Genomic DNA, 115,343 nt, shown 5'->3' on the forward strand with positions numbered 1-115,343 from the left:
AGCAACTTCAAGTGGCGACGCACTTGAACTGATCTTCAACCAGGTGTATTACGATAACAATGCTGCCATATTACTGGGCCGCGACAGTTTGCCGGGATCACCAGCTGATGACGGTGAATTAAGCTGCTCAAATGTTCGTACTCATATACGCAAGCATCCGCTGCTTACCTATTGTGTACCTTCAGGTATCAACGGCTCATTGACTTGCAAAACAAGATATCAGATGCCTGTAGTGACGGACGGCGATCATCTTTCCCTTCCTGTTATCAGCTATCATTTCAAGACCAAGACATCAATTTCAGAATGTTATTTGGCTGAAAAGTATGCGTATGGCTATTTGAATGCAGATGCGTTAAAAACGATACATACACAGGATACGCTGGTGGTGCAGACAAGAATGTTGACACTGGAAAGAAAATAATCCGGTACTACCGGCAATTATTGATTTCCCATTTTTCCCACTGATTCTGATATTTCATACAGATGCCTGTCCTCCGTTTCAGAAAGGTTCTCAAATCCCTTCTGCAGATAGGGTTCTATTACGATCATTGCGATAAGGTACTGGTAGTTTGTTTCAATTTTCATACAGGAATTTAAGGCGAGGCAAATGTATGTTGCCGGACATTGACATGTCTTTGTTTTTCCCTAATTTCATCACCAATGAAAAACAAAGCGCGCGGATGGCAAGTGATAACAGAATGGCTCGCTGCAAACGACAGAAAGCCTTTTGCTTTCCAGGAAGAAGCCTGGAAGCATTACCTGCAAGGCAGATCAGGCCTTGTAAACGCCCCTACCGGTTACGGTAAAACCTTCTCTCTCTTCCTTGCCGTGGTGATCGACTGGATCAATAAACACCCGAAGGATTATCAGCAGAAAACGAAGAATGGCCTGCAAATGATGTGGATCACTCCGCTACGCGCATTGGCAAAAGATATTGCACGTGCGATGGAGGAAGTGCTGCAGGAACTCAATATGTCCTGGCAGGTAGGTATACGCAGTGGCGACACCCCTATTTCCACCCGCCAGCAGCAAAAGAAGCAGATGCCGGAGATATTGATCATCACACCGGAAAGCCTGCATCTGCTGATGGGGCAGAAAGAATATGCGAAAGTCTTTACACACCTGACAACAGTGGTAGCGGATGAATGGCATGAACTGCTGGGTAGCAAACGCGGTGTGATGGTGGAATTGGGTCTCAGCAGGCTCCGCGGACTGGCAAAGAAAGCAGGACGCCCTCCATTAAAAGTATGGGGCATCTCAGCTACGATTGGCAACCTGGAAGAAGCGCTGGATGTATTACTGGGCCAGCCAGACCCCGAAGCGGTGATTGTACGCGCCAAACTGGGTAAGAAGATAGAACTGCAAAGCATCCTGCCGGATGAGATCGAAAAATATCCCTGGGCGGGGCACTTAGGTACACGACTGCTGTACAAAGCCTTGCCGGTGATCCTGAACAGCCAGACTACCCTCATATTTACGAACGTCCGTTCCCAGACTGAGATCTGGTACCAGGAAATATTACGCCAATGTCCTGAACTGGCGGGCGCTATTGCCATTCACCATGGTTCTATCGATGCGGAGCTCCGCGTATGGGTAGAAGAAGCGCTACACACCGGCGTGCTGAAGGCGGTTGTCTGTACATCCAGTCTTGACCTGGGTGTGGATTTCAGGCCCGTGGACACGGTGATCCAGGTGGGCAGTCCTAAGGGAGTAGCCCGCTTCCTGCAGAGAGCCGGCAGAAGTGGTCATCAGCCCGGCGCCACCAGTAAGATCTGGTTCCTGCCTACGCACAGCCTGGAACTGGTGGAGGCAGCAGCTTTGAAGGCGGCTATGGAAGAGCAGCTGGTGGAAAGCCGTATGCCTGTTATACTGGCCTTTGACGTACTCCTGCAATACCTGATGACACTCGGCATTTCAGATGGTTTTCATGCCCCTGAAATATGGGAGGAAGTGACCAATACTTTTTGCTTCCGCGATATGACGGAAGATGAGTGGGGCTGGATATTATCTTTCCTGTCTACCGGCGGAGAAGCGCTCTACAGCTACGATGAGTTTAAAAAACTGGAAAGGGAAGGCGACTTCTTCATCTGTCGCAGTCGTATGCTGGCCATGCGGCACCGCCTGCACATCGGCACCATCGTCAGTGATGCTATGCTAAAGGTGAAATTCATGAGCGGAGGATTTATCGGTATGATCGAAGAATGGTTCGTTGCACGCCTGCAACCAGGCGATGCTTTCAGCCTGGGAGGCCGTACCCTGGAATTTGTGATGATCAAGGACATGACAGTGCTCGTACGCAAGTCAAACGCCAAACGGGCCATTGTACCCAGCTGGATGGGAGGACGACTTCCGCTCTCCGCCAATCTCGGGAAGATATTACGTCGCACATATAACGAGGCATTGTCCGGCAAATCGGACATGCCTGAGATCAGGATATTGCAACCGCTGTTCGACCTGCAGGAACAATTGTCGCACATACCGAAAGACAATGAACTGCTGATAGAAATGATCCATACCCGCGATGGTTATCACATGTTCGTCTATCCTTTTGAAGGACGGCTGGTACATGAAGTGATGGCTGCATTGCTTGCCTATCGTATCAGTAAGCGACAGCCTATTACCTTTTCCATGGCAATGAACGATTATGGTTTCGAGCTGCTCTCTGATCAGCCAATCCCGGTCAGCGATGGGGATGTACATGACCTGTTTTCTCTTGAGAACCTGAGTAATGATCTGCAGGCCAGTGTGAACTCGACAGAAATGGCCCGTCGTAAGTTCAGGGATATTGCAGTCATTGCCGGTCTTATTTTCCAGGGCTATCCCGGCAAGCATAAAGCCAGCCGTCACCTGCAATCGTCTGCTTCCCTGCTGTTCAATGTGTTCAGGGATTACGATCCACAGAACCTATTGTTAAGGCAGGCGTTCAATGAGGCATTCTTCTACCAGATGGAAGAAGCACGTCTGCGGGAAAGCCTGGAGCGTATTTATAACAGCGATATTGTCATTACAGCACCGGAAGCATTGACGCCTTTCTGTTTTCCGATCAAAGTAGACAGTCTCCGGGAGGAGCTCACCAGTGAAAAACTGGAAGACAGGATCAAAAAAATGCGTCCGCAGATATAGTTTGGGAGAGATACAGTAGTTTTACCGGAGATTATGGAGGAAGTGATTTACAGACACCAGGACCAGACCTGGCATTTATCGGCCCAGAGGGCCATTTTCTGGCAAGAAGAACAGGCGCTGATCGTGTCTGACCTGCACCTGGGTAAATCCGCCCATTTCAGGAAAGCAGGAATAGCCGTTCCTGCCAACATCGGGCAGGACGACCTGTATCGCCTGCAGTTACTTATTACAGCCTACAATCCTTCCCAGATCATCATTGTAGGAGATATGTTCCATAGCCGTGAGAACAATGATGTGCCTTATTTTAAACTCTGGCGTCAGCAATTTGCACATATCCGTTTTAAACTGGTAAAAGGCAATCACGATATATTGCCTGCGGCTACTTATCAGGCACTGAACGTCGAAGTATCTGATACACTTGTCATCCGCGATATTCATTTCATACATGAGCCCTGCTCAGAAGAAGATGCGGCAGGTTATACTTTCTCCGGGCATTTACATCCCGGGATCGTTGTTGCCGGCGCCGGAAGGCAGCGCTTACGCCTGCCCTGTTTCTACTTCGGAAAACATTGCAGCATATTGCCCGCTTTCGGGCGTTTTACGGGCCTCGCTATGCTGGAGCCAGCACCAGATGAGGCAGTATTCGTTATCGCTGAAAACAGCATTCTAAAAGTCAATTAATGCTGGTTGCCTACGATCCTATATATGCACACCCGCTACCGGAAGGCCACCGGTTCCCAATGGTGAAATATGAGCTTATTCCGGCGCAGTTATTACGGGAAGGCGTGATCACCGATAAACAGGTGCATACACCAGCGCCACTGGATGAAGCAACCACCCTGCTCACTCATACTCCCGGATACTGGCACAAACTACAGCACCAGACATTATCAGAGAAAGAACAACGCCGTATCGGCCTGCCGCAATCGCCCGCATTGACACTACGTGAGATCGTGATCTGCCAGGGGACGATAGATTGTGCGTTGCATGCGCTGGATCATGGCGTAGGACTGAATGTAGCGGGAGGCACACATCATGCCTTCGCTGATCATGGGGAAGGTTTCTGTCTGCTGAATGATTTTGCTGTTGCTTCGAATTATCTGCTGCAGCAAAAGCTGGTGAAACAGGTGCTGATCATCGATCTGGATGTACATCAGGGGAATGGTACTGCTGCATTATTTGCCGGCAGGCCAGATGTGTATACATTCAGCATGCACGGCGCGCATAATTATCCTTTTCACAAGGAAATCTCAGACTGGGATGTGCCCTTGCCCGACGGCATGCATGACAGCGACTATCTTCGTACACTAAGGGACTGCCTGCCGGTACTAATCAATAAAGTAAAACCTGATTTTGTGTTCTATCTCTCAGGAGTGGATATTCTGCAAACTGACCGTTATGGTAAATTGAAGGTAACTCTGCATGGTTGCAGAGAACGGGATGAGCTGGTATTCCAAACGATGAAGCAACATGGTATTCCATGCGCGGCAGCAATGGGCGGAGGGTATTCGACACATATCAGGGATATTGTGAATGCACATTGTAATACGTTCAGGGCAGCGGCGGAGATATTTGGGTAGATCAATAGTTTTAATCAATCGCCCTGGCCAATCGCTTCGATGAGCTCCGGGAGGAGTTATGTGTTTGTAGCCCGGGTGGTAACCCGGACAATTCAACAAAACAATTTACAAGACGTAACAATGCAACAATACTATCCCTTCCGGGATATACCGCACTCTCTACATCGCAACAATATCTGTATACTTATTCTTAATCCTTGATCCTCTTCTTCAGCATGCTCACCTGATCCTGCAGATGACTCACCATATCCGCCAGGTGATTTACGCTCAGACGGCTTTGCTGACCTGTCTTACTAATAACCGCATCTGACTGCCAGAGCTCCAGTATTTCCTCCATGCCAACAGCATAAGGTTCATATTGCGGATTATCTGACACGAGTGTGATCTTTCCTTTAGTGCGGTTGCTTTTAAGCACACGTTTATAAACAATGCCTTCGCGACTGGTCACTACCACATAGGCTTCATTGTTACGGATCTCTTCCCAGCCATCTACTTTATGACAAACGATCACTGATCCGGAAGGAGTGGGTAACATAGAATCTCCTGCGATCTCGAATGCCCTGTAGCTGCCTGCACCCATCATGGGGAGTGTGAAAGTGTTCAGTTCTTCAATAAATTCATCATCATTATAGCCTGCCAGGTATCCCGCCGCAGCTTTTACAGGCACGAACTCTATCTGTTGACGGTCACCCGCCATCTTCTGCTGTCTGCGTTTTTCCAGGAAACTTTCTTTCTGGGAACCTACATCGCGGCGTAATAGGTCGTCAATGGATATACGGAACATATCACTGACCAGTTCGAGCACTTCTGTGCGGGGTTCTGCACGTTCTTCTTCGTAAGCGCCCAACAGGGAACGTTTGATCCCTAATTTATCAGCAAACTCCTGCTGCGTCCAGCCTTTCTGCTTGCGCAGGAATTTTAAATTGCGGCATACTACTGACATAATCTAAATAATTTAGTACGTTACTAACAAAATTAGCATATAATTTTTATAATTACCAAATATATTCCGGTCAGCTTAACTTATTTTTGCCCGTAAAATCCAACTCAATATTATGTTGTTAATAATTCACTCGCTATTAAGGTGGGCAATCGTACTGACAGGATTATGGGCCATAATCCGTGCATTGAAGGGCGTTAGCGGTAAGACACCTTACACCGCAACAGATAAAAAAGCAGGTCTTTTCTTTATGATCAGCCTTGATATACAGTTACTGGTAGGTTTACTGCTTTACTTCGTCAGCTCATTGGGGCTTAAAGCATTTCAGGAGAACGGAGTTAAAGCAGTAATACACAACGATGGGATTCGTTATTTCGCAGTTGAACACATATTTGTTGCCATCGTAGCTATTGCACTTGTACACATCGGACGTGCGAAAGTGAAGAAAGCAACACTGGATGCACAGAAACATAAAACATCACTGATCTTCTTCGCTATTGCACTGATTTTGCTGGCATCGCGTATTCCATGGCCGGGTACAGCTGCTGGTGCGGGAAGAGGCTGGTTTTGATGTCATAACATCACACACTATATAAAAGTGAAGGCTGTCCACTTAAAGTGAACAGCCTTTATTTTTATATATTGACCACTAATAGAACCTTATCCCTTATCAGTATTGAATAACCGGTAAGAATAAATATATGGCAGCGCTGCCAGGATACCTCCTACAAAGATCAGCAGGAATACCCCCGTCACTACCGGCAGGAAGAATCCTGCAACGATCATAACAATACCTGTACACAACCAGAGATTACCGGCAAAAGCATGCGTCTCCCGCCAGATGTCGTCACTCTTCAGCGTCCAGGGCGTTCGTACTCCAATAAAATAGTTAGGCTCAAGCCGCCTCAGGTAAAGACCTATCACCCCGATCAGTAATCCCACTCCTGTAAACACCCAGCGCTCTATCACAAACGGATGGTGCTGACTGGCCATAAAAATGATAGCCGCTGTGAAAATAGCCAGGTAGATATGGATCATGAAACGTATCTGATAATATCTCCGGTGAAATACCGTCATGTCCTTGTGCTGAATATCCGGCTCATCCACATGTGGAATATACCGGAACAAAAAATATAACAGGAGGTTGGTAAAGAACAGGAATGTCATTAACAGCAAAAAGTCACTTTTGGCCCCCACCCGCTCGGGAACACCTTTTACATTGAAATTAGTCGGCATAACGTCTGGCAGGGAGGGCCAGATAATTCCCAGGTAGACCATGGGTACTAACAATAACAACAATAACAACAGCTCCTGGCCAATATCAGGCTTTTTCATGAGAAAGTGTTTTGTTTGAATGTAAGTTGACAAATACTGTACCCGCTTACGGCACTCCTATAATTAACCATTATCTCCGGTAATTTGTTATTGCCTGGTTATTTATACTAACATTATTAGTATTGACTAAAAATATTAGTAAATTTGTTTCAGATCTATAGTACGCGGGCGATAGTCTGTGGACAGGCCATGCCATCATAGCCTATGTCACATATATACCGCCCATCCATAGACTATTTCCTGTGTACTATTCATCATCCATGAACCATTACCGTAACTTATGATTTCTTTGCAGCACAGGTCCATTGCTCATTTTGACATGGACAGCTTCTTCGTATCAGTAGAATGCAGGGATGATAACAGCCTGAAGGGGAAACCGCTGCTGATAGGAGGCGTGAGCGATCGTGGCGTAGTAGCCTCCTGTAGCTACGAGGCCCGCCGCTATGGCATCCACTCCGCCATGCCCATGAAAATGGCCCTGAAACTGTGCCCTCATGCTATTGTCAGAAGAGGGGATATGGAGAAATACAGCCAGCTTTCCCACGAAGTCACCGAACTCATAGCCGAAAAGGCGCCACTCTACGAGAAAGCCTCCATAGATGAATTTTATCTGGACCTGACCGGCATGGACAAGTTCTTCGGTTCCATGAAATGGACAGCGGAACTACGCCAGTACATCATGCGGGAAACACAGCTGCCCGTCTCCTTCGGATTAGCCTCCAACAAAATGATCTCGAAAGTAGCTACCAACGAGGCCAAGCCCAACGGACAAATGGAGATCCTTTTTGGAGATGAAAAAGCCTTCCTCGCCCCTATGCCGGTGGAAAAACTACCCATGGTGGGTAAAGAAACAGCCGGTCAGTTAAGACGCCGTGGAGTAGAAACGGTGAAAACACTGAGCGAAATACCCCTAACCCTACTCGAAGCATGGTTGGGGAAGAATGGCATCTCCCTGTGGAATAAAGCCAATGGTATTGACGAATCGCCCGTTGTACCCTATCATGAACAGAAATCCATCTCTACAGAAAATACTTTCTCTTCCGATACGATAGACATGCAATTCATCCATGCGGAATTGGTACGCATGACAGAGAAAATCGCATTCGAACTGCGTCAGCAAGACAAACTCACCGGTTGTGTCACCGTGAAGATCCGCTATTCTGACTTTGAAACCGTTACCAAACAAATGACCATCCCCTATTCAGGCAGCGATCATATACTACTTGAAAAAGTAAAAGAACTCTTTCATAAACTCTACGACCGGAGACTGCTTATCCGGTTGATAGGCGTGCGTTTCAGTCACCTGGTACAGGGCAATTACCAGATCAGCCTGTTTGATGATACACAGGAAATGATCGCGCTCTACCAGGCTATAGACAATATCAAAAACCGTTTTGGATGGCAGTACCTGATGAAAGGAACCAATGCAGTACCTCCGGCAAAAAGAGGAACTGTGAGAAAACCGAACGTCATGCCTTATCCTAAAGTGAGATAAAACGCCTGCTGATATGTACCTCAACTGCAAATCTTTCTTCAGCCTGCGCTATGGCACCATCGATACGAAAGACCTGGTCAGGATAGCCCGTGAAACAGGCGTTACATCACTGGCACTGACCAATATCAACATCACTTCAGATACCTGGAACTTCGTAAGAGAATGCCAGGAACAAGGCATTAAACCTATCATAGGACTGGAATGCAGGAACGGGCATGAACTGAAATACATTCTCCTGGCACGTAACATGGAGGGATGGTTTTATATCAACCGCTTCCTCTCCGACCATCTGCATAAAGAAATACCTTTCCCTGACCGTGCACCTGCCTTTCCCGGCATATTTGCTATCTATGCCTGGGGTAAGCTGCCACTGCAGGAGCTGTATGCACATGAACTGGTAGGCATCCGCCGCCGTGAGATCAATAAACTGTTCCGTGTAGATACAATGCCCTACAAAGATAAACTCGTCATGCTGCAGCCTGTTACCTTCCAGGACGCCGATCATTACGAGCTGCATCGCATATTGCGCGCTATTGATCAGAACATCCTCATCAGTCAGCTGCAGGCATATACCACGGCCCAACCGGATGAACAGTTCCTGCCACCTGCTGTATTGTTCGAGAGCTTTGAACAATACCCTCATATCATCAGCAATACCGTGCGGGTCATGAATGCCTGCCAGATCAACGTTAACGTTAAAACACCCCGTAACAAAAAACATTTTACGAACAGTGAAGCAGAAGACCATGCCCTGCTACGGCAATTAGCATATGAAGGCATGCTCAGACGTTATGGTCCCGACAATACAGAAGCAAAAGCACGCATTGAAAAGGAACTGAGCGTTGTACGGGAGCAGCATTTCGATTGTTATTTTCTCATCACCTGGGACATCATCCGCTATGCGCAGGAACGGGGCTTCTTCTATGTAGGACGGGGCAGTGGCGCTAACTCTATTATCGCGTACTGCCTGAAGATCACAGACGTTGATCCTATAGAACTGAATCTTTATTTCGAAAGATTTCTCAATCCTTACCGCAGCTCTCCTCCCGACTTTGATATCGACTTTTCATGGAGAGACAGAGATGAGATCATTGACTATGTTTTCAAAAAATATGGCAACGCACATACGGCCTTATTAGGCACGGTTACTACATTTCAGCAGAATGCAACCATACGTGAATTAGGTAAGGTATATGGCCTTCCCAAACATGAAATAGATAAAATACTGGATACTCCTTTCAGCCCTGATCTCACCGGAGACAGTGTGCAGCGGAACATACTCCGCTACAGTCAGCTAATGTCCGGAGCAAAGGCATTTCCCAATCACCTTAGTATACATGCAGGTGGTATCCTCATCAGTGAGGCGCCCATTCATCAGCACTGTGCTACATATATGCCGCCTAAAGGCTTCAGCACCGCACAACTGGACATGCACCAGGCGGAAGCTATCGGGTTGTTTAAATTCGACATACTTAGTCAGCGCGGTCTTGGACATATCAGGGATTCGCTGGCTATTATCAAAGAAAACAGAGGCGTCGATATCGACATCCATGATGTAAAAACGTTCATGCAGGATCCACGTGTACAACATGAACTGAAAACAGTGAACACCATTGGCTGCTTCTATATTGAATCGCCCGCTATGCGACAGCTGCTGCAGAAACTGCAATGTGAAGATTATCTCACGCTGGTAGCTGCCAGCTCTGTAATACGGCCCGGCGTAGCGCAATCCGGTATGATGCGGCAATATGTGCACAACTACCGTAATCAGGATAAAGTGGTATACCTGCATGAGATTGTGAAGCAGGTATTAAGTGAAACATTCGGCATCATGGTATACCAGGAAGATGTGATCAGGATGGTGCATGAATATGCAGATATGGACCTCGCTGATGCAGACATCCTGCGCAGGGCCATGGCTGGTAAATACCGCGGACAGGGAGATTTTCAGAAGATAGAACAACAGTTCTTCACGAACTGTAAACGGTTGGGAAGACCTGATGATGTAACGCAGGAACTCTGGCGGCAGATAGCCAGTTTCTCCGGCTTCTCTTTTTCAAAGGCACACTCAGCAAGTTTTGCGGTGGAGAGTTACCAGAGTCTTTTCCTGAAGACTTATTTCCCTGCAGAGTTTATGGTAGCAGTTATCAACAACTTCGGCGGTTTCTATAACAGGGAACTCTATTTCCGTGAACTATATAAAACCGGCGCTACTATTAAAGCACCCTGTATTAATAACAGTGACTACTATACGAGAATAACAGGAAACACTGTATATACCGGCTTTATTCACATCGAAGGACTGGAAGAAAAATGGATGCAGGATGTATTGGAAGAACGTACACTGTACGGACCTTTCGAGCATCTGGAAGATTTCGTTGCACGTATTGCGCCTCCGCCGGAACAACTGGATATACTGATAAGAATAGGCGCGTTTAACTTTGATGTGCACACGAAAAAAGAATTGTTATGGAAGAGCAGCCTGCTGCTGAAAAACAAAGCGCCACATGCAGAACATATACAACCCTTATTCCGGGAGCAGGTACCTGAATGCCAGTTGCCGATGTTGTCGTATCATGAGCATGAACATGCATTCGAAGAAATTGCATTGCTGGGTTTTCCATTGTGTTCCCCGTTCGACATTCTGCAACATGACCAACGCGGATATATCCCTGCCGCCAATTTTAAGGAGCATAAAGACAAGGTTATCTCCACGCTGGGATATCTTGTGTGTACGAAGGGAATTTATACCAGCAAAGGCATTCCTATGAGCTTCGGCACCTTCATGGATGTGAACGGCGACTTTATTGACACCGTGCATTTTCCTGATATTCTCAAGCAATATCCTTTCCAGAAAGGAGGATTTTATATACTACAGGGAAAGGTGACAGAGGAGTATGACGTATATTCAATAGAGGTGAACTACATGCGAAAAATCGGCTACTTTGAGGATAAATAACAGCCTTTAATAAACGGCAACGGGGTACATCAGAAGATGTACCCCGTTGCCGTTTATTATATACTTTCCAGCGCCTATTCCAGGTTGAACAACCCTTTGTTCAGCAGCTGTAATGTTTTCTCTTTGTGCTGACCGCCTATCAGGATAGAAATGTTGTGACGGCTGCCTCCGTAGGAGATCATACGTAATGGTACTTCATTCAGCGCATCAAACAGTTTCTTCAGGATAGAAGGTGTAGCAGCTACTTCATTACCTACAATAGAAACGATGGTCTGGTGATGATCCAGTTCCACAGAACCGAAGGGCTGTAATTCTTTCAGCAGCTGGTCCAGGTAAGGAGTGTTCTCTATTGTCAGAGATACGGCCACTTCAGAAGTGGTGATCATATCAATTGGCGTGCGGTATTTCTCGAATACTTCGAAGATCTTACGGAGGAAACCGTAAGCCAGCAGCATACGGCTGGATTTGATCTTGATAGCGATGATACCGTCTTTGGCAGCAATAGCTTTTACACCGTCTCCGCTGGGCAGTTCAGTAATGATAGTACCTTTTGCTTCCGGCTGCATGGTGTTCAGCAATTTCACCGGGATGTTGAAGTGCTGTGCAGGCCAGATGGAAGCAGGATGCAGGATCTTGGCGCCGAAGTACGCCAGTTCCGCTGCTTCATCGAAAGACAGCTGCTCGATCGGGAAGGTTTTCTTTACTACCCTTGGATCGTTATTGTGCATACCGTCAATGTCTGTCCAGATCTGTACTTCGCTGGCCTGGATGGCAGCACCGATCAGGGAAGCAGAATAGTCGCTGCCGCCACGTTTCAGGTTGTCTACTTCACCTCTTGCGTTACGGCAGATGTAACCCTGGGTCACGAAGATGGTTTTACCCTTGTTCTTTTCCAGCAGGTTACCCAGCTTGATCTTGATCTTCGGAATCTCAGGCTCTTCGTATTCATCGATGCTCATGAAGTCCAGGGCAGGTAGCAGCATGGCCTCTACGCCGGCTTCTTCCAGGTATACGCTGAACAGGCGGGTGGACAGCAGTTCACCTTGTGCCAGTATATCCTTGTTCAGTGCCTCGTTAAAAGATATCTTAAGAATGATGTTCAGGAACTCGAAATGTTCGTCAACAACAGCAGTAGCCTTGGCGCGTGAAGCGTCCTGCTTGACCAGGGCCTCGCAAAAAGTTCTGTAATGTGCTTCCAGCTTGTCTATCTGGCCTTTTGCCTGTTCTTTTTTACCCTCGGAAAGGGATTGCCCGATTTCTACCAAAGCATTGGTAGTACCGGATAATGCGGACAACACTACTATTTTAGGAGCATTATCAGCAGTCACCAGACTGGCTACGGCATGCATACGTTCCGGTTTACCTACAGACGTACCACCAAATTTTAAGATCTTCATTACTGTTGAATTGTTATATGTTTGACGCTACAAGATATTGAGCTTAAAAAGCCGCAAGTTCGTGTGTTTATGGCGACTTTAAAAATTCAATTTAAATTTCCCTGCTACTTCCTGCAGATCTTTCACTACGGGGTCCAGTAAGGGGATGCCCACAGTTCTTCTCTCCTTCTCCATTTCCCGTTCGGGATCGCCTGGTATCAGCACCTGTTCTCCCTCCACAGGCTTAGCCTGACGGAAACGGGTGATCCATTTGTCCATATGCTCTTTAAACTCATCTGCCGGACGGAATGCATCTACTCTCATAGCTCCCAGGAAATGTCCCAGGCCCTCTCCTACCGGATCGGGGGCCAGTGGCAGGAAGCTCACGAAAGGAGGCGCCCAGGGGCCGTAATTGGCGCCGGAAAGCACTGCGGAGAAGATATCCACGATAGCTCCCAGGCAATATCCCTTATGACTGCCATGGTCCCGGTCGCCACCCAGAGGCAGGAGTGCCCCTCCTGACTTCAGTTCATGCGGATTGGTACTGGAATGACCATCCTTGTCCTGGATCCAGCCGGTAGGCGCTTCCTGGCTTTTCCGCTGCAGGATCTCCAGTTTACCATTAGCAGCCGTAGTGGTGGCAAAGTCGGCCACGAAAGGCGGCTGTTCTTTGGCAGGTATGGCTACTGCAATGGGGTTGGTGCCCAGCATTCGCTCGGTAGCGAAAGTGGGGGCCACCAGGGGGCTGGCATTTGTCATAGCCATCCCGATCATATCTTTTTCCAGGGCCATCATAGCATGCTGACCCGCTATACCAAAGTGATTGGAATTTTTAACGCTCACCCAGCCGCTGCCTACTGCCGCTGCTTTCTCAATAGCCACTTTCATAGCAAAAGGCGCTACTACCAGTCCCAGCCCGGCATCGCCATCTACAACGGCTGTACTGGGTGTTTCATGCACTACACGTACGTTAGGTGTGGCGTTAATCCTCCCGGCTTCCCACAACCGTACATAACCGGTCAGGCGGGCTACGCCATGGGAGTCTATCCCGCGCAGATCCGCAGATAACAATACTTCGCTGGCAGTGTCGGCATCCTGGGGAGGGCACCCCATTTTTATAAATACTTCCCTGGTAAATTCCCGCAGATGGGGATAGGAGAATGTTTGACTCATTATTGCTTAAATCCTGTTTCCTGTATGGTTTCCGTTCAGCGTTTCAGAGAGAGCGATTATGCCTGTGCAGTAGGCCCGCCAAAATTCATGGGCAGGGAAACAGGGTCCTGGTCCTGAATGGCTCCATGCACAGATTCATATTTCTTGATATTGTCCACCAGGGCTCTCATGAAGCGCTTGGCATGCTGAGGAGTCAGTATGATACGGGATTTTACCTTAGCCTTTGGCAATCCGGGCATCACATTTACAAAATCCACTACAAATTCTGCGTTAGAATGCGTGATAATCGCCAGGTTGGCGTATATCCCTTCCGCTATTTCCTCGCTCAATTCAATATTAAGCTGATTCTGTTCTTCCTGCTGATTTTCCATATTATTTTGCTTTTGCGGTACAAATGTAAAAAAGAGACCTTAAAATGAAAGGTCTCTTTTTCAAACGTCGGTACAAGGAAGTAATACGGTCTATTGTGCATCCCACCAGACGCGGCGTGTAAGCCTGGTATTGGCGGGTGTATTGGTATTATAGCGTATTTCACTGCTGGGGTAGAACAGAGACCTCGGCAACTGGCCTCCCAGTACATTGCCCGGAGTAGCTGTCAATGCCGGTAAACCCGTTCTGCGCCAGTCTGTCCATACTTCAGGACTCAGGAACAGGCCAATGTATTTCTGGGTCATAATGTCATTGAGCGTAATATTAGCAGCTGTCCTGTCTACTTCAGACAGATAAGTGGCGTCATTGATGGTCCTGATCAGGTTGGCCCTTACCGCTTCATTATAAGCTGCGGCTGCAGCCCCGGCATTACCATTCCGGAGTTCCAGCTCTGCTTCTATGAACTTCAGTTCGTCATAAGATATAAAGTAAACCGGAGAGTTGGAAGAGCCGTACAACGGACCCAGGGAACTGGGATCTGCCGGGTCAAAATACACATCATACCGGGGATCGCCGGCAGCGTCCATGATGTCATTCAGGTGACCGGTGAATATGATATCGGCACGCTGGGTATTGAACTGGTACCAGGGCGCCTGGGTAGTGGTGGCGCTGCTACCTACAAATTTGATAAAAGCAGCTTCACCATCTGTGAAACCCTTGTCAATTTCCGCCAGTGCTTTGGCCAGCGCAGTATTATCCACCTTAACAGTGTGCAGGTAGAACTTCGCCTTCAGCGAATGAGCAAACCTGACCCATTTTTCCAGATCGCCGTCAAACAAAAGGTCATCATTGCTACCTGGCTGGAAAGGGGAGCCATCATCCGCTTCAAGGGAAGCAATGGCCTCGTCGAGCAGCCGGTGCAACTCCGCATAAATGGACTGCTGACTGTCGTATTTGGGCTGCGTATTGCCCAATCCACTGAAAGCTTCTGTATAAGGCACATCACCCCAGAAATCAGTTACCTGTCCAAGGTCATTCGCCATCAGGATCTTGCCCAACGCGGCATAGTGCAGTTGCCCTGCTGCAGTAGCAACCGTTATCAGCGTATCAATATTTGTCATGATAGCACCGTAAAAGCCGGCGTACCACATGTTGTCTACATCGTCCGGCGTGATATTATACAAATCAGCGCTGGCTGACTGATTGGCGGCTCCTGTCACCTGCTGCATAAAGATAGACGGGAAACGGGAAGCATCCCCACCCCAGATGTAAGCGCTCTGCAGGATCGTTCCCGGCAGCAGCGCAGTAGCTGTTGGGTTCTTCAGCTGAGAGGGGTCATCGTTGATGCCATTGTAGAACCAGTCTTTTCTGCATCCCTGCGAGATGGCCAGCAGGAATAATATTGATAATATATATTTAGTATTCCGTAACATGATCATTCGTTTTAAAAGGGTTAGAATTTAAATCTAAAGTTCAGACCATAGCTGGAGGTGCCAGGTATATTGAAGTAATCAATACCCTGTGCGTTGGTAGCCCCAGTCAGGCTGGTTTCCGGATCTATGCCCTTATACGGTGTCCATATGATAATGTTACGGGCAAATCCACTAACTGTGATGCCTTTGACGAACCTGGAGTTCTTAAATGTTCCTGATGGAAAATCATAGGATAAAGTCACTTCACGCAATTTCACATAAGAGGCATCCTCTATAAATGTCTCTGTCTGTGCACCGAAACCACCACCATTTCCAAGGTACCAGGCTTCATCCAGCGGCACTGCAGTAGTATTTACTGCACCTCCACCGGGCTTCTCGGCGCCGCCTTCATTGTGCACGATCTCACCTGCATCGTTCAGATGTCCAAGTACACCTTCAAACACCTGTTCTTTTCCCCTGTCTAATGTATAATAAGAAGTACCGATCGCCTGCAGAGATCCACGTGTACCGTTCCACAGGTCGCCTTTATGTTTCCAGTCTACCAGGGTATACAATGAGAATCCTTTGTAGCTGAAAGTATTGCCGATACCCATCAGGAATACCGGGTTAGGATTACCTACTCTTTTCTGTATGTTAGATACTACGGGATAGCCGAAATCGTCAGTATTGTCGCTGATAATAACACGGCCCTGCGAGTCTCTTTCCCAACCGTAAGCGTAGATAATACCTGCGGGTTCATTCGGCAGGTGTGCTATCAGTGTACCGGTAAACCCGTTGACAGTTACCTGGTTAATGCCAGGGGCGAGTGCCAGCACCTTACTGCGGTTCATGCTGTAGTTCACAAACATGTCCCAGGTAAAGGCTTTGTTAACGATCGGTTTGGCACTGAGCGTGATTTCCAGACCATTGTTCCTGATAGAGGCTGCATTCAGGTTCACATACTGGAATCCGGCAGACCCTGCTATCGGCGCTGTTACTAACAGATCAGTACCCTTTGTATGATAAGCGGTCGCATCAATCCCGAACCGGTTATTGAGGAATTGTAACTGTAAGCCCGCCTCGTAAGAGAGGGTCTTTTCCGGTTTCAGGTTCGGGTTACCTAAGGTGTTGGACAGTGAGAAACTACCTTTTCCGTCATACGGGAAGGAAACACCGGTGGTATAACCATCCGGGAAAGTGGTAGGCACTGAGAAAGATTTGGTCCCAAAGGCGCCTGGATCTTTACCCACTTGTGCAACTGACAATCTGACCTTACCGAAGCTAAGTACCTCTCCCCCTTTCAGGCTCCCAAGTTCCGTAAATACAAAACCTAAACTGGCTGAGGGGTAGAAGAAGCTGTTACTGCCCGGCGGCAGGGTGGATGACCAGTCATTACGCCCTGTCAGTTCCAGGAACAACATTGATCGGTAATCGAAGTTCGCATCAAAATAAAGCGATATCCTCCTGTACGGAGTAACATAGTTGTAAGATTTCTGTACGGTAGCGTTACTAATGTTATCGTATCCGGGAGAGGTCAGACCATCACCCTGTACATACAGCTCATCTATTCTGCGGGAGTGTAAGTTGTTACCTACTCTAAGGTTTACCCTGAAATCTTTGGAGACCTGCTTATTATAGGTCACGATCGCATCTGAGTTTACACTTTTATAGGTGTACCTGTCGTCGAACAGGCGGCCCCCGTTGTAGGCGCCGGATTGAATTTCATAATACTGGTGACGGTTATCGCTATATACGTCTGTACCTATACGATAGGTCAGTGTGAAGTCTTTAATGAAATCCCAGTCCACCTGCAGGCTTCCAATGAGACGTTGCACTGCAGTGGTGTAGGGTGTTTTATTGATAGTCCAGTAAGGGTTGTCATATATACCATTCCGGTAAGAACGTTGCAACCCATTGGAAAACAAATAAGTGCGGGGATCGTCAGCCGCCAGTCCACCGTTCGAGTTATCAAAATTTACGGGCGTTCTGGTCAAGCCAAGCATAATACCAGACAGGTTACTACCAGTCTGCGGCATGCTACCGTTGGTGATATTGAAATTGAGGTTCCCTGACGTCCTGATCTTTTCAGAAATTTTCAACTGTCCGGCCAGTGCTACAGCAGTACGTTGCTGGTACTGTAGTGGTACAATGGAATTCTGGTAGTTGTGGGAGACAGACATGCGGTAAGTGGCCGCTTCTGTTCCACCTGTAAAAGACAAGCTATTATTATAGGTAACAGCGGTTTGCCAGAAATCGTTGGTATTATCGTAAGGCACGAATTTAATATTGGCGTTGGGGTTGGAAGCGCCTACCACATCGCCGTGGAAGTCGTACTCATTGGGAATACCTGTCCAGAACAGGGTGTCTATATTAGCTCCCCAGGAATAACGGGTAGTGGAAGTAAATGGCGCCAGGTTGCCGCCTGTTCCCCTCGCAAATTGTTTCTGGATCTTTGGAAGCCTGTTCACCACATCAAAGGAAATACCGGAACTGAAGTCTACACTTACCTTACCAGCTTTACCCTTCTTGGTAGTGATGATAATAGCGCCATTGGCAGCGTCGATTCCATATAGCGCGGCGGCGGCAGGCCCCTTCAGGACGGAAATACTTTCAATGTCGTCCGGATTGATGTCCGCACCACGGTTGGTATTAGTGGCGCCGAACAGCACGTTGTTGTCGCCATCAGAAGGATCACCGGAATAGTTCTGTGAGTTATCCACAGGAACACCATCAATTACAAAAAGGGGCTGGTTGTTACCGGTCAGGGAGTTTGTACCTCTGAGTTTTATAAAGGTCGCAGCTCCTGGGGTACCTGCTGAACCAACCACCTGCATACCGGCCACTTTTCCGGACAGAGCTCTCAGCGCATCACCCTGGTTAGCCCTAATCAGGTCGTCGCCCTTTACGTCCTGTACGGCATATCCCAACGCTTTTTTCTCACGTTTGATACCTATACCCGTAACGACTACTTCCTGTAGGTTTTTGTCTTCCTGCGCCAGCGTAACGTCGTAAGTTGTAGCTGCCCCCACAGGAACTTCTTTAAGCGTAAAACCAACGCTTCTGATCTGAAGGATGTTATTATTGCCGTCCACGATTAAACGGAAATTACCGTTCTGGTCGGCAGTGGTACCCTTGTTGGTACCTTTGAGCTGGACAGTGGCATAAGGTATGGGAACCCCATCGGTTCCGGTCACCTTACCTGTCACTTCACGCTGTTGCGCGTAAAGTCCTGTCATTAAACAACTAAGAATTAACAAGCACAGTAAATGTTTTAGCATAACGGTTCGGATTTATTTTATACACCGGAGAGGTGCGTGAATAAAACAATTTCCTGAGGAGTATACCCGGTATGTCGTTTTACGAATCTGGCGTTTAATTAAAATCCAATCTAGGTTTTCTGTTGATTGATTGATTTACAATGGGTTTGGGTTCTCCTGTATAACAAATTTCCTGAGGAGTATACCCGGTATGTCGTTTTACGAATCTGACGTTTAATTAAAATCCAATCTGCGTTTTTCTGTTGATTGATTTACAATGGGTTCTCCTGTATAACAAAAATGTAGGGGTAGGGTTCAGTGGATTAACAAAAAAGGCCCTCCTCAAAGCTATTGAGGAGGGCCTTGTTATCAATTCTAAATCTTTGTGCAGTTACTATTCTTAGTATATCCCGGAATAAATTACTTATCCCAGAATATTTTTGTTGTCACTTTATCACCATCGCCACCCAGATCTTTAGCTGCCTTATCATAGTTAGCTTTGTTCAGATTCTGTTCGGAAACTGGATAAGTGAATCGTACAGGCCATGCACTTCTGGCAGTAGGACCAGGTGTGAATACAGGGTAATCAAGTCTTCTTGCTTCTACCCATGCATCAAAACCACGATTGTAAAGCGCGATCCATTTCTGCAGACCGATTTTCTGTTTGTAAGTACCGGTAGCTGTTGCATAGGCTACAGAAGGCTGAGCCAGGTAAGTTGTTGCTTCAGTTGCAGTACCACCCCATGAAACGATAGAGTTGGTGATAGCGTTGTTGTAGTGCAGCGCGGCTACACCTGTCAGCAGGCCTCTTTCGATAGCTTCGGCACGCAGGAACTCTATTTCTGAATAATCAATAAATACGCCTGGGAGATCTTTTCTTTCCAGCTTATCGCCCGGGTGAGAGTAAGCAACATAAGAACCTTTGGTACCATATTTCAATCCTACAAACTGACCGTTAATGGTAGTGAAGAACTGGCCAATTCTTGGATCGTTCAGTGTTTTCAGCTGATCGATCATTAAAGTGGTAGCATTAAAGTCATGACGACCGCTCTGTACCAGATCTTCCCACAGCGGGTTGGTGTTTGGCGGAACTGTTGAATAAGGGAACTTTGCATATTCACCCATGGTGTTGAATGCCTTAGGCTCTGCTGCGGCAACAGCAACTGCTGCCTTGTCGGGCGCTGCGTCAACCAGGGTCATACCTAATCTGAACTTCAGGGAGTTGCCAAATTTGATCCAGCTATTGATCTCATCGCCAGCGAACAGCATATTAGCTGCACCAAAACCGTCAGCACTTGCATCAAAAGACGTCAGGGCTGCATCCAGGCGGGTAAGCAGGTCGTTGTAAATAGTCAGACCATCGTCATACACCGGGAACAGGTTTTCATCATCCAGCGCTTTGCTGTAAGGTATGTTACCAAAAGTGTTTACAGCAACTGAGGTAGCGAACACTGACATGATCTCGATCTGCGCCAGCTGGTTCTTTTTAGTAGCGGCACTGATGGATGCATCGGCTGTTACCACTTTCTTTGCTTCATTCAGGTCTTTTAATACATCTCTGTAAAGCGCGCTCCACACCCTATCAGGAATACTCCTTTTGATCAGGTTATAGTTAGACTCATCCAGGTAAGTATTTTCTGTCCACTGTTGTACGATCAGTCTATAAACGTTCAGATTCACACTTGTACTTGTCAACAGATCAGCCAGTTCTTTGGTTGCACTCGCATATAGTGCAGAACCAGCTACTGTCTCTGGTTTTTTCACATCATTGTTAAGTGAAGTGAGGTCTTTGGTGCAGGATACTGTCGAAACCATACCTGCTATTGAGAGTGATGCGTATAAGAATATCTTTTTCATTTTACTTTTTTTGAGTTTAATTCACCTACTAGAACCTGAATCTTACGTTAGCACCAAAAGTTCTTGTAGCAGGATAGCTACCACCGATATAACCCTGATAGTTACCGGAGCTGATAGCATCATCAGGATCTGCATAAGGCAGGTTCTTGTGGATGATCCAGAGGTTTCTACCGATCAGGGAGAAGTCTATGCCTTTGAAAGGCGCCATACGTTTGGTCAGAGAAGCAGGCAGTGAATAGGTCAGTGATACCTCACGCAGTTTCACATAACTTGCATCGTATACGAATGCTTTATCAGGATTAGATACGTAACCGTATGTTCCGTATTCGTTTGCGATCCTTGTAGTGTTAGGTTTACCGTCAGCAGTTACACCAGGTACAATGATACCACCGGAAGTGTTATCGTTGGTCAGAGGTGCTCTTGACTCGTTACCCAGGTCGTTTTTACCAACTGTTTCAGGCAGCACACCTGTTGCCAGGCCATAGTACATATCCAGGGAGAAGAGATCGCCGCCTTTACGTACGTCAACCAGGAAACTCAGGGATACATTTTTATATTTCAGTGTGTTGGTGATACCACCGATCCAATCAGGATTTGCGTTACCGATGATGTTGTTGGAAGTATTAGAGATCTGATAGTATCCATCCTCAACCAGCTTCTGGCCTTTTTCATTGTATACATAGTCAGTACCAATGATAGTACCATAAGGCTGACCCACAGAAGCGTTGATGGTAATGTTACCAGGGAAGCTCGCAAGCTGCAGGGTGCTGATGCCAGGTAAGGATTTCACCTTGTTACGGTTGCGGGACCAGTTCAGATTAACGTTCCAGGAGAAGTCTTTCGTTTTTACCGGAGTACCGAAAACTGACAACTCAATACCCTGGTTCTGGATATCACCAGCGTTGATCACTTTGTAGTCGAAACCAGTACCTGTAGATACCGGCAGCGGAACGATCTGGTCTACAGTGTTCAGTCTGTAGTAGGTCGCGTCAAAACCGAGGCGGTTCTGCAGGAAGGCCATTTCCAGACCTGCTTCAAAACTCTTTGTACGTTCTGATTTCAGGTTAGGATTGTATTTGGTTCCATCAACAGATGCTAAAGGAATACCGTCGATACCGGTGAGCACCTGAGAGTAGTTCTTGGTGTAATATGCGGGAGCAGAGTTACCTACCTGAGCGTAGTTCACCCTTACTTTACCATTTGACAGCCATGTAGCCTGTGGCAGCAGTTTGGAGAATACGAAACCTAAGGAAGCTGCTGGATAGTAGTAGCTGTTATTGCCCTTAGGTAAAGTAGAAGACTGATCTCTTCTCATAGAGAGATCAAGGAATAACATTTCTTTGTAACCCAGGTTAGCTGAAGCGAATATACCGTCTACTTCTTCAGTGCTGGCGATCTCGGTCGGCGCTTCCATTGGGTTTGCAGTGTTCAGCAGTGCATACAGACGAGGGATCAGCAAACCACCATTTGTTTTGGAAAGGATGGAACTGTTCTTTGTTCTTCTTACGTTACCACCGAGAATACCTTTGAAAGTCAGGTTTTCAGAGATGTTCTTATTGAAGTTCAGCATCAGGTCGTAGTTATACTCACTGAAAGTATGCTCATAACGCTGGTACTGAGACACATCGATTGAACCGACAGCGATCCTTTCTTCCTGCATTTCATTGTAAGTATCCAGAGACACACGGCCCAGTACGTTTAACCAGTCGGTCACATTGTAGTTCAGCGCGATGTTACCGAAGTTACGTGTACGATGATCGTTCTCATAGTTCTCATATCTTGTCCAGTATGGGTTATCCCAATATGCCGGAGCAAGGCTGCCAGGATACTGCTGGTTCCAGGTGATGTTCCTCATCTCCTTTTTGTAGGCAGCTTCCTGTGCTTTCACGTCAGTGTTGGTTTCCCACCACTGCCTGAAGTTAGTCATCAGGTTTTTAGAATCGTAACCAGTACCATAACGACCCTGTCCTTTGATCAGGGAAGTATTTACGGATGCACTGGCAGTCAGTTTGGAAGTCAGGTTGTAAGCAGAGCTGAAGTTGATCAGGTCTTTACCGATGCGGCTGTTAGGCATGATACCCTGGTCAACGCTCTTGGTGTATCCCAGTTTGAAGTTACCTTTGTCGCTGCTACCGTCGATCACAGCACTGTTGCTGGTACCAACCGCAGTTTTGAAGAATTTGCTAGCATCATTTGCAGCTGCCACGTAAGGCGCTTTTTTACCAAAGTTTGGAGAACCTTCATAGAAGGAATCCCAATGATACACCATCAGGTTTGGATCGAATTTAGGACCGTAAGACGCATCATCTACGGTATTCACGATCTTGTCAATAGTGCCATCGCCGTCGATATCTTCTTCAGACCAGTAGTCGCCGTAACCAGCACCATAGTCTCTCTGGTATTTCACGAAAGTGCTTTTATCTACTTTACCGATGTTAACGCCGCTGTTCACAGTAACGTTCAGACCACGGTTACCTTTTTTGGTAGTGATCATCACAACACCGTTGGCAGCACGTGAACCGTACAGCGCAGTAGCAGCCGCACCTTTCAGTACGCTCACAGAAGCGATATCATCAGGGTTGATATCCGCAGCAGCGTTACCATAGTCGTAACCGACACGGCCGGTACGCTGGTCTTTACTGTTTGTGTTTGAGTTATCCACGGGCACACCATCCACAACGAATAATGCCTGGTTGTTACCAGTCAGTGATTTGGCGCCACGCAGTACGATATTGGTAGAACCACCCAGTGTATTGTTTTTGCGGATTTCCAGACCGGATACTTTACCGGACAGGGAAGTTACCACGTTCGCATCTCTGGTCCTGTTCAGCTCTTCAGCATTTACGATCTGAGCTGAGTAAGGAAGTTCATTTTTATTTCTTTTTACGTTCAGAGCCGTTACAACAACCTCCTGGAGGTTCTGATCGTCATTCTTTAGTGATATAGTCAGGCTACCATTTCCACCCACAGCAATATCCTGAGCTACATAGCCCACACTTCTAACAATCAACACTGCATTGCTGCCATTTACACTCAGTTTGAAATTTCCATCCTGGTCAGAAGTAGTTCCCGTATTTGTCCCTTTGACTTGAATTGTAGCGAATGGTATAGGTAACCCATCTGCCCCGGTGACCTTTCCCGTAACCTGACGTTGTTGAGCATACGTCAGAGTAGCGCTCACCATAAGCACGTTGAAAAAGAGTAAGGCTCTTTTCTTCATAAACGATTTAGATTTAATTGACAATAAAAAAATAATCAGTCCCGAGGCTTGTAATAATTGGCATAGCTCAGACTATACAAAGCCCCTAACTTGCAAAAACCACTTTATATTTACTAAAAATTTTGTTGTTTAAATAACCATCCGGGGAGAAGGCGGCAAGAACCTGGATGGTTGTTTGCGGCACGGAAAAAAACTTATCCATCTTACCAACGGAAATGGAATACCGTCGAGCACAGGTTGACATTGTTGTATCTCTAGCAGTAAGACAGGAAAAAGAGATTCCGACCTCTTTCATATTACGATTTAGATTTTGGTTGAGGAGCACAATTTAGAGTTTTTTTTTCCTCCGTTCCAAGAAAAATTTAACCTTTTTTTAAGAGAGAAAAAAAATAATATATGTACACCGATATTTTACAGTCATATATCGAATAAAATTTAACATTGATTTCCTCTCTCCTAGAATGAGTATTGCAATTGGCAATTTAAATAGCCTACACTGTTACCATCTATTTCATCCCAACCATTTCCGATGCTGGTCACCCGCTCATATACCGTTTGCTGATAGCGGAGCCAGCATGTCAGGCCCTTCTTCATTTTCCAACGTATGCGGCACTGATACTGACGCCCCTCTCCCGATAATCGGGATACGGCATACTCATATAACATCCCTGACGTGATGGCATACATACTCTCTGCCTCCCCCGCTGCGAATATGGTATAACGTACATATAATTGCAGTGGCCAGCGGGTACACTGGTAAAGTAGCTCCTGGAATAAAAGGAAACCCCGCTGTTCCTGACCATTCTCCCCGCGCCGGCTCAACTCCACCCGGTTCTTTATACCAATGCCCCCTTTCGCTTCCAGTTTTACCTGCAGGCGCCAGCTTTGATGTTCAACCTGCACAGGCGGCGAAAGAAAAGATGTGTCGTTCTTTCCATCCTGCTGTTTGACAGTATAATTGTACCTCAGAAAGATCTCTGTCTGTTTGTCCGGTGTATAGGTCAGCGCTGCCAGCAGGTCCCTTCCGCCACCCGGCGCCGAGGACCGGTATTGCAGCCAGGGAAAACGGAATTGATCTGCGTAAGCGTCTATTCTCAGATGAGTGTTCACTTTGAGGCTGATGCCTGTATAAAAGCCGTTTTCATTGACAGGTTTGTAAAACTCTCCCCAGGCATCCGCATAAAGGGACTGGTAAGCCCTGTTATAATTGCGGTAAAGCAGTACCATATCTACATTAGCGGTCAGGCTGGCCAGCAGTCCACTGATCCAGGCTGTTTTACCATTACCGCTCATGGCTCCTTCACCAAAGACATGCAGGCCTTTCCAGCTGGCTTCATAGTCTACACTCCCCCCTGTCAGTGCTTTACCTTCAAACGCAAAAAGCTGATATGGAGCCGTCCCTTTCTCCACCGGCCCGGAGAACTGATGTTGTATCATATTAAGTCCGAGCTTCCAGTCCCTGCCTGTTACCGTCAGATTGCCGCCGAGCGTAAATTGTTCCAGTGTGTGGCGTTTAACCAGTTCTGTCGGGGTACGGTGATAGCCACTGTTCTCCGTGATACTGCCATCCAGCATCCTGGAGGATATGAAAGCAGTCCCCTCCCATTTTCCCTGTGCCAGGGTGAGACCTGCGCCACGGTAAAAATTGTATTCTCCCGCTGATGCATATGGTTTAAGCAGTTCTCCCTCCCGCTTCACCTGCATGACGGCTGCGCCTTTTCCGAATGCCAGGGATTGCCAGTTCAGGAGCCCTTGTCCTATATTCACTGTAAAGTCGCCCAGGGCCAGTGCCCTGATCCATTTGTATTGCTTCACAAACAAGTGTACGCTGTAGAAGTCAAAGCCCCGGCCCCGGGCTCCCCGGAAAAAAGCTTCTCCTGCGTCTTTCTCCATAACGACTCCCCAGCTTATGTACCGCGGGAAATTATACCGGTAACGCAGCAGCAATCTGTCAGGGCTGCCCAGGTAGTGTGCAGACGTGCTGTCAGTATGCCGGTAACCCCTGCTGGTTTCCAGTTGACGGCCATAGCGGAACAGCAGGGTATTGTCTCCCCTTTTCAGATAATCTTTCAGGGTATACTGCGGCTCCAGTCCATTGCCCGCCCGTACATAAGGCAGTATGCTAAGGATCAGCTGCTCATCCCAACCCGGTACGGCCTGTAATTCATAAATGCTAAGCAGCTTACCCATTTGCTGCCGGTATGCCAGGAACTGGCGGATCTGCACGGGGGACAATAGCCCCAATGATTTCAGGGCTGTTGCATCAGCTGTATTCAGATCAATTTTCCGGCGTGTATATCCCTCTAGCTGTTGCCAGTGGCCATCATCTTCAGGTATATTATCCGCGTGGGCAGCATATCCTTCCAACTGGCTCTCTGCTATTGCATTCAACCCCGGTTCCGGTTGTTGTGCACAGCTGTTTTTATATAGAAGCAGCAGAAGGAACAGTGTTGCTGCTTTAAGAGCTATATGATCATAGTTGCTGTTGTAATGTCTGATTGCGAATGGCAACATCATTGTCGCTGCCTTCATTAGCACACAATTGTGGTTGCAGTTGTGGTACCTAATTACGAATCCTGACATCATTGTCGCTGCTTTAATTGCCATACAATCGCGGTTGCCGGTGTGATGCCTAATTGTGGATGATGACTGATGGAAAACTGTATATACAGCTGCTGCAACGAAATACCAATAACCGCACTATTGAGTTGCGGATTGGTAGACATGCCCAGCTGCAGGGACAACTGCTTTATAATACGGTACTCGCACATCACTTTGATAAGTGTTACAGCATCCGTTTCCTGCGTGACAGCCGTACTTAACAAAAAAGTGGGCGTTGCTTCATATCCCAGGCCCGCACTGTATATAGCAGGTACTTTGTTTTTCCCCAGGCTTTGCGCGCTGCCCGCAGTGGGATTAAACGCATGTAATCCCATATGCAGCTGGGGCGTAAGATGCATGAGGCATCCCAACTCAAAAACAATGGTAGCATTCGTTGCATACTGTGGAATGACTTCCAATAAATAATCTGCCTGCATCCCAATACTGAACCGTTCGCCTATTGTTCTGCCATAGGACAGGCCTATGGCCTGCCGCTTGTAATCAGTGTATCCGGATTGCTGTAAATGCAATCCGAACCCGCCATGCCTGACAGGTACTGCCAGTGCGGCAGCATGTGTACTGATGGCCTTTAACAGGAAACGCCGCTCCGTGCTCACACCTGCTGTCACAACAGGTATATAGGCCAGCGCCGCCTGGTTTTGCAAGGCAGTCAGTAACTGATGAAAGTTCCGGCTGTAAGTACCGGCAAACGGCTGTTTATCGACAGACAGCCAAACAAGTTGCGCGCAAATAACCGCCGTGCACATTGTGCAGACAATGGTCGCAATGATTTTTTTCATTTGCTTAAAATGATTGTGGATTAGTTAGTTTTTCAAGGGGATGTTACGTGGTGCGGGTCAACGTGTTAACAAACAAAAATCTCCTCACATATGTGAGGAGACAATATTAGGAAATTAATCTTTATTAAAAAAAACTATAATCATAATGATCAGAACAGCCCATGTAACTGAGAGTCTATTTTCGATATGATCTCTCCCAGATCTTCTTCGCTTTCCGGAAATTTATTCTTGTCAATATCGATGATCAGCAGCGGTCCTTCCGAATATTTTTCTATCCAGTTATTATAATATTCGTTCAGTCTTTTCAGATAATCCAGGCGGATATTTTCTTCATATTCCCTTCCTCTTTTCTGGATCTGTGCTACCAGCGTAGGCACAGATGCACGCAGATAGATGAGCAGGTCCGGAGGTTTTACCATGGACTTCAGCGTTTCAAAGAAGTTGAAATAATTGTCGAAATCGCGCTTGGTCATCAGGCCCATTTCATACAGGTTGGGCGCAAAGATGTGTGCATCTTCGTAGATGGTGCGATCCTGGATCACGATCTCATTTCCGTTCTGGATGTCGAGTAACTGTTTCAAACGCCCGTGCAGGAAGTATACCTGCAGGTTGAACGACCAGCGTGGCATATCTTCATAAAAATCGTTGAGGTAGGGATTATGCTCAACATCTTCGAACTGGGGCACCCATTTGTAGTGTTTCGACAGCAGCTCAGTAAGTGTGGTTTTTCCGGCACCAATGTTTCCGGCTATAGCTATGTGTTTGATCTTGCTTTGTTTTGCCATGATAATATCAGGGGTCACTAATCATTCAATTGCGGCCAGCTGGTGGCAGCAAGTAATTAGTTGATAACCTAAAATTTACAAATTATTTGGTTATCAATTGAAAAAACTTGCTACCACTGCCATGCGGCAATATAACGAGTGATTAATAGTAGTGAATTCCAATGAGTTTCCTCGCTTGTTGCAAAGTTTGTGCCGCACTTTCCCTGGCTTTTTCTGCACCATCTTTCATGATACGGTTCAGATAAGTCGAATCGTTCTGCAAAGCGAGCGCTTTCTCTCTGATGGGAGCGATAAAGTTCACCATGTCATCTCCCAGTTGCTTTTTCATAGGCCCATACTGGAGCGTCTGATTATTGTAAGCATCACGGAAATGTTTGATCACATCCGGCGTACTTACCTGTTCCATCAGCAGGAAGAGATTATTGATAGTTTCCGGCATTGCAGCACCTGGTTCAACAGGACCGCTATCCGTCTTTGCCTTATTCAGTTTTTTACGGATCAGATCATCTGCATCAGACAGATACAGGGTAGCCATCTGGTTTTCGCTCTTACTCATTTTCCCAGTGCCATCCAGACTTGGTATTTTCACCAGATCATCTCCAAAGTTGAATGCCACCGGTTCAGGGAACAACTCACCGTAACGATTGTTGAAACGTTGTGCATAGTTACGGGCCATTTCCAGGTGTTGTTCCTGGTCTTTACCCACAGGCACTTTCACAGCACGGTGAATGAGTATATCTGCACTCATGAGCACAGGATAAGTCAGCAGACCGGCGTTCACATTGTCCGGTTGCAGGCGTACTTTATCTTTGAAGGTGGGCACCTTTTCAAGTTCCCCCTTGTAAGCCAGCATATTGAGTAACAGGTATAATTCTGCGATCTCGGGAACGTCGCTCTGTACGTACAGTGCCACCTTTTCAGGGTCCAGGCCGGACGCAATATTTTCTGCCAGCACGCGGAAAACGTTGGCGCGCAGGTCTTTAGGATCGGGATGGGTGGTTAGGGAATGCCAGTCAGCTACAAAAAAATAACAGTTAAATGTTTCCTGCATCCTGATGTAGTTGCGGATAGCGCCAAAATAATTGCCTAAGTGTAAATATCCGGTAGAGCGGATGCCGCTCACCACTATTTCTTTTGATGTAGCCATAATGGGGTGCAAAATAAGGAATTTGCCCATTATGGACTATCGACTATTTAAGGTAACTTTAACGCGGACATGTCCAAGTATTTATTATTTTTTCATTTAATTTGATTTATGGAAGTGAATGAGTTGCTGGTACAACAACTGGCAGACCTGGCAAGGCTCGAATTCAGCGAACAGGAGAAGAAAGAGATCCAGGGAGATCTCCAGCGGATGATCACCTTTGTGGAGAAACTGAATGAGCTGGACACAACTCACGTAAAACCATTATTACATCTGACGGCGGACAGAAACGTGCTGAGAGAAGATACTGTAGTCCCTTCCATAACCCGGGAAGAAGCTTTAAAGAACGCCCCCGCTGCCAACGACCAATATTTCAAAGTGCCGAAAGTTATCAAGAAATAGATCAACCTTGTAATGTTATAAATCTATGCGCCCGAATTCCGTCATCCATTTGGAACATATCCGTAAAAGCTACTTCATTGGCAAAAATGAGCTACCAGTGCTGAAAGGTATTGACCTGGACATTTTAAAAAATGAATATGTAGCGCTGATGGGCCCTTCAGGCTCCGGCAAATCCACGCTCATGAACATGCTCGGCTGCCTTGACACCCCTACCAGTGGCAGGTATATCCTGAGTGGTCATGATGTGAGCAAAATGGAAGATGATGAACTGGCAAGGGTGCGCAACAAGGAGATCGGATTCGTATTCCAGCAGTTTAACCTGATGCCGCGTCTCAGTGCGCTCGAAAACGTGGCCGTTCCGCTGATCTATGCCGGTATTTCCAAAAAGGAGCGGGAGGACAAAGCCCGGGCCATGCTGGAAAAAGTGGGCCTGGGACAGCGTTACAAGCATAAACCTAATGAACTTTCCGGAGGTCAGTGTCAGCGCGTGGCCATTGCCCGCGCCCTGGTCAATGATCCTTCCCTGATACTGGCGGATGAACCTACCGGTAACCTGGACACCAAAACCTCCATTGAAATCATGGAGATATTCGGGAAAATACATTCCTCCGGCAATACAGTGGTGCTTGTAACCCACGAAGAGGATATAGCCGCCCATGCCCGCCGCGTAGTGCGCCTGCGTGACGGCCTGATAGAATCTGACAGGAAGAATGAAGAAGCGCTCGCTGGCGCCGTAAAATCCAATCAGTAAACAACTCACTGATGTCATTTAAGATCTACACCAAAACAGGCGATCAGGGCAAAACTGCACTGATCGGAGGTACCAAAGTGCCTAAAAGTAACCTTCGCATAGATGCCTACGGTACTGTAGACGAGCTCAATTCCTATATTGGTCTGGTAAGCGACTACCTGTCTGCCTACGGCGACACGGTAACCCTGCTGCGGGAGATCCAGGACCGTCTTTTTACGATCGGCTCTTCCCTGGCATGCGATCCTGAAAAGGACACCAAAATGCGTATACCCGACCTGCAGGCGGCCGATATTACATTGCTGGAAAATAATATAGATAAGATGAATGAAGTGTTGCCGGAAATGAAGTCATTCATTATTCCCGGTGGCCATGTAGCAGTATCCACCTGTCATATCGCCCGCTGCGTATGCCGCAGGGCCGAGCGCCTCTGTGTGGGATTGCAGGAGCAGCAGCAGTTCATTGAACCGCTGGTGCTGCAATATATGAACCGGCTGAGCGATTATCTGTTTGTACTGGCCCGCTGGGCAGGGCATCAGCTTCAAGTAGCGGAGATACCCTGGAAGGCGAGGATGTGATGCCTTTGCCATGCCTTTGCCATGCCTTTGCCATGCCTTTGCCATGCCTTTAAGTTGGACTTAATAGTTACACCAGCTCTCCCACTATCCCCCCATCCTTCATTACCAATTGCCTGTCACTCATAGGAGCAAGCTCTTCGTTGTGGGTAACAATAATAAAGGTTTGCTGGAATTTATCCCGCAGTTCAATGAACAGCTGATGCAGCTCCCTGGCATTTTTGGAGTCCAGGTTGCCTGTAGGTTCATCGGCCATGACGATATCCGGCTGGTTGATCAGCGCCCTGGCAACTGCTACACGTTGCTGCTCCCCTCCTGATAACTGGTTCGGCTTGTGTTCCAGCCTGCCTGACAAGCCCAGGGTTTCCAGCAGGAAGGCTGCCCTTTCTTTTACCTGCGCTTTGCGGGTACCTGCAATATACCCCGGGATACATACGTTTTCTAAAGCAGTAAACTCCGGTAAAAGGTGGTGAAACTGAAAGATAAAACCCATATGTTTGTTCCTGAAATCAGCCAATGCGTTCCCTTTCAGAAGACCCAGGTTAACGTTATTCAGCCAGATTTCCCCGGAACTAGGGGTATCCAGCGTACCGAGTATATGCAAAAGAGTACTTTTGCCTGCACCGGAAGACCCTACGATAGTAACGATCTCTCCTTTGGATACGGATATACTTACTCCTTTCAGGACGTGTAAGTTGGAATAATTTTTGGTAAGATTGCGTGCGGTTAGCATACTCAAAGAAAAGTAATTTAACCTTTAAAATAGTAATAGTTGTTTATTTCAAATTAAATAATACTTTTGCGAAAATTCAGAAAGTAAAAATTTCGATAACATGTACTGGACCTTAGAATTAGCTTCATACCTGGAGGATGCTCCATGGCCAGCTACGAAAGACGAATTAATAGATTACGCCATCCGATCCGGTGCACCGATTGAAGTGATAGAGAATCTGCAGGAACTGGAAGACGAAGGGGAAATTTATGAGGGAATAGAAGATATTTGGTCTGATTACCCGTCGCAAGACGACTTTTTCTTCAACGAAGATGAGTATTAGACGGATTATTTTCCATTATTGTTGCCTCAGCAATTCGCCTATGCTTAAAAAGTTTAGCCGTTCCTTTTCTTAGGAGGAACGGCTTTTTTTATATCCTGATCAAAAATATTACACCTGGTCAGTAGAAAGAGCACGGAGTGAACTGAGATTGTATGCCCCCAAAAACCATTCTTCTCCTTACCTATCCGAAGCCGGATACGTTTTCGTATTATAAATAACGTAGGGTTATGACATGTATCATTTGCCGCGGGCAGAAACGGCGTGAGATAGATAATGTCAGTATCCTTGGCTACTTATCAGGCCCTGGCTAAGTAGCCGACCGCAGTCCCATACTTTAACCGCAAGCTACTTGCGATAAAATGATAAATAAAAAGCCGTGAAAAGGAGTATTCCTCTTCACGGCTTTTTATTTATGTTGTTACGACTGATTACTTTTCCATCTGCTCAATTACCTCTGCAGATACACCGGTAAATGAGAAACCACCATCATGGAACAGGTTCTGCATGGTTACCATCTTTGTCAGATCAGAGAACATTGCGATACAGTAGTCAGCACACTGTTGTGCAGTAGCGTTACCCAGCGGGCTCATTTTCTCTGCATAACCGATGAAACCATCGAAACCTTTCACACCGCCACCTGCTGTTGTTTTGGTAGGAGACTGGGAGATCGTGTTCACACGTACTTTCTTCTTGAAACCATAGTGGTAACCGAAGCTGCGTGCTACTGATTCCAGCATGGACTTGGCATCCGCCATTTCGCTATAGTCAGGGAACACTCTCTGAGCAGCGATGTAGGTCAGCGCCACTACGGAAGCCCATTCATTCAAAGCATCCAGCTGGTATGCAGTCTGCAGTACGCGGTGCAGGGACATAGCTGAGATATCGAATGTTTTGTGAGAGAAATCATAATCCAGGTCGGTGTAAGATCTGCCTTTACGCATATTGATACTCATACCCACGGAGTGCAGTATGAAATCTATTTTGCCGCCAAAATGCTCCATGGATTTAGTGAAAAGGTTTTTCAGATCATCCATATTGGTAACATCAGCGGGTATAACAGGAGCCTTACACAATTCAGCCAGTTTGTTGATCTCTCCCATACGTAATGCTATAGGAGCATTGGTCAGCACAATTTCGGCGCCTTCTTCCACACAGCGTAATGCTGTGCTCCAAGCCATAGACTTCTCGTCCAACGCACCAAATATGATACCTTTTTTTCCTTTTAATAAGTTATGAGCCATTGGGTTCAAAAATTAATTTCGGCAAAAATAGCTGTTATAGTTGAAAAAAAAAGATTAATTGAAAAGCGATCAATTGATTAGCTATTTCACCAGCTCCCTTGCATTTTCAAGTGCTGCTGCCGTTGGCTTCTCCCCGCTCAGCATCTGGGCAATTTTATTGATGCGCTCTTCCCTTGTCAGCAGCCTTACGTTGGTGGTTACTTTACCATCACGGGCATCCTTGAACACAAAGTAGTGGGCATCCGCTTTACCTGCGATCTGCGGCTGGTGAGTGATGCAAATGATCTGATGACCACGGGCCATATCTTCCATGATAAAGCTGACCTGACGGGCTGCTTCCCCGGAGATACCGGTATCAATTTCATCGAATATCAGTGTAGGCAGGGCTACTGACTGGGCCACCAGCGATTTGATACACAGCATCAGCCTGCTCAGCTCACCACCGGAAGCTACCTTCCTGATAGGCGCAAACTGTCCGCTTTTATTGGCGTCGAAGAGGAATTCAATAGTATCCTGACCGTAAGGGTTCAGTCCTCCCTGTGCAATTGAGGCTTTCAGGCGGGCATTCGGCATACCTACCTGTGCCAGCAGGACATTCACCTTTTCTTCAAAAGGCGCCGCGGCTGCCACACGTGCAGCCGTAATCGTATCTGCCTGCTGCTGCAGGACGGCCTTCAATGCTTCCAGTTCGGTTTCCAGGGCCGCCAGCTTTTCATCCAGGTTCAATGCACCTTCCACACTGCCTGTCAGCTTCTCCTGGATCTGCAACAGTTCTGCCGTGGTCTGCACACCATGCTTTTTCAGCAGTTTATAGCCCATTGACAGCCGCTCATTCACCAGTTCTATACGTGCGCCGTCAAACTGTACCTGGTCGTTCATATGGCCTATTTCTGAGGAAATATCCTGTAGTTCCACATAGGCAGATTGCAGTCTCTCCGCTACCGCCGGAGCGTCTTTATGGAAAGCAGCCAGTGCCTGTACGGAAGACTGTATCTGTTTCAGTTGCTGGAGGATAGGCTGCTCATCTTCATTCAGCTGGAAATATACACGGCTCAGCGTGTTACGGATCTCTTCCGCATGGCTTAATACTTTCAGTTCTGCATCCAGCTCTTCGATCTCGTTAGGTGCAAATGCGGCATCCGACAGTTCATCCAGCAGGAACTTATTATAGTCCAGTTCTTTATTGGCGCTGTCCCGCTGGTCTTTCAGCTGTTTCAGCTGACGCTGTACCTGGGAATAGCGCTGGAACTGCTGCTGGTACTGCTGCAACTGGGCCGGCTGGTTCACCAGTGCATCCAGTACTTCCCGCTGGAAATCGGACTTTTCCAGTTCCAGCGTATCAAACTGCTGATGCAGGTCTACCAGGTACTGACTTAACTCTGTAAGCTGGTTCAGATTAACAGGCGTATCATTGACAAACGCACGTGACTTTCCGGCAGCACTGATCTCCCGGCGGATGATCAGCTGATCTTCCATGTCCAGTTCGTACTGCTGGAAGAATGCCGCCACCTGCGATTTTTTAACTTTAAATGCACCCTCTATCACACACTTTGCTTCTTTGTCAAGCAACATTCCCGGGTCTGCACGCTCTCCCAATATTAATGACAACGCACCCAGCACGATCGACTTACCTGCACCTGTTTCCCCTGTAATGACATTCAGGTTGCCGGAGAAATCCACCTCCAGGTGATCAATGATCGCGTAATTCTTGATAGTTAGTTTCTGTAGCATAAGGAGTATTGGAAATACGAATATATCACATTGGATTATTCCGCAAATTAATACACATATTACGAACTGTATTTGCGTAGTGACAGGCTCAACCACCATTTAAACGTTGCAAGCCTGCCTTTGCCCGCTGATCGAGTGAATTTTTATAGTCATGTCCTTTCATATCCAGGCAGGTCTGATAACATTTCTGCGCTTTAGCCTTATCATTCCTTTTCTCATAGATATATCCCATCTGTAAGGAAGCCCTGGCCGCAAAGTATTCCGGCCTGTTCGATCCCGTCCGCACCGTTACCTCGTACATGATGATGGCATTATCGTCCTGGCCCATTTCATCATAGATGCGGCCCAGACGGTAGGCATATTCCAGCTTTTCTTCCATGGTTCCGAAATCAGCTGCTTTCTTCGTTTGCAACAGTTTCAGTGCATCAGAGAAATAGCCTCCGTCGCTCAGCAGACGCGCCTTCAGCAATAAAGGATTCGGCCATTTACCACTTTTGGCGTCTTTTAATGCCTGCTTATCCGCATCGGTTTCCGTATTCCCCCTGGAGAGGATCATATTACGGTATTTATTGGCGGCATCCATATTATTATGCAGGTAATAATACCAGCTAAGACGTTGCAGCCCTTCTTTGAGATAGAACTTTCCTTTAAAGCGGTCTATGAATTTCAGCAGGTAGACATTTGCATCTTCGTCTTGCCGGCACAGTTTCAATTGTCCCAACAGATAATATACGTATGGGATCTCTTCATACTGTACACTGTCATTCCGCTCTGTCAATACTTTAATACCCAGTGAGGCCTTCTGGTTATTCATTGCAATATTGGCCACCATCAGGGCGAAAAGGTAATTATTTTTAGTATCCAGCTTATATTTCTGGATAAATCCCCAGACGTCTTCCGGCTTGTTCTCTATGAATAATTTCAGGTAGCAGTAGTAATAACAGGCTTCCTCCCTGAATAACCTGGCCACTTCCGTATTACTGTCTATCACCTGTTGTACCAGTTGCATACCCTCACGGATACTTCCTTTCATTCCAAGTGTATTGGATATCCAGCGGAATCCTTCCGGGATGGTACCAAAGACGGTCTGCATGGATCCTGCCAGCATATCGTTGGGCAGGAACTGGGGGAATTTTTTCTGATTATCCTTTAACAGTATATATGCCTTACGGATATCCCAGACGGCATCCCAGCGTTCACTGAACTTCACACGGATCATCCCCCACTGGAAGCGGATCGCGGCCTGGGTGTAAAGATAATAAGGCGAGTTGGCGGGGCCTTCTTCCATACGTGCGAGCCTTTCAGCCCTGAGTGGCTTTCTCTGTACATACAATGTCGCGTCTTCATTAAAAAAGAGGGTAAAGAAATCAACATAGTTTTCCAGGAAATACGGGATGAGGTTATCCGGGTGCGTCTTTTTTTCTTCTTCCAACAGGGCTGTTCCAGCGTCAAGACGCAACTGCATAATAGCGTCATAGGCTTGCTGACAACGGATATTGAAGTCGAAGACCTTTTGCCGTGCTGTAACCGAAAACGAAATACTTAAAATTAATGCCAGCAGGAATAATGTGCGCATGAAACAAAGATATCTGATTATTAACTCCAGGCCTATCTAACCAAATTCCAAACCAAATTTTAACACTTCCTTCCGGCCTGAATGTAAAAGTCCCGGCATAGAGCCGGGACTTTGCTATACTATTTAAATAAGGTATATCGCACTATTAGATAGTCACGGTTGCTTCCAGATCATTGTCAACCAGGATACGGCCACAATGTTCGCAAACGATGATCTTCTTACGCTGACGGATCTCAGCCTGGCGTTGAGGAGGAATAGCGTTGAAACAACCACCACAGGAATCGCGGGAGATAGTTACAACAGCCAGACCGTTGCGGTAGTTGCTGCGGATCTTCTCGTAAGCAGCCAGCAAACGGGCTTCTACCTTGGTACGGGCTTCATCGCTCTGTTTGCGGAAACCTTTCTCTTCTTTCTCAGTTTCAGCGATGATCTTTTCCAGTTCACCTTTCTTGTGCTTCAGGTTAGACTCCTTGTCAGCAATCGCCTTCTTGGCACTATCCAGGTTACGGCTCTTGTCCTTTACCTCTTCGTTCGCATCTTTAATATGCTTCTCAGCCAGTTTGATCTCCAGCGACTGCATTTCGATCTCTTTGGTGATAGCTTCGAACTCACGATTATTCTTAACGTTATCCTGTTGCTTCTCGTATTTCTTCATCAGGGCCTCTGACTCTTTAATTGCCGCCTTCTTGTTGGCAATAAAGTCCTGGATGCCGCGGATCTCGTCCTCTACATGAGACAGACGGGTGTTCAACCCTTCGATCTCATCTTCCAGATCCTTTACTTCCATTGGCAACTCTCCCTTCAACACCTGGATTTCATCCAGTCTGGAGTCCATCTTCTGTAGCCTAAGTACAGACGCCAATTTTTCTTCTACGGAGTATTCTTTTACAGTAGCCATGTATGTTTTTATAAGTAATTTACCGGATTTGTACGAATTGTAGATTTAAGAGGCGCAAAATTAGGGAATTTTTCGGTCAATATATGATAAAATAATTCAACCGTAAACTGCTCACTCTCGAAATGTCCTACATCCGCTATAACTATCTGATTTTCAGCATCAAAAAATTCATGATATTTAAAATCAGCTGAAATATAAGCATCTGCCCCTGCAGATATCGCCTTTTTCAGCAGGAAACTACCCGCTCCTCCGCAGAGGGCCACCTTTTTAACAGGCTTTCCCCTGAGCGGCGTATATCTCACACATCCCGTATCGAACTGCTGTTTCACCCAGCTCAGGAAAGTTTCCTCATCCATCGCCTCTTTCAGGTATCCCACCAGCCCAGATCCGACCTCTCCATATGCATTTTCCAGTTTCACAATATCGTAAGCCACTTCTTCGTACGGATGATTATCAAGTAATGCCCTGATCACATATTGTTCCAAATATACTGGAAATATCACCTCCACCTTTGTTTCCGCCTCATGGTGACGCTCTCCGACCTTGCCCACATGAGGGTTGGTACCTTCTCCCCCTTTAAAAGTGCCTGTTCCTTCCACATTGTAACTGCACTCACTGTAAGCGCCAATATGTCCGGCGCCGGCTGCAAAGAGGGCGTTACGCAACTTTTCTGCATCCGCCTGTGGCACAAATGTATAGAGTTTGCGCAGCAGCTCCCTTTTAGGCGACAGTACACTGCACTGCTGCAAGGCCAGCTTCCGGGCCATCATCTCGCAGACCCCGTTCCTTACATTATCCAGGTTGGTATGGGCGGCATAAACGGCTATATCATTTTTGATGGCTTTAATAGCCACCCGTTCTACGTAGTTATTGCCGTTGATCTTTTTCAGTCCCCCGAAAACAATAGGATGATGAGCCACCACCAGGTTACAGTTCCTGGCAATAGCCTCTTCTATTACGGCTTCGGTAGCATCCAGCGTTAGTAACACGCCGGTCACTTCCCAATCCGGGCTGCCAAACAGCAATCCGGCATTGTCGTAACTTTCCTGGTATTGTAATGGTGCAAATGCCGCTATGGCATTGGTAATATCCCTGATCTTCATATCGACGGTAATTTACCCCTACTTTTGCACAAAATCAAAAGCATGGCACAGACCTCATCTACAATAACCCAATACGAAGCATATAAGGGCAAGATGCAACAGATCGCTGATATCCGGAATGCGATTGCCGTACTTAGCTGGGATCAGGAAACCTATCTGCCGGAGAAAGGGGCTGCGTTCCGCGGACAACAGATCACTACGCTCAGTACAATTTCCCATGAACTATTCACTGCCCCGCAACTGGGCGACCTGCTGGAAACACTTAACAAGGAAAAAGAAACCCTGGATACTGTATCGGCGAAGAACATTACTTTATCACTGGAGGATTACCAGAAAAATAAAAAATACCCGGCCAGCTTTGTGACAGAAATGTCGCAGACCACCAACGAATGTTATCATGCCTGGATCAATGCCCGGAGGGAAGGCAATTATGCTGTCTTTCAACCTGTGCTGAACAGGATGGTAGAACTGAAAAGAAGGGAAGCAGACATCCTGGGTTATGAAGGTCATCCTTATAATGCCCTGCTGAATGAATATGAGAAAGGCGCCACTACTACCATGCTGGACAAAATATTCAGCGATGTTAAAACAGCGCTGACTCCCCTGCTGCGCAGCATTGAACAGCAGCCGCAGGTGAAGAAAGATTTCCTGCATTTCCACTACGACCGCAATCGTCAATGGGAATTCGGCATCCAGCTACTGAAAGCCATGGGCTATGATATGGCTGCTGGCAGACAGGATGTATCAGAACACCCGTTTACTACCAGCTTCAGTCCTCAGGACGTGAGGGTGACTACCCGTATAGATGAGAATGATTTTGGGAATATGACCTGGAGTTGTATTCATGAAGGAGGCCATGCCTTGTATGAACAGGGGCTTGATACAGCTGCCTACGGACTGCCTTCCGGCGAGGCTGCCAGCCTGGGTATTCATGAGTCACAATCCAGACTCTGGGAGAATAATGTAGGCCGCAGTCTTGTTTTCTGGCAGCATCATTATCCACAGTTACAGCAGTTATTTCCTGATAACCTGGGTAATGTAAGTGTGCAGGACTTCTATAAAGCCATTAACCTGGTACAGCCATCCCTCATCCGAACAGAAGCTGATGAACTGACCTATCACTTTCACGTGATGGTGAGATACGAAATTGAGAAAGGATTACTGGAAGGCACTTATCAGACAAAAGACCTTCGTGAGATATGGAATTCCTATTATAAGGAATTCTTGCATGTAACTGTTCCCAATGACACCCAGGGTGTTTTACAGGACATCCACTGGTCGCATGGCAGCTTTGGTTATTTCCCTACTTATTCCCTTGGCAGTTTTTATGCGGCACAGTTCTTTACGGCCGCACAGCAACAGATCCCCGGACTGTCCGGTCAGATTGCCGGTGGTAAATATGAAGACCTGCTGACCTGGTTGCGTCAGCAGGTACATCGTCATGGCCGCTATTATACGTCCAATGAACTGTGTGAGAAAATAACCGGCAAGCCGCTGGATTTCAAGTACTTCCTGGAGTATGCCACCCAAAAGTTCGGCGACATCTACAGCTTATAAGGTATTGGATACACCTTGTTTTCGCCACACTTCCCTGCCGTCCCTGTAAAGAATAAAGGTTGGCAGGGAAGTGGCGTTTATAGCCTGCATGACCTGGCGGTCACGCCCTCCATCCACCTTTAACAGGCTAACTGTCTTATTTTCTTTCAGGTACGCCTGTATGACTGGTTCCATCTTCCGGCAGGGAGGACACCATTCAGCCCCTACATCTACGAGCACATCCCCTGAAGCAATTGCCGTGTGAAAAGTATCTACGCTCATCTGTTGCTGGTCGGTAATGCCCTCTACAGTCAGCCCTGCCTGCTTCCAGGCATTGATCCCACCCTTCAGTTCAATAACCTCCCGGAAGCCGTTTTCCCGCATCCAGCTGGCTGCTGCTGCACTTCTGCCGCCGCTTAAACAATATACGTATATAGTTTGTTGTTTGTCAAGATATTGTACTCTTTCGACGAACTCCTGCTTCTTCGTATAGTCTGCCTGCAATGCATTGTGCAGGTGACCGGTATTAAATTCTCCGGCTGTCCTTACATCAAATACCTGTGCATCCTTTTTCTGTATAGACTGCTGAAATACAGGCACATCCACCTGTTGTGCGCTTACACTACTCATTACTGAAATAAGTAAACCTACCAGTGCCACGTATGTATAACATTTATAAATCATATTTTTGCTATATATTGTTGAGCTTGTGCATCCGTAAATTGTTCGTTAAGTGCTGCGTTGGAATAACTTTAGTGTGATTTTGGGACAGCCCCTGGACTACTTATGCAAAGTTTACGTTTTAATCTTTACGGATCAGTATTTTATTCGCATTATTTATTTTTTTATTTTTTACACATTTATTTTTCACCCTGTGCTGACGTCAAAAAAGACAACGGCCATATCCGGAAAATGAAACACCAATACCTACGCCAATTTAAGCACTTCTGGTATGCATTGTCATGCTTTACAGTGCTATTTCTGCTTTCAGGCGCCAAAGCGCAAGCACAGAACACTGTAGCCTTTACCGCCGACAACTGGAGTGGTTGCGGGGCAGTGTTCGTACAGTTTTTAAATCAGTCAAGCCCTGTCGGTACAGCCTCATGGGATTTTGGGGACGGGGGCGCAACATCCACGTTATGGAATCCCACACGTTCGTTCAATCGACCTGGTAATTTCACGGTGACGCTTACGGTAACTTTTCCCAATGGACAGGTTAGCTCCACCCAACATGTAGTGAACGTATACAATAAGCCGACTGTAGCTTTTGCTACATCGCCGATTACCAGTTGTACGCCACTAAATGTAACATTCACTGACCAGTCGACGGCCGGGGATGGTAGCATTTCCAGCATCAACTGGGACTTTGGGGATGGCAACGGAGCTACCGGCTCTACTGCTACCCATTTATACGACAAGGGAGGCAGCATTGTAGCGACGTCAATTGTTACTAACAGCTTCGGTTGTACAAACAGTGGCTCAGCGACGCTGCAAATAAATGCTACCCCGCAGGTATCATTTACAAGCAACAACCAGGGCGGATGCCGTGCACCGACGACCGTCAATTTTACCAACACTACCAGTTTAAACACCGTAGGTGTACCACCGGCAGTCACCTACCTATGGGACTTCGGTGACGGGGCAACCAGTGCGGTCCAGCATCCGAGCCATGATTACACGACCACCGGCACTTTTACAGTAAAGCTGACAGCTACCACTGCGGATGGCTGTACGCAGACTTATACTGCGCCAGACTACATCGTGGTAACTACTGCAACAGCAGATTTTACCATTCAGCAAGCCTGTACCAATGCCAGTGCGACCTTTAAAAATACCACTCTGCCGGCTCCGGTGTCTGCTACCTGGACATTCTCGGATGGTACGGTACAGAATACAGTAGATGCGGTAAAAGCCTTCACCACTGCGGGCCCTTATTCCGTTACGCTGAAATCTATCTCTGCGGATGGCTGTGAAGCTACGGTTACACGGAACTTCACTATTTCTGCTCCTCCGACCATCAATTTCACCATGTCGCCATCGGCCGCCTGCTCCGTACCGGTAAATGTGCAGTTCACGCCTTCCGGCGCCGGCGCTACTACCTGGGCATGGGACTTTGCAGATGGCACTACCAGTAATCTGCGGAACCCACTGCATAGTTTTACTGCAGAGGGTACCTACAATGTAAAAGTAGTGGCTATCAGTGCAGCAGGTTGTAAAGATTCTGCTCTCAACTCTATTTCCATCAAGAAGCCAACACTTGCTATTACCGGTACCAGCAGAGGTTGTGTGCCGCTGAATGCAACTTTCGGTACTACCATTGTAAGCCCAGACCCTGTTGTATCATATGCGTGGAATTTCGGAGATGGCACTACATCTACCGCTCCTACGCCGTCACATGTGTACACTACACAGGGCCGATATACGGTGAACCTGACTATTACAACTCAAACAGGTTGTACGCAGACTGCCACCTACGATGTAAGGGCCGGCAGTCCTATCAATGTTGACTTTACAGTTAATCAAAACAGCGGTTGTCAGCCAACCATATATACCTTTACCGATCTCTCCACCCCTGCTATAGGTGGTTTAACATACCTGTGGACATTTGAGGAAAACGGTAGCGCTCCGGGTACTTCGTCAGTGAGAAATCCTACCTACGTCTTCAATACGATCGGTATGCATGATGTGACACTGACTATTACCAACAACGGTTGTTCACAGAGCCTGACCAAAACTGATTACATTGAAACATTTGCACCGATCGCCGACTTCGCGATAGGCCCTGTAGATTGTGCCAATCCTTTTGTACGGGCATTTACCGATCAAACCAACTGGGGTACCGGCATTGTAGGCACCTATTCATGGGACTTCGGCGACGGCACTACCTCTACTACACCGTCTCCTTCGCATACCTATACTGCAGATGGTACTTACACCGTTGTGCTGAGCGTATCCAACGGTACCTGTACTTCCACTTTCTCTGCTATAGTAAGGGTCATCACATTAAAACCAGTGATCTACGCTACTCCGAATGTGGTTTGTCTGGGTACTTCGACAGCCCTCAGTGTAGATCCTTTCCCTCCCGGCACCATTACTTCCTTCAGATGGGATTTCGGCGACGGAAGGACCGGTAGCGGTACCAGCAGACCAGTAGTTACTTACAAAAATACAGGCACTTACAATGTTATCTATACAGCCAATGACGTGAACGGTTGTCCGCATCTGTCTGATCCGCTGAGAGTAGATGTTAACGGTTCTGTATCAAAATTCGTCATCGATCCACGCCAGTGTAAAGACCAACCGGTTAGTTTCACCGACCAGTCTACCACCCGCGCCGGCAATACAATCGTTTCCTGGACATTCGATTTTGGTGATGGTACAGCTCCGGTAGTTTATAACACCCAGCCGATAAACATCACCCATACTTACAGCGTGACCGATACCTTCACAGTAACACTGACGGTAAACGATAACACTGGTTGTTCAAGCACCTCTACCCAGAGCGCTATAATCCCGGACATAACCGCGGGCTTTAAGGCAGCAAGCAACATTGCCTGTCTGAATGTACCGTTCCAGTTTGAAAATACTTCTGTGACGGAGCCACTGACCTATGCATGGACATTCGGAGATGGCGGCACCAGCACAGATAAAGATCCGGCACATATCTATACCGTACCTGGAACATATACGGTAACACTGGATATAACAAGCCCTAACGGTTGTACGGCTAATGTATCCACTACAGATTTCCTGAAAGTACCTAATCCGATCGCAGACTTTACCTTCCCGAATGTAGCGGGAGATATCTGTCCGCCGGTTACGGTACAATTCACCAACCGCTCTTCCGATTATCTGAAAACTTCCTGGGACTTCGGAGACGGTAGTGCATCAGACGAAGACAATCCAATACATAACTATATCAGGCCCGGCACCTTCCCGGTTACATTAACCGTTTACTCAGAAGGTGGTTGTGCAAGCCCAGTTGCCGGCCCTAAAGACATCACGATTGCAGGTCCTGACGGTAGTTTCACTGTAACTCCTCAATCAGGCTGCTGGCCGCTGACAGCTAGCATGACAGCTGTATCGGCAACTGCACAGCGATTCATCTGGGACTTTGGAGACGGTTACTCCGTACGTACCACCACTCCTGCTTCTCCATCTTATACTTATCAGAAAGAAGGGGTATACTACCCGATAGTATTGCTGGAAGACGCCCGTGGATGTACAGTACCGGCAGCAGGTAATCCGAAAATAACAGTAGACAGGATCACTGCCGCTTTCAGCGCAGATGTGACCCAGGCTTGTGACGGAGGAACTGTAGTATTCAGCGATTCCACCAAGGGTGTTTCTATTGATGATGGCATGGCGGCTACCTATGTATGGGACTTTGGTGTATCTGGCCGCACAGATGATGTGGCTACCGGTCCTAAACCAACTTTCATCTATACTGCACCGGGTTCTTACACTGTAACACTGACTGCTACCAGCTATTATGGCTGTGTGAAGGATACCACCATGCAGATAGATATAGAAGCGAAACCTGTAGCCCAGATAGCGCCGGTTACGCCTGTCTGCGTCGGTCAGCCGGTACAGCTGGTGGGTACGGACACCAGGAACCTGCCGGGTACGACCTGGAACTGGACCACTAATAATCAGCAGTATAATGTACAGACACCGCCAGCCATTACTTATCCACAGGCTGGCATTTTCCCGGCACAATTGATTATCACCACAGCCAGTGGTCTCTGTAGTGATACTGCCACTGAGAATGTACAGATAGAGGCTTATCCGACCTTATCGCCAACACCGGTTGCAGCCAGCATCTGCCGCGGCCAGTCCGTCACACTGCAGGCTAATACACAGGCTGGTGTGGATATTACCTGGACAGACTATAACATTTCAGATATCAAGAGTGCTTCTCCGGTTGTTACACCTGATATAGACACTACCTATCACGTAGTAGCTGTGAACACTGCCGGTTGTAGCGCTCAGGGAGATATTAAAGTAACCGTATCACAGCCATTCACTTTAACCGTGAATGATGGAGATATCTGTCCGGGAGGAGCCGTACAGTTACATGCTGCAGGCGCTCTTACTTATAAATGGTCACCTGCAACAGGCCTGAGTAATACCGACATCGCCAACCCGATGGCTACTCCGGATTCGACCATCACTTACCAGTTAATAGGATATGGTAACGACAATTGTTTTACTGACACCCTATCATCTACTGTTACTGTACATCCGGCCCCTGTTGTAAATGCAGGCGCGGATATGGAGGTGCCGTCAGGTACCGCGGTGCAGTTACCGGTAACAGGCAGCAGCGATATTACACAGATAGAATGGTGGCCGGCTACCTCGCTGAGCTGCGTGGATTGCCTTACACCAGTAGCAACGCCAAGAGAAAATACCACTTACAGTGTAAAAGTGACTAACGCTTACGGATGTACAACTATCGATGATGTTACCATCAAACTGGTATGTTCATCAGGTGCTATATTCCTGCCGAACACCTTCACTCCAAATAGCGATGGCGCGAACGACATCTTCTACATCAGGGGTAAGGGCGTAAAAACTGTCAAATCATTCAGGTTATACAACCGTTGGGGCCAACAGGTATTTGAAAGGACCAACTTTAATGTAGAGGATCCGGCATATGGATGGGATGGTCGTGTGAATGGCCAGCCAGTGAATCCGGACGTGTTTATTTACGTGGCAGAACTGGTTTGCGACTCAAACGAAACTTTCACCCTAAAAGGAAATGTAATGCTGGTCAGGTAAGCTATACCTGCCAGCATCTCATCAACAACCATATGAATTTAAAACTTGCCAGCATGAGAATGAATTGTAGAAAACTGTTAGTGGCACTGAGCCTTTGCGGCACACAATCACTGGTAGCACAGGACATTCACCTGTCCCAGTTTTATGAAACACCGATCTTACGTAATCCGGCACTGATAGGTCTGTTTAATGGAGACTACAGGATACAGGCCGTATACAGGAATCAATGGAACAGCGTTACTATACCATACCAGACAGGTGCATTAAGCGCCGAAATGAAGTTCCCTGTGGGGAGCAGTGAAGATTTTGTGACTGCAGGCATACAGTTCACATACGACAGGGCGGGTACAGCCCGTCTGCAATCGGTACAGGCATTGCCGGCTATCAATTACCACAAATCCCTGAGCGAGGACAAAAGTATGTTCCTGTCGGTGGGCTTTACCGGTGGTATTGTACAGCGGCAGTTCGACGCAACCAAGCTGACTTTCAACAACCAGTATACCGGCGGTCAGTTCGACCCTACGGCGGCTACAGGCGAAGAGGGCAGGCTGGCGCTGCGCGGATATTCTTACCTGGATGCAGGTGCGGGTATCAGCTTCAACAGCACCCTGGGTGCAGATGAGCAGGTCACCTATTATATTGGTGCAGCCCTGTTCCATTTTAACCGTCCAAAGCTGTCCTTCTACAAGGATGCAACCATCGCCCTGGACCCCAAGTTCACCTTTAACGCGGGGATCACCTTCCCGCTGGAGGAAAGGCTGAAATTCATCGCCCAGTACAATGAGATCCATATGGGCGCCTACTCAGAATACCTGGGTGGGGCATTGCTGGGCTACAGCCTGTATGACGACGGACTGGAAAGTACAAGAGCATTTTATTTCGGAGCCTATATGCGTTATAAGGATGCGATCATCCCCTCTTTCCGTCTCGATATGGATAAATACGAGATCGGCGTGACCTATGATGCGAATATCTCCAAGTTGAAGACCGCCAGTAACAGCTTCGGAGGTTTTGAGGTATCGCTGGTATTCAAAGGGTTCCGCAACGGCAGGAACAGTACGCTGGAAAGTATACGCTGTCCAAGGTTCTGATTGTTGCACCAATTGTTATCTTTACGTCTGACTTTAATCATGTAAACAGATAAACAGATGAACGTAACAGTTGGTGCAAAAGCTCCTGCCTTTACTCTGGTGAGTACTGACAAGCAGAAAGTTTCCCTGGAGGATTTTAAAGGACAGAACCTGGTCATCCTATTTTTCCCGATGGCCTTTACCAGTGTCTGTACCGCAGAACTTTGCAGTATGAGAGACAATATAGCGACCTATAATGGTTTGAATTCAGCAATAGTGGGAATATCTGTGGACTCGCCTTTCACACTGAACAAGTTCAGGGCGGATCAAAACCTGAATTTCCCACTGTTGTCAGACTTTAATAAGGAAGCTTCACAGGCTTACGGTGCTTTTTATGAAACATTTGCGCTGGACCTGAAAGGTGTTTCAAAAAGGGCAGCTTTTGTGGTGGACAAGGAGGGAATAATCAGATATGCACAGGTGTTAGAAACCGCCAGCGATCTGCCTGATTTTGAAGCTGTTAAAAATACGCTTGGCAGCCTGCAATAAAAGTTTTCAAAAAGCGTTAAATTTTTTAAAAAAACTATGGTAAGCCTTCGTTTTTGGCTTACCATTTGTTATTTTTACATAGGTGATATTGTGAAATAAATCGACTGATATTTGAAAAAATCTTTATCTTTACGGGTATGTGGAAAACCTCTACGCTATTACTTACTTGCTTCCTTTGCCTTGCATCCCTAGTGGGACGGGCACAAAGCGCTAAAACTTCTCCATTTTCCGATGGAGGTAGTAAGATCGTGAAGCTATATCCTAACCCGGCCACCAGCAGGATCAATTTCGAAATCCAGAACAATAACGAGCAAGGTTATGATCTTATTGTCTTTAACTTCCTGGGGAAAAGAATAGATCAGTTCAAAAATCTGAACACACGTACTACAGTTGAACTGGATAAATATTACAGTGGCGTATATATCTTCCAGTTGAGAGATCGTCAGGGCAACCTGGTAGAATCTGGTAAATTCAACGTAGTCAAGTAATTCATTAGATATTTCCTTTTAACTACTTATAATAAAAAAGGGGTCCGTGCAGAACGGGCCCCTTTTTTTATATACATTATTGTACTTCTACAATGAGGAATTTCAGGTAAGTGGTATTCTCGATATTCCACAGGATCGGGTGGTCCTGCGCCTGGGTCTGGAAGGTCACCTGACGCAGCTTCTTTTTAGCGTCCTTTGCAGCCATATCGATGATCTCCAGGAAAAGGGATGGCGGCACCAGGTTGGTACAGGAGGCCGTTACCAGGAATCCTCCCGGCTTCAGCAGCTTCATACCACGCAGGTTGATCTCCTTATACCCGGTAATAGCCTTCTGGATGTTTTCACGGCTTTTAGTGAAGGCCGGCGGGTCCAGGATCACCACATCAAATTTCTTCTCTTCACGCGTCCACTGCTTCAGTACGTCAAATGCATTGACTGCCTGGAACTTACATACGTCATCCAGGTTATTCAGGGTAGCATTCCTGCGGGCGGTATTTACGGCATGTTCTGAAATATCCAGTCCCAGTACACTTTTTGCCCCGTAATGACCTGCGTGACAGGAGAAGGTACCGGTATAGCAGAATGCTTCCAGTACATCGGCGTCTTTCACAATATGCTGGATGGCACGACGGTTATCCTGCTGATCGAGAAAATAGCCCGTTTTCTGACCATTTTCGATATCTACATGGAATTTCAGACCATTCTCATTGATAATCACGTTTGTGTCGAAAGGAGCGCTTAAAAAGCCCTTTTGCTGCTGCAATCCTTCCAGTTCACGTACCGGTACATCGTTACGCTCATAGATCCCTTTCGGGGAGAATATCCTGTTCAGGGCATCCACAATGGCGCCTTTCCAGCGGTCCATCCCTAATGCCAGCGTCTGCAGTACAAAATGGTCGTTAAACTTATCGATCACCAGGGCGGGCATCTCGTCAGCCTCTCCGAATACGAGGCGGCAGTTTTCCACATATCCCAGCTGCTGGCGGTATTTCCATGCCTTCAGCAGTCTGCGGTAGAAGAATTCAGCATCAATCTGCTCATCCTTGTCGCGCGTAAGTAAACGCACCAGGATCTGGGATTGGGGGTTGATATATCCCCTGCCGATGAAAAAACCCTGATGTGTAAATACGTCCACCGTATCGCCAGCGGTTACCGGTCCCTCAATCGTCCCCACTTCGTTCCCAAATATCCATGGATGGCCCTGCAGCACACGGTTCTGTATCTTTTTCTTTAAAAAAACTTTGGTCATTGCAATTTTTTCCAGGCTGCAAAGGTAAGGCAATTACAGATTAGGAAGGGGAATTTAGGGCCCGGATAGCCTTAAGATAGCTTAGAGATCCGGTAGAGACTATAGCCTACAGGCGCTCTACTATAGCATTACAGGCACTGTTCTATAGCCAACGCTATACAATAGCTATGCTAATGCAGGACTACAGCGCCTGTAGATAGGGAATCGCAGGCCATCTCCACCGGAATCAGAGGCCATTATCTCCCCTTGTGTCAATTTGTCTTTTCTTTCCATCTTGGCAAGTTAATTGTCTGACGTACCTTTGCAGACAATATTACTTCATAAAAGAAAACGTAAAAGATATGCAGACAAACGGACAGGACACCGAAAATGGTAAAGGCACGCCGGATATTAATGCTGATGAGAATCTGAGCGGCACCACACACCTCAACGATGCCTTGGCGGATGAAAGCGAACTGGATAAGAAACAACAGGAGCTCAATGAAATAAGAGACAAATACCTTCGCCTGGTTGCAGAGTTTGACAACTTCAAGAAACGTACTGCCAAAGAGCGTATTGAACTGATGCAGACGGCCAACAAAGAAGTGATCATTTCTTTGCTGGATGTGCTGGATGATAGCGAGCGTGCAACAAAACAGCTGGAAAATGCTACCGACATTAATGCCGTAAAAGATGGCGTTGCGCTGGTTTTCAATAAATTAAAGTCGACCCTGCAAGCCAAGGGCCTTAAACCTATGGAGAGTTTGCACACCGAATTTAATCCTGATCTACACGATGCCATCACTGAGATTCCCGCACCCTCAGAGGAGCTGAAAGGAAAGGTAATTGACGATATGCAGAAAGGGTACTACCTGAATGACAAATTGATACGTCATGCCAAGGTAATAGTTGGGAAATAAGTGACGTTCTGACAGAAATGCTTTCATTAACCATGCCGGCAATTTGCCGGCCTTAGTGTGATATATGTCTACCAAAAGAGATTACTACGAAATACTGGGTATTGCCAAGTCCGCCTCCCAGGATGAGATAAAAAAGGCCTACCGCAAGGTAGCTATGCAATACCATCCTGACAGAAACCCCGACAATAAAGAAGCGGAGGAGAAATTCAAAGAGGCGGCAGAAGCCTATGAAGTGCTGAGCGATACAGACAAACGGGCCCAATATGACCGTTTCGGGCATGCAGGCATGGGAAGCCGTGGCGGTTTCAACGGCGGCAATATGAACATGGATGATATCTTCTCCAACTTTGGGGACATCTTCGGAGATGATATCTTCGGCAGCTTTTTTGGCGGCAACCGTGGTGGCGGTGGTGGCGGAAGGCGCGGCAGAGGAACCCGTGGTTCCAACCTCCGCATCAAGATCCGTCTTACCTATGAGGAAATCGCAAAAGGTGCGAATAAAAAGATCAAGGTTAAAAAATATGTTCCCTGCAACCACTGTGGCGGTATGGGAGCCAAAGATAAAAATGCGTTCCAGACCTGCGGTACCTGCGGCGGTTCCGGTCAGGTAAGGAAAGTGACCCAGACCTTCCTGGGCCAGATGCAGACAGTTACTACCTGTCCTACCTGCCATGGCGAGGGACAGACCATTACCAGCAAATGCGGCCACTGTAAAGGTGAAGGACGCGTTTATGGCGAAGAAATGGTAAGCATCGACATCCCGGCAGGCGTACAGGAAGGCATGCAACTGAGCATGAGTGGAAAAGGCAATGCCGGCGAAAGAGGCGGCGCTCCCGGAGACCTGCTCATACTCATCGAAGAAGAACCACATCCTGAACTGCAACGCGATGGCCTGAATGTAGCTTATGACCTCTACATATCCTTCCCTGATGCGGTTTTCGGCACTTCTGTGGAAGTACCCACCATCGACGGTAAAGCGAAAATCAAAATACCAGCCGGTACCCAGAGCGGAAAGATCTTCCGCCTGAAAGGCAAAGGCTTCCCTTCCGTAAATTCTTACGAGAAAGGCGATCAGCTGATACATGTCAATGTCTGGACCCCTCAGCAGGTAAGCAGTGAAGAAAAGGCTTTCCTGGAGAAGATCCAGTCTTCTGAGAACTTTAAGCCGAACCCGGAAAAGTCTGAAAAAGGCTTCTTCGAAAAGGTAAGGGATATCTTCAGCTGATCTACGCGGATAATTCTTTTAATAGTTGCGTGTTTGCAGCTACCTGAATAAAAATATAAAAGGCTGTTTCATCCAGGATGAGACAGCCTTTTGTATTTCTTACTTTTATATTTTTTACTTTTACAGGTTACATGTTCGATCCGTCCAAACTTCAGATGCTGGAAAACCGCCTGGTAAAGGTGTTCAAACACCTGCGCAAGACAGCGCGCCGGCAGAATATTACTTGCTACAGGGTGTATGATGATGATATTCCTGAATTTCCTTTCAGTATAGAATTGTATGAAGACCACATTTATGTGGCGGAATACCAGCGCCAGCATGGTATGGAGGAAGAAGAACATGAAAACTGGCTGGACAGCAGCCTGGAGGTAATATCCAAAGTGCTGGAAGTGCCCCTGGAGAAGATCTTCGTAAAACAACGCCAGCGCAAGGCCAGCAGACAGGATCAATATGAGAAACTGTCTTTCGAAAGCCATGAAATGACCGTACAGGAAGCCGGTCTTTCCTTCAAGGTAAACCTGTCTGACTACCTCGACACCGGCCTGTTCCTCGACCACCGCACTACCCGGGGCATGGTCAGAGATGCTGCTGCCGGCAAAAAAGTCCTCAACCTATTCTGCTATACCGGCTCCTTCTCCGTATATGCTGCGGCAGGCGGCGCTTCCCAGGTGACTTCTGTAGATCTTTCCAAGACCTACCTGGCATGGGCGGAGGAAAATATGCGGCTAAACGGCTTTGATGTGACCAAACACAGCTTTGTTCATGCTGATGTGCTGCAATACCTGGATACCCTTCCTGAAGAAGCGTTTGACCTGGTAGTACTCGACCCTCCCACCTTCTCCAACAGCAAACGTATGAAGGAATTCCTGGACATCCAGCGGGACCATGTCTCCATACTGAACAAAGTCCTAAGGGCTACCAAACCAGGCGGCGTTATCTATTTCAGTAACAATTACCGCCGTTTTGTATTGGAAAGCGATCGTATACTGGCGTCTGAAATAAAAGATATTACCGCCCAGACCATACCGTTTGACTTTCAGCAAAAGCTGATCAGGAAATGTTATAAAATCACGCGTTAAGGGGCTTAATCTTCTATTTTCTTAGATTTCTTCAGCTCTTTCAACAGGACGATGAATTCCCTGCGATAACCGCCCGGATCATCGTCCAGCGACCGTTTTGCGATGTCCAGTACCATATTGCAGGTACCATTTCCTTTATAGGCAGATTTTCTGAGCAACAATCCTGTCAGCGCCACTGCACTGGCAAACCTGAAATCGCCGGAGGCATCCCGGAACTGGGTCAGCTCTCCCGGCACTTTATAATACAGGTATTTCATGGTGGTATCCACCGCTTCCCGGTATCCTAACTGAATGGTGGCCAGGAAGCTGTCCTTTTCCATTTTTCCATCTTGTGGAACGATCTCATACATGACTACCGCACAATGACCTGACCCGATGATCCCACCGGATATCTTATCGGTAGCCGAATCTTCATCGCTGATTACTTTGTTTTCATAACCTATCAACCGGTAAGATTTCACTGTGCGCGGGTTAAAGAGCACATCAGCCTGCACGTCTTTTGCCACGGTAAACAGGGTACCGCCAAACTCCCGGGCAAAGATTTTATTGGCTTCTTCGAGGTTGTCTATATAAGCGAAATTGCCATTCCCTTTACTGGACAAAGTCTCTAATTTGGAATCCTTGTAGTTTTTCATACCAAAACCCAGGCAGGTGAGCAGTACCCCCGTCTCTTTTTTACCCAGTATCAGCTGCTCCATATCATAATCACTGGTCTGGCCAACATTAAAGTCGCCATCTGTCGCCATGATCACGCGGTTGTTCCCCTCCCTGATGAAATTCTCTCCCGCTATCTTGTACGCCAGCTTAATGGCGGCCTCCCCGGCTGTGGCCCCTCCGGCACTGAGATAGTCTATCGCATTCAGGATCTTCGTTTTCTGATCTCCGGGAGTACTGGGCAGTATAATACCCGGCGTACCGGCGTACGCCACAATCGCCACATGGTCATTGCTGCGCAGGTTATTGACCAGGATACGGAAGGCCGCCTGTAACAGCGGTAGCTTATTCGGCAGGGCCATAGATCCGGATACATCTATCAGGAAAACGAGGTTGCTGGGAGGCAGGCTATCCAGGTTGACAGCTTTCCCCCGGACTGCTATCTGTAATAAGCGGTGGTCGGGTGCCCAGGGACAGGTAGCATAATTACTGTAAATCTTCAATGTCTGGCCAGGAGGTGGTAATGGATAATGATAATGGAAGTAGTTCATCATCTCCTCTATGCGTACTGCATTGACGGGGATCTTTTCTTTTAGCTTTACAAAACGCCGGATATTGCTGTATGCTGCCCTATCCACGTCTACAGCGAACATAGAGGTGTTCCTTATATCCGTTTCGACGAACTTATTCTCATACAGGGTCCCATAGGTTTCATCAAAGAAGGCACGTGTTCCCATAGCGGAATTGCCATAGTTGGGATTAGAGCCATTGGAAGAGCGTTCCCGGGCGATGGCTTTGGCCTTTTTTACCACATCATCCTGGACCTCGTCCTTACTGCTCAACTGAACAAGCATACGACTGTATGCTCCCGCAGACAAGCGTTTCGGGAAGTATTTGTCATGTTGAAATAAAAGTATCGCGTCCTGAGAGGGCACCGCAATGCGAAAAAGTCCGTACTGGTTCGTAATTACCCTGGCGGTATCATTGTTTACTGTGACGATCACTCCCTGCAGCGGACTGTGGGAGATGCTGTCTTCTACTGCCCCTGAAATCCATATCTTCTGAGCTCTCCCAGGTACAAGGATAATTAAGCTGGTAAGCAGCATAAGGAGCCTTTGCATCAGTTTTGCATCAGTTATACATAAATATAATAAAATTGGAAAAAGAAAGGGGGGAATTGTGGGATAGGGATGATTATGATGGGAGACGTGGGGAGAGATCCAATATGATCAATGCAGGATGACGGCCAGTTACAAACCACGGGGTAATGCCCGGATACAAATAACCCCGGGACATGCGATTGCATTACCCGGGGCCATATAATTACGTTCTATTATTCCACCAGTTTATATATCTCCGGCAGGTTCCGTCCCAGACCATCATAATCCAATCCATAACCCAGCAGGAATTTATTGGGAACTGAAAAACCGAGATAATCAATCTTAATCGGATACTGCATTGCCTCTGGCTTAGTAAGCAGGGCTGCGACCATTAGTTTTTTAGGCTGCTGATGTTCCAGCTGTGGCAGGAACTGGCTCAGGGTCTTGCCGGTATCCACGATGTCTTCCAGGATAACCACTGTACGGCCATAGAGGTCTTCGTCGAGACCAATGGCCTGCACTACATTACCGGTGGATTTCATCCCCTTGTAAGAGGCCAGTTTGATGAAAGATATTTCAGCCTCAATGGTGAGGTACTTGAAAATATCTGCAGCAAACATAAAGGAGCCATTCAGAATAGCGATGAATAAAGGCTTTTCTCCTTTCAGATCATTATTGAGTGCAGTAGCCAGTTCCTTTATGCGCTCCTGTAATTTTTCAGCACTGATGTATGGCTCAAACTTTTTATCATGTACCTGGATAACAGACATGCGATTCCGATTTATGTGATTAGATTTTACCGACCAAAAGCCGTTGTCCTATTTTGATGTCAAAATTTTCCAGATGATTCCATTGCTGTAACTGCTCTACCGTTACGTTGTAACGTTTCGCAATGGCATACAGTGTTTCTTTCGTCTGTACTTCGTGATATAATGAGTTGCCGTCCCTGATAGGGCCTCCCTTTCCTGCTGAAGCGTCAGCAGGTTGAGACGGCGCCCCTGCAGGTTGCGCAGGAGATGTTGTTACTACAGGCGCCGCTGGTTCCTCAGATGCAGGCGCTGGTTGCGCCGGTGCTGCTGGTTGGGTACCTGATGGCTGTGTAGTAGCGGGTGCTGGTTTGGAAGAGTATACAGGTTGCGAAGACGCTGGCGCTGATTGCGCCGGTGCTGCTGGCTGTGTACCTGATGGCTGCGTAGTAGCGGGTGCTGGTTTGGAAGAGTATACAGGTTGCGAAGACGCTGGCGCTGATTGCGCCGGTGCTGCTGGCTGTGTACCTGATGGCTGCGTAGTAGCTGGTTTGGAAGAATACACAGGTTGCGAAGATGCCGGCGGTGTAGCAGGTTTTGATGCTGCAGGAGTACTCTGCGCGGCGCCACCACCTGTAGGCTTCACCTCCCCTATCTTCTTCAGGTCATCCACCATACCCGGAGGCAGATTATTCTGCTGGGCCGGTGCATTGCTCTGTTGTTGCTGTGCAGCATTCTGCTCCGCTATTTCCTGTTGTCTTTCCATTTCTGTTCTGACATCTTCCACGATCTGTCCGGGATTAAGATCCCCTTCTGTAGGATCTTCTACCGGCGCATTTTTCGCGAGGCCGGGCGTTTTATTAGCATAACCTGCCAGCGCCAGCCGCTCCCCTACTTCGGGTTCCTGGCCTTCCTTCATTTTATTACGACGGCGTAACCAGCGGAGCTGGATACCTTCCGACTGGGCAATGTCATACATCGTCTCTCCGGCAGCCACTGTATGGTAGTCATTCTTACCTGATTTGCCCTTCTTCTGCAGGAAGATGAAAGTTTCTTTCGGTAATGGATCATCGTTCGGCAGGTCATTATAGTGAACCAGGTTACGTAGTTTGATATCCCGCTGATCGGCTATCTGTATCAATGAGGTGCCCGCAGGTACCAGTATGACCTTACGGTCATTGATCTGGAACACGCCTTTAGGCGCATTGGCTTTGGTGATACCGGATGATTTACCAGTGCCTGCAACAGGCGTTTTAACTGGTTTGGACGCCACCACTTCATCTCCTGTTTTGGCGTTGCCGGTTCCTGCCCTGGTCACGCCCTCTCCTTCCAGCGTATACTGCTGCAGGTTGTAGTCTTCGATTAGTTTGATGAGCTGCTGCGGATAAGTATTACTAGTAGCATATCCGGCCTGTTTCAGGCCATAGGCCCATGATTTATAGTCTTCTTCCTGGAATTGGAAGAGGAATGCATAACGGGGATTATTCCGCAGAAAGTCTGAGTGATCCTTATAGGAATCAGCTGCGGAAGGGTATTTGCGGAAGCATTCCTGGCGGGCATCATCATCATACCTGACACTTTCGCCAGTCCAGTTATTCTTACATTTTATGCCGAAATGGTTGTTGGAGTTTTGCACCAGCCAGCTGCCACCCGACTGCGTTTCCAGGATGCCCTGCGCCAGCTTGATGGATGCTGGTACACCGCTACGCTGCATTTCAGTAATGGCGATATCCTTGTACTTTGCAATATACTGCTGGGTAATCAGCAATTGTTGTGCTTTCAGCATGGGCATGCAGCCAAACAGGAAGCTACACACTAAAACAGATCTCCTTAGTTGCATGTATGTTGAATTTAATGGGTGTGGTTCGTTGTAAGTGGCTCAGCTTATCTTTCTGATGATCATCAGGCCATCCCTGAGCGTCAGCAATAACTGTTCCGCTCTGCCATCAGCTGCTACCTTTTCGCAGAAACTGATCATTGCTTTGGCATTGTTACTTTGTCTTGATGGTTCCAGTAGTGTCTCTCCATGAAAGAGTACATTATCCGCCAGTATAAATCCCCCCGGACGTATCTTCTCCCAGACCAGATCATAGTAGTGCTCATAACCTGTTTTATCTGCATCGATAAATACCAGGTCAAATACTTCATCCAGCCGGGTTATAATATCTGCAGCCTTACCGATATGCATTTTTATCTTTCCGGATAATCCTGCTTCTGTGAAATAGCGCTGGCATATCTCTTCTCTTTCCTCGTTGATGTCGATGGTGTGTAATACACCTCCCTCCTTTAGTCCCTGCGCCAGGCATATAGCCGAGTAACCCGTATACGTCCCGATCTCCAGTACCTTTGCTGGTTGCAGCATATGGCTCACCAGGCTCAGGAACTGTCCCTGCAGCTGGCCACTTAACATATGCGGCTGTTCCACCTTCAGGTATGTTTCCCGGTGTAACCGCTTCAACACATCTGTTTCAGGACTTGTATACTTTTCTGCAAACGCTTCTACAGCAGCAGGAATTATATCCATGTTGTAAATTTTTGCAAAAATATGGCAATAAATCCTAGAAGTTGGGGCGCAACTTGTTCGTTGTGTAGAATACCCTGAAATATTCCACGACTTCATCGGCTGTATCAAACAACTTTAACAGGCCCAGATCTTCCGGAGAAATATTGCTTTCCTTCTCCATCATAGTGCTGCGGATCCACTCCAGCAGCCCGCTCCAATACTCCTTACCAACCAGTACCATCGGGGTTTCTGTCATTTTCTTGGTCTGGATAAGGGTGGCTACTTCAAAGAATTCATCCATGGTACCGAAGCCTCCGGGCATCATAACAAAGCCCTGGGAATATTTTGTGAACATCACTTTACGCACAAAGAAGTAGTCAAAGTGCATGTTCTTGTCATGGTCAATGTATGAGTTGGGGTTCTGTTCATGTGGCAGTGAGATATTCACACCCACTGATTTCCCATTTACTTCCTGCGCCCCTCTGTTGGCTGCTTCCATTACACCCGGACCACCACCGGTGATGATACCAAAACCTTCATCCGCCAGCCGTTTGGCGATGTCGTGTGCTAATTCATAGTACCTGCTTCCGGGTTTAGTACGTGCAGAACCGAATATAGAGATACAGGGGCCCATTTTTGCGAGAGATTCAAAGCCATCCACGAACTCGGCCATGATCTTGAATATCTGCCAGCTGGAATGTGCTTTTGTTTCTGTCCAGTCTCTCTCCTTCAAATGCATTAAACGATCGTTCATTACTGAGAGTTGTTTGTTCTATAATTGGCTAAAATACTGAAAAACTGCCGGGAATATGACAGCAAATATAAAGCAGCAGGACATTTAAGACACAGATCAGTCCCCCTTCATTCGGATTGAGCGTATACGGATGGCCGCAACTACAAAAGATTGCTGAAGCCCGTGAGACAACAAGTCTTAAAAAGAAGCAGGTAACTTGAAAGAAACCCGCTTAACATTTAACACGTTATGAACATGTAGTTGCCGTTGTTTGACATACCACATAATTTTTATCCATAGCTGGCCATAACGCATAACGTTCAATGCTTTTTTCTTTTCCAAGTTAGTAGTAGTGTAATAACTGCTGCCTGCATGTACAGGCAAGTAAACAGTACAGTGTTTTCATATAACGTGGTTTAGTTTTCACCTCATTGGCCTTGAGGGGGGCCAATTTTTAATTAAAATACAGATAATCTTTGTTAATTCCTAACATGATAAAAACAATTGGGAATTAACAATTAATGCTGCCGGGTTACGCGGGAAAACATACTGTATAAATACGCAGGCACCAGGGAAGCTTGTCGCAATGCGCGCTATCCTGTATCCTGGTTACGCCCGGCTATCAGCGAAGTAGCAGACGGTCAGGGATGGAAACTGCGGGCCCATACTTTAACCGCACGCTAACTGCGAAAAAAAGACAAGGGATCAGGTATTAAAGGATATGATTTCCTTTAGTACCTGATCCCCTTCATTAGCTAATTTCTTTCTTACAGCCCGATGGTTGCGCCCACACGCAATATCAGACCATTCTGATAGGGTGATTTGCTGTCCTGCAACACATCATACAAAGCCATAATACTGAATGCTGCATTGCCGCCAATAGGCTGCGTATAACCACCGCCCATCAGCAGGCTGCTTACGCCATAACTATCCTTGACAACCGTTTTCGGATCAGTATCGTAGTACGTGCTTTTCAGATTGATGTGATTATATTCCGGCTGGATGTGTATAAACAGGAAATCCATCGGATATACACGCCCCCATACACCACCACCAAAAATGCTGTACTGGTTGCGCTGACCGGTATTACCATAGTAATCACGGAAACGCTCAGACCCGTATTGCGCATTGATGGCCAGACCGGCTGCAAATAACTGGGAAATACGATAACCCACCATCGGGGATATATTGATATTAGTATAATCTCCGAATGCCAGACCAAGGGAACCGCCAATAATGAGGCGGGAGGCATCAAATTCTTTCTTCCTGGTTGTATCTGTTTTGTAATACTGTGCATGTACCAGTTGTACAGCTGTCAGCAGTAAAAAACACAACAATAAACGTTTCATATTACTGTCCTTTTAAATGGTTTATCATCAATCAAAAATCTTCCCCCTGTTCAGTATATTGGATGGATCGAACACCTGCTTGATCTGCCGCATCAGCTGCATTGAGGTGTTGTCAAATATCACATCCATATAACTTTTCTGTACCAGGCCTATGCCATGTTCTCCGCTGATGGTTCCTCCCAGTTGTTTCACCAGCAGGAAGATCTCGCGAATACCTTCTTTCAGTGTTCCATTCCATTGCTCTTCCGTCAGCTCTCCCCGGATGATATTCACATGCAGGTTGCCATCGCCAGCATGTCCGTAACACACAGAATGGAAACCATATTTACGTCCTATGTCTTTTACACCTTTCAGCAATACCGGCAGTTCTGCCCTTGGCACCACGGTATCTTCCTCTTTATAAACAGAATTAGCCTTTACCGCTTCTGCCACCCGGCGGCGTAATTTCCAGAGTTCTTCTTTCTGCTGATGATCTTCTGCAAAGAGGATCTCTCCACAATCGAATGTTGTCACCACACCTGCAATCCCCTCCATTTCCTGCATCAGTACCTCGGAATAGTTCCCATCCACTTCTATCAGGAGGTGGGCCTGCACATCATCTTCTATTTTGACAGTGCTGCTGTCCACGTACTTACTCACCCAATCCAGCGCATCCCTCTCCATAAATTCCATGGCAGAAGGCGTGAAGCCGGCACGGAAGATAGCGCTTACCGCAGCACAGGCATTTTCAGCGGACCGGAAAGGCACCAGCATTAACAGGTTGAACTTAGGCAATGGGATCAGGCGGAGCACGATCTTGGTAACAATACCCAGCGTCCCCTCACTGCCCACTACCAGCTGCGTCAGGTTGTAGCCGGTGGCATTTTTCAGCACATTAGCCCCTGTCCAGATCACATCCCCGGAGGGAAGCACCATTTCCAGGTTCAGTACGTAGTCTTTCACCACCCCATATTTAACAGCTTTAGGCCCTCCGGAGTTCTCTGCAATATTCCCCCCGATAAAGCAGGAGCCTCTGCTGCTGGGGTCGGGAGGATAGAATAAGCCTTTTTCTTTTACGGCATCCTGCAATACCTCGGTGATCACACCGGGTTCTGTGGTCACCTGCAGGTTTCTTTCGTCCAGGTCCAGGATCCGGTTGAACCGCTCCATAGAGATCAGTACACCACCCCACTGAGGTAATGCACCACCGCTCAGACCTGTACCACCGCCGCGGGGAGTGACCGGCAGACCTTCCTGCTGGCACAACCGCATAATGCGGCTCAGTTGTTCTGTAGTATCAGGTTTCAACACCACCTCAGGGAGGTAGTGCAAATCTTCTGTTTCATCATGTGCGTAGTTGTCCAGGCTTTCTGAGTCAACTATCACATGTGCTGCCCCTACTATCTCACGAAAAGCTTCGAGATGACGGGTATTTACTTTCGCAAAATCGATCATGTAACAAAAATAGGAAAAAGCATCCTGTTAAAAAGAAGGACAAATAACAGACCTTCTGGCGCCTGTAAAACTGCGGTTGGGATACAATCCGGTATAAACAATACCAATCTCATAAGCACCACGGCGGTTATTAAACTGTCCCAGCGACGATGTGGTTACGTCATAACTGAACATGATCTTCACCCTGTTCAGCTGATATCCCACCAGGAATACCGCCGCATCGTTCAAACGGTAATAGGCGCCGCCATACAACTGTGTTCCTCCGTCGCCGGAAAGGTTGTAGGCAAGGTTTCCGCCAACCACAGTCTCCGTAGCACGTGCCTGCCTGGCATAATAGCCGGAAGGATTCGCTATCACCCTGTCACTCAGCTTAAAGCTTCCATTCAGGAAAGCGATATACCGGCGTGCGATCTCATTATTTCCATCGAAAAATGTTTCCCTCGGTGTATTGATATGTTGCGCCGATACGCCGACATTAAGGTAAATATTGTCTGTCGGGAAATAGGCATAGTTCATCCCTACCTGCATATCAAAGTAGGAGACCTTTGTCTGATTGAAAGGCTCTGCAGTAGGCACCTGGGCGTCAAAGAACTTACCATTCCACTGATCGCCGAAAGTCAGCTTTGTCACATCCACTCTTTTACTGGCAGATCCTACGTTGAAGCCCAGCGATAACAGGCTGCTCTGTCCCAGCAACTGGTGATAGGCGATAGATGCATATGCTTTGGTGGAGGTCAGGTTACCACTGCCTGCCACATCCCTTAATATTACACCTCCTAAACCCAACCAGCCGTATTCAAGCCTGTCGCGAAATAACTGGAAGTCTCCAAATGCCGACATGGTCTTATAGGGAACCGGGATACTGGCCCACTGGTTACGGTAATTGATGCCGATACGGTAATTACCATCCGGAATGAAGCCTGTATTTGCAGGGTTTGTAAGGAGCGGTGAATTGAAGTACTGTGAGAAATGCATATCCTGTGCACTTCCTTCAAATGCTGCGGTTAACAACATTATACAACCTGCGATGTGTTTAAAAATCTGCTTCATATCATCATCTTAACAAGGTTACGCTTCCATTCTTGGTAGCTGTGGTACCGTCACTAAACTGTACGTTGATCACATATGCATAGGCGTCCATCGCTTGTACTGCACCCTTGTAGCTTCCATCCCATCCTATCAATGCACTATTTGTTTCAAACACCATCTGGCCCCAGCGGTTATAGATCTTCATATTAAACTTTTCGATACCAAATCCTTTTACCAGGAATACATCATTTACACCATCTCTGTTCGGAGAGAACGCGGATGGGATATCAAACAGCGGTATTACGATAGCACTCACCTGCTTGTGGGCCGTATCCGTACAACCCGCGCTGTTTGAGGATATAAGATATACATCAAATATGCCGGTCTTATTGTACTGATGCACCGGATTCGTTTGCGGAGAACCATCTCCGTCACCAAATTCCCACAGGAAGCTGACAGCATCCGGAGAGGACTGGTTGGTGAATGTGATAGGCGTATTTTCTACCGGTTTCGTTGGCGCATAAATAAAGTCGGCTGTTGGCGGTGGGAATACATTGATCACCATGGTGGTGTCATCTGTTTTGTTACAGGTATTGTTATCCACCACATGCAATGATACGGTATAACTACCTGCATTGGGATATACATGTACAGGACTCACTTCAGTCGAAGTATTACTACCATCACCGAAGTCCCACGTAAATGTTTCACCGCCCATAGTTGTATTCACAAAATCAATAGTAGCAGGTACACAGGTGCTGTCGGGCGCCGTGAATGAAGCCCTCACATTCTGTGCTACGCGCAATGGTACGGTATCGATATGTGGTGCGTTACAATAGTTCGTGTCGACCAGTGTCAATGTTGCGTTATAGACACCTTCTGCTGCGTAGCGGTGTGTATATGGGAAATCACCCGGTCCTACTGCCACAGGGGCTGTATTATCACCGAAACTCAATTCAAAGGAAGTAGCTGTAAAAGGTCTCGGTGGTGTCGGCGCTGTGAAATTAAACTGGTAATTCAAGTCTTCGCATGGCGGGAGACGTTGTGCCGTCATATCAAAGTCAGCCCTGTCTGTACGGATACGCAGATCCAGTGTAGCGGTATCACAACCATTACAGCTGGCAGGATCACATTTGATGAGGGTCACCCTGTAGTTGCCCGGATTGTTGTAAGTATGCTGAATAGTATCCTGCGTACCGGTTACAGGTGCGGAACCATCTCCGAAGTTCCAGGTCCAGGTCTGTGCCGGTATACGTGTGGTATCGACGAAAGTAATGGTAGCTGGTACACAGTAATTCGTTCTTCTTTCCAGCGTTTTGATACCAGCCTTTACACCATCCAGGTTGAAGGCGATCTTCAATGCCCCCAGGTTACAGTTAGGCGGCGCAGTTGTTGCATATGCACCCGGCGTAGTCGGATAACGCGGCCTGAAGTCTGTTCTGCTGGTTGGACACCATGCACAGATACCCTGGTAGATCACGCCATTGCGATCGAAACGGCTGGTACCACCATCCACGTGCTCATAAGTACCATTACCGCCAAAGTAGCTGCCAAACAGGATGTCTGTAGCATCACGCTGTAATACGAAGAAGTAAAAATCCTGGGTATCGGTAGTACGCTGTAATGGATTCTTCAGTGGTAATCCCGATGTATTGGAATTCGGATAATGCAGGTCAATATCAATACCTCCACCCCATCCGGATACGTACACGTTTTCGCAACGGTCTACCAGAAAGGCCACCGGTGAAATACTGGGCGTGGAAGCCCCTTTGCCAAAGGTAGTGGAGTATACGAATGCTGACAGGTCTGGCTGCAGTTTCGAGATAAATTGTTTTGAGTTGTTATTGTAGAAGGTAGCTGTATTAGGCGCCTGTAGCGTAGGCCAGGTGCCTTCGGTAGTACCCATGATGTATACAAACCCCTTGGAATCCAGCTGGATACCATATACCTGGTCGGCCGCCACGGTATTGGCGCCCATATAGGTGCTCTGTAACAATGTTGCGCCATCGGCACTGATATGTGCAATGAAACCATCGCATATCCCGCCTCTGTAAGCCCCATAGATAGGGTTTCCCCTGATGGGGAAGTTGTTGCTGGCAGTACCGCCGGCAACATACAATGTACCGCCGTTCAGCGCCAGTACATAAGCCGCATCTTCTTTGCTGCCGCCAATATAGCTGCCCCATAACAGGTTGGAACAGTTCTGATCTATTTTCAGTACCACGCCATCCTGAGTGCCTCCGAAAGAAGTCTGAAATGCCCCGGATGTAACGGGGAACTTATCTGAGCGGGTACAGCTGGCTACGTAGATATTACCGGTATTATCTATCACCACCTCGCTGCGGGCATCATCGCCATAGTTACGCAGCAGAACAGAAGCGCCCAGCGTCCTGTCTTCACGGATATTTACGCCATCATCAGCAGGACTTGCCACAATGATAGAACCGATGATGGCGGAACCTGTGGCATTGAGTTTGGTTACCGAGATGTCCCATCCGCCACGGTTGCCGACTACTACCGGCTGACCATTATTAGAAGCGGGACCGGGAAAATTGCCGGAGGTAGTTCTTCCTGAGATCACGAGGTTCCCGGCAGGATCTACAAAAAGGCTATGCGGTTGTTCCTTCCCGCCGCCCCCCAGGTAAGTGGCATATACCAGGTTACGGCCATTCGGAGAAAACTTACTGATACCAATGTCAAAACCACCTTCAGCATAAGTATTCTGTACAACACCTGGCGTAACAGGATATCCTACATTGAATACGATACCGCCGCCATAAAAGGCGCCTGCACCGTCATATGTAGCGGTGAAACCCCAGTTATCAGCCTGGGAACCGGATACGGTGGAAAAGATATAAGAAGGATCGATGATCAGCGGATAATTGTTGTCGTATTTACCAGATACCTTAAACTTCAGTTTCAAACCGTTCAGCACATAAGATACTTTTACGGGTATACGCTGATTGTCGATGTACTGATAAGCAAAAGGCATCTGCTCTGTAACAGTACCCACGGACGTTGTAATGATCAGCTGTTCCTTTTTGATCTCCAGTTTATCCACGCCGGTGTATTGCAACTGTATCTGGGAAGGATCAGCACCGGGTTGTACGAGGAGATCGTACTTCAGTACACCTGCTTCTGAATACACCTGCATGTCGATGCCCTGGTATAAAGCTTTGTAATTAACGAGTTGATAAGACTTTACACCGGATGCCCATTTTTTAGGATCATTACCGATGAAATAGTTGGTATAACTTTCAGACGCTTTTTCAGGAACAATTTCGGGTGTTCCGGCATTCAGGAAGGTCACTTCATATGCGTGTCCTTTTACCACGGGGAGCGGCAGCGGGGCGCTGGCGTCACCATCCACTTTTTGGGCAGCTGCATTTGCAACTCCCGCCTTCGCGTTGGCAGCGTAGCTGGGATCGGGCACCCATATAACGGAGTCCTTACCACCATGTGCATGGCCATGTATTCTTTCGGCCAGCTCGTCACGTTGTTTTTTGTCCTGTAGCAGGAATGTAAAACCTGTACGTTTCAGGAAGGCAGCTCCTCCGCCCATGTCAGTTTTATAAAGGAAATCACCGTTCCACTGTCCTTTGTTCTCAGTAAACTGCAGGGGTTTGTTGTCATAGATTTCCTGTACCTGCACCTGCGCACTGGCCGTTACGCCTGTAAAAAGCGAAAAAAGGAAAGCCAAGCAGCCTATAGGGAAAGTAAAATTCAACGGAGTAGATTTAAAATGTTTATTCCTAGTTCTTTATCACTTATATAATACGTAATAACGCAGACAGCGGTACATTTGTTACCGCAAGAACAGCGCCAATTCAATTAGTAGTATCATCCCAACGAACGCCGGCGGATATAATATAGATGGCGGAAACGGGCCGGAGTTTAAAATAAGTCAATATACCAGCTTGCCGGGGCGCATTTAAATAATAAACGTAAAAGTTACTCAGGAAATTTTACTCCACTGAGATTTTCCTTGCTGTGCGGCCAGAAACCGCTGTAAGGATTGATTTTCAGGCGTTGACAAGTCCGGGTCTTCCTGTAGTATTTTCTCCGCGCTGGCGCGGGCGGCTTCCAGTATGGGCCTGTCTTCCACAATATCAGCCAGTTTCAGGTCAAGCAACCCACTCTGGCGGGTACCTTCAATGTCGCCGGGCCCCCGCAGTTCCATATCTTTTTCAGATATTACGAAACCGTCATTTGTCTGTACCATTACCTGAATACGTTCTTTTGAATCAGCGCCTACCTTGTTGCCCGTCATGAGGATACAGAAAGACTGTTCCGCACCTCTACCCACACGTCCGCGTAACTGGTGCAGCTGGGAAAGACCAAACCTTTCGGTGCTTTCAATGACCATTACGGAAGCATTAGGCACGTTCACCCCCACTTCTATGACGGTGGTAGCTACCATGATCTGCGTATCACCTTTTACAAAACGCTGCATGTTGGTATCCTTCATTTCCACCGGCTGGCGCCCATGAACCATACTGATATAGTATTGCGGCTCGGGGAAAAATGCTTTCACTTCCTCATACCCTTTCATCAGGTTCTCATAATCCAGCGTTTCGGAATCTTCAATCAACGGATATACGATGTATGCCTGCCGGCCTTTCCGGATCTCCTCTTTGATAAAATCCATGACCTGGGGGCGCTGGAACTCTGTGCGGTGTACGGTCGTAATAGGTTTACGGCCGGGTGGCAATTCATCAATGACTGACACATCCAGGTCTCCGTATACGGTCATTGCCAGGGTACGGGGAATAGGAGTTGCCGTCATGACAAGTATATGCGGTGGTATGACGTTCTTCTCCCACAGGCGGGCACGCTGGGCTACCCCAAACCGATGTTGTTCATCAACAATCGCCATTCCCAGGTTCTTAAATACGACCTGGTTTTCAAGCAGGGCATGGGTGCCGATCAGCAGATGGATCTCTCCTTCTTCTACCGCTTTGAGGATCTGTTTACGGGCTTTTCCTTTCACATTCCCGGTAAGCAGGGCCACCTTCACCGGCATGTTTTCCAACAGGCCGGCAATGCTTTTATAGTGTTGCTGTGACAGGATCTCGGTGGGCGCCATCAGGCAGGCCTGGAAACCGTTATCTACCGCCAGCAGCATCGTAAGCAGGGCTACCATTGTTTTTCCGCTGCCCACATCGCCCTGTATGAGGCGGTTCATTTGCCTGCCGGTGGTCGTATCCTGACGGATTTCCTTCAGTACACGTTTCTGCGCCCCTGTGAGAGAGAAAGGCAGGTGATGATTGTAAAATGTGTTAAATGCTTCGCCGACGGTATTGAAGATAAAACCGTGCGACAACTGCTGCCTCCTGATCTTCAACCGGCAGATCCTGATCTGGGCCAGGAACAACTCTTCAAATTTCAGCCTGCGGCGGGCCTGGTTAGCATCATCCTCTCCGGCGGGCAGGTGTATCTTAAAATAGGCCTTTGCCCTGTCCATCAGCCGGTATTGCTGCAGGACGGGCAGGGGGATATTTTCGGGTATTTCCCCGGGAGACAATTGTTCCAGCAACGCCTTTGTGAGCTTACCGATGGCTTTGGCCGTCAGCCCCCGGGCTTTCAGTTTTTCGGTAGTATAATACACCGGTTCCAGGAATGGTTTTCCGCTGGCTATCTCTTCTGTCACCAGGTCCATTTCCGGATGGGACATCTGCAGATAACCATTGAATACCGAGATCTTCCCGAACACCAGGTAAGACACATGCAGCTGCAGTGACTTTTCCATCCATTGCCAGCCCTGGAACCATACCAGGGAGATCTCCCCGGTGTCATCCCGCAGGGTGGCCACCAGCCGTTTGGCGCGCTTATCTCCTATCACTTCCAGGCGGGTGATCTTTCCGCGGATCTGCACGTAATCCATCTGCATATGCAGACTGATGATCTTTTCCACTTTTGTGCGGTCCACATAGCGGAAAGGATAATAGTACAGCAGGTCACTGAAGGTGTGTACTCCTATTTCCTTACGCAGCAGTTCTCCCCGCTGGGGACCTACTCCCTTCAGATACTCTATCGGATTGGATAATATGGCATTCTTAAAATCCATAGACTGCGCTCCCCAGGCAGGTGAATATTCCTGGCTGCGGACATGCTATTTTGTGTTTTAAAGGTCTGGCTTTTCTCAATAAACAGGGTACAAAAATAAAAGGTAAACAGCATACACTGTTTACCTTTTGAAATATTATTGATACGTGGCGATTACTCAGCTTCTACCTTACCTTCCACGAACTGTTTCATCCATACTGTGGTAACGGATTTAGGTCTTTCCAGAGAGAAACCAAGTGCACGGTCCCAGCACAGGGAAGCCAGTACACCCAGCGCACGGGATACGCCGAACAATACGGTATAAAATTCATATTCTACCAGGCCATAGTGTACCAGCAATGCACCAGAATGTGCATCTACGTTAGGCCATGGGTTCTTAATTTTACCGAGACTTTCCAGGATCGGTGGCACGGTTTCATACACCAGCCATACGATACGTACCAGTTCATCATCAGACAGGTGTTTCTTTGCAAACTCCATCTGTGCGGTGAAACGCGGATCTGTTTTACGCAGTACAGCGTGACCATAACCAGGTACTACTTTACCTTCATTCAGGGTCTTACGTACGTATTCTTCGATCTGCTGTTTGGTAGGGATACCACCACCCAGTTCTTCACGCATATCAAGTATCCACTTGATCACTTCCTGGTTAGCCAGACCATGCAGCGGACCAGCCAGACCGTTCATACCTGCTGCAAATGACAGGTAAGCATCACTCAGTGCAGAACCTACCAGGTGAGTAGTATGTGCACTTACGTTACCACCTTCGTGGTCAGCGTGAATGGTCATGTAGAGACGCATCAGTTCTTTGAAGCCTTCATCTTCATAACCCAGCATGTGAGCAAAGTTACCGGCCCAGTCCAGGAGACCGTTCGGCTGTATATGGTTGTTGTTTTTATATTTACGACGGTAGATATATGCAGCAATACGTGGCAGACGTGCAATGAGGTCCATTGCATCATCATACATCACGCTCCAGTAATCTTTTTTATTCATGCCTTCTGCATATGCTTTCGCAAAAGCAGATTCTGTCTGCATGGCCATTACACCTACGGTGAACATGGTCATTGGGTGAGTGGTCACCGGCAGTGCATCAATAGCAGCAAAAACGTGGTTAGGCACATGAGAGCGACGTGCCCACTGGTTAGAGAGATGCTGCACATCTGCTTCTGCTGGCAGTTCTCCTATCAACATCAGGTAAAATAATCCTTCCGGCAAAGGCTCTGCGCCACCTTTAACTTTTGGCATTTTCTCCCTCAGTTCCGGAATGGAATATCCACGGAAACGGATCCCTTCGTTTGCGTCCAGTAATGATGTTTCTGTCACCAAGCCAGTTATGCCACGCATCCCCTGGTATACCTGGGCCAATGTAACATCCTCTATCTTCTTATTGCCATGGTTCTTCACGAGGTCCTTCACTTCCGCATTGAGCTCATCGGCCTTTACCTTGAATTTTTCTTTTATATACCCCATTTTAAACTGTTGATTAGGTAATGATAACAAAAAATCGGATCAATTGTCAAAAGTAATGATTTGTTGAAAACTTAGCTGCTTATAATCATGGAATTACAGGTAACCATTAATACAATAACTTTCAAACAACTGATTTCCAATATACAAATAAGTAAATATTAATGTTAAAGCAATAAATTAAAGAAATGTGAAATTTTCTATTTCGGCGCTCTCAGATACAGCCAGAAGGCCAGCCCTCCAAACAGGAAATTAGGTATCCATACTGCCAACAAGGGGTTGAGGTCTGCTTTAATAGAAAATACCGTGGAAAACTGCAGGAAGATAATGTAGCTGGCGCTGATCACTATTCCAACAGCCAGGTGTAATCCGCTTCCTCCCCTTACTTTTTTAGAAGCAATAATCCCACCAATCAGTGTAAGGATGATCACTGCCCCACTGGAGGCCGTACGCCTGTATTTTTCAACGTAGAATGTATTTAGTCCTTCGGCCCCTCTCAGCTCCTCCCTGGCAATGAACCTGTCCAGTTCGGGAGTGGTCATGGCCTCCTGGATATTCTTTTCCTCGTACATTTCCTTGGGATTCAGGGCAATTTTGATCGAAGTGTCTGATTTTGTCCACCAGTGTTCTTTCAGCCCGTTGATAGAGCGCATGGTCACATAGTCCAGTTTCCACATCCCGGCGGTAGAGTCCCAGGTTACCCTGTCGGCCTTCATCTTGAACATGATGTTTTGCCCACGCACATCTTCCAGCAGGAAGTTACCACCGCTTTTATAGTTAGGGTCATAAGATCCGAAGGTTACATAGGTAAAACTATCCACACGGATGGTCTTATCATACATATTCTGCTGGGCCTTCTGTTTATGCACATAAGTTGCTTCGAACTTGGTCCTGATCTTATTGGCAATAGGTACGGTCCACCTGTTCCCCAGCCACAACAATCCTCCGAAAAGGAGCGCTCCTACCCAGTAAGGACGTAAAAAGCGTCGGAAGCTGACCCCACTGCACAGGATGGCGATGATCTCGGTCCGGTAAGCCATCTTGGAAGTGAAGAAGATCACAGAGATGAAAATAAAGAGCGGGAACAACAATGCGGCAATATGCGGGATAAAGCCGAAGTAGTAGTCTACTACGATCGTGTAGAAAGACAGGTTGTTATTCATGAAGTCGTCTATCTTCTCCGTCACGTCTATCACTACGGAAATGATGAGGAGAACCATGAGGGAGTAAATAAAGGTACCTATGAACTTACGCAGGATGTACCAGTCTATCTTTGTCATATAACGGCAAGATAATATAAATCTAAAGTCTTTGTTTCAACTGAGGCACCATAGTATTTTTCCAGCTGGCGTAATTACCGGCCAGGATCTGTTTCCTGGCTTCTTTTACCAGTTCCAGGTAAAAAGCAATATTATGGATACTGGCCAGCTGCATCCCCAGGATCTCCCCTGCCGCAAATAAATGGCGCAGGTAGGCCTTGCTGTAGCGGTTGCTGGCAAAACAGGCGCTGTTTTCATCTACCGGGGTAAAATCGGTCGCCCATTTCTTGTTTTTGATGTTTATTACGCCGTTCCAGGTGAACAGCATACCATTACGTCCGTTACGGGTGGGCATCACACAGTCGAACATGTCCACGCCCAGGGCTATATTCTCCAGGATATTCCAGGGAGTACCTACTCCCATCAGGTAACGGGGTTTCTGTTCCGGCAGAATATCGCACACCAGTCCACACATTTCATACATATCCTGTTCCGGCTCACCTACGCTCAGGCCGCCGATGGCATTACCTGCACATTCCCTTGCCGCGATCTCCGTAGCAGAGATGGTACGCAGGTCTTTATAGGTGCTGCCCTGTACAATCGGGAATAGGGTCTGTTCATGACCGTAGACGGGTTGTGTTTCCGCCAGGCGTTTGATACAGCGGTCCAGCCAGCGGTGGGTCAGTTCCATGGACTTTTTGGCATACCGGTATTCCGAAGGGTATGGCGGGCACTCATCAAAGGCCATAATAATATCGGCCCCGATTGTCCGCTGGATGTCCATTACATTTTCAGGTGTGAACAGGTGACGGGAACCGTCGATATGTGACTGGAATACAACACCTTCCTCCTTTATTTTACGGTTTGCTGCCAGGGAAAATACCTGGTAACCGCCACTATCTGTCAGCAGGGGTCTGTCCCAGCCGTTAAATTTATGCAATCCGCCCGCCTGCGACAGCACATCCATTCCGGGACGGAGGTACAGGTGGTAGGTATTCCCCAGGATGATCTGAGCCTGCACATCTTCACGCAACTGTTCCTGCGTCACTGCCTTTACACTGCCTACGGTGCCTACCGGCATAAAAATAGGCGTTTCGATCTTCCCGTGACCTGTAGTGATCTCGCCGGCACGGGCTTTACTGTTGCTGTCTGTTGTTATCAGTTCAAAATTCATCTCGGTATCTGATTGCTTGAGGCTATTCCTGCCATTTTCAGGGGGCAAAAATAAGGGGAATTATGCAGAAACCTTCATTCGGGGCCGGGAAAGCGGCTGACGCTCCGGGAGAATATAACCGCTTCATTCTCATTTAAAAATCTTTTTTTCCACAGGCTCATACAGATAACTAAAAACGTATATATTTGTTGTTGCTATGTTGTATAACTTGGGCTTATTAGCCTTTTACGCTTTTGCTACCGTTGCAGCCATACAAATATTGTATTACCTGTTCTTCTTTTCCCGGGTAGCTTTTTATCGCCGTACCTTCGAAAATGATATCGATCCCGATATGGAGTGCTCTGTTATCATCTGTGCGAAAGATGAAGAGCTGAATCTCCAGAAGAATCTGCCGTCGGTGTTGTTACAGCGGTATCACGACAAGAAAAAGCCGGCATATGAGGTGATCGTAGTCAATGATAATTCAGAAGACGACACCAAGTATTACCTCCGCTCTATCGAACCCGGATATCCTCATTACCGCCATATCGAGATCAAACAGGCCGCCAAGTTCATCCCCGGAAAAAAATTCCCGCTCTCCATGGGCATCAGAAGTGCCAAATACGAAAATATACTGCTGACAGATGCTGACTGTAAACCGTCCAGCACCTATTGGCTGTCGCTGATGAGCCAGGGATTTACTGATGGTAAAGAGATCGTACTGGGTTACAGCCCTTACGAGAAGAAACCGGGCCTGCTGAACAAGGTGATCCGTTATGAGACCTATTTCAGTGCTTTACAATACCTTTCTTTCGCCCTCAGCGGCATCACATATATGGGCGTAGGCCGTAACCTGGCTTACAAACGTGAACTGTTCAACCGTCACAAGGGTTTTACTGCACACCATCATATTGCCTCCGGCGATGATGATCTGTTTGTCAATGCAGCCGCCAACCGTCATAATGTGGGAGTGGTGATCAACAAACAGGCATTCACTTATTCAGAACCTAAGACGACCTGGAAGAAATGGTTCCAGCAGAAGACCAGGCATATGTCAACCGGTAAACATTACCGCTTCGGCCACAAGCTGTTGCTGGGGATGTTCTCACTGACCCATTTTCTGTTCTATCCTTTACTTTTTGCAAGTATCTTCTATGAACCATTACGCATGTATACGCTGAGCATCCTGGGAGGCAAGCTGCTGCTGCAATCCATCATCTCCTTCATGGCCATGCGTAAGCTGGATGAGGCAGACCTTTTCAAGTTCAGCCTGTTCATGGATTTCTTCATGCTTTTCTATTATATCATCCTCACTCCTGCCCTGATGTTCAAGTCAAAGAACAGGTGGTAGTAACGGACTAAAGATATACCAGCGGCTGTCTCAAAAGAGGCAGCCGTTTTTTATTGGCGCATCCTCTTTACATTTGCACCAATTTACAGACCATCACTACATCATGGATATCGTACTCAAATACTTCTCAGACTTTACGGACACACAATTAGAGCAATTTAACGCGTTGGCAGGTTTGTACCAGGAATGGAATGAAAAGATCAATGTGATCTCCCGTAAAGACATTGATGCCTTGTACGAGAAACATGTGCTGCACTCTCTCAGTATTGCGGCCATTGCCGATTTCCCGGCGGGTATGCAAATACTCGACCTGGGTACCGGTGGCGGCTTCCCCGGTATTCCCCTGGCGATCTTCTTTCCGGAAGTGAAGTTCCACCTGGTGGATTCCATCGGTAAAAAGATCAAGGTGGTACAGGGTGTATCTGAAGCACTGGGCCTGAAAAACGTTACCTCCGCCCATACACGTGTGGAAGACATTAAAGACCGTAAGTTCGACATTGTGGTGTCCCGTGCGGTAGCTCCCTTAAAAGATCTGTGGCGCTGGAGCAAACCAGTGTTGAAGAAAGCCCCTGCCCATGAGCAGCAACCAGGGCTGATCTGCCTGAAAGGCGGCGATCTGACTGAGGAAATAGCGGATAGCGGCGTGCGCCCCCGCCTGACCAATATCTATAAACTGTTCCCGGAAGAATTTTTCCTGGAAAAACACATTGTTGTAGTGAATAAATAACTGAAAATCAATACCTACTCTAAAATAAGCCCGGAAATATTATAAAAATTGCGTAAACTGTAAAATATCCATTCTGTTTTTTCGTCTCCCTTAGTAAGATGAAAGAATTGCTCCTTAAAAAAACGCCTCTGGCTATGGCTGCAGAACAAAATGAGCGCATCCAGGAAACGGTGCGGCAGGAGCGCAAACGCTTACTCCATTTTATCCGGAAACGGGTGAATAATGTGGCTGACGCGGAAGATATATTACAGGACGTTTTTTACCAGTTTACAGAATATTCCCGCCTGGGTAGTCAGATAGATTCTATCACTGCCTGGCTGTTCACTGTAACCCGTAATAAGATCACCGACTGGTTCCGTAAGAAACGTGAATCCACCTTCAGCGAGCATACCCGTGAGCAGGATGGAGAGGAGACCCTGTTCCTTTCAGAAATGATAGCCGACCCGGGTGCGCTAAGTGATGCGCCCATGACCCGTAAAGTAATAGCCGAGTCTATTATGGAAGCTATTGATGAATTGCCCGGGGATCAGCGCATGGTGTTTCTGCAACATGAGATAGAAGGCAAGTCCTTTAAGGAGATGTCTGCCGAAACAGGTATATCCGTCAATACCTTATTATCCAGAAAAAGATATGCAGTGCTGTACTTACGTGAACGGCTGGCGGAACTGTACAAAGAACTTTTAAAAGATTAAAAACATTATATATGAAACGTCGTACTCCGAAGATTGTGCATGTGTTCAAGTTCCTGGTACTTGGTGCCATCTTCATTTGTTTCATTGGCTTCGCCGTACAATTTCTCTGGAACTGGCTGATACCAGACCTTTTCCACGGTCCGCTCATTACTTTCTGGCAGGCCATTGGCCTTTGCCTGCTCGGTAAGCTGATCTTCGGATGGCATGGTAATGGCAGCGGCCCATGGGGCATGCGTGCCAAACAACAATGGCGCAGGAAAATGATGGAGAGAATGGAGAATATGTCTGAAGAAGAAAGAGAGAAATTGCGTGAGAAGTTACGCCGCTGTGGTATGCCTAACCGTTGGGGAAACGAAGGCTTTTACAATGAACCAAAAGATCAACAGAAAACAGAAACAAATCTCTAATGCAAGGCTTAGCTGTAAACTATTTAACACCATTTGCCATGATAGGTATATTCAAAACCAATATAGCTACAAAGGAAGACAGGCAAAATATACTGCAGGCTATCCGTAACAGATTTGAAGTAGGTCATTGCCATGTTGACCTGGAAGACTGCGATAAAGTATTACGCATCACGGAAATGAAAGTGCAGGAAGATGATGTGATAGCGTTTGTGAAGAAACAGGGGTTTGACTGTGATGTACTGGAATAGTGCGCTTGTTTTTTTAGATAGATAGACTATTGTCATAGAGGGGCTGTTCCGTAAGGAACGGCCTTTTTGTTTGTTACCTGAAACTTAATAATGACAAGGTATGGGCACAAAAAAACAGGCTGCCTTCTTTCAAAAGCAACCTGTTCTCATCTGAAATTATTTACCTTCTATAACTTCATCACATTATTACTCTTATCCGTATCCGCCATTCTTTCACCAGGATCAATCTCGATCTTCACAATCTCACTCAACGGCATATCCACTTCCACATCGTAAGTTCTGTTTGTCCATGGCCAGTAGTCATGCACTACGCGAGGTATACTGCTGTCTTCATCAGGTTTGGAGCCAAACATCAGTGACATCGGTACATAATGCATTACTTTCTTACCATCCTTAGCGGTGATCAGCAGATCGATCGGCATTGGCATATTATCGATACGTTGCAGCCTTACGATAGTCTTTCCATTGTTTTCAAATGCAGTATCAATACCATAATCAATATGCTTGGTAGTATATACAAAGTATTGCTTGTACCAATCCAGTTGTATACCACTTTCTTTCTCCATCACGCGGATGAAATCATTCACATTCGGATGTTTGAAACGCCATTCCCAATAATATCTCAAAAGCCCTCTGTCACGCGTGGAAGCACCAATGATATAACCCAGCTGCTCCAGGAATACAGCGCCTTTTGAATATGCCGACTGGCTGTAACCATAGTTGCTGTTATAGTGATCGGAGTGTGTACTTAAAGGTTCTTCAAAACCACTTCTTACCAGTGAGAAATAACCATTGTATGAACCTGTCTGGGGAGAAGGAGTTCTCAGGGAGTCCAATGTATGATACACAACATTGTTTTCTGCGAAAGTAGTGAACCCTTCATCCATCCATGGATAGAGGCTTTCATTTGTCCCCAGCATGCCCTGATACCAGGTATGCATCCATTCATGTGCAGCCAGACCATATAAGCCTTCTATTTTGCCATTACCCATGATCAGGGTAGCCATTGGATACTCCATACCGCCGTCTCCTCCCTGGATGAAGGAATAGCTTTTGTAGGGATAAGGACCATAATGCGTTTTGATGTACTGATATGCATCAGGGATCATTTTGGCTAATTGCGGCCAGGTATTTTTGGTCATGTCATTCTCTATGTAGAAGAAGTGAGCCGTAAAACCATCTACCTGCTGAGTGATGTGTTTATAATCAGGATCAGCTGCCCAAACAAAGTCGTGTACGTTAGGTGCTACGAAATGCCAGGTCAGTTTATCGCCTGCCGGACGCAGTACCCTGGTACCGGTCATTTCATAGCCGTATCCGATCTGGTTAGGATTCTGCAGATATCCGGTAGCTGCCACGACAAACTTTTTATCGATAGCGATCTTCACATCAAAGTCACCCCATACGCCATAGAATTCGCGGGCGATATAAGGTGTAGGATGCCATCCTTCATAATCATACTCGCACATTTTAGGATACCACTGCGCCATGGAATAATCCACACCTTCGGAGTTGTTACGGCCGCTGCGGCGGATCTGTACCGGCACCTGCGCTTCAAACTCCATATCAAACGTGGTGGTGGTATGGGGCAGGATCGGCTTAGCCAGCGGCACTTCAAGGATAGTACCGATAACGTTGTATTGCTGGCTGACGCCATCTCTTTTCAGGGAGAGTATCTTCTGATAACCTATCTGGTCGGGCTGCAGTTTGGAGATACGGTCTGTCACACGGCCATCCCAGTCACGTCTTTCATTACCGTTTTTGTCTCTGTATATCACTGTTTTTCCCAGTTCACGGCTGCGAACATCCATCATACTGTTAGGCTGGAATGCGTTCCAGTAAAGATGATAAAATACCTTAAATAGTGTGTCTGGCGAATTGTTGGTGTATTGCAGTTTCTGCTTGCCGCTAAAGCGGTGAGTAGCAACATCCATATTGATGTCCATTACATACCTGACCCTTTGCTGCCAACGGTCTGACTGAGCCGCTGTGCGTTGCCAGCCGGCAATGAGCAGGCATGCCAGCAGACATTTCGTTACTCTCGTTTGCGTCATCCTTAAGTTCTTATTTGCGTTAAATTGAGTTACGTTGATCTGACGTTAATCTAAGTTTATTATCGATATGAATTCACATGAAATTGACAAGCGGGTCTCATGACTTACCTTCCACAATGAGGACTATTTCTCCCTTTACCCCTTTCTCATTGAAATAATCATGTACCTCCTGTAAGGTACCTCGTTTATTTTCTTCAAACATCTTGGTCAGTTCCCTGCTAACGCAGCATTGACGGTCCGGTCCGAAATATTCTATCAGGTCGGCCAGCGTTCTGACCAGGCGCTGAGGAGATTCGTAAAATACCAGTGTACGCTCATCCGTAGCCAGCTGGGTAAACAGGGTATGACGTCCTTTTTTCAGGGGTGGAAATCCCTCAAAAGAAAAACGGTTCATCGGGATACCGCTGTTAACCAGTGCCGGCACAAAGGCGGTGGCGCCTGGCAGACATTCCACAGGCACGCCTGCCCTGGTGCACTCACGTACCAGGAGAAAGCCCGGATCGGAAACGCCCGGTGTACCTGCATCCGTGATGAGGGCCATGGTTTTGCCAGCCTGGAGCTGTTGTACCAGGTGTTGCAGAATTTTATGCTCGTTATGCTGATGGTAGGGGGTGATGGGCTTATTGATGTTGTAATGCTTCAATAATATCCCTGAGGTGCGGGTATCTTCTGCCAGCACCAGGTCCGCTTCTTCCAGTACTTTGACTGCGCGGTAGGTGATATCGGCCAGATTGCCTATAGGAGAAGGAACAAGATATAACTTCATACAATTGCGGATTACAAATTACGAATTACGAATGACATGCAGCGACGATCATAGATGCTAAGGCTCATTCGTAATTCGACATTCGTAATCCGTAATTGCTGATTTTTTACTGGATGCTTATTTCAAAAGATTCCATTACCTGGTTAGCCAGCAGTTTCTGACAGGCCACTTCAGCCAGTTGTTTAGCTTCTTCTTTGGTAGCAGCATCTATCTGCAAGGTGATATGTTTGCCAATCCTTACGTCGTGTACATTGTTGATGCCCAGGTTCTTTAAACCACTCATTACCGCCTTACCCTGAGGGTCCAGTAATTCTTTCAGCGGCATCACATTAATATGTGCAGTAAACGTCATTTTTAAAAATTTTGACGCAAACCTAAGATATAAATCGCAAAAAACAACTACTTAACGGCATTACCGGTAGAAGGTTTTGACACAAGAGACAGCAGAACGTAGCACACAAAGACAAAAGGCACGGTGGCAAATTGCAGCACAGGAATACCTGCTACCGACAGTGCCACCAACACTAAACGGGCCCAGTTAGGCCTGAGTTGCAGGCTTTTAAACTTCAGGCTAAGCATGGGTATTTCCGCTACCATCAGGTAACATAACAGGGCTATGATGGTATACAGCACCCATATATTCTGCAGCCAGTGAGCCAGGTTGAACGGGTTGTACAATATTATCAGCGGGAAAGAGGCAACCAGCAATCCGACTGCCGGCGTGGGTATCCCGATAAAATTCTCTGACTGCCGGGTGTCCAGGTTGAACTTCGCCAGTCTGTAAGCGGCAAAACAGGGTACCAGCAGTGCAGGCGCCAGGTTTACATAAGAGACGTCAAATACATCCGGCATACGCATATAAGCACTGCGCAACAGGCGGAACAACATCAGTCCCGGTACCAGCCCAAAGCTGATCACATCCGCCAGGGAATCCAGCTCCCGGCCAAAAGGCGACTGCAATTTGAGCCACCTTGCCGCCAATCCATCGGTAAAATCAAATAAAGCGGCCAGTACTACCATGGCAGAAGCCCAGTAAACGGGCTCCGGATTGGTAATAGTATACTCTACGCCGTTGAACTCCGCAATGTACTGCGGAGCATGCAGGATATAAATAACGGCCAGGGCGCCGCAAAAAAGGTTGCTGAGCGTAAGGATGTTAGGTAGTTGCTTCATTTGTATTCAAGCCGATCGCCTATGGAAATTATATCCATAGACGATCGCACATTTTTAGCATTAAATATTTAGTAAATATATACACTATTTCTTCATCAACGACTCTATCTCCTCAGCAGTGATCGGAATATTCTTCATGAGGTCCACATTGCCGCCGGCTGTCAACCATACATTGTTCTCAATGCGGATACCCATTTTTTCTTCCTCAATATAGATACCGGGTTCTATTGTCATTACAGCGTTCTCCGGAATAGGCAGGAAGAAAGATGGTCCCAGGTCATGCACACCTATGCCAAGATGGTGGGAAATACCATGATACAGGTATTTGCGGTATGCCGGTGATTCAGGATCCTGGTTTTTGATATCTCCTTCTTTCAGCAGGCCGAGCTTCACAAACTCTTTTCCTGCCTCCACACCTATCATATCATGATATTTTGCGATAGTCAGTCCCGGCCTGAGGATGGATTTTGCATAATTATGCAGATGCAGACAGGCATCGTATACCTCGCGCTGGCGGGCGGTGAACTTACCATTTACCGGTACGGTACGTGTAAGATCCGCATTATAGCCACCGTAGGCTGCCCCGAAATCCATTAGGATCAGTTCCCCGTCTTTGCACTCCTGGTTATTAAATATATAATGGAGGATACGTGCGCGGTCGCCACTGGCGATAATGGAACTGTACGCCTCCCCGTCTGCCCTGTTACGCAGGAACTCATGCAGGATCTCAGCGTGGATCTCATGTTCCCATACACCGGGACGGATGAACTGCAACAGGCGGCGGAAGGTCTTTTCCGTAATGTCTATGGCCTGCTGGATCACCTTCACTTCTTCAGCAGACTTAACGGCACGCAGTTTCTTGAATATAACAGCCGCACGCAGGTAATTGTGTAAAGGGTAACGATTACGTAATTCATCCGCATAGCGGTAATCCCTTACAGGCACCAGGCTGGATTTACGGTTATTCTCGTTTGTATTCAGGTAAATATTGGTGGCATCATGGATCCAGGGCTGCAGTAAAGCGTCCAGGGAGTCCAGCCATACTACTGTAGAGATACCGGAAACGGCGAAAGCCTCATCTTTTCTCAACCGGTGCCCATCCCACTTTTCCTTCAGTTCATTCGGACGTACCAGCACCAGCACTTCCCTGTATTTAGGATCCGGATTATCGGGGTACAATATAACCATCGTATCCTCCTGCTCTATACCGGTCAGCCAATACAGATCTGCATTCTGCTGGAACTTATGAAGTGCGTCCCCATTGGTGGGCAGCTCATCGTTAGAATTGATGATAGCGATGGACTGGGGCTGCATTTCTGCAATAAAGCGCTGGCGGTTCTTTATGAAGATCTGTGAGTCTAATGGTAAATTTTTCATATTCTTTTTTTACGGCGGTGTATGTAAATGCGCGTCAAACCTACTGAAATTTCACAATAAGCAACACCTTCTCTTTTATAGCCTTGTAGCTTCTCCCATCCATATTATTATATGACCGCTTGTTCTATGTTACGCGAGAACATAAAGCGCATTTTCTATGGTCTGGGACCCAAAAACTTTTCAGGTGGAATTCAAAAAGAGATAGAAATAAATATCGGATAACATTTACCTGGCTGTAATATAATGAAATATACCATTGTACGATGTAAGAATAAGTGTATAGTAACCGCTTATTTCTTTACCATTTCCTGCAAAACAGCCAGATCCATTTTAGATATTTCTCAAACAAATATCCATTTAGCAGTTACAATTTCTAAATTTAGTCAAATCTGCAGCCTTTAATTTGATAATATCAAAAAAAGCCTAGATTTGCTTACTACACCAAAACAATCTTACTATGCAAGTCAGCAGTGTAAGGAATCCTGTTGCCGACCTATTAGAGTTAGGTATCCGGCAACCAAGCCATATTTATTATCAACTGGAGCCAGCTGAACTGATTGCACAAACGGTTGCTTCAGGACAAGGGACAATCACCAGCAGCGGCGCGCTTGCCGTAAATACCGGTCAATTTACCGGTAGATCTCCCAAGGACAAATTTATTGTGAAAGATGAGCTTACGGCTACTACAGTTAACTGGAATGATTTCAACATTCCGGTTAACCCTGGTAGTTTTGATAGGCTGTATGACAAGATCACCCGTTACTTTACAGGCAAGGATGTATGGGTGAGGGATGGTTATGCCTGCGCTGATCCGGCCTACCGTGTGAACATCAAAGTGATCACGGAAACGCCCTGGGCGAACCTGTTCGCCTACAACATGTTCCTCCGCCCTGCCGAAGAAGAGCTGGATTATATACAGCCGGAATGGACCGTTATCCAGGCGCCGGGCTTCCTGGCAGATCCTGCTACAGACGGCACCCGCCAGGATAATTTTGCCATGATCAACTTCACCAGGAAAATGATCATTATCGGCGGAACAGCATATACCGGCGAGATCAAAAAAGGTATATTCTCCATCCTCAATTATATACTGCCACATGACCATGGCGTGTTGAGCATGCACTGCTCTGCCAACCAGGGAGAACAGGGCGATACCGCCATTTTCTTCGGATTGAGTGGTACCGGCAAAACCACTCTCAGTGCGGATCCTGACCGTAAGCTGATTGGCGACGATGAGCATGGATGGGCTGCAGACAACATCTTCAATTTTGAAGGCGGATGTTATGCCAAGTGTATAGACCTGAGTGAAGAAAAAGAACCTCAGATCTTTCATGCCATCCGTGAAGGTGCGCTGCTGGAGAACACAATCTGTCATCCAGGCACTACAGATGTGAATTATGCGGATAAATGCATCACGGAAAATACCCGTGTGTCTTATCCACTACACTATATCGACAATGCCCTGATACCATCCATCGGCGGCGTTCCCGAAAATATCTTCTTATTGACCTGCGATGCATACGGTGTATTGCCGCCTATCTCCCGGCTGACGCCGGAGCAGGCCATGTACCAGTTCATCTCTGGTTATACAGCCAGGGTGGCCGGTACGGAAACAGGTATTACCGAACCTACAACTACGTTCAGTACCTGTTTTGGCGCTCCTTTCCTCCCGCTGCATCCCGTTAAGTATGCGGCTATGCTGGGAGAAAAATTACGCCGTCATAAAGCAAAAGTATGGCTGGTCAATACCGGCTGGACTGGAGGCGCATACGGCACCGGACAGCGTATCAAACTGTCCTACACCCGCGCCATGGTAGCTGCAGCCCTGAAAGGACAACTGGACAAGCTGGCGTATAAGGATCATCCTGTTTTTGGCTTCTCCATTCCTGAATCATGTCCGGGTGTACCCGCAGAATTGCTGGACCCAATTAATACCTGGGCCGATAAAGCAGCATATGATAAACAGGCTAATGCGCTGGGACATAAGTTCATACACAACTTTGAGAAATACGCCGATCAGGCGACACCGGAAATTTTATCCGCATCTCCGAGAATTTAGCTATATTGGCATTCTACCTGCCTTTAAAATTTCCACTACTTATTACAAGTTCACCGATGTACAGACGCTGTCTGTCGCAAAACAAGTGACCTATTCATTATTTTCATTATTGATGACAGGGAACTTGTTTTGCGGAACTTGAAAGGAAATACCTACCTTTGCGCATGCAAATTTTAGACGGAAAACTTGTTTCAGCGGCTGTTAAAGCCCAATTGGCAGATAAGGTAACTGAATTGAAAGCGCTGGGCGAAAAAGTCCCCCACCTGGCAGCCATCCTGGTTGGCAACAATCCGGCCAGCGAAACTTATGTGGCATCTAAGGTGAAATCCTGCGCCGAGATCGGTTTTAACTCCACTCTTTTACGCTTCGACGCGAAAATCTCTGAAAAGCATTTACTGGACAATATCACACTGCTGAATGAAAATGCAGATATTGACGGTATACTCGTACAACTTCCTCTTCCTAAACATATCAACGAAGAACTGGTGATCAACACCATTGATCCCAGCAAGGATGTGGATGGCTTCCATCCGATGAACGTTGGTAAAATGGTGGCAGGACTGCCTACATATATTCCCGCAACTCCTTACGGCATTATGCTGATGCTGGAACACTACAACATCCCTACCAAAGGGAAACATGCGGTAGTGATCGGACGCAGCCACATCGTAGGTACGCCTATGAGCATCCTGCTGAGCCGTAACGCTAATCCGGGCAACTGCACCGTAACGCTCACCCACTCACAGACAGTAAACCTGAAAGAGATCTGTCTCCAGGCAGACATTATCGTGGCAGCTATCGGTCGCCCGAACTTTGTTACTGCTGATATGGTGAAAGAAGGAGCTGTAGTGATCGACGTAGGTATCAACCGTATCGAAGATGCTACCAAAAAGAGCGGTTTCAGACTGGTTGGTGATGTGGATTACAACGCTGTAGCGCCAAAAACCAGCTTCATCACTCCAGTACCGGGCGGTGTTGGTCCTATGACCATAGCAGCATTGCTGAAAAACACCTACCACGCCTCTCTGGGTCAGAAAGTAAACATGAACTAAAGAATATCCTGTAAAACGCTTAACACTTTGTACGCCAGGCGGCTTATAAAGCGTTAAGCGTTCTGCATTTCCGGGGAACCGATCCGTCAGTGAATCGCCCCCATTTACGTACCTTTGCAAAATGTCAACAACAACAGCCGATATCGCAACATCTCTTCAGCTTCCTGTCATGGAACGTTTCTACACCCTGCAGGGTGAAGGTAACTACCAGGGCCAGGCTGCGTATTTTATACGCCTGGGCGGATGTGACGTAGGCTGCCACTGGTGTGACGTAAAAGACAGCTGGGATGCTTCCCGCCACCCACTGATCGCTATCAGTGACCTTGTACAGGATGCAGCCGTACATCCCGGCCGTATAGCTGTGATCACCGGTGGAGAACCCCTGATGCACAACCTGGACGCATTGACAGACGCGCTCCACCAGGAAGGTTTCCGTACCCATATGGAAACTTCCGGCTCCTCCCCTTTAAGCGGGCACTGGGACTGGATCACCCTCTCCCCCAAGAAATTCAAGGCCCCCCTCCCGGAGATCTGTGGATTGGCCCATGAGCTGAAAGTGGTGATATTCAACAAAACTGATTTCGCCTGGGCGGAAAAATATGCGGCGCTGGCAGGCCCACACTGCAAGCTCTACCTGCAGCCGGAATGGGACCGCGCAGCCCAGATCACTCCGCTGATCATTGACTACATCAAGGAGAACCCCAAATGGCAGCTCTCGCTGCAGGTGCATAAATACATCAATGTACCTTAAAACCTTTACCCTACATCATTTTAAGGCCTTACATTTGTGCTTTTTTTCATATATTGGCGGCCTAGCCAATCTAAAAAGTTATGAAGAGAGTCTTCCTATTGATGAGCAGTTGCTTCCTGTTATGCCTGGAGCTGAACGCCCAGGTCATAACATATGAGAACGCGAAGAAAAAAGCACAGAAAACTTTTGATGATGCTCAGATGGCGGTAAGGGAATACCGTATGACAGATGCTATTGATCTGCTGAAAGACGCTGTAAGACAGGAACCCGGATTTACAGACGCCTACGGTCAGATGGTTATCACGTACGCGGAAATGAAACAATATAAGGAAGCCATCATCAACTACGAAACACTAAAAAGACTTGACAGCCTTTCCACAAGGCCTGCTATGTTGTCTTATTCCAAAGCACTGGCGGGTGAAGGACGGTTCAGCGAAGCGCTGGCCAACGTCAACCTGTACATTCAGACTAACAAAACCAAAAGTGCACGAGCAGAAGCACTCCAGAAAGCTTACACTTTCGCAGCAAAAGCTGCGGCGAAACCGGTTCCTTTCAAACCGCGCAACATGGGAGACAGCATCAATACCAAGGATCCGGAATATTTCCCGTCCCTGACCATTGATGGCAAAACACTCGTTTTCACCCGTCGTGTGAATAGCAAGAATGAAGACTTTTACGTGTCTGAAAAAGACGACAGTCTTGGCTGGATGCCGGCCTATGGCTTCGGCTCTCCTGTAAATACTGCAAACAACGAAGGTGCACAGAATATCTCCCAGGATGGCAATATGTTGGTGTTCACCGGTTGTGACTTCCCCGGAGGAAGAGGCAGTTGCGATATCTATTACACCATCAGAACAGAAGAAGGACTGTGGGTAGAACCTATGAACATGGGCTCTCCTATCAACACACGCGACTGGGAATCACAACCCAGCCTTTCCGCAGACAGACAGACCCTGTACTTTGCCCGTGAAACTGCGGATGCCGGTTCAGAGATCTTCATGAGCAAATTACAGCCCAATGGTAAATGGGGCTTCCCGGAGCGGTTGGATTCGAACATCAACACGCCAGGCCGCGAAACCACTCCTTTCATACATCCCGACAATCAGACTTTATATTTCGCTTCCAACGGACATCCGGGATTTGGTGATATGGATATCTTCTTTTCCCGCCGCCAGCCTGATGGCAGCTGGGGACCAGCAGTCAATCTCGGGTATCCGATCAACACTGTAGACGAAGACGCCAGCCTGATTGTAGCGGCAGACGGTAAAACTGCTTATTTCGCATCAGACAGATCTGACAGCCGCGGACAACTGGACATCTATACCTTCGAACTATATCCGGAAGCACGTGCGTTGAGAACACTCTTTGTAAGAGGTTATGTGTACGATGCCAAAACCAAACGCCGTCTCGTAGGTAATGTGGAACTGACTGACCTGGAAACAGGAAAGACAGCCGCTGTTATACGCACAGACAAAATAGGTAACTACCTGATACCTTTGCCAACAGGTAAAGACTATGCCTTCAACGTAAACCGCAAAGGCTACCTGTTCTACTCTGATAACTTCTCTCTGAAAAATAAGACAGACGATTCCATGTTCGTCAGGGATATTCCTCTGGTACCACTGGATACAAGTGCTGTAATGGTGTTGTACAATATCTTCTTTGATACCAGACAATTCAACCTCAAACCAGGCTCTGAAATTGAGCTGAACAGACTCGTTGGATTGATGCAGGAAAATTCATCCCTGATCGTAGAGATCAGCGGACACACTGATAATATCGGTAATGATAAGGACAATATGATCCTGTCTGAACGCCGTGCACAGGCTGTGGTGAAATACCTTGTGGATAAAGGCATCCCGGCTGAAAGATTGCAGGCGAAAGGTTACGGAGAAACGCAACCTGTAGCAGAGAATGATACTCCGGGAGGCAGGGCTGCAAACAGAAGAACGGAATTCAAGATATTGAAGCTGTAAGGAACGGCTAAACGTAAATTAAAAACAGGAATAACGCTGTTCATTCAATGCGTTATTCCTGTTTTTTTTGTGGGTGATAATGCATTCAACAAAACACAATAGGCTCCGTCAGGAGCCCCGTGTTTGTAGCCCCGGGTGTTAACCCGGGGATTTCACGATACGGGTATCAACCCGGGGATTTCACGACACGGGTATCAACCCGGGGATTTGTATTACGGTGATAACCCCGTGTCAATAATACAATGTTCCAACCCTGGAATTCATAACGCCGGTAATAACAATTACCCGGGGTTATCACCCGGGCGCACAATACATCGCTCCTCCGGAGCGGGTCAGCCGGCATCATTTATAATCCCTCATCTGCCCTCTCAGCAAAGAATCCAGCGCTCCCGGCCTCCGTTTATAATCATACTGAAACATCGCCGGCAACCAATCTCCATACATTGGATTAGGCAATACAATAAACCGTTTACCAAAATCAGCTGCGGATTGTTGTGTAATCTGCTCACGTTTGTCAACAGGTTGTTTATCGAAGATCGCTGCAAAATCACTCAGATTATCTCCCATCAGTAAAATGATATGATGTGTCTGCGCTACCTGCTGGCGGCGGCTTTCCTTGCCTGAGGTGGTTGTTTTCAGGAACAGATGTTCATTGTCAGCATCAGGAAAATGCCAGCGTTGCAGGTTCTGTAACGTTGACGCACGTTCTGTTTCTGAGCGGTTAGTAATGTAAAAAACATGCACACCTTTCGATGCAGCATATTGCAGAAAGGACAATGCGCCGGGAACAGTATCTGCAGCGGCTTTTGCCGTCCATTCCATCCATGTTTTCTCTGCATATCCTTCTCCTCTCAAAGCGGTATGCACAGTATACGGACTGTTATCCAGAACTGTTTCATCGATATCTGTAACGACTGCAGGCGGCAGTGTAGCCGGTTGTGAAAGACTCTCATCAAGTCTTATTCTTGCAATGTTATAAGCCTGAAAACACAGCGCTTTATATTCCGCTGCTTTCTGCTGCCATAGGGCGGCCCAGGCCGGACCATAAGGTTGCAGGATGGTAGATGATGACGCCTGTGAAACAGGTGGCTGCGTAGTCTTACAGGCAATCATTCCTGCAAGCAATGCACATGTGAGTAAAATATTTTTGTATTGCATGGGAGTAAACAGAAGAAGTTTTAACTTAGATATGTTAACCGCAAAAATACGCAATATGCAGGAGGAATTACGCCACCAGATGGCTCTTACACAAATTCCACAAATAGGAGATATTGTCGCCAAAAAACTACTCGCACATTTTCATTCAGCCAGTGCTGTTTTTGCAGCCAGTAAACATGAGTTGGAGAACATTCCCGATATCGGCGCTGTAAGGGCCGCTGCTATACTCCAATTTTGTGACTATGAACAGGTAGATCGCGAGATTGAATATATAGAGCAACATGATATACAGCCGGTCTTTTATACCAGTGCGCAATATCCACAACGGCTGAAGCATTGCGCTGATAGTCCCGTGATGTTGTATTATAAGGGCAATGCTGATCTGAATGCCGGTAAAATAGTCAGTATTGTAGGTACGCGTGCGCCGGGAGATTATGGTAAGGCAATATGTGCAAGCCTGGTGGAAGATCTGGCTGAGCACAACGTAATAGTGGTCAGCGGTATGGCCTACGGTATAGACATTATCGCTCACAGGCAGGCGCTGCTGCATGGTATTCCTACCATTGGTGTACTGGCGCATGGGCTGGACCGCATCTATCCTCCACAACATAAAGGCACCGCTATGGCGATGGTCGAAAACGGCGGACTGCTCACAGAATTCCTCAGTGAAACACAACCTGACAAACAACATTTCCCAATGCGCAACCGCATTGTAGCTGGTATTGCGGATGCAACCGTTGTAGTGGAAAGCGGCCTGAAAGGAGGTTCACTCATCACTGCAGATATCGCCAATAGTTACAATAAAGACGTCTTTGCCATTCCCGGCCGGATTGGCGATCCGCATGCTGCCGGCTGTAATGAACTGATCAAAACAAACCGGGCCATGCTGATCACCGGTGCGGCCGATTTGTTGCAGGTGATGGGATGGGACCATAACCGCCCTTCTAAAATGCAACCAGCCTCCCAACGGGAATTGTTTGTAACCCTGGATGAGGCAGAGCAGCACATCCTGACGCTTTTTACAGGGAAGGATGAAAAACATATAGATCAGCTCCGCCGGGAGAGCTATTTACCCGGCAGTCAGGTTACTTCGCTGGTATTAAAACTGGAAATGCAGCATGTATTGAAGGGCTTGCCCGGTCAGAAATATCAGGTGATAAATTAGGGGCGACGCCAACAGACGCCCTCGGGTGGAAACCCCGGGGCTACAAACACCGCTCCTACCGGAGCGTTAATATTTCAGGGCACCTGTGGGGCGTAGGGTTGCGTTAGGTATACGTTACCCCCGGGTTGAAACCCGGGGCTACAAACACCGTCGCTCCTACCGGAGCGTTAATATTTCAGGGTACCTGTGGGGCGCAGGGTTGCGTTAGGTACATGTTACCCCCGGGTTGAAACCCGGGGCTACAAACACCGCTCCTACCGGAGCGTTAATATTTCAGGGCGGCCACCTACCTGTAGTTTCTCAGGAGCTTTAAGAGCACATTATAGCTCGTTCATCCCTTGTTCCTGTCTGTTTGCTTGTTCTCTGCTTGTTCTCTCCTTATTCTCTGCTTCTTCTCTCAGGTTGTTTTGCTATCTATCTGGTAGGTTGCCCACCTTAGGTAAGACATAACAGAGGGATAAAACCATCAGATTTAATTATCCCATCGGTCAATTCACCGATTTCTCTAAATTATCGTCCCTACAACCGATATTCCAGATTATCGGCAAATCAACCGATATTTTAGAATATCGGCCAAATAACCGATATTTATAGTATGACCAGCATCATTACAGGCGACATTATCAACTCACGGGGGCAAAACGATCCGACTATCTGGCTGCATCCTTTAAAAGAGCTGCTCGGAGAATGGGGGAAATCACCAAAGACGTGGGAGATATTCAGAGGGGACAGCTTCCAGCTAGAGATCAGCAAACCATGGAAGGCATTGCTGGCAGCCATTCGTATCAAAGCCTGTATAAAGTCGATAGATAAGCTGGATGTCAGGATAGGCATCGGCATCGGCGAAAAAAATTATAGTGCGTCGAACATCACTGAATCAAACGGACCGGTTTTTGTTTATTCGGGGGAAACGTTTGAAGAATTAAAAAAGCAAAAACAACGTTTAAGTATCAAAAGTCCGTGGCCGGAACTGGATACGCAATTGAACCTGATGTTCCGGCTGGCATCTGTTGCACTGGATAAATGGACGCCTGCAACGGCACAACTTGTAGCCATATCTATTGCGAACCGTGAACTTTCACAGAAAGAGCTGGGCGATCAGATCGGACGCACACAATCTACCATTAGTGAGGGCCAGAAAAGGGCCCATTATGAGGAAGTGATGGCATTGGAGAGTTTCTACCGAAAATGTATTAAAGAATGTATTTCAAAAACGCATACATGATATGATACTCTTTCTGCAACTATTTTTAGCGCATATCCTGGGTGATTTTTTCCTGCAGAACAACAAATGGGTGACCAACAAAGAATCGCTGAAATGGCGTTCTCCATACCTCTATATACACGTCCTCATTCATTTCTGGCTCATATTACTGGTGACATGGAATTTTGCTAACTGGAAGATCGCTTTCCTGATTATGCTCACTCACCTGCTGATAGATGGTGTAAAACTGCAATTCCAGCAACCTGCTTATCAGAGAGCCTGGTTTTTCGGAGATCAGCTGGCGCACCTGCTTGTTATAGGTATCGTCTGGTCATTTCATGAAAACATAACATGGCGCTATACAGACCTCATTACCGTCAAAGGCCTTATTATATGTATTGCCTGCCTGTTTGTGCTGAAGCCAGCATCTATTATCACAAAAAACACTATATCCCGCTGGACGCCCAACAGCAGCCCCAATCAGCATATATCAGCCATAGAATCATTAAAGGATGCCGGTGAATGGATCGGTTTCCTGGAACGCCTGATGATACTGACCTTTATACTGATGGGCAGATGGGAAGGTGTAGGTTTCCTCTTAGCCGCTAAATCCGTTTTCAGATTCGGAGATCTGAAAGAACCCAAAGAGACCAAACTGACTGAATATGTGGTGATAGGCACATTCCTGAGCTTCTTCATTGCGATCATGACAGGGCTGCTGAGCAGCTATTTACTAACCGTGTTAATGTAAACTTCACATCACCCGTTTCATCAACATTTTTCTATTTGCCTAAATAGGCGTACATTTGCGTGCAATTATTTAATAACTGACAAATAGTTGCAACATGCCTGCCGGAAAATCAAAACCGAAATTTGTAGAGGACGGACTTACCTTTGACGACGTACTTCTGGTTCCTGCCTACTCTGAGGTACTACCCAGAGACGTAAACATCTCAACGCAACTTACCAAAAACATACGCCTTAACATACCAATGGTGTCTGCTGCCATGGATACTGTTACTGAAGCTAACCTGGCCATTTCACTGGCTCGTCAGGGAGGCATTGGTATTCTGCATAAAAACATGAGCATTGAAAAACAGGCAGAACTGGTGAGAAAAGTAAAGCGCAGTGAAAACGGCCTGATACTCGACCCGGTTACCCTGCATGCCAATGCAACCATCGGAGAAGCGCTCCGCCTGATGAAAGAAAACAGCATCGGCGGTATTCCAATTATTGATGATGGCAATAAGCTGGTAGGTATTCTTACCAATCGTGACCTGCGTTTTGAGAGAAACCACAAACGCCTGGTAAGTGAAGTAATGACCTCCGAGAACCTGATCACTGCTCCTGAAGGAACTGATCTGAAAAAAGCAGAAAAGATCCTCCAGCAGAATAAAATAGAAAAACTGCCAGTAGTTGCCAAAAATGGTAAACTGGTAGGCCTGATCACTTACAGAGACATCCTCCAGGTATCCAGCTATCCCAATGCTGTAAAAGACGCCTATGGCCGTCTGCTGGTAGGCGCCGCTCTCGGTATCACTCCCGATGTACTGGACAGGGCACAGGCACTGATCAATGTAGGTGTGGATGTAGTTTGTCTCGATAGCTCACATGGTCACTCCATCGCTGTTATCAACAGTCTCAAGAAACTCAAGAAAACATTCCCTAAACTGGAAGTGATAGCTGGTAACGTAGCTACCGGCGAAGGCGCACTGGCACTGGCTAATGCAGGTGCAGACGCAGTAAAAGTAGGTGTAGGACCCGGTTCCATCTGTACTACCCGCGTAGTAACAGGTGCTGGTTTCCCACAGCTCTCCGCTGTAATGCTGGCTGCTGAAGCATTGAAGAAAACAGGTGTACCGGTGATCGCTGACGGTGGTATCCGTTACACCGGTGATATGGTAAAAGCCCTGGCTGCAGGTGCATCCAGCATCATGGCAGGTTCCATCTTCGCAGGTGTGGAAGAAAGCCCCGGAGAAACTATTATCTACGAAGGCCGTAAATTCAAATCCTACCGTGGAATGGGTTCCCTGGAAGCAATGGTAGAAGGTAGCAAGGACCGCTATTTCCAGGAAGAAGACGATATCAAGAAACTGGTACCGGAAGGTATCGTAGGTCGCGTACCTTACAAGGGTATGTTGTCTGAAGTGATCCAGCAATTCGTTGGCGGTCTGCGTGCAGGTATGGGCCTCACCGGTTCCAAAGATGTAAAAGCGCTGCAAGCAGCTCAGTTCATCAAGATCTCTCCTGCTACTGTGAAGGAAAATCACCCGCACGACGTAGTGATCACCAAAGAAGCGCCGAACTACAGCAGATAATCTCCGCTACGGTTTAGCAAACAAAATGACCGGAAGTAGCTGATGATACACCATATACAGTTAAACAATAACTGATGCCTGATCGTCACTGCTCAACATAATAATAAAAGCCTCCTGCAACAGAGCCAGGAGGCTTTTTATTATTTAATAATTTATTTCCTGTACTACTTTTATATTCGCGCTTTCTTGTCCGTCTAACCGGGCGAACAAACAAATCATATTACGGTTATCTGCATACCGTGGATAACTGCGTACAAAATCAATTGACTATGAACCGCTGGTTACCCATACTACTAAGCCTTGCCGGTGCATTGCTGTTATGGGCCGCATGGCCAACCTCTCCCCTTACCTTCCTGATATTCATTGCCTTTATCCCCCTGTTGCGGATAACAGATCTTGTAGCACACCGGGGCAGGTATTTTGGCTGTATCTTCCTGACATTATTCCTCTGGAATGTGGCCACTACCTGGTGGGTAGGCAATACTACCGTACCGCTTAGCGGTGTGGCGGCTAACCTGATCAATACGCTGCTGATGAGTATCCCCCTGCTGGGATATCACCGCACGCGGGTAAGGGTAGGACAAACAGCCGGTTATTTTGCCCTGATAGTATATTGGTTGACGTTCGAATATATCCATCTCAACTGGGAATTCAGCTGGCCCTGGCTCAGCCTCGGTAATGCCTTTGCCATGCACCCGGGATGGATACAGTGGTATGAATATACCGGCGTAAGCGGTGGTACCCTCTGGATACTGCTTTGTAATATCCTTATCTATCATACCTGGCTGCAGCGGAAACAATACCCCGTGCCACTGGGTACCTTTCTGTGGAAAACAGGCTGGCAACCTGCGGCCGCTATTGTGATCCCATTCTTACTCAGTTCGCTGGTGCAATATAGTTTCGAGGCGCCTAAAGGCCCTGCTGCCAGAGTGGTGATCGTTCAGCCAAATATTGACCCTTACGACAAATTTGCCGAGGAGAACGAAGGGCTCCAGCTGGATAAACTGCTGGCTTTATCCGCTCAGAAAACCGATAATACCACCGCATATATTATATGGCCGGAAACTGCGTTATTTACACATGGCGTGTGGGAAAATAAACTGGCCTATGAAGACGAGACAGAGCGGATCAGGCAGTTCCTGAGACGTTACCCCCAGGCAACACTGGTGAGTGGCGCCACTACCCTGAAACGCTATGAGATAGATGAAGCGCCTAAAATGGCCCGCAGTACGGAAGACGGTACGCTCAGGTTTGACGCGTTCAATTCAGCTATCCAGCTGGACACTTCCTACGCCGCACAGATATATCATAAATCCAGGCTGGTACCCGGCGTGGAGATAATACCCTATGTGCGTTATCTCTCCTTTATGAAGGAACTGGCGCTGGATCTGGGCGGTATTACAGGAGGATATGGTCAGACACCAGGAGTTGAACTGCTGGAAAACAACCGTACACATATTAAAGTATTGCCCACTATCTGTTACGAATCTGTTTATGGCGAGTTTGTGGCAGAGAATGTAAGAAGAGGCGCCAACCTACTGTTTGTCATTACCAACGATGGCTGGTGGGGCAATACCGAAGGTCATCGCCAGCATGCACAATATGCCCGCCTGAGGGCCATAGAAACCCGGCGCTGGGTAGCCCGCAGCGCCAACACAGGCATCTCCTGTATCATTGACCCCATGGGTACGATGCAGCAACCATTACCATACTGGAAAGAAGGAGTTATAGTAGGCAATGTAACACCAGGCGATACATTTACGTTCTACGTCAGGTTTGGGGATCTTATATCCAAAGCGGCCGTCGCTTTCTGTATAGTAATGATATTGTATAGTTTCTATCTAAAGTTCAGATTTTCAGTGCCTAATTCCTGATCCAAAATTATTTCACGTGTCCACTAAACCTTCTACCCAAAATAGCGATCTAAAGAATAAACCAGCAGTGCTGCTGATACATGGTTTTTCTGAGAACAACCAGATATGGCAGCAACAACTGGCAGCCTTAAGCGAACAATTCTATGTAATAGCGCCTGACCTTCCCGGTACAGGCAATACGCCGGCAACAGGCACTCTGAGCATGGAAAGTATGGCTGAATATGTAAAGGATCTTTTAAAAGCGGAAGGCATTTCCAAAGCAGTAGTGATAGGTCATTCCATGGGCGGCTACGTAGCCCTGGCGCTGGCAGAAAAATATCCCTCCCTCCTGCAGGGACTGGGATTATTCCATTCTACCGCCGCACCGGACAACGAAGAAAAGAAAGAAGCCCGGCGGAAATCTATCAATATGATTGAGAAATATGGCAACGAGGCCTTTGTGAAACAGACAATGCCTAATATGTTCGGCCCCGCCCATAAAAAGCAACATCCTGAACAAATAGAGTCGTATATTCAGATGTGTTTGCAATGCCCGCAGTCATCCCAGGTAGCTTACTATGAAGCAATGATGCAACGCCCTGACCGGACAACAGTGCTATCATCTATCTCCGTACCTGTCCTGTTTGTAATAGGCAAAGATGATAACGCCGTCCCCATGCAGAATGTGCTGCCACAGGTATCCCTGCCGCGCATCAGCAGCATATACATATTTGAAGACACCGGACATATGGGCATGTGGGAGGTTCCGGAAGCCAGCGAACAGCTATTGAAACAGTTTATTCTTTTTTGCCAACAATATTGAACGTGAAAAGAACCCTTTTACTGCTTATCATTCTTTCCTTTGGATACGCGACGCACGCCTCCCACATCATCGGGGGAGAAATGTCGTATAAATACATCAGCCGCAATGGAGACAACCTGACCTATCAGGTAACATTGAAGTTGTTCCGCATCTGTGGCAGCGGACAGAATATAGCAGAATTACCGGAGTCTGTTTACTTCGCTATTTTCAGCAAAGCAACGAATGCATCGTACAGTACCATACTTGTACCACGTGCCAGTAAAGAACAAAGGGAACTGGGACAGGTGGATCCCTGTATCCTCAATCCACCCAGCATCTGTTTCCAGATAGGTATATATGTACAAACTATCACCGTTCCTGTCAGTTCAATGGGATATACCGTCTCCTTCCAGAGTTGCTGCCGGGATAATACCATCGAAAATCTCATCGACACGAGAGATCCGAACAACGAACAAAACAGGCCAGGAAACGGCGCTACCTATTTCACAGAACTACCAGGTGAAAACGGTCAACTGACTAACTCAAGCCCCACTTTTACGAAAGATGAGGCAGTACTGGTATGTGCCAATAAAAAATTCACTTACGACTTTTCTGCAACCGATATCGACGGAGACCAGATCGTATATTCCTTCTGTGATGCTTATGGTGGCGGACAGACCACCGGACAGTCAGGCATACCGCCTGCCGCCGTTGCTCCTCCTTACGGAACAGTTCCATATAAAAGTCCTTACTCCGGCAGCAGTCCGCTGGGAGCCGGAGCTACCATAGATCCGCAAACGGGCATCATTTCCGGTATTGCACCCGATCCGGGAAAATATGTGCTGACCGTCTGCGCCTACGAATACCGGAACGGCCAGCTACTGGGCATCCATCGAAAGGATTTCCATGTGAATGTGACCACCTGCGTAAAGGCTGTCGTCGCCTCTATGCCGGAAAAGTATAATGACTGCTCCGGTTACACCATCACCTTCCTCAATTACAGTACAGAAGGCAAACCCTATGAATGGGATTTCGGAGATGGTGATACACTGCTTACAAACAGTACCGACCCCATACAACATACTTACGCCCAGGATGGCATTTATACCGTTAAATTGTGGGTGGACAGAAACAGTAACTGCGGCGACATGGCGACAGCAACCGCCTATGTGTATCCTTTATTGCGGCCAAACGTGAACCTCAGTGGACTTTGTAGTAATACGACCACCACTTTCACCAACAATTCCACCACCTCCAGCACTACCGACAATATCAATTATTACCGTTGGGACTTTGGCGTAACGACTTCCGAGGCCGATACCTCACTCCAGAAAAGCCCGCGTTTCCAATACCCGGGACCAGGCAATTACCAGGTGGTACTACAGTTGAAAACAGAACGGGGATGTGAACGTTTTGATACCTCAGACCTTATTATATATGACAAACCACCACTGGCCACTACGCCAGATACACTACTATGTTACCTAAACTCCATTCAGCTGCACGCAGAAAGCGTTGTGGACGGGAATGTGGTGAATGGAACATATACATGGGCTCCTTCATATAATATCAATAACGCCAATACTGCCGATCCGACAATATTTCCAAGGCTGGATACCGCCTATACCGTCACCTTCACAGACGGAACAGGTTGTATCAACAGCAAGCGGGTTGCCATTGACGTGAGAGACAAACTGGTAGTAACAACGATGCCTGACAGTGTTGTATGTACAGGTGATGAGGTGAACCTCCAGGCATTCCCTGATGGCAATTATCCGCTTACCTGGTACGATTCTACCAATACGGTGATAGGTACTGGTCCTGTCGTGACCATCGTACCTCCCGGCCCTTCAGCAACCTACAGGGTGCGGGGAGACCTTGGTAACTGCTTCGGTGAGGATAAGGTAGCATTGGAAGTAGTAGATCCGCCAGTGGCTTATGCTGGTGAAGATACCACCATCTGTTATGGCGAGCAGTTAACACTGAGAGCATCGGGAGGCACCTACTATCAATGGACGCCAACAGCAACACTCACTTCTCCGCAAAGCGCCACTACTATCGCCAGACCAACAGACTCCACTACATATATCGTTACCGTGAGAGATATACTGGGTTGCCCGAAACCTATCTCCGACACCGTACTGGTCAATGTAGTACCTCCGGTGCCCGCTTTTGCCGGCAACGATACCATCGCCATGCTGAACCAGCCTTTCCAGCTGAATGCTTCCGGTGGCTCCACTTATAAATGGACACCCGTAGATGGATTGAATAATCCGAATGTCAGCAATCCGGTCACTACCGTCAACCACGATATTACCTATACCGTCACTGTCTATACGGAAGAAGGGTGTTCCGGCACAGACGATATCAAGGTCCGTTTTATAGTAGGCCCCGACATCTATGTACCGACAGGCTTCTCTCCTAACGGCGACGGGCAAAACGACATTTTCCGTCCACTACCCGTAGGCATCGTACAGATGGACTTCTTCCGCGTGTATGACCGCTGGGGAAAGCTGATGTACAGCACCACAGAGTATTTGCAGGGATGGAACGGTTACTTCAACGGATCGCCGGCAGCAGTAGGCACCTACGTTTGGGTAGTGCAAGGCAAAAATGTAAACAACGAAACAGTAATAAGAAAAGGAACAGTTACTCTCGTCAGATAGAAAATACTTCATTTAATTACATACTATCAACTGTAATGAACTACTGTACAGGTACTTCCAAAGCCGCATGTACACTGGAAAAAATGATTTTATTAACGGTGGATTTTTTTGTAAATTCCTATACGAAAGTCATTTTTACGTTATGCGCCCCTTTTGATGTACAGGTTCCTTATTCTGGCTATTTGCTGCACCTTTGTCCACGTTAGAGCAGATGCTTACCATATAATTGGCGGCGAAATTTACTATGCTTACCTGGGGGTTGCCGGAGATGGTATTTACAGATATGAGATCGTCCTCAAGTTATACCGGGATGCCGACTTCACCTGTGGCCCCATTCAGGGATGTCTCGATCATTTTGAGAATCCCGTTCCCGTCAACATCTATAATGCCAACGGCATTCGTGTTACGAGTGCCCGGCAGCTTTATATCAGCGAAACAAAAGCACTGCGCGATACGCTTAAGAATCCCTGCCTGGCCCCCCGCACACAAAACCTGGAGGTAGCCTATTACCGGGATACGGTGGAACTGCCGGCCAGCTACGGCGGATATTATGTTACCTATCAGCGTTGCTGCCGTGGGGAAAAGCTGGTCAACATTTACGATTCAGAGCATGAAGGGTCTACCTTTTATACTGTCATCTCCGGACTGGAAAAGCGGCCTACCAACAGCAGTGTGTATTTTAAGCACGACGGTGCAATTGTCATCTGTAACAATCTGCCTTTTACCTTTGACTATTCCGCCTACGACCCTGACGGGGACAGCCTTACCTACACCCTGTGCAATGCGCTTACAGGCGGCTCTACACGCAGCGAAGGCGTAGCTGCCAATCCACCGCCCTACAATTCCATCGTCAATTACGTCACACCGTATTCGGGCCTCAATCCCATGGGTGGCTCGCCTCAGATCTCCATAGATAATCATGGTATACTCAGAGGTACACCTAACCGTGAAGGCAAGTTCGTCATCTCCGTTTGTGTAAATGAATATGACCGGCGCACCAAAGTGTTGCTGGGCTCACACCAGAAAGACCTGCTGCTGACGGTTTTCAATTGTAAGACCGATATCCAGGCGGGCTTCCCTTCAGTACTGATGAACTGTATAGCCAGTCCTGAACTAAGCGTGACCATTCCCAACTATAGCAATGCCGGCTTTACCTCCAGCTATTACTGGGATTTTGGCGACGGTACAGACACTACCACCTTCGACAAGACTGTCTTCGATCACCTATATCCCGATACGGGCATTTACGAGCTGAAACTGGTCGTAAACCGGGGCCTCTCATGTACCGACAGCGTAACCGGCTTTGTACACAATTATCCGGGCTTAAAAGCTGATTTTACCGTGGAAGGTCTCTGCCGTGGAGAACCGATCCGTTTCAACGATATTTCTACCTATACCTATGGCAAAATTACCAGCAGGCGCTGGGATATTGGTATACCTGACGCGGCACAACCTACAAGCGCGGTCAGCACCCACCTCAATTATGTTTACCAGAAGGGAGGCACGTATACGGTCACACTCTCCCTGCTTACTGACCGGTCGTGCAGCGCCACCGTCTCGAAAGATGTTATCGTTTACGAAGTGAATCCTTTTGCCGGCAATGATACCATCCTTGCAAAAGGCCAGTCCCTGCAACTAAATGCCAGTGGCGGGGAATTCTATGCCTGGTCGCCACCCTACGGATTGAACAACATAACCATTCGGAATCCCGTCGCCAGCGGCAACCAGGATATTACCTATCTCCTGAGGGTTTCCAATTCCCAGGGTTGTTTTGGCTATGATTCCATCAACGTGAAGTATTATGCCGGTCCGGAAATATATATCCCCACGGCCTTCAGTCCCAACGGCGATGGACAGAACGACCGCTTCCGGTTCATCCCGGTAGGGATCACGGAATATGAATACTTCCGCATCTACAACCGATGGGGCCAGGAAATTTATTCCTCCACCGACTTCCGCAGCGGATGGGACGGTACCATCAAAGGCATGCCTGCACCAGTAGACACTTATATCTGGATACTGGCCGGAAAAGATTTAACCGGTAAAAGTATTTTAAAGAAAGGCACTGTAACTTTGGTGAAATAAAATCGGATTATGGCAATAGTTTTAATTACCGGAGCTACGTCTGGCTTCGGTGAAGCATGCGCAAAGAAGTTCGCAGCGAATGGTTATGATTTAATTATCACCGGAAGAAGACAGGAAAGACTAACAGCATTACAGGAACAGCTGCAGCAGGAACATAAGATTGCCGTACTCCCCCTTTGTTTTGATGTAAGAGATCAGCAGGCCGTTAATACCGTATTGGGCAATATACCTGACAACTGGAAAGCTGTCAGCATCCTTGTCAATAACGCCGGGCTGGCGCTCGGCATGAGCTCCATTGAAGATGATGATGTATCCAACTGGGACACAATGATCGACACCAACGTGAAAGGGCTGCTCTATGTATCGAAAGTAGTGATTCCCTGGCTCAAGGCCCAGCGTAAAGGACATATCATTAACCTGGGCTCTACTGCCGCCAAACAGGTCTATGCAAAAGGACATGTATACTGTGCTACCAAAGCTGCTGTAGATTCCATCTCACAAGGTATGCGTATCGACCTGCTTCCCTACCGTATTAAAGTAACCGCGGTACATCCCGGCGCAGCAGTTACCGAGTTTTCAGAAGTACGTTTTAAAGGTGATAAGGAAAAGGCTGATAACTTCTATAAAGGCTTCCAGCCCCTGACAGGTGAGGATGTAGCGGATACCATCTACTACTGTGCTACCTTACCTCCTCATGTATGTATCAACGATCTGGTGATGACCTGCGTACAACAGGCCAATGCCTACTACTTCGATAAAGAATAAAAAACACTCATATAACACTTAGATGTTATTCCAAATACGACGTTTTGTATTTATATTTGAAACAATTAACGTATATGAGGGGCTATGTGTGGTGTAAGTAACTGAGGGGTGTAGCTTTATACCTCCACGCGGAGGTGAGACCTAACTAACTATTTAACGTTTTGATGATGCCGACTATCTATCCTAAAAAACCATATCCCTATGCTTACATTTGCAACACTGTATTTGTTGCGCCTTTACTATCCCAGGTGGAAAGCAGAATGGCGCTTCTACTCCGACAGATCTAAAAGGAATAACTACGGTCGCTGGGCAACTCGCCAGGATTGGGCCGGAGCTTTTAGCTACTGAGAAATGAATCTAATCCCGCCGGTGTAAGCCGGCGGGATTTTTTTTTATTGTCACTATTCATTCAGCAACTTACAACGCACCTGCTGCAACTCCCCTTCCCGCTGTGTATACGCCACCAGCACAGTATGATCGTCCAATCCTTTTATCACAGGATAGCATGCATAAGCAGAATCGGGCGTCAATACGCCTGTATCCAGTACTTTGCCTGCTCCATCCCTCAACTGAAAACCTACGCGGCTGTTAAAGGTATTTTTCACCTTTACCGGTTCATCCCAAACCAGCATGACCTTATCATCCGCCAGCGCCGTGATCTGTGGATGTTTGGCCAACGGTAAGGAGCTCACTTTCTGTTTTCGGGTATAGGTCTGACCGTTATCTGCCGACTGGCAATAATAAACACCTTCTCCTCCTCCCATCGTGAACCAGGTAAAATGCATTCCGTCTTTGTTCTTCACCATAGCCGGCCCGGTGTGCGGACACCCTCTCACCACCCAGTTATCTGCACTGATCCTGTTCATAGTCGAAAAGGAGGCGCCCCTGTCTGTAGACACCATATGCACCATATCACGGATAGAATCATTGATAATATCCCTGAAAGCGATATGGATACCACCCTCTCCATCCGTATAGAGATCCGTTCTGCAACATTGACAAACTGTTTCCGCCAATGACCTTTCCTGTTTAAAACCTTCATGACCGTCAGTAACAGCAAAATAGAGGGAAGAACCTTCTGCATCCACATCTTTCCTGTTATCGAGCCAGATAGCGGCTGCCTGGCCATCGGGCAACAGCGCGATGTCAAAGTACCGCTGATCATAACTGCCGGTATCTGTTACCAGGGCCTGCGCAGGCAACCAGCTTTTCCCTCCGTTCAAAGAACGTGTATAAAATACTCTTCCTGCATATTTGTTGCGCGCATCATTCTGCTCTACACCATAAATAGCAATGATCTCTCCATCTGGTTTGAACACCATTTTAGGCATGTTCTCCGCATGTGGCAATATGCCATTAGCAGTAGGTACCTGTTGCGGCACAGAAAATGTCTTACCCTTATCATCAGATACTGCATAATACAGCGTACCTGTATCTGCGCCCGGAGGTGCTTCCACCCAACTGATCACCGTTTTACCATCCGTAGTAGTAGTCAGGTAAGGACACGACGCATCCTGCGCCGGATGCGACAGCACCTGCATTTTTTCCTTCGGGCTGTTACATGCTACCGTACTCACTGCCAGTAATATCATCCATTGTCTGATCCCCATCGTCATTAGTTTTTACCATTAAATGTATAAGCAACACCTATGTTGAAAGTACGTTTCGGCCCTGGTCTGTAAGTAGTGCTGTAAGCTGTTTTCTCTGCGGTAGTAGCATAGATCACATCCGCAGCATTACGACAGTTCAGCCAGCATTCGAACCTCTTCCAGTTATAGCCTGTACGGAAGTTCAGCAGGTCATAACCACCGTAGTAACGTGTATTCTGTGGATCCATATAGTAACGGCTTACATGTTGCCATTCACCTGCCAGGCGGAATCCATGCAGGAAAGCAGGTTTCCAGGTGATCTCTGTATTGGTGATCACTTTAGGCGCACCACTCATCTGGTTATCATCATAGCTCACACCTTTTTCTACATACTCATTGAAAAAGTGTTCTGCATATTGTCCGCTGCAACGGATCCATAATGAGCGTATCGGTGCATAACGCACATTCCATTCTACCCCCCGGTGTGTGGTACGACCGGTATTACGGTTCTCATAGGAACCATCGTCCAGTTTCACACTGATGATCTCATTTGTGCCCTGCATATTGTATACCCCTATATCCACGTATCCCTTGTCATTCGCAAAGCCAAACCAGCCGCCTGCTTCATAGTTGCGATAAGTAGCAGGCTCCAGTACCGGTACTTTTACACCTCTGTACAGTTCGGAGATATTAGGCGGTGCAAAGCCCACACTGTAATTAGCATACATTCCCCGGTTCTTTCCGAAGTCGTATGTCAGGCCTACTTTTGGTGTCAGCGCATTGAAGTTGTTACGATCGTCAGGAGCGCCGGTGAAAGCAGAAGGTGTGAGGTGATTATCAAAATCATAGTCCATCCTGTCATAACGGATAGCTGCTACCAGCTTTACGCCGCGCAGCAATTCCATGTCAAACTGTGCATAGGCAGCGGTATTCAGCAGACCTACGTTATAGTCTGTCAGCAATGAATCCTTCTTTGTATAACCTGTATAATAACCTGCAGCATCGCGGGTAATATCTATAAACTCTGAGTAATAAGCTGCAGGGCTATAGTCGGCGCTCACACCTGCAATTAAAGATGCATGCTGCCAGGGGAATTGCTTCTTATGTTGTATGATCAATCCATAGCTGTTAAAGCTGTCATCATTGATCTCGCCTGTAGCTTTCAGCGGATTCTGTAAGTTGTTTTTAATGGCGTAAAATGGATTCTGCCCTATGCTGTTATTGCGGAAGAATGCAGTTACCGTGGTCCTGTCTGTTGAGCTCCAGGTATGTTCCAGTGTGCTTCTGTAGCGGAATGCATTTACCTTACGATAAGAAAATGTCTGGAAATTGCGGTAATCCTTTCCGTAGAAATGAGCGCTGTCCAATCCTCCCACCTGGTCGGTGTAGTAATCGGTCAGTGTAGCGGAATTAATCCATTTCGTCCGTTCATTGATCTGGTAATCTGCCCGTAGTGTAAAAGCCAGTTTATGGAAATCGCTGTGGTCCATATAACCATTCCGCTGATCAGCATAATAACCACCGAAGCTAATACCTACTTTATTAAATGTGCTGGAAGCGCTGAAATCGGTACGCTTATATCCTCTGTCGCTGATCTCTGCCTGTATCCTGGCAGTGGGTTGCAATGATGGTGCTGCGGTAATAAAATTGACGGCGCCACCTACCGCTTCACTTCCATATAAAGAAGAAGCAGGTCCTCTTACGACCTCAATATTGCGCAATGCCGCCATATTGATCTCGATCAGTGCATTGTGGTTAAAGTCGCCTATCGTGCGGATCGGAATACCATCTTCCAGATAAAGGAACAGGCTTTTATAACCGATAGGCTGCCTGATGGCCATGGTATGCTGTTCATTGCCCAGGTCTACCATGTACACCCCGCTTACCTTGTTCAGCAACTGTTCAAGTGAAGTTGCTTTGGTTTCTCTCATCTCCTGTGTGGAAATGGTACTGATGGCCACCGGTGCATCTGTACGGGATTGTTTGTCCCTGCTGGTGGTCACTATTATTTCATTCAGGCTGGCGATATCGGGCATCAGCGAAACAATGAAAGGCGCTTGTGTCTTTAGTGCCAGCTTTTGTGATTTATATCCTACAAAAGATACTTTGATGGAATCATCTTCTTTATTACCCTGCAGCACAAAACGTCCTCCTGCATCTGTCTGACAGCCTTTGTCTGCGTGTAACAACTGCACGCTTACACCCGGCAATACTTCTCCTGTCTGCGCGTCAATCACACGGCCCTGCATCTGCGCATGTGACTGTACAAAAAACAATACTCCTGTTATTATCAGTAATAAATATTTCATTGGTTCAATAAGTTCGACTGCCGTAATAGGGCATGCAACTGCATGACAGGTGATAGGATATCACTGCCGTTACAATTGCCATCACGGGCAATAGTGGTCAATAAGTAAATAGAAGGAATGACTGATCAATGAGAAGTCCACAGCGCTATGCCGTGTCATCACTCATATGAATGCATCACAATAAATGCTGTAATTGTATTGTTTGCTGATCTTAGGCCTGGGGTGGGTGAAAGAAAGAGAATAAAGGAGTATGCAGTTCAGGATCCTGATAATAAACGATGAGTTTTGAGGAAGGGGCAATTGGGGTAAAGTCAAACTCCTGCAGCGCATTTACAAAAGACACTTCATACTTTTCCTTGCCAGTAGTGCCATTTTGCTGTTGCTGTTCATCCTGGCGCAGCTTCTTCCTGAGATAACATTTACCATTACAGTGCATGTCAGGTTTGTCCCTGTTTTCGCACAATACACGTGCGATATATGCCTGATCGATCTTATACTTCACCATAATCACTACCTGGCTGAAGTTCTGCAACAGCAGACCCAGGAATACTGATATGACGAAGAAGTATCTCATTTGCTGCAAAAATAGGTCAAGACTTGCCCAATTTCAAATGATTTATATCATGTTCCCGGGAGATATTAGTTCTCATCTGAGTTGCATGTAAGTTGCATATGACCAGCATTATCCTTCGTTAATCCTTCGTTCGGAACGAAAGATTAACGAAGGATAATGCTGGTCATATGCAACTTGTATGCAAGGAATATACAGGTATCATGAAGCGATCATTCGCGCCAATAGACCCCGCACAGGGGGCTTAGTGTTTGTAGCGCGGGGCTCGTGCAAGGGGCATAAAAACAGAGCGGGGCGCCTCTGTTTGAGACACCCCGCTGTGAAAAAATGATATTGAAAATGCTGTTATTGCGCCAGCATAAATCTCAATGTCAACCCGCCCCTGGTATTGGTGATCGGATAAGCAGTGGAGATAACCGGTATGGTTTGCCTGCGGTCGTAGAAGAATCGCAGGTTCAGACGGTTGTTCAACACGTAGTCAATGGACGGCGATATACCAATCACTTTCTGTCCGCTTGTCGGGATCACCAGGTCGGCATCCAGCCTGTTGTTCACCGTCTTGTCGTCACGGAAGCTCATATCCAGCCTGAAGTTCATGTCATTCTGCACTTTCTTGCCGTCTTTGGGCTGACCCAGGAATGCGAATGTCACATTACGCAGACGGTAGCTACCTCCCAGGGTCAGTTCGGTAGAACGGAGTTCTGTCAGCTGATAGTCAATCAGGCTGAGACTGAGTGAACGGTTCTTCTTGAACTCCACACGTAGGTTCAGGCTATTGGTAAAGGTCACATCTATACCCAGTAATGGTGCGAACTGCTCGGTCATTGTGATGTTTGGTATCAGGAAGTATGGAATATAGTTTCCGGATACGGTGTCCACGAATCCCGGATAACCTGCCAGACGCGGATCTTCATACAACAATGCTGAGTTGTATGAGCTCATGCTCAGGTTACCTACGTACGCATGTGTGAGCGACACGTTGGTAAAGATGGACTTGAATGGTTCCAGTTTGGTCAATCCGTTATAAGCTACACGCCAGTTCGGACGTGGTATATAATTGCTGAAAGGATTACTGCGCACACTGGATAAGCCGGCGTTCCTTAGCAGGCCGATCTTCTCAGGGTCCTTGCCGGTATATGCGGCCAGGAATGCCGGAACCAGTACATCCTGTGCATAACGGCCGTAACCATAGCGGTAAGTCGGATCTTTCGGGTTGTTGACAGGCACACCAGGATCGCTGTTATAAGGGTTCAGCGCACCCAGGCGGTTGGAGATCGTCTGACGGTAACGTTCAAAATCCTTAAAGGTTTTGGTAGTACCAGATTCGGCATCAATACCTCCGAACATGGTTTTAATAGCCATGTAAGTGATCTCAAATCCACCGGCATCATAAGGGCTCAGGTGCTGGAAGCCGGAATCAGACAGGTTCTTGAACAACTCTGTATGTGTCTTGGTAAATGACTTGGTCATACTCAGATCAATCCGGAGGTCGTTCGCTGGTTCCAGCTGTGCCTGTATCTGCCAGCGCTGAGTAAATTGCTGCTGGAACTGGATGTTGAAAGTGGTATCAGGTGTGACAAGGCCCTTCTTCGCAAAGTCGTCCAGCCATGCCTTATCAGGTTGTTTACCAAACACGAATGGTACACCCGGCGCCCAGCTGGCCCAGTTCATACCCAGTATTTTGGTACTGTCTATATAACCTGGTAAGCGGGTACCGCCATTTTCAGAATAGTCTACACTGATTCGTTTCAGTGATAACAACGGTTTCATCACCGCTTTCAGGATAGGCGATATTTCCGGTGTATTATCCTTTTTGGATGCCTGTTGCTTATTCTGATTGCCTGCGGTACCAGGTCTGTTGTTATTGTTCGGTTGCGGCTTCTTCTTTTGTTGTGTACCTGTGATGGCTCGCAGGAAAGGCGATCTGCTATACAGATCTGAGAACTTGAATTCCGCTACCACTGTTTTCTGGTTGGAGTTCTCGATAGCATTACCCAGATACTTTGCCAGCAGGGAAGCGCCGGTCCAGCGGTAGTCAGTTGAATACCCCAGGGCGATGCTCGTCCAGCTCAGTAAAGGTATCTTGGTAGTTGGCAGCGTATAAGTGATGTTGGCAGTATGGTAATAATTGGTGGTCCTGCCCAGTTTGAAGAAGTTGTTCCATAAACTGTCTTTCTTCTCTTTGGAATCCAGGCGGCCCCTCGGCTCGTCAATACGGGCATTGTTCACCGCATTGAAGTCTATACTGAGGCTCTTCGACAGATCCCACTTCAGACCATAATACCTGTCGAATGTGAAGTACTTGTTATAAGTCTCCGGCAGTTTATAAGTACCATCTCCCCCAACGTTACGGATACGGGTAGCACCGAACTGGCGGGTAATATCTACCCTGAAACTAATGAGTGATGGTATGTAGTTAAAGTTAAAGTCGCGGATCAGGTCAAGCCACGGTGTTTTCGCCTTGATCAATTTCTTGAACGGCGTAATGAACTTACTCTGACCGGTGAAGGTATATCCCAGGCCGCCACGGTGTTTTGTCAGCTCATCACTTTGAATGATCGGACTATGGCTGGTGGTCTGTGTATAAGAATAACTGATATCAAAGTTCTCAATATCCCAGAGGTGGTTCTTCTTCCTGTTCAGGTTCATGCGGCGCACGTTGGTGAAATTGAGACTCTTGATGGCAGTGAAGTCTTCCGCAGCTTTACGGATAGAATCGCGTTCATAATCACTGCGGGCCATCCTTAACTTATCCTTCAGTTTGATGTCCAGATCGTAAGGATCATATTCCGGTCTGCTTACAGCCCTTGAATAACCGGCGTAAACAGGGATGGAGAGACTGGCTCTCTTCGGCAGCAGTTTACCCAGGTCCAGGTTGGCAGCGGCATCGTATTGGAGGTAGTTATCACGGAAACGCTCATTCACACGCTGGTCAAGGTTACCAAAACCTGTAGTGTGCATGTTACCCGACACGCTGATAGTACCCAGATCCGCCAGTTGCATATCTACACGGCCCATACCGGCATAACCGCCTTTTTCATCCAGACCGGAAAGGCGTAATTCATTGAACCATACCTCACCGCATTTAGGCAAACCATCATCTTTAGGGTTGTTCACACCTAACATGATGCTTCTTACATCACCCAGGTTCGGATTACCCATCACGCTCAAATAGTTGCCTTTTTCATCCTGCTCGGTATAAGGTCTTAAAGGAGAACAGGTATCACACTGGTTACGCTTCTGTTTCAACTGGGTCAGTTTGCTCATCAGCAGGTCCATATCGTTGACTTCCGGCCAGATGTCATAAGCTGTATGAGAACCTCCCCAGCTGGTGACTTTCAGTGGTATCTGGTATTCGTAGTAGTTTTCCACAAAGTCACTACCCATACGGATGATGGCGCGCAGATCACCGTCCTTCAGACCGTTAGGATCCTTGGATGCTTCTGCGTGCAGGTACATCTGGATATGTTTGTACTGACGCAGGTCCATGTTCAGGTTTTTGGATACACCGCGGGTATCTCCGTCGTTCAGGTCGCATACCTGGATAGACATGGCCTGTTCATTCAGCTGCAGCACGGTACTGTTGGTGCTCACGGTATTCTGACGCACAACTCCCGGAGGCAGCGTATACGGGATAGGCTTGCGGGAGGAGTTTTCTTCGATATTTACAGCAGAAGTATTGAAAGCAGTTTTATCATCGTTCGGAACAGGGTCGCCCGGCTGCAGTTTATAATCGTACTGACGCCATTGGTTACGCACCAGCTGCAGTTTAGCGAAACGTACCACCACAGAATCCTTGAATCCTGTCAGGAACATACGCATGAAACGGATGGATTTGAAGTCCGGGATGCTTCCCACCTTTGCGCCGAAACTGCTGATCGGCACCTTGAACTGGTACCAGTTTTCAATTGTCTTCGTTCCATTGGCCAGTGTTACTTCCGCTGGTATCTTATCCACAATATAGTTCGTGCCTACTGCCATGTTAGGACGCAGGCTCACACGGTACTGGAAGTATTCTTCTGTTTCGTTCAGCGTGTTATCCCTGTTCAGGTCTTCCGATTCAGGAATATTGGTAGCTGCGGTGGAGTAGGTGGTATTTTGTGAAACCGGGGAGTTACCTTCCGAATTGCTGTATCGCTTGTAGCGTTGCAGGATTGAAGTGTTGGTATAATCCCTGTAGTGCCTGTAGTCATCGTTGGATGGATCTCCCGATGCTTCCTTATAAATATTGGAATTCGACCCGAAGTTTCTCGCCAGTTCGTCGAGATATGACCTATGGAAGGTCCGTTCATCGCCACTCTGTAAACCATCGTAACCCACATCCTGGTAACGGCGGATATCCGGGTCATTGTCAAACGCCTGGGTAATCTGCTGCTGGAATTTCGGAATGCGGCCCCAGATGGAAGAATCTGTTTTATTCAGGTCTGTAGTCGGGTTAGGCAGTCCATTCTCGAAGAACTTACGGGAATCTTTCAGGATATCTTCTGACACGTTACCGAGGTTAAAGTACAATTGGCCACCGGTGCTGTTCGGATCCTTAATAAAAGGATCCTGGATCCAGAATTCGATAAACTCGACATTCTGTGTCTGAAAGTCACTGTTATCGATAGCGCGCATGATACCACCCCATGCCTTTTCAGGGTGTTTCAGGTGACCCTCAGCATCAACACTATCCCTGTTGGTAATAAAGTTATACGGACCTCTGTCAGTCGGGTAGTAGGCCAGGTCAAGTGTACTTAACTGGCTCTGACCGAAGTCAGTGGAACGGTTGGCAAATACCTCTTTCTGATATACCAGGCGCACACGCGGGTCGGATTGATCATCAGTGCTGATACCATCGGGCAATGCCGGCGATTTAGGGATCTGCAGGGTAGGTTCAATGATATACCATGCCAGTCTTGCCCTGTCATGGCCATAGGCAAGATCATTTGATTTGTCTGCATTCGGGAACAGCGCATGACCGGCGCTGTCAACTGCATCCTTTGGTGTAGACGCCAGTGCCCAGGCAGTAGCCGGGAACTTCAGGTCATAACCACTCTGGGAACCTTCGAAATCATCGATAAAGACCTGGCCCTGGCCGGTACCTGCGGCATTTACCAGTTTACTGTGACCAGGGAATAACTTGGCCACCTCACCGGTGAACATGATATTGGAGGGCGTATTGCTCTGGTAATTAGGCAGTTTGTTCAGGAAACGGGTCAATCCTTTCCACTGGGAATTATAGTTTACGTCAAAGCCTACCACGGTGTTCTTGATAGGATCTTCGCCGTAGTTCACTTTCTGATAATAAGGGCGTTCACTCATCCTGGCGATGGTAGATCCCAGGGTCAGATTATCGTTCACCACATAGTCAAAGCGGGTACCGAAGTAGTTCCTTACCTGGGTGCCAAAGGCCGCATTGTTCTCAAACTGCACATTGATAGCCACACCCGAGTTCAGGATACCTGCGTTGATGATCTTGATACGACCCAGGTTATAGTCAATGATAAAGTCGACATTCTCACGCAGTTGTTGTCCGCCGGCAGTTACCGTTACGGAGCCTGGGGGAATATTGTAACCACCCAGCTGGATCTCGGATGAGTTGGCGGACTTATAGGACCCTTTCAGGACATAGCGGTTCAGTTGCGGGAACTGCTGCGCCACGACTTTAATGGAGTCATATAGCACCTTGTACAGGTACTGTCGTTCCAGGGCGGCATTACCGCCGAAGGCTTTTCTGATACCCTGGGAGAATGGTTCCAGTTGCGGGAACATGATACGCCCCGTCTGGGAATTGATAGTATACCCTTCCACGTAGTCGAACATACCATCCGGCTGCGGGTCATTCTGGTTGTTCAGCCTGTCCAGGTTCAGAATGGTGATGAGCGGAGCTCCCTCCCATATACCCTGGGCATCCGGCAGGTAACGCTTATCGCTTGGTGCACGGGACTCTGTACCTGGGTCTTTATAGTAAACATCCAGTTTAAAGTCAGCCCTGTTGATCTGGTAAGCGCCTGTGGAATAGATGTTCTTCATCATCAGGTCCCAGACTGGCAGGTTTGGACGTGCGGATGTAGCTTTCAGTAATTTCAGGAACAGGATACGCTGGTTGGCGCTGTTATTCTGGTCAGGCGGAATATCCTGGGAGAATTCACCCACAGTGTATACACGGCCGTTATAAGTATACTGGTATGCAACGGCCAAAACTTCATCCGCCTGCAATTGTTGATTGAGCGAGATGAAGCCTAACTGCCTGTTGAGGGTATATTCCGAAGAGTCCAGTTTCCGGGCGAAGGTTTTTTCGTATTGCTCGACGGGTTTAATTCCCAGGCTTTGCAATCGGCTGACAACCGTACCTGTGTAACGGCTGGCCGGGTCAGAAATCACCGTAGAGTAGATCGTATTTGCCCTATTGTCGGTAAGTTTGGAACTCCACCCTCCTGGCGGCAGAAAATCCTTGTTAAAAGGATTGTACTCACCAAGGTCCATCAGACCAACGATATCTCTTGCATTGGTGGTAGCTCCTGTTTTATTGGTTACCCATACCTCTATCCTGTTCACATATGCCAGTGACTGGATAATGGGCAGGTTGGCCACAGCTGTATTGAATGTATCGCGGAAGAACTGACCAAGCAGGAAGTGGCGGTTGTCTTCATATTCATCCGCCTTCAGGGTGAAGTCCTGTACCTGGGTACCACCTTTGATCAGCAGGTTCTGTTTCTGTGATTTCTGGTTTGATAGTACGGAGGTAACCGTGAGTCGGCCAAACTGCAGCTGGGTTTTGATACCAAACAGGGATTGTACCCCGGATATCAGCGAACTGCGCAGCGGGAAGCTTACGTTACCGGCCTCGATCTTTTTGATGATCTCGTCGTCATAGCCGGTATATTCCAGTTTGATCTGGTTTTCAAAGTCAAAAGTAGACTGGGTATTGAAGTTAGTGATCAGTTTCAGCTTGTCCCCAATCTTGCCGGTCAGGTTCATATTGATATTCATATCAAAAGCGAAACCTCCCGTTTTACGGGCCTGTTCTGTGAGCACAGGGTTTTTGATATTCTGGCCTTCGTAGCCGAAGGTGAGTTCGAGGCTACCCTGCGGCTTGATATCCACTTTATTACCACCAAAAATTCTATCAAACAGCTTGCTGCCTTTATACAATTCGGGTCCGTCCCCTTTCTGGTTCAGAGATCCGAGGGTACTGGCCCTTTTTTTCCAGTAGTCCTCCTCGCTCTTAGCAGACTGGAGTTTATAATATTCATCGAAGCTGAGATAGGTTGGATTGCGGTAGTAGTGGTCGCCAATCTTTTCTGTTACTGTATATTGCCTGGTGACGGGATCATAATCAACAGTACGGGATAAACCTGCAGGATCTTTTAAATCTATCTGATTCTTGACAGGATCTGTAATACTGGTACCGTAACGGTCTTTTATAGGAAACTTCAGCGTATCCTTTTTAACGGTATCTAGCGCCGCTGGTGTGATGATGTTTGGTTGCCAGTATTTCTTAGTATAGTTGTTAGAATAACCCGAACGATTCCTTGCCGCAGTATCAAAAATAAATAACGAAACAACTCCTATTACTGCAATAGCACCATAATATGTCTTTCTTGACAAGAGAAATAGGTTTTTATAGAGGTCAGGGTAATAAATAATTTATAGACCTTTCAGCGACTTTTTAATAAGCGCTTCGAGGTCTTGCAATAGTGGTTCAGCTTTTAGCACTTTATTAATTGCCTGTTCAGCCACGTTTCTGGCAATTCCTAGAGTGACTAATGCATTTAACGCGTCTTCCTGAATTGTATTGTTTGGTGTTACAGATATTTGGTGACCGGCATCCTTCTGCTTACTGATTTTATCTTTTAGCTCCAGAATGACCCTTTTTGCCGTCTTTGCGCCGATCCCTTTTATACTTTCTAGCATTTTTTCGTTCTCCATGGCGATTGCCCGTTGAATATCTTCAGGTTGCAGGGAAGATAACATCATCCGGGCGGTATTGGCGCCTATTCCTGATACGCCTATCAGCAGGAGGAACATATGACGTTCCGCTTCGTCAAAAAAACCATACAGTGTATGTGCATCCTCCTTTATATGCAGATACGTCAGTAATTTGCAATTTTCCAGTCCCTGTATGCGGGAATAGGTGTTAAGACTGATCTGCACTTCGTATCCAACCCCTTGAACATCAATATATACCAAAGCAGGGGATTTATAGGACAGTTTTCCGTTGAGGTAAGCAATCATACAGGAAGATAAATGTTTCTAATGTTCAGCAAACCTAGTAAAAATTTAGCAAGAACGGGGCAGTAAGTAACCTTATACTTACATTTACAAATTCTTATGTATTTTTACGCCTCGTTTAAAACATCTATTTTATTAATATGAACAAAATAACGGCCGCTATTACAGCGGTAGGTGGTTATGTACCTGACTACGTGCTCACTAATAAAGAACTGGAAACGCTGGTAGATACAACAGACGAATGGATCATTACCCGTACGGGCATCAAGGAAAGAAGGATTCTGAAGGGAGAGCGTAAAGGAACCTCTGAGTTATGTGTACCAGTAGCGCAGGAAATATGCCGTAAAAGAGGGATCAGCCCGGAAGAGATCGACCTGCTGATCGTGGCCACTGTTACGCCAGACATGGTGTTTCCGGCTACCGCCAACATTGTAACTGATAAAATAGGTGCTAAAAACGCCTTCGGCTTTGATATCAGTGCCGCCTGTTCCGGTTTCCTGTATGCACTGGACACAGGTGCGCGTTTCATTGAAAGCGGACGCTATAAGAAAGTAATGGTGATCGGGGCTGACAAAATGAGCTCTATCATTGACTATACTGACCGTACCACCTGTATCATCTTCGGCGACGGCGGCGCTGGCGTATTGCTGGAACCTAACACCGAAGGGCTGGGCGTGATCGACAGCATCCTGAAAAGCGATGGCCATGGCCGTGAGTACCTGCATATGAAAGCCGGTGGCTCTGCACAGCCTGCCAGCATCGAAAGTGTGACCAACAGGGAGCACTACGTATACCAGGAAGGTAAAATGGTGTTCAAGTATGCCGTAGCCAACATGGCGGATGCAGCACATGACATCATGAAGCGTAACAACCTTACTGCCGATGATATAGCATGGCTGGTGCCTCACCAGGCCAATAAGCGTATCATCGACGCTACCGCATCCCGCATGGGACTGCCGGAAGAAAAAGTAATGATGAACATTCAGCGATATGGTAACACTACCGCAGGTACGTTGCCACTTTGCCTCTGGGATTACGAGAAGCAACTGAAGAAAGGTGACAACCTGGTACTGGCTGCCTTTGGCGGTGGATTTACCTGGGGTGCCTGCTATCTGAAGTGGGCATACGATCCGAAATAATTAAAACGGTCAGGAATTAGGAATGGAGCAACTGCCTTCCGGCAAAACGGTTACAGCAGTTTGTTTATAAGCAATAGAGCCGGTCAACCGGCAACATTGAAAACAGGCAATCCAACTCTTAATTCCTGACCTAACTAAATGACGGCAAACTATACCCCAGCCTCAGTTGCACTCCCTGTATCTCCGCACTGATATGACCTCCCATTTTGTCCATGAAGTCCTTACAAATCACCAGCGTCACAGACATATCATCCCCTCTTCTGTATTCAAACAAATGAGCCGCCATTTGCGGGGTAAATGAGCTTACCGTACATGTAATATCCACTCTTACCAATTCCTCCTGTATAGCGCGTACCACTATCGGCTCCTCTCCTGCTGACAGTTTCACTGCACAATGCAGCAGGCTGCGGTTGATGAACAGCAACATTTCCTGATCACCTGCCAGGTACAAACCGGAAGGAATATCCAGCTTTATCCGCTGCTGCTCAGCATGAGGTATGGCCTGTTCAAAAAGCAGTAACAGGTCGCAGGGAGCGGGATTATATACAAAACCTGACAACTGGGATTTTATCCAGCGCAGGATATTATCAAAAATAACCAGTGTTTTCCGGGAAGAGACAACGGCTTCATCAATGATCAGCTGCATGGAAGCCTGGTCCATATCTTTATTTCTGAACATGGCCGACACCCGGATGATGTCATTCAATGGTTCCCGGAAATCCCGCGCGAGGATAGCGATCAG

85 protein-coding genes (2 of these 85 cut by a window edge) are annotated in these 115,343 nt (G+C 47.2%); 38 read left to right on the plus strand and 47 right to left on the minus strand.

The annotated features are described in order from the left end of the window. A protein-coding gene (locus F3I09_RS02170) for a hypothetical protein (protein ID WP_149693394.1) crosses the window boundary here: on the plus strand, positions 1-421 show its 3' portion. 284 nt of this gene lie to the left of the window's left edge; the window shows 421 of its 705 coding nt (coding positions 285-705); its start codon lies beyond the left edge, outside the window; the stop codon is at positions 419-421. 17 nt (positions 422-438) lie between these two features. On the opposite strand, the gene F3I09_RS33945 is transcribed toward F3I09_RS02170, so the two are convergent. Continuing rightward, a complete protein-coding gene (locus tag F3I09_RS33945) occupies positions 439-585 on the minus strand; it encodes a hypothetical protein (protein WP_188133648.1) in 147 nt (48 codons plus the stop codon). A gap of 75 nt (positions 586-660) precedes the next feature. Between F3I09_RS33945 and F3I09_RS02175 the strand changes: the two genes are divergently transcribed. From F3I09_RS02175 to F3I09_RS02185, 3 genes are read left to right on the plus strand one after another with little or no spacing between them, the layout of a single operon-like run. Continuing rightward, positions 661-3,123 carry a ligase-associated DNA damage response DEXH box helicase gene (locus F3I09_RS02175; protein WP_149693395.1) on the plus strand — a complete coding sequence of 821 codons (2,463 nt, stop codon included), beginning with the start codon at positions 661-663 and terminating at the stop codon, positions 3,121-3,123. 33 nt (positions 3,124-3,156) lie between these two features. After that, complete coding sequence (pdeM, locus tag F3I09_RS02180) at positions 3,157-3,804, plus strand: ligase-associated DNA damage response endonuclease PdeM (RefSeq protein ID WP_149693396.1); 648 nt, start codon at positions 3,157-3,159, stop codon at positions 3,802-3,804. Further along, positions 3,804-4,703 carry a histone deacetylase gene (locus F3I09_RS02185; protein ID WP_149693397.1) on the plus strand — a complete coding sequence of 300 codons (900 nt, stop codon included), beginning with the start codon at positions 3,804-3,806 and terminating at the stop codon, positions 4,701-4,703. Before pdeM ends, F3I09_RS02185 begins: the two co-directional genes overlap by 1 nt. A 190-nt stretch (positions 4,704-4,893) precedes the next feature. On the opposite strand, the gene F3I09_RS02190 is transcribed toward F3I09_RS02185, so the two are convergent. Continuing rightward, positions 4,894-5,646: a LexA family transcriptional regulator gene (locus F3I09_RS02190; protein WP_149693398.1), complete on the minus strand. Its 753-nt coding sequence runs from the start codon at positions 5,644-5,646 to the stop codon at positions 4,894-4,896. Between the two features lie 112 nt (positions 5,647-5,758). Here F3I09_RS02190 and F3I09_RS02195 point away from each other — a divergent pair, with 112 nt between their 5' ends. Then, positions 5,759-6,214, plus strand: coding sequence for a hypothetical protein (locus tag F3I09_RS02195; protein WP_149693399.1), 456 nt, complete (start codon positions 5,759-5,761; stop codon positions 6,212-6,214). Between the two features lie 89 nt (positions 6,215-6,303). On the opposite strand, the gene F3I09_RS02200 is transcribed toward F3I09_RS02195, so the two are convergent. Then, positions 6,304-6,978 (minus strand): SdpI family protein, encoded by a 675-nt coding sequence (locus F3I09_RS02200; protein WP_149693400.1) that lies wholly within the window; start codon positions 6,976-6,978, stop codon positions 6,304-6,306. A gap of 280 nt (positions 6,979-7,258) precedes the next feature. Here F3I09_RS02200 and dinB point away from each other — a divergent pair, with 280 nt between their 5' ends. Together dinB and F3I09_RS02210 are read left to right on the plus strand one after the other, a co-directional pair. Further along, the gene (dinB, locus tag F3I09_RS02205; RefSeq protein ID WP_149693401.1) at positions 7,259-8,473 is read left to right on the plus strand and encodes a DNA polymerase IV; all 1,215 of its coding nucleotides are present in this window, start codon (positions 7,259-7,261) and stop codon (positions 8,471-8,473) included. A 13-nt stretch (positions 8,474-8,486) separates the two neighbouring features. Next, the gene (locus F3I09_RS02210) at positions 8,487-11,432 is read left to right on the plus strand and encodes a DNA polymerase III subunit alpha (RefSeq protein WP_149693402.1); all 2,946 of its coding nucleotides are present in this window, start codon (positions 8,487-8,489) and stop codon (positions 11,430-11,432) included. Positions 11,433-11,506: 74 nt separating this feature from the next. Here F3I09_RS02210 and F3I09_RS02215 read toward each other — a convergent pair whose 3' ends face one another. From F3I09_RS02215 to trpS, 11 genes are all read right to left on the minus strand, one after another. Further along, entirely contained in the window at positions 11,507-12,829 is a 1,323-nt protein-coding gene (locus tag F3I09_RS02215) for an aspartate kinase (RefSeq protein ID WP_149693403.1), read from the minus strand. A 78-nt stretch (positions 12,830-12,907) separates the two neighbouring features. Beyond that, positions 12,908-13,981, minus strand: coding sequence for an Ldh family oxidoreductase (locus tag F3I09_RS02220; RefSeq protein ID WP_149693404.1), 1,074 nt, complete (start codon positions 13,979-13,981; stop codon positions 12,908-12,910). 56 nt (positions 13,982-14,037) lie between these two features. Continuing rightward, positions 14,038-14,352: a DUF3467 domain-containing protein gene (locus F3I09_RS02225; RefSeq protein WP_149693405.1), complete on the minus strand. Its 315-nt coding sequence runs from the start codon at positions 14,350-14,352 to the stop codon at positions 14,038-14,040. Positions 14,353-14,442: 90 nt separating this feature from the next. Next, the gene (locus F3I09_RS02230; RefSeq protein WP_188133649.1) at positions 14,443-15,783 is read right to left on the minus strand and encodes a SusD/RagB family nutrient-binding outer membrane lipoprotein; all 1,341 of its coding nucleotides are present in this window, start codon (positions 15,781-15,783) and stop codon (positions 14,443-14,445) included. A gap of 20 nt (positions 15,784-15,803) precedes the next feature. Then, positions 15,804-18,998: a SusC/RagA family TonB-linked outer membrane protein gene (locus F3I09_RS02235; RefSeq protein WP_188133650.1), complete on the minus strand. Its 3,195-nt coding sequence runs from the start codon at positions 18,996-18,998 to the stop codon at positions 15,804-15,806. Positions 18,999-19,439: 441 nt separating this feature from the next. Further along, positions 19,440-20,876, minus strand: a complete 1,437-nt coding sequence (locus F3I09_RS02240; RefSeq protein WP_149693408.1) for a SusD/RagB family nutrient-binding outer membrane lipoprotein — start codon at positions 20,874-20,876, stop codon at positions 19,440-19,442. Positions 20,877-20,904: 28 nt separating this feature from the next. Beyond that, the gene (locus F3I09_RS02245; protein ID WP_149693409.1) at positions 20,905-24,096 is read right to left on the minus strand and encodes a SusC/RagA family TonB-linked outer membrane protein; all 3,192 of its coding nucleotides are present in this window, start codon (positions 24,094-24,096) and stop codon (positions 20,905-20,907) included. A gap of 456 nt (positions 24,097-24,552) precedes the next feature. Continuing rightward, on the minus strand, positions 24,553-26,628 hold the full coding sequence (locus F3I09_RS02250) for a helix-hairpin-helix domain-containing protein (protein ID WP_188133651.1): 2,076 nt from the start codon (positions 26,626-26,628) through the stop codon (positions 24,553-24,555). Between the two features lie 50 nt (positions 26,629-26,678). Next, entirely contained in the window at positions 26,679-27,497 is an 819-nt protein-coding gene (locus F3I09_RS02255; protein WP_149693411.1) for a hypothetical protein, read from the minus strand. 149 nt (positions 27,498-27,646) lie between these two features. Further along, positions 27,647-28,282, minus strand: coding sequence for a deoxynucleoside kinase (locus F3I09_RS02260; protein ID WP_149693412.1), 636 nt, complete (start codon positions 28,280-28,282; stop codon positions 27,647-27,649). A gap of 142 nt (positions 28,283-28,424) precedes the next feature. After that, positions 28,425-29,429: a tryptophan--tRNA ligase gene (gene trpS, locus F3I09_RS02265; RefSeq protein WP_149693413.1), complete on the minus strand. Its 1,005-nt coding sequence runs from the start codon at positions 29,427-29,429 to the stop codon at positions 28,425-28,427. A gap of 108 nt (positions 29,430-29,537) precedes the next feature. Here trpS and gatC point away from each other — a divergent pair, with 108 nt between their 5' ends. The 3 genes from gatC to F3I09_RS02280 are packed head-to-tail and all read left to right on the plus strand — an operon-like array spanning position 29,538 to position 31,154. After that, the gene (gatC, locus tag F3I09_RS02270; protein WP_149693414.1) at positions 29,538-29,828 is read left to right on the plus strand and encodes an Asp-tRNA(Asn)/Glu-tRNA(Gln) amidotransferase subunit GatC; all 291 of its coding nucleotides are present in this window, start codon (positions 29,538-29,540) and stop codon (positions 29,826-29,828) included. Positions 29,829-29,853: 25 nt separating this feature from the next. Beyond that, complete coding sequence (locus F3I09_RS02275) at positions 29,854-30,579, plus strand: ABC transporter ATP-binding protein (protein WP_149693415.1); 726 nt, start codon at positions 29,854-29,856, stop codon at positions 30,577-30,579. An 11-nt stretch (positions 30,580-30,590) separates the two neighbouring features. Beyond that, positions 30,591-31,154 carry a cob(I)yrinic acid a,c-diamide adenosyltransferase gene (locus F3I09_RS02280; RefSeq protein WP_149693416.1) on the plus strand — a complete coding sequence of 188 codons (564 nt, stop codon included), beginning with the start codon at positions 30,591-30,593 and terminating at the stop codon, positions 31,152-31,154. A 67-nt stretch (positions 31,155-31,221) separates the two neighbouring features. On the opposite strand, the gene F3I09_RS02285 is transcribed toward F3I09_RS02280, so the two are convergent. Continuing rightward, the gene (locus F3I09_RS02285) at positions 31,222-31,884 is read right to left on the minus strand and encodes an ABC transporter ATP-binding protein (RefSeq protein WP_149693851.1); all 663 of its coding nucleotides are present in this window, start codon (positions 31,882-31,884) and stop codon (positions 31,222-31,224) included. 100 nt (positions 31,885-31,984) lie between these two features. Between F3I09_RS02285 and F3I09_RS02290 the strand changes: the two genes are divergently transcribed. Continuing rightward, a complete protein-coding gene (locus F3I09_RS02290) occupies positions 31,985-32,206 on the plus strand; it encodes a DUF2795 domain-containing protein (protein WP_012794455.1) in 222 nt (73 codons plus the stop codon). Between the two features lie 428 nt (positions 32,207-32,634). On the opposite strand, the gene F3I09_RS02295 is transcribed toward F3I09_RS02290, so the two are convergent. The 5 genes from F3I09_RS02295 to F3I09_RS02315 form a co-directional block, all read right to left on the minus strand. Next, complete coding sequence (locus F3I09_RS02295) at positions 32,635-33,447, minus strand: enoyl-ACP reductase (RefSeq protein ID WP_149693417.1); 813 nt, start codon at positions 33,445-33,447, stop codon at positions 32,635-32,637. A gap of 81 nt (positions 33,448-33,528) precedes the next feature. Beyond that, entirely contained in the window at positions 33,529-35,178 is a 1,650-nt protein-coding gene (recN, locus tag F3I09_RS02300) for a DNA repair protein RecN (RefSeq protein ID WP_149693418.1), read from the minus strand. Positions 35,179-35,266: 88 nt separating this feature from the next. Continuing rightward, positions 35,267-36,754, minus strand: a complete 1,488-nt coding sequence (locus tag F3I09_RS02305) for a tol-pal system YbgF family protein (protein WP_149693419.1) — start codon at positions 36,752-36,754, stop codon at positions 35,267-35,269. Positions 36,755-36,899: 145 nt separating this feature from the next. After that, positions 36,900-37,652 (minus strand): zinc ribbon domain-containing protein, encoded by a 753-nt coding sequence (locus F3I09_RS02310; RefSeq protein ID WP_149693420.1) that lies wholly within the window; start codon positions 37,650-37,652, stop codon positions 36,900-36,902. 8 nt (positions 37,653-37,660) lie between these two features. Next, entirely contained in the window at positions 37,661-38,755 is a 1,095-nt protein-coding gene (locus tag F3I09_RS02315; protein WP_149693421.1) for a Nif3-like dinuclear metal center hexameric protein, read from the minus strand. Between the two features lie 42 nt (positions 38,756-38,797). Here F3I09_RS02315 and F3I09_RS02320 point away from each other — a divergent pair, with 42 nt between their 5' ends. Further along, positions 38,798-40,312 (plus strand): carboxypeptidase M32, encoded by a 1,515-nt coding sequence (locus tag F3I09_RS02320; RefSeq protein ID WP_149693422.1) that lies wholly within the window; start codon positions 38,798-38,800, stop codon positions 40,310-40,312. Here the strand turns inward: F3I09_RS02320 and F3I09_RS02325 are convergent. Next, the gene (locus F3I09_RS02325; protein WP_149693423.1) at positions 40,307-40,975 is read right to left on the minus strand and encodes a rhodanese-like domain-containing protein; all 669 of its coding nucleotides are present in this window, start codon (positions 40,973-40,975) and stop codon (positions 40,307-40,309) included. The two genes, F3I09_RS02320 and F3I09_RS02325, sit on opposite strands and share 6 nt — an antisense overlap. Positions 40,976-41,203: 228 nt before the next feature. On the opposite strand from F3I09_RS02325, the gene F3I09_RS34675 reads away from it, so the two are divergent. The 4 genes from F3I09_RS34675 (at position 41,204) to F3I09_RS02345 (ending at position 48,179) form a co-directional block, all read left to right on the plus strand. After that, a complete protein-coding gene (locus tag F3I09_RS34675; RefSeq protein WP_188133652.1) occupies positions 41,204-46,072 on the plus strand; it encodes a PKD domain-containing protein in 4,869 nt (1,622 codons plus the stop codon). A gap of 53 nt (positions 46,073-46,125) precedes the next feature. Then, the gene (locus F3I09_RS02335) at positions 46,126-47,163 is read left to right on the plus strand and encodes a PorP/SprF family type IX secretion system membrane protein (protein WP_188133653.1); all 1,038 of its coding nucleotides are present in this window, start codon (positions 46,126-46,128) and stop codon (positions 47,161-47,163) included. Between the two features lie 57 nt (positions 47,164-47,220). After that, complete coding sequence (locus F3I09_RS02340) at positions 47,221-47,691, plus strand: redoxin domain-containing protein (protein WP_149693426.1); 471 nt, start codon at positions 47,221-47,223, stop codon at positions 47,689-47,691. A gap of 137 nt (positions 47,692-47,828) precedes the next feature. Next, positions 47,829-48,179, plus strand: a complete 351-nt coding sequence (locus tag F3I09_RS02345) for a T9SS type A sorting domain-containing protein (protein ID WP_149693427.1) — start codon at positions 47,829-47,831, stop codon at positions 48,177-48,179. Between the two features lie 76 nt (positions 48,180-48,255). Here F3I09_RS02345 and F3I09_RS02350 read toward each other — a convergent pair whose 3' ends face one another. After that, positions 48,256-49,428: a class I SAM-dependent rRNA methyltransferase gene (locus F3I09_RS02350; protein WP_149693428.1), complete on the minus strand. Its 1,173-nt coding sequence runs from the start codon at positions 49,426-49,428 to the stop codon at positions 48,256-48,258. Between the two features lie 341 nt (positions 49,429-49,769). Between F3I09_RS02350 and F3I09_RS02355 the strand changes: the two genes are divergently transcribed. From F3I09_RS02355 to F3I09_RS02365, 3 genes are all read left to right on the plus strand, one after another. Then, a complete protein-coding gene (locus F3I09_RS02355; protein WP_149693429.1) occupies positions 49,770-50,327 on the plus strand; it encodes a nucleotide exchange factor GrpE in 558 nt (185 codons plus the stop codon). Positions 50,328-50,391: 64 nt separating this feature from the next. After that, positions 50,392-51,552 (plus strand): molecular chaperone DnaJ, encoded by a 1,161-nt coding sequence (dnaJ, locus tag F3I09_RS02360; RefSeq protein ID WP_149693430.1) that lies wholly within the window; start codon positions 50,392-50,394, stop codon positions 51,550-51,552. Between the two features lie 131 nt (positions 51,553-51,683). After that, the gene (locus F3I09_RS02365) at positions 51,684-52,631 is read left to right on the plus strand and encodes a class I SAM-dependent methyltransferase (protein WP_149693431.1); all 948 of its coding nucleotides are present in this window, start codon (positions 51,684-51,686) and stop codon (positions 52,629-52,631) included. A 5-nt stretch (positions 52,632-52,636) separates the two neighbouring features. Here the strand turns inward: F3I09_RS02365 and F3I09_RS02370 are convergent, their stop codons facing one another. The 13 genes from F3I09_RS02370 to tgt form a co-directional block, all read right to left on the minus strand. Next, on the minus strand, positions 52,637-54,406 hold the full coding sequence (locus F3I09_RS02370; protein ID WP_149693432.1) for a von Willebrand factor type A domain-containing protein: 1,770 nt from the start codon (positions 54,404-54,406) through the stop codon (positions 52,637-52,639). A 212-nt stretch (positions 54,407-54,618) separates the two neighbouring features. Continuing rightward, a complete protein-coding gene (gene hpt, locus F3I09_RS02375; protein WP_149693433.1) occupies positions 54,619-55,155 on the minus strand; it encodes a hypoxanthine phosphoribosyltransferase in 537 nt (178 codons plus the stop codon). Positions 55,156-55,174: 19 nt separating this feature from the next. Beyond that, complete coding sequence (locus F3I09_RS02380) at positions 55,175-56,971, minus strand: glucosaminidase domain-containing protein (protein WP_149693434.1); 1,797 nt, start codon at positions 56,969-56,971, stop codon at positions 55,175-55,177. Positions 56,972-57,010: 39 nt separating this feature from the next. Then, positions 57,011-57,655: an O-methyltransferase gene (locus F3I09_RS02385; RefSeq protein ID WP_149693435.1), complete on the minus strand. Its 645-nt coding sequence runs from the start codon at positions 57,653-57,655 to the stop codon at positions 57,011-57,013. 34 nt (positions 57,656-57,689) lie between these two features. Then, entirely contained in the window at positions 57,690-58,388 is a 699-nt protein-coding gene (locus F3I09_RS02390; RefSeq protein ID WP_223233107.1) for a TIGR00730 family Rossman fold protein, read from the minus strand. Between the two features lie 746 nt (positions 58,389-59,134). Beyond that, positions 59,135-59,716, minus strand: a complete 582-nt coding sequence (locus tag F3I09_RS02395) for a hypothetical protein (RefSeq protein WP_149693436.1) — start codon at positions 59,714-59,716, stop codon at positions 59,135-59,137. A 27-nt stretch (positions 59,717-59,743) separates the two neighbouring features. Beyond that, positions 59,744-61,150, minus strand: a complete 1,407-nt coding sequence (locus tag F3I09_RS02400) for an FAD-binding oxidoreductase (RefSeq protein ID WP_149693437.1) — start codon at positions 61,148-61,150, stop codon at positions 59,744-59,746. Positions 61,151-61,177: 27 nt separating this feature from the next. Further along, positions 61,178-62,200, minus strand: a complete 1,023-nt coding sequence (locus F3I09_RS02405) for a PorP/SprF family type IX secretion system membrane protein (RefSeq protein ID WP_149693438.1) — start codon at positions 62,198-62,200, stop codon at positions 61,178-61,180. Between the two features lie 4 nt (positions 62,201-62,204). After that, positions 62,205-65,906 (minus strand): PKD domain-containing protein, encoded by a 3,702-nt coding sequence (locus F3I09_RS02410; protein ID WP_188133654.1) that lies wholly within the window; start codon positions 65,904-65,906, stop codon positions 62,205-62,207. 228 nt (positions 65,907-66,134) lie between these two features. Continuing rightward, a complete protein-coding gene (recG, locus tag F3I09_RS02415) occupies positions 66,135-68,246 on the minus strand; it encodes an ATP-dependent DNA helicase RecG (protein WP_149693440.1) in 2,112 nt (703 codons plus the stop codon). A gap of 152 nt (positions 68,247-68,398) precedes the next feature. Further along, entirely contained in the window at positions 68,399-69,718 is a 1,320-nt protein-coding gene (locus F3I09_RS02420) for a citrate (Si)-synthase, eukaryotic (protein WP_149693441.1), read from the minus strand. A 197-nt stretch (positions 69,719-69,915) separates the two neighbouring features. Then, positions 69,916-70,995, minus strand: a complete 1,080-nt coding sequence (locus tag F3I09_RS02425; RefSeq protein ID WP_149693442.1) for an LptF/LptG family permease — start codon at positions 70,993-70,995, stop codon at positions 69,916-69,918. A 22-nt stretch (positions 70,996-71,017) separates the two neighbouring features. Beyond that, positions 71,018-72,148, minus strand: coding sequence for a tRNA guanosine(34) transglycosylase Tgt (tgt, locus tag F3I09_RS02430; RefSeq protein ID WP_149693443.1), 1,131 nt, complete (start codon positions 72,146-72,148; stop codon positions 71,018-71,020). A gap of 196 nt (positions 72,149-72,344) precedes the next feature. Between tgt and F3I09_RS02435 the strand changes: the two genes are divergently transcribed. The 5 genes from F3I09_RS02435 to F3I09_RS02455 all read left to right on the plus strand — a co-directional run bounded on the left by F3I09_RS02435 (position 72,345) and on the right by F3I09_RS02455 (position 75,552). Further along, a complete protein-coding gene (locus F3I09_RS02435; protein WP_149693444.1) occupies positions 72,345-73,478 on the plus strand; it encodes a glycosyltransferase in 1,134 nt (377 codons plus the stop codon). Between the two features lie 103 nt (positions 73,479-73,581). Further along, positions 73,582-74,205, plus strand: coding sequence for a 16S rRNA (guanine(527)-N(7))-methyltransferase RsmG (gene rsmG / locus F3I09_RS02440; RefSeq protein ID WP_149693445.1), 624 nt, complete (start codon positions 73,582-73,584; stop codon positions 74,203-74,205). Between the two features lie 134 nt (positions 74,206-74,339). After that, on the plus strand, positions 74,340-74,897 hold the full coding sequence (locus F3I09_RS02445) for an RNA polymerase sigma factor (protein ID WP_149693446.1): 558 nt from the start codon (positions 74,340-74,342) through the stop codon (positions 74,895-74,897). Between the two features lie 11 nt (positions 74,898-74,908). Continuing rightward, positions 74,909-75,304 (plus strand): hypothetical protein, encoded by a 396-nt coding sequence (locus F3I09_RS02450; protein ID WP_188133655.1) that lies wholly within the window; start codon positions 74,909-74,911, stop codon positions 75,302-75,304. Next, on the plus strand, positions 75,304-75,552 hold the full coding sequence (locus F3I09_RS02455) for a hypothetical protein (RefSeq protein WP_223233108.1): 249 nt from the start codon (positions 75,304-75,306) through the stop codon (positions 75,550-75,552). Before F3I09_RS02450 ends, F3I09_RS02455 begins: the two co-directional genes overlap by 1 nt. 167 nt (positions 75,553-75,719) lie before the next feature. On the opposite strand, the gene F3I09_RS02460 is transcribed toward F3I09_RS02455, so the two are convergent. The 5 genes from F3I09_RS02460 to F3I09_RS02480 form a co-directional block, all read right to left on the minus strand. Next, the gene (locus F3I09_RS02460) at positions 75,720-77,606 is read right to left on the minus strand and encodes a M1 family metallopeptidase (RefSeq protein WP_149693447.1); all 1,887 of its coding nucleotides are present in this window, start codon (positions 77,604-77,606) and stop codon (positions 75,720-75,722) included. A 97-nt stretch (positions 77,607-77,703) separates the two neighbouring features. Then, positions 77,704-78,372, minus strand: coding sequence for a 16S rRNA (cytidine(1402)-2'-O)-methyltransferase (gene rsmI / locus F3I09_RS02465; protein ID WP_149693448.1), 669 nt, complete (start codon positions 78,370-78,372; stop codon positions 77,704-77,706). A gap of 106 nt (positions 78,373-78,478) precedes the next feature. Continuing rightward, on the minus strand, positions 78,479-78,724 hold the full coding sequence (gene purS, locus F3I09_RS02470; RefSeq protein WP_149693449.1) for a phosphoribosylformylglycinamidine synthase subunit PurS: 246 nt from the start codon (positions 78,722-78,724) through the stop codon (positions 78,479-78,481). A 47-nt stretch (positions 78,725-78,771) separates the two neighbouring features. After that, positions 78,772-79,545, minus strand: coding sequence for a phosphatidylcholine/phosphatidylserine synthase (locus F3I09_RS02475; protein ID WP_149693450.1), 774 nt, complete (start codon positions 79,543-79,545; stop codon positions 78,772-78,774). An 84-nt stretch (positions 79,546-79,629) separates the two neighbouring features. Next, the gene (locus tag F3I09_RS02480) at positions 79,630-80,922 is read right to left on the minus strand and encodes an aminopeptidase P family protein (protein WP_149693451.1); all 1,293 of its coding nucleotides are present in this window, start codon (positions 80,920-80,922) and stop codon (positions 79,630-79,632) included. Positions 80,923-81,379: 457 nt separating this feature from the next. Here F3I09_RS02480 and pckA point away from each other — a divergent pair, with 457 nt between their 5' ends. The 4 genes from pckA to F3I09_RS02500 all read left to right on the plus strand — a co-directional run bounded on the left by pckA (position 81,380) and on the right by F3I09_RS02500 (position 86,760). Continuing rightward, positions 81,380-82,981, plus strand: a complete 1,602-nt coding sequence (gene pckA, locus F3I09_RS02485) for a phosphoenolpyruvate carboxykinase (ATP) (RefSeq protein WP_149693452.1) — start codon at positions 81,380-81,382, stop codon at positions 82,979-82,981. A gap of 164 nt (positions 82,982-83,145) precedes the next feature. Further along, positions 83,146-84,033 carry a bifunctional methylenetetrahydrofolate dehydrogenase/methenyltetrahydrofolate cyclohydrolase FolD gene (gene folD, locus F3I09_RS02490; RefSeq protein ID WP_149693453.1) on the plus strand — a complete coding sequence of 296 codons (888 nt, stop codon included), beginning with the start codon at positions 83,146-83,148 and terminating at the stop codon, positions 84,031-84,033. Between the two features lie 121 nt (positions 84,034-84,154). Next, a complete protein-coding gene (locus F3I09_RS02495; protein ID WP_149693454.1) occupies positions 84,155-84,784 on the plus strand; it encodes a 7-carboxy-7-deazaguanine synthase QueE in 630 nt (209 codons plus the stop codon). Positions 84,785-84,864: 80 nt separating this feature from the next. Continuing rightward, on the plus strand, positions 84,865-86,760 hold the full coding sequence (locus tag F3I09_RS02500; protein WP_149693455.1) for an OmpA family protein: 1,896 nt from the start codon (positions 84,865-84,867) through the stop codon (positions 86,758-86,760). Between the two features lie 342 nt (positions 86,761-87,102). Here F3I09_RS02500 and F3I09_RS02505 read toward each other — a convergent pair whose 3' ends face one another. Next, the gene (locus F3I09_RS02505; RefSeq protein WP_149693456.1) at positions 87,103-87,918 is read right to left on the minus strand and encodes a 5'-nucleotidase, lipoprotein e(P4) family; all 816 of its coding nucleotides are present in this window, start codon (positions 87,916-87,918) and stop codon (positions 87,103-87,105) included. 55 nt (positions 87,919-87,973) lie between these two features. Here F3I09_RS02505 and dprA point away from each other — a divergent pair, with 55 nt between their 5' ends. From dprA to F3I09_RS02550, 9 genes are all read left to right on the plus strand, one after another. Then, positions 87,974-89,083, plus strand: coding sequence for a DNA-processing protein DprA (dprA, locus tag F3I09_RS02510; protein ID WP_223233109.1), 1,110 nt, complete (start codon positions 87,974-87,976; stop codon positions 89,081-89,083). Between the two features lie 595 nt (positions 89,084-89,678). Further along, a complete protein-coding gene (locus F3I09_RS02515) occupies positions 89,679-90,308 on the plus strand; it encodes a transcriptional regulator (protein WP_149693458.1) in 630 nt (209 codons plus the stop codon). Position 90,309: 1 nt separating this feature from the next. Beyond that, positions 90,310-91,038, plus strand: coding sequence for a DUF3307 domain-containing protein (locus F3I09_RS02520; RefSeq protein WP_149693459.1), 729 nt, complete (start codon positions 90,310-90,312; stop codon positions 91,036-91,038). Between the two features lie 94 nt (positions 91,039-91,132). After that, positions 91,133-92,605: an IMP dehydrogenase gene (gene guaB, locus F3I09_RS02525; protein WP_149693460.1), complete on the plus strand. Its 1,473-nt coding sequence runs from the start codon at positions 91,133-91,135 to the stop codon at positions 92,603-92,605. A gap of 269 nt (positions 92,606-92,874) precedes the next feature. After that, positions 92,875-94,479 carry an apolipoprotein N-acyltransferase gene (gene lnt, locus F3I09_RS02530; RefSeq protein WP_149693461.1) on the plus strand — a complete coding sequence of 535 codons (1,605 nt, stop codon included), beginning with the start codon at positions 92,875-92,877 and terminating at the stop codon, positions 94,477-94,479. 16 nt (positions 94,480-94,495) lie between these two features. Beyond that, on the plus strand, positions 94,496-95,281 hold the full coding sequence (locus F3I09_RS02535) for an alpha/beta fold hydrolase (protein WP_188133656.1): 786 nt from the start codon (positions 94,496-94,498) through the stop codon (positions 95,279-95,281). 2 nt (positions 95,282-95,283) lie between these two features. Further along, positions 95,284-97,926 (plus strand): PKD domain-containing protein, encoded by a 2,643-nt coding sequence (locus F3I09_RS02540; protein ID WP_149693463.1) that lies wholly within the window; start codon positions 95,284-95,286, stop codon positions 97,924-97,926. 156 nt (positions 97,927-98,082) lie between these two features. Further along, positions 98,083-100,011 carry a PKD domain-containing protein gene (locus F3I09_RS02545; RefSeq protein ID WP_149693464.1) on the plus strand — a complete coding sequence of 643 codons (1,929 nt, stop codon included), beginning with the start codon at positions 98,083-98,085 and terminating at the stop codon, positions 100,009-100,011. 9 nt (positions 100,012-100,020) lie between these two features. Continuing rightward, the gene (locus tag F3I09_RS02550) at positions 100,021-100,776 is read left to right on the plus strand and encodes an SDR family NAD(P)-dependent oxidoreductase (protein WP_149693465.1); all 756 of its coding nucleotides are present in this window, start codon (positions 100,021-100,023) and stop codon (positions 100,774-100,776) included. Positions 100,777-101,177: 401 nt separating this feature from the next. On the opposite strand, the gene F3I09_RS02555 is transcribed toward F3I09_RS02550, so the two are convergent. The 5 genes from F3I09_RS02555 to ruvA all read right to left on the minus strand — a co-directional run bounded on the left by F3I09_RS02555 (position 101,178) and on the right by ruvA (position 113,465). Further along, entirely contained in the window at positions 101,178-102,386 is a 1,209-nt protein-coding gene (locus F3I09_RS02555) for a sialidase family protein (RefSeq protein ID WP_149693466.1), read from the minus strand. A 5-nt stretch (positions 102,387-102,391) separates the two neighbouring features. Next, a complete protein-coding gene (locus F3I09_RS02560) occupies positions 102,392-104,674 on the minus strand; it encodes a TonB-dependent receptor (RefSeq protein WP_149693467.1) in 2,283 nt (760 codons plus the stop codon). Between the two features lie 211 nt (positions 104,675-104,885). Next, a complete protein-coding gene (locus F3I09_RS02565) occupies positions 104,886-105,248 on the minus strand; it encodes a hypothetical protein (protein ID WP_106601448.1) in 363 nt (120 codons plus the stop codon). Between the two features lie 342 nt (positions 105,249-105,590). Next, positions 105,591-112,838 carry a cell surface protein SprA gene (gene sprA / locus F3I09_RS02570; RefSeq protein WP_149693468.1) on the minus strand — a complete coding sequence of 2,416 codons (7,248 nt, stop codon included), beginning with the start codon at positions 112,836-112,838 and terminating at the stop codon, positions 105,591-105,593. Positions 112,839-112,877: 39 nt separating this feature from the next. Beyond that, entirely contained in the window at positions 112,878-113,465 is a 588-nt protein-coding gene (gene ruvA, locus F3I09_RS02575) for a Holliday junction branch migration protein RuvA (RefSeq protein ID WP_149693469.1), read from the minus strand. Between the two features lie 137 nt (positions 113,466-113,602). Between ruvA and F3I09_RS02580 the strand changes: the two genes are divergently transcribed. Further along, positions 113,603-114,601 carry a beta-ketoacyl-ACP synthase III gene (locus F3I09_RS02580; RefSeq protein WP_149693470.1) on the plus strand — a complete coding sequence of 333 codons (999 nt, stop codon included), beginning with the start codon at positions 113,603-113,605 and terminating at the stop codon, positions 114,599-114,601. 130 nt (positions 114,602-114,731) lie between these two features. On the opposite strand, the gene F3I09_RS02585 is transcribed toward F3I09_RS02580, so the two are convergent. After that, positions 114,732-115,343, minus strand: partial view of a HAMP domain-containing histidine kinase gene (locus tag F3I09_RS02585; protein ID WP_149693471.1) — the 3' end only. 1,263 nt of this gene lie beyond the right edge of the window; the window shows 612 of its 1,875 coding nt (coding positions 1,264-1,875); the start codon falls outside the window, past its right edge — the gene reads right to left on this strand; it ends in the stop codon at positions 114,732-114,734.

The organism is Chitinophaga sp. CF418 (genome assembly GCF_900142925.1).
Taxonomy (GTDB): Bacteria; Bacteroidota; Bacteroidia; order Chitinophagales; family Chitinophagaceae; genus Chitinophaga.

Excerpts from the sequence above, each read along its gene's own strand:
- F3I09_RS33945 (WP_188133648.1), bottom strand. The coding sequence starts at position 585 with ATGAAAATTGAAACAAACTACCAGTACCTTATCGCAATGATCGTAATA.
- F3I09_RS02175 (WP_149693395.1), top strand. The coding sequence starts at position 661 with ATGAAAAACAAAGCGCGCGGATGGCAAGTGATAACAGAATGGCTCGCT.
- pdeM (WP_149693396.1), top strand. The coding sequence starts at position 3,157 with ATGGAGGAAGTGATTTACAGACACCAGGACCAGACCTGGCATTTATCG.
- F3I09_RS02185 (WP_149693397.1), top strand. The coding sequence starts at position 3,804 with ATGCTGGTTGCCTACGATCCTATATATGCACACCCGCTACCGGAAGGC.
- F3I09_RS02190 (WP_149693398.1), bottom strand. The coding sequence starts at position 5,646 with ATGTCAGTAGTATGCCGCAATTTAAAATTCCTGCGCAAGCAGAAAGGC.
- F3I09_RS02195 (WP_149693399.1), top strand. The coding sequence starts at position 5,759 with ATGTTGTTAATAATTCACTCGCTATTAAGGTGGGCAATCGTACTGACA.
- F3I09_RS02200 (WP_149693400.1), bottom strand. The coding sequence starts at position 6,978 with ATGAAAAAGCCTGATATTGGCCAGGAGCTGTTGTTATTGTTGTTATTG.
- dinB (WP_149693401.1), top strand. The coding sequence starts at position 7,259 with ATGATTTCTTTGCAGCACAGGTCCATTGCTCATTTTGACATGGACAGC.
- F3I09_RS02210 (WP_149693402.1), top strand. The coding sequence starts at position 8,487 with ATGTACCTCAACTGCAAATCTTTCTTCAGCCTGCGCTATGGCACCATC.
- F3I09_RS02215 (WP_149693403.1), bottom strand. The coding sequence starts at position 12,829 with ATGAAGATCTTAAAATTTGGTGGTACGTCTGTAGGTAAACCGGAACGT.
- F3I09_RS02220 (WP_149693404.1), bottom strand. The coding sequence starts at position 13,981 with ATGAGTCAAACATTCTCCTATCCCCATCTGCGGGAATTTACCAGGGAA.
- F3I09_RS02225 (WP_149693405.1), bottom strand. The coding sequence starts at position 14,352 with ATGGAAAATCAGCAGGAAGAACAGAATCAGCTTAATATTGAATTGAGC.
- F3I09_RS02230 (WP_188133649.1), bottom strand. The coding sequence starts at position 15,783 with ATGTTACGGAATACTAAATATATATTATCAATATTATTCCTGCTGGCC.
- F3I09_RS02235 (WP_188133650.1), bottom strand. The coding sequence starts at position 18,998 with ATGACAGGACTTTACGCGCAACAGCGTGAAGTGACAGGTAAGGTGACC.
- F3I09_RS02240 (WP_149693408.1), bottom strand. The coding sequence starts at position 20,876 with ATGAAAAAGATATTCTTATACGCATCACTCTCAATAGCAGGTATGGTT.
- F3I09_RS02245 (WP_149693409.1), bottom strand. The coding sequence starts at position 24,096 with ATGAAGAAAAGAGCCTTACTCTTTTTCAACGTGCTTATGGTGAGCGCT.
- F3I09_RS02250 (WP_188133651.1), bottom strand. The coding sequence starts at position 26,628 with ATGAAGGCAGCGACAATGATGTTGCCATTCGCAATCAGACATTACAAC.
- F3I09_RS02255 (WP_149693411.1), bottom strand. The coding sequence starts at position 27,497 with ATGAAAAAAATCATTGCGACCATTGTCTGCACAATGTGCACGGCGGTT.
- F3I09_RS02260 (WP_149693412.1), bottom strand. The coding sequence starts at position 28,282 with ATGGCAAAACAAAGCAAGATCAAACACATAGCTATAGCCGGAAACATT.
- trpS (WP_149693413.1), bottom strand. The coding sequence starts at position 29,429 with ATGGCTACATCAAAAGAAATAGTGGTGAGCGGCATCCGCTCTACCGGA.
- gatC (WP_149693414.1), top strand. The coding sequence starts at position 29,538 with ATGGAAGTGAATGAGTTGCTGGTACAACAACTGGCAGACCTGGCAAGG.
- F3I09_RS02275 (WP_149693415.1), top strand. The coding sequence starts at position 29,854 with ATGCGCCCGAATTCCGTCATCCATTTGGAACATATCCGTAAAAGCTAC.
- F3I09_RS02280 (WP_149693416.1), top strand. The coding sequence starts at position 30,591 with ATGTCATTTAAGATCTACACCAAAACAGGCGATCAGGGCAAAACTGCA.
- F3I09_RS02285 (WP_149693851.1), bottom strand. The coding sequence starts at position 31,884 with ATGCTAACCGCACGCAATCTTACCAAAAATTATTCCAACTTACACGTC.
- F3I09_RS02290 (WP_012794455.1), top strand. The coding sequence starts at position 31,985 with ATGTACTGGACCTTAGAATTAGCTTCATACCTGGAGGATGCTCCATGG.
- F3I09_RS02295 (WP_149693417.1), bottom strand. The coding sequence starts at position 33,447 with ATGGCTCATAACTTATTAAAAGGAAAAAAAGGTATCATATTTGGTGCG.
- recN (WP_149693418.1), bottom strand. The coding sequence starts at position 35,178 with ATGCTACAGAAACTAACTATCAAGAATTACGCGATCATTGATCACCTG.
- F3I09_RS02305 (WP_149693419.1), bottom strand. The coding sequence starts at position 36,754 with ATGCGCACATTATTCCTGCTGGCATTAATTTTAAGTATTTCGTTTTCG.
- F3I09_RS02310 (WP_149693420.1), bottom strand. The coding sequence starts at position 37,652 with ATGGCTACTGTAAAAGAATACTCCGTAGAAGAAAAATTGGCGTCTGTA.
- F3I09_RS02315 (WP_149693421.1), bottom strand. The coding sequence starts at position 38,755 with ATGAAGATCAGGGATATTACCAATGCCATAGCGGCATTTGCACCATTA.
- F3I09_RS02320 (WP_149693422.1), top strand. The coding sequence starts at position 38,798 with ATGGCACAGACCTCATCTACAATAACCCAATACGAAGCATATAAGGGC.
- F3I09_RS02325 (WP_149693423.1), bottom strand. The coding sequence starts at position 40,975 with ATGATTTATAAATGTTATACATACGTGGCACTGGTAGGTTTACTTATT.
- F3I09_RS34675 (WP_188133652.1), top strand. The coding sequence starts at position 41,204 with ATGAAACACCAATACCTACGCCAATTTAAGCACTTCTGGTATGCATTG.
- F3I09_RS02335 (WP_188133653.1), top strand. The coding sequence starts at position 46,126 with ATGAGAATGAATTGTAGAAAACTGTTAGTGGCACTGAGCCTTTGCGGC.
- F3I09_RS02340 (WP_149693426.1), top strand. The coding sequence starts at position 47,221 with ATGAACGTAACAGTTGGTGCAAAAGCTCCTGCCTTTACTCTGGTGAGT.
- F3I09_RS02345 (WP_149693427.1), top strand. The coding sequence starts at position 47,829 with ATGTGGAAAACCTCTACGCTATTACTTACTTGCTTCCTTTGCCTTGCA.
- F3I09_RS02350 (WP_149693428.1), bottom strand. The coding sequence starts at position 49,428 with ATGACCAAAGTTTTTTTAAAGAAAAAGATACAGAACCGTGTGCTGCAG.
- F3I09_RS02355 (WP_149693429.1), top strand. The coding sequence starts at position 49,770 with ATGCAGACAAACGGACAGGACACCGAAAATGGTAAAGGCACGCCGGAT.
- dnaJ (WP_149693430.1), top strand. The coding sequence starts at position 50,392 with ATGTCTACCAAAAGAGATTACTACGAAATACTGGGTATTGCCAAGTCC.
- F3I09_RS02365 (WP_149693431.1), top strand. The coding sequence starts at position 51,684 with ATGTTCGATCCGTCCAAACTTCAGATGCTGGAAAACCGCCTGGTAAAG.
- F3I09_RS02370 (WP_149693432.1), bottom strand. The coding sequence starts at position 54,406 with ATGCAAAGGCTCCTTATGCTGCTTACCAGCTTAATTATCCTTGTACCT.
- hpt (WP_149693433.1), bottom strand. The coding sequence starts at position 55,155 with ATGTCTGTTATCCAGGTACATGATAAAAAGTTTGAGCCATACATCAGT.
- F3I09_RS02380 (WP_149693434.1), bottom strand. The coding sequence starts at position 56,971 with ATGCAACTAAGGAGATCTGTTTTAGTGTGTAGCTTCCTGTTTGGCTGC.
- F3I09_RS02385 (WP_149693435.1), bottom strand. The coding sequence starts at position 57,655 with ATGGATATAATTCCTGCTGCTGTAGAAGCGTTTGCAGAAAAGTATACA.
- F3I09_RS02390 (WP_223233107.1), bottom strand. The coding sequence starts at position 58,388 with ATGAACGATCGTTTAATGCATTTGAAGGAGAGAGACTGGACAGAAACA.
- F3I09_RS02395 (WP_149693436.1), bottom strand. The coding sequence starts at position 59,716 with ATGAAACGTTTATTGTTGTGTTTTTTACTGCTGACAGCTGTACAACTG.
- F3I09_RS02400 (WP_149693437.1), bottom strand. The coding sequence starts at position 61,150 with ATGATCGATTTTGCGAAAGTAAATACCCGTCATCTCGAAGCTTTTCGT.
- F3I09_RS02405 (WP_149693438.1), bottom strand. The coding sequence starts at position 62,200 with ATGAAGCAGATTTTTAAACACATCGCAGGTTGTATAATGTTGTTAACC.
- recG (WP_149693440.1), bottom strand. The coding sequence starts at position 68,246 with ATGGATTTTAAGAATGCCATATTATCCAATCCGATAGAGTATCTGAAG.
- F3I09_RS02420 (WP_149693441.1), bottom strand. The coding sequence starts at position 69,718 with ATGGGGTATATAAAAGAAAAATTCAAGGTAAAGGCCGATGAGCTCAAT.
- F3I09_RS02425 (WP_149693442.1), bottom strand. The coding sequence starts at position 70,995 with ATGACAAAGATAGACTGGTACATCCTGCGTAAGTTCATAGGTACCTTT.
- tgt (WP_149693443.1), bottom strand. The coding sequence starts at position 72,148 with ATGAATTTTGAACTGATAACAACAGACAGCAACAGTAAAGCCCGTGCC.
- F3I09_RS02435 (WP_149693444.1), top strand. The coding sequence starts at position 72,345 with ATGTTGTATAACTTGGGCTTATTAGCCTTTTACGCTTTTGCTACCGTT.
- rsmG (WP_149693445.1), top strand. The coding sequence starts at position 73,582 with ATGGATATCGTACTCAAATACTTCTCAGACTTTACGGACACACAATTA.
- F3I09_RS02445 (WP_149693446.1), top strand. The coding sequence starts at position 74,340 with ATGGCTGCAGAACAAAATGAGCGCATCCAGGAAACGGTGCGGCAGGAG.
- F3I09_RS02450 (WP_188133655.1), top strand. The coding sequence starts at position 74,909 with ATGAAACGTCGTACTCCGAAGATTGTGCATGTGTTCAAGTTCCTGGTA.
- F3I09_RS02455 (WP_223233108.1), top strand. The coding sequence starts at position 75,304 with ATGCAAGGCTTAGCTGTAAACTATTTAACACCATTTGCCATGATAGGT.
- F3I09_RS02460 (WP_149693447.1), bottom strand. The coding sequence starts at position 77,606 with ATGACGCAAACGAGAGTAACGAAATGTCTGCTGGCATGCCTGCTCATT.
- rsmI (WP_149693448.1), bottom strand. The coding sequence starts at position 78,372 with ATGAAGTTATATCTTGTTCCTTCTCCTATAGGCAATCTGGCCGATATC.
- purS (WP_149693449.1), bottom strand. The coding sequence starts at position 78,724 with ATGACGTTTACTGCACATATTAATGTGATGCCGCTGAAAGAATTACTG.
- F3I09_RS02475 (WP_149693450.1), bottom strand. The coding sequence starts at position 79,545 with ATGAAGCAACTACCTAACATCCTTACGCTCAGCAACCTTTTTTGCGGC.
- F3I09_RS02480 (WP_149693451.1), bottom strand. The coding sequence starts at position 80,922 with ATGAAAAATTTACCATTAGACTCACAGATCTTCATAAAGAACCGCCAG.
- pckA (WP_149693452.1), top strand. The coding sequence starts at position 81,380 with ATGCAAGTCAGCAGTGTAAGGAATCCTGTTGCCGACCTATTAGAGTTA.
- folD (WP_149693453.1), top strand. The coding sequence starts at position 83,146 with ATGCAAATTTTAGACGGAAAACTTGTTTCAGCGGCTGTTAAAGCCCAA.
- F3I09_RS02495 (WP_149693454.1), top strand. The coding sequence starts at position 84,155 with ATGTCAACAACAACAGCCGATATCGCAACATCTCTTCAGCTTCCTGTC.
- F3I09_RS02500 (WP_149693455.1), top strand. The coding sequence starts at position 84,865 with ATGAAGAGAGTCTTCCTATTGATGAGCAGTTGCTTCCTGTTATGCCTG.
- F3I09_RS02505 (WP_149693456.1), bottom strand. The coding sequence starts at position 87,918 with ATGCAATACAAAAATATTTTACTCACATGTGCATTGCTTGCAGGAATG.
- dprA (WP_223233109.1), top strand. The coding sequence starts at position 87,974 with ATGCAGGAGGAATTACGCCACCAGATGGCTCTTACACAAATTCCACAA.
- F3I09_RS02515 (WP_149693458.1), top strand. The coding sequence starts at position 89,679 with ATGACCAGCATCATTACAGGCGACATTATCAACTCACGGGGGCAAAAC.
- F3I09_RS02520 (WP_149693459.1), top strand. The coding sequence starts at position 90,310 with ATGATACTCTTTCTGCAACTATTTTTAGCGCATATCCTGGGTGATTTT.
- guaB (WP_149693460.1), top strand. The coding sequence starts at position 91,133 with ATGCCTGCCGGAAAATCAAAACCGAAATTTGTAGAGGACGGACTTACC.
- lnt (WP_149693461.1), top strand. The coding sequence starts at position 92,875 with ATGAACCGCTGGTTACCCATACTACTAAGCCTTGCCGGTGCATTGCTG.
- F3I09_RS02545 (WP_149693464.1), top strand. The coding sequence starts at position 98,083 with ATGTACAGGTTCCTTATTCTGGCTATTTGCTGCACCTTTGTCCACGTT.
- F3I09_RS02550 (WP_149693465.1), top strand. The coding sequence starts at position 100,021 with ATGGCAATAGTTTTAATTACCGGAGCTACGTCTGGCTTCGGTGAAGCA.
- F3I09_RS02555 (WP_149693466.1), bottom strand. The coding sequence starts at position 102,386 with ATGGGGATCAGACAATGGATGATATTACTGGCAGTGAGTACGGTAGCA.
- F3I09_RS02560 (WP_149693467.1), bottom strand. The coding sequence starts at position 104,674 with ATGAAATATTTATTACTGATAATAACAGGAGTATTGTTTTTTGTACAG.
- F3I09_RS02565 (WP_106601448.1), bottom strand. The coding sequence starts at position 105,248 with ATGAGATACTTCTTCGTCATATCAGTATTCCTGGGTCTGCTGTTGCAG.
- ruvA (WP_149693469.1), bottom strand. The coding sequence starts at position 113,465 with ATGATTGCTTACCTCAACGGAAAACTGTCCTATAAATCCCCTGCTTTG.
- F3I09_RS02580 (WP_149693470.1), top strand. The coding sequence starts at position 113,603 with ATGAACAAAATAACGGCCGCTATTACAGCGGTAGGTGGTTATGTACCT.